Here is a 113,846-nt window from a genome sequence, read left to right as displayed (position 1 = left end):
CGACCTGAGGCCGCTCGCCGGGCGGCGCGCCGCCGACGTCGGGTGCGGCGCCGGCCTGCTCGCCGAGCCGCTGGCTCGGCTCGGCGCAGCAGTCACCGCCGTCGACGCGGCCGAGGAGAATATTGCGGTGGCGCGTGCCCACGCGCTCGGACAGGGGCTGGAGATCGACTATCGCGTCGGCGGGGTCGAGCGTCTCGACGGCGCGTACGACCTCGTCACCAGCCTCGAGGTGGTCGAGCATGTCGCCGACGTGCCCGCCTTTGTCGCCGGCCTAGCCGGCGCGGTGAAGGCGGACGGCCTCCTCATCCTCTCGACTCCCAACCGTACCGCCTGGTCGCGCCTGATGATGATCACGATCGGCGAGGGGTTGGGCCGGATCCCGAAGGGCACGCACGACTGGGACAAGTTCCTGACGCCGGACGAGCTCGCCGCCCGCCTGAACGAGGCGGGGCTGGAGCCGGTCGACGTCACCGGAATCGGCTGGACGCCGACGCGCGGGTTCGGCCTGACCGACGACGTGTCGCTCAATTACCTGGTGACGGCGCGCAAGCGCTGACGCTCCGCCGGCGCGATTTCTCGGATTTGCCCGGGCCGCTCTTCGTCGGACGCCCTCGATGCCGGGCGGCTCGGCCGGCGGCTATCCATCGGGGCCACCGGTGGCGGGCGCCGAGGCCCCAGCCGCCCCGCTCGGCCGCACGGGCGTCACTCTCCAGACCGTGTTGGAAAGATCGTCGGCGACGATCAGCGCGCCCCGCGGGTCCACCGTCACCCCGACCGGCCGGCCGCGCGCGCGCCCGTCCGGTCCAAGGAAGCCGGAAACGAAGTCGATCGGCGGCCCTGCGGGACGGCCGCCGCGGAACGGCACGAAGACCACCTTGTAGCCGACGGGCTCGTTCCGGTTCCAGCTGCCATGCTCGCCCACGAACACGCCCTGTGCGAAGCGCGGTCCAAGCGTCGGCATCGAGAAAGCGAGGCCGAGCGGCGCGACGTGCGATCCGAGGCTATAGTCCGGCCGGATCGTCGCCGCGACCTTCTCGGGATTCTGTGGCCGCACCCGCGGATCGACGTTGGGCCCCCAATAGGCATAGGGCCAGCCGTAGAAGCCGCCCTCGCGCACCGAGGTGATATAGTCAGGAACGAGGTTGGGTCCCAGCTCGTCGCGCTCGTTGACGGCCGCCCATAACCGCCCCGATCCCGGCTGCATCGCCAGCGCGCTGGGATTGCGAAGACCGGTCGCATAGGGCCGGTGGGCGCCAGTCTCGACGTCGATCTGCCACACCATCGCGCGGTCGACCTCCGCCGCCATTCCGCGCTCGGTGATGTTGCTGTTGGAGCCGATGCCGACATAGAGGAATCGGCCGTCCGGGCTGGCTGCCATCGCCTTGGTCCAGTGATGGTTGATCGCCGACGGCAGGTCCGCAATCTTCTCCGGCGGCCCGCTGGCGCGGGTCTGCCCGACCCGATAGTCGAAGCGCACCAGGCTGTCCTGGTTGGCGACGTAAAGGCCTCCATTCACGAGCGAGAGCCCGTAGGGCGCGTTGAGATTCTCGGCGAAGACCGTGCGTCCTTCATAGGTGCCGTTGCCGTCCCCGTCCCGCAGCAAGGTCAACCGGTCGCCGCCCTTGACCGAACTCTTGCCCTGCTTCTTGATCAGGCCGGCGATCACGTCCTTCGGGCGCAGCGGCGGCGCGCTGCTTCCCGCTCCCTCGGCGACCAATATGTCCCCATTGGGAAGCACCAGGGTCTGCCGCGGGATTGCGAGGTCGGTCGCGATGGCAGCGATCGCATAGCCCTCGGGGACGATCGGCCGATCCTCGCCCCAGCCGGCCGGGTGGGGGATTTCCATGCTGGGAAGCAGGCCCCTCTGCTGCTGCGGAAGGTCGGGATCGGGCCCGTATTGCGCGGGATCCGGGTCGCCTCCGCAGGCGGCGAGCGACAGTGCGCCAAGGGCGCCGACCAGATACCTGCCCATCATCTCACGTCGCCCGTCCGGAAGCCGGAATAGCCGGTCCAGGCGGCGGCAATGGCCAGCAACGCGACGATCGCGGAGAGCCACAGCCCGGCGGGCATGCTCCCCCAGGCGTCCCGCGAATGAACCAAGGCGTTGATGAAGGCGAGCACCCACATGGCGAGGAGCAGGAGGAAGTAGAGTCCCGGCCGTCCTCTGCGCCGACTGCGCACGAGTTCGACGAGCGCCCACAACAAGGCGAAGGCGCCGACGAGCAGGCCGCCGGCGTTCAGCCAGGACGCGAAATTGGTCCACTGGATCTCATGGCTCGACCAGTAAGCGAGATCGCTGAGCAAGGCGCCGACGAACAGCGCGAGCGGGAAGGCCAGGAGCATGGCGTGCAGCGGATGCAGCGGTCTCGCATCGGCCCTCGCGGCAAGGGTGGCCACTTCATCTTCCTTTCGTCCGGCGAGGCGAATTGCGACGTGTCGACTGAACCGACGGTGGGGGAACGCATCTTCGGTCGTTTCGGTTTCGAAGCCGTTCGACCGTGCGGTTGATCGGCACCGAACGAACGGATCGCGGATCGCGCGGGATGCGCCGCGATCCGGTGCGGCTCGTGCGGGACACGCGCCGTCTTGGGCCACGGATGGTGCCCTCATGCGTTCTCCAGGCTCCGCACGGCGAGGCCGATGGCAGATGCCGTCTCGACGAGGAGCAATCATGACCGAACACATCGTACAGGTGCTGATCCACATTGTAGCCGTGAGCGTCGGCCTGTACCTGCTGTGGAGCCTGGTCGGCGCCATGCGCTCAATGGGACGACCCCAGCGCCTCCTCGCCGCGCTGACGGCGGGCTTGATCTCCGGAGCGGTCGTCCTGGTCGTGCGCCTGGCGCTCTGAATGAGCGGAGCGGGTGGCCGGGTCGCGTCCATCCAGTCGGTGCCCGGCTGGACAAGGCGGCCGCCGCACCGCTACCCCGCCGGACTCACGTCCCCGGCGCCGGCATCTCTCTGGCATGATCCGGCAGTTCGGCCGCGGCGCGGAAAGCGCATGGACCATCGGGCGAAGCAGGAGGAGAAGCTGCGCGAGCATGGAAGCACCACGGATAGCAACGATTATCCGAGCCATTTACCGCGCGGTTACCGAACTTCATTGGTCGGTGCTGGCGGGTGGGGTGCTGCTGCACATGGCTCTTGCCTGGATGCTGATGGCCCTTGCGGGCGAATCCGGACTCCTCGAGCCCTCGGCTTTCCTCTACTGGTACCTCACGACCGCGTCGACGGTCGGCTATGGCGACCTTTCCCCGGTGACGCAGCCCGGTCGGCTGCTGACCGCCTTCATCGTCTTTCCGGGCGCGATTGCGGCCTTCACGACGGTGGTCGCGAAGGCCCTGGCCGGGATGTCCGGCAGGTGGCGGAGGCGGCGCATGGGACTTGCTGATTACCGTGGCGAGCGGGAGCATATCGTGCTCGTCGGCTATGAAGAACAGCGTACGCCGCGGATGATCGATGAGCTCGTCGCCGATGCTGAGCCCGATCAGGACCTGATCCTGCTGGCACGGCGCGATCTTGTGAACGAAGACGATCGGATTCGCTACGTCCGCGCGCGCAGCCTTACCGCTCGTGAGGATCTGCTGCGGGCCGGCATTCCCACGGCGGCGCGGGTCATCATCTTCGCGTCGAACGACGAGGAGACGCTTGCGGCGGCCCTCGCCATCACAGCGATGAACCGCGGCGGGCACATCGTCTGCTTCTTCCAGGAGGAGGAAAATGCACGGCTCCTGACCGCTCACTGCCCGAACGTGGAGGTCGTCCTGGCGCCGTCGGTGGAGCTGGTGGTCAAGGCCGTCAAGGACCCCGGATCGAGCCATCTGCTTCACATCCTCGCCAGCCACACCGATGCGGCCGCCACCTTGTTCAGCGTGACCTGGCCGGGAAAGGACGCGCCGTTCGGCGCCGTGACTTCGCACTTCCTCCGGCACGGGGCTGTTCCCGTTTCCTGGCGGCCTGCGGGAGGCGCCAGGTCGGATTTCCGCTTCGACACCAAGGGGACCATCTCCTCCGGCGACCGCATCTTCTACGTCGCCGATCGCCGGCTCCCGGCTGATGCCCTCGCCGTTTGAACGCCGCCCCCCGGCGGACACCATGACGGCCAAGGGCAAGGGAACGTGCGGCAGGCCGCCGCCTTCGGCGTCACGCCACGGCCGTCTCGTCTCGGCTCTTGCGCATCCGACCCGCCGGGAGCATAGACCTCGCTCTTCGTCGGACCCGGCCGTGTCGGGTGGCTCGGCCGGGCGCCTATCCCCCGGATAACGATCTCTGGCTTCGCAGCAGATCGCGGATTTCGCTCCGCGGGCCGAAGCCTCGTCGATCCAGGTCTTCAGAAAAGAACATGCATAAACTCGCCACGCTTCGCCGCGAATGGCTTTCGAACCCGCGCGGGGACATCCTTGCCGGTCTCGTCGTCGCGCTTGCGCTTATCCCGGAAGCGATCGGCTTCTCGATCATCGCCGGCGTCGATCCCCGGGTCGGGCTCTACGCCTCTTTCTCGATCGCGGTGATCATCGCTCTGGTCGGCGGACGGCCCGGCATGATCTCGGCCGCGACGGCGGCCGTCGCCGTCCTGGTCGTTCCCCTGGTCCGCGATCATGGCGTCGAATACCTGTTCGCCGCGACGGTCCTGATGGGGGTCGTCCAGATGCTCGCGGCCTGGGCGCGAGTCGACCTGCTGATGCGGTTCGTGTCGCGCTCGGTCGTCACCGGTTTCGTGAACGCGCTCGCCATCCTGATCTTCATCGCGCAGCTGCCGCAGCTGATCGGAGTGAGCTGGCACACTTATGCCATGGTGGCCGGCGGCCTCGCCATCATCTATCTGCTCCCGCGCCTCACCCGTGCCGTGCCCTCGCCGCTCGTGGCGATCGTCATCCTCTCGATTCTCTCGGTCTGGCTCTCGCTGCCGGTCAACACGGTCGGGGACATGGGCGCCCTGCCGAGCAGCCTGCCCCACTTTCTGATCCCGCAGGTGCCGCTGAGCCTCGAGACGCTGCGGATCATCCTCCCATATTCCGCGACCATGGCCGCGGTCGGGCTGCTCGAATCCCTGCTCACCGCGCAGATCGTCGACGATCTTACCGACACGCCCTCGGACAAGAAGCGGGAAAGCCGCGGCCAGGGCATCGCCAACTTCGTCACCGGCTTCTTCGGCGGAATGGGGGGCTGCGCGATGATCGGCCAGTCGGTGATCAACGTGAAGTCGGGCGGTCACACGCGGCTTTCGACATTGGTCGCCGGCCTGTTCCTTCTCTTCCTGATCGTCGTGCTCGGGCCCTGGGTCGCGCAGATCCCGATGCCGGCTTTGGTCGCGGTCATGATCATGGTCTCGATCGGTACCTTCAGCTGGAGTTCGGTGCGCAACTTGAGGAGCCATCCGTGGCACAGCTCGGTGGTCATGGTCGCCACCGTCGTCACGGTCGTCTGGACGCATGATCTCGCCCAGGGGGTGCTGGCCGGCGTGCTGCTCAGCGGAATCTTCTTCGCCGCCAAGGTGAGCCGCCTCTTCGCCTTCACGTCCACCTTGTCGGCGGACGCCGCGAGCCGGGCCTATGTCTTCACCGGGCAGATCTTCTTCGCCTCGGTCGATCGCTTCCTCGCCGCGTTCGACTTCAAGGAGGTGATCGATCATGTCCGGATCGACGTCGGCCGCGCGCATTTCTGGGATATTTCGGCGGTCGCGGCGCTCGATCAGGCGGTGCTCAAGTTCCGCCGCGAGGGAACGAGCGTCGAGATCATCGGCCTCAACGAGGCCAGCGCGACGATGATCGACCGCTTCGGAACGCACGACAAGCCGGGCGCCGATGGCGCCCTCGGCGCGCACTGATGGAGAAGCATATGGTCAAGCTGCTCGCCTGCATCGACGCCTCGCTCTACGCGACCAGCGTCTGCGATCACGCGGCCTGGGCGGCGCGGCGGCTGGATGCGTCGGTCGAGGTGCTGCACGTCGTCCAGCGCAAGGACGCGGTGGCGGCGCGGCACGATCTCAGCGGCGCGGTGGGTCTCGGCGCGAAGAGTCAGCTCATGGAAGAGCTGGCGCGGATCGACGAACAGGAAGGCCGGCTCGCCCGCGAGCGCGGAAAGCTGTTGCTCGAAACGGCCGAGGCGCGGCTGCGCGAGCAGGGCATCGAACGGGTCTTGCCGGTGCACCGACATGGCGGGATCGTCGAGACGGTGATCGAGCGCGAGGCCGATGCCGACATCGTCGTCGTCGGCAAGCGCGGCGCCTCGGCCGATTTCGCGAAGGGCCATCTTGGCAGCAAGGTCGAACGCGTGGTGCGGCAGAGCGCAAAGCCGGTTCTGGTCGCCTCGCGCGCGTTCAGGCCGATCGAGCGAGTCCTGATCGCCTTCGACGGTGGGCCGAGCGCCCGCAAGGCGGTGGCGTTCGCCGCCACCTCGGCTCTGTTCGAAGGGGTGGAGCAGCATCTCGTGATCGCCGGCCCCGACAATGACCGCAACCGCGATGCGCTGCGCTGGGCCGGCGAGGTGCTCGGTCCGCGTACCAGCCGTACCGAGATCATCCCCGGAGAGGCCGAGCCCGTCCTTTCCGGCGAAGCCGAGCGCGGCGCGGATCTGGTGCTCATGGGCGCCTACGGCCACTCGCCGCTACGCACGCTGATCGTCGGAAGCACGACCACCGCCATGATGCGCAGCGTCCAGCGCCCATTGCTCCTGTTCCGCTAGGCCCTTGCCTCACCGAGGGCTCGATGCTGCTCGGTGTCCGCTGCCATCCCGATGCTCCGGGACCGACCTCCGCATGATCGCGCCGAGCTTTAGATTATTCGGCGGCTCCAGGGCTTCGCAGCCCCTCCAGCAACGCCTTGAAGGCGGGGATGACCTTGCGAGAGGCCGAAGCGGGGTCGGCGGCGTTGGCGATCCACAAGGCAGCGTCTGTCGAGGCGCCGGAGATGAGCCGCGCGGCGACGTCGGCGTCGATGTCGTTCCTGACGATCCCATCCGTCTGCAGCTGCTCGATATTGGCTCTGATCGTCGCAACGCAGCCGTCGGCCCCTGGCCAGCGTGACGGGTCGCCCAGCACGGCCGGACCATCGCGCAACATGATCCGCTGAACGTCCGGCTCCAGAGCCATCTCCACATATCCGATATTCTCTCGAACGAACCCCTCCCACCGCGTCGGCGCGGCGGCGGAGATCGTCGTCAGTCGTTCGGCGATCTCCGAGTCGATCTGACGTACGACCGCTTCCAGCAGGCCCTTCTTGTCGCCGAAGTGGTGATAGAGCGCTCCGCGCGTCAGGCCGACCTCGGCTGTGAAATCGTCCATCGACGCTTGGGCGTAGCCCTGTTCGCCAAAAGCCTTTCGCGCTGCGGCGATCAGTTTGGCACGGGTTTCGGCGATCATCTCGGCGCGCGTTCGTCGCGTCATTGGAAGCTCCGGGCGGAAAATGGGCCGCGAACAGTTGACATACGCGGCGTATGTCACCAACTCACCGACATACGAAGCGTATGTATGTCGTCGGGACACGCATCGCCAGCCCAAAGGACGCTTCATGTCCAACCCTTACCGCGAAATCTTCCGTGCGCCGGGAACCCGGGGATTCGCCGCCGCCGGGTTCGTGGCCCGTCTTCCGATCGCCATGGCGCCGATCGGCATCGTGACCATGCTGTCCCAGACCCACGGTGAATTCTGGCTCGCCGGAGCCGTCGCCGCCGCCTTCACTCTCACCAACGCCTTCGCCGCCCCGCAGATATCGCGCCTGGTCGACCGCTTCGGCCAGAGCCGCCTTCTCACGCCGACGGCGGCGGTGTCCGTTCTGGCCTTCGCGGGCTTGTTGCTGGCCACCCGGTTGGACTGGCCGACCTGGACCCTGTTCGCCACGGCACTGCTCGCCGCGGTCATGCCCAGCATCCCGGCGATGGTGCGGGCGCGCTGGACCGAGATCTTTCGCGGCCGGCCGGAGCTGAACACCGCCTTCGCCTTCGAATCGGTTGCCGACGAACTGGTCTACATCGCCGGAAGCTCGCTCTCGGTCGGCCTGGGCGTGGCCCTGTTTCCCGAAGCGGGGCTTCTGGCATCCACCGTCTTCCTCGCCGTCGGTATGGCCGCTTTCGTGCTCCAGCGCGGTACCGAGCCGAAGGTCAGGGTGGCGGGATCGAGCACGCGAAGACCCGCCATCGCATTGCGGCCGGTCCAGCTCGTCACCGCCGCATTGGTGTTTGTGGGTGCGCTCTTCGCCACTGCCGAGGTCAGCACCATCGCGCTTACCAGGGAGCTCGGCCAGCCGGGCGCGGCGAGTCTGGTGATCGGCGTCTACGCGATGGGCTCCTTCGTCGTCGGCTTGATCATGGGGGCGCTGAAACTGAAGCTTTCCCTGCAGCGCCAGCTGCTGGTGGCGCTGGCCGTGGTCCTGCTGACCACCTTGCCGCTGCTGCTGGTCGGCAGCGTGCCGGCGCTGGCCGCGGCGATCTTTCTCAGCGGCGTGGCGATCTCGCCGACCTTCATCACCGCATTTGGCCTGATCGAGCGGCGCGTGCCGCCGGAGGTGCTGACCGAAGGCGTGACCTGGGTGATGACGGGCATCGGCATCGGCATGGCGCTGGGCGCCTTCGTGTCGGGTTGGGTGGTCGACACCTTCGGTGCGCAGAACGGCTTCTGGGTATCGGTGGCCTCGGCGAGTGCGGCCTTGCTCATCGTCGTCCTGGGACAGCGCGTCCTGGGCGAAGATCGAACCGGCGCCGCGAAAGCCATGACGGTTCGGGCGTAGCGCAAAAGCTCACCTCGGGCACGTTGCGAGGTCCGGTCGACCTGCTTGCAAGGACGGATCTGCACCGCTCGAGGCCGGCGTCCGGCGCGAGAGCTCGACGACGAAGCTGCAAGGCGAGCGGCTTACGGACTGCCGCATGGCTCCAGTCCGAAGACCAGGCCGGAAGGATATCCGCTCTCCGGGTCTGTCGCGTCAGATGTCGTTTCCCCTTTCGGACGTGGCTGGCACTTTCCGAGGAAGGAGAGCGCCATTCCGGGCACACTTGCACATATAAACATGTCTTTATATCTGCCTTGACAGGGCGCGTTTGCAGGCGCATTCAAGGCGGGTCGAGGTTCTCCGCGCCGCTCTGCGGGACGGAGCTAAGACGGGAAGCCGGTGAGGCGTGAAGCCAAGGCCGGCGCTGCCCCCGCAACTGTAAGCGGCGAGTGGCGGTCCCTGACTGGGTCACTGGCGGCGCGTCCGCCGGGAAGGCCGGGGCCGGCATGATGACCCGCGAGCCAGGAGACCTGCCTCGTCGCGATAACGTCCTTCCGGCGGGGTGTCCGGGCAGGCCGCACGCAGGGCCGTGCCCGGACTCCGTGTTCGTGCCCGTACCCTGCTCGCGTCCCGTCCGGTCGGCCCGCCCCAATCGGGGTAGAAGAAATGACCGTCACCGTCGCCACTCTGGGCTTTCCGCGCATCGGCCCGCGCCGCGAACTGAAGTTCGCACTCGAATCCTTCTGGGCCGGCCGATCGGGCGAAGCCGAACTGATTGAAGCCGCCTCGGCACTGCGCGCTGCCGCCTGGGCTCGCCAGAATGCGCTCGGCGTGGACCATATCCCGTCGGGCGATTTCTCTTTCTACGACCATGTCCTCGACACGAGCGCCATGTTGGGCGCCGTGCCGGACCGCTATGGCTGGAACGCAGAGAGCGTCGATCTCGCGACCTATTTCGCCATGGCCCGCGGCACGCAGGGAGACGGTGCGGCGGGCAGCAGCCGGGCCGCCGGTCATACGGCGCAGGAAATGACGAAGTGGTTCGACACCAATTACCATTACATGGTGCCGGAGCTGGCGGCCGGGCAGACTCTCCGCCTGGCCTCGACCAAGGCGGTCGACGCTTATCGTGAGGCAAAGGCGCTGGGATTCGAGACTCGCCCCGTCCTGCTTGGACCGGTGACCTGGCTCAGCCTGGCCAAGGGGCAGGGCGCCGATCCTTTCGATTTCCTCGACGATGCACTCGTCATCTATTGCCAAGTCCTCGATCGGCTGCGCGAGGCCGGCGCCGCCTGGGTGCAGATCGACGAACCGGTGCTCGTGCTCGACCTCGATGCGCGACAGCGCGCCGCCGTCACCCGCGCTTATGCGCGCTTCGCCCGACGCGGGCCGAAAGTGATGCTGGCCACCTATTTCGGCGGATTGGGCGACAATCTCGCTCTCGCGACGTCGCTGCCGGTCGCGGGCTTGCACGTCGATCTGGTGCGGGCGCCCGAGCAACTCGCCCGGATCGTCAAGTCGGCAAGCAAGGATCTTTGCCTCTCGCTCGGCGTGATCGACGGCCGCAACGTCTGGCGTGCCGACCTTGAATCGCTGCTCGATCGGCTCGAGCCGGTGTCGAAGGTTCGCGACCTGATCCTTGCCCCCTCCTGCTCGCTGTTGCACACGCCGATCGATCTGGGGCTGGAAAGGGATCTCGAGCCCGAAATCGCCCAATGGCTCGCCTGTGCCGTGCAGAAGGTCGAGGAACTGGCGATCCTGAAGGCGGCATTGAACAACGGCCGCCATATCGTTGCAGAGGCCTTGGACGCGTCGTCGAAAGCGGCGGCGACGCGCCGCTCCTCGGTTCGCATTCATGATGCCGCCGTGGCGGCGCGCCTGGCTGCCGCCACCCCGGACATGGCGTCCCGCCGGTCGCCGTTTCCGGCGCGGGCCGCGCGGCAGAAGGATCGCCTCGCACTTCCCGACTTCCCGACCACCACGATCGGCTCCTTTCCGCAAACCGAAGCCGTGCGGTCGGCCCGCGCGCGATTCAATCGCGGCGAGATCAGCGACGATGCCTATTTGGATTTCCTGCGCGACGAGACCCGGCAGGCAATACGCTGGCAGGAGGAGGTTGGCCTGGACGTGCTGGTCCATGGCGAGTTCGAGCGCAACGACATGGTGCAATATTTCGGCGAGCGGCTTTCCGGGTTCGCCTGTACGAAGAACGCCTGGGTGCAAAGCTATGGCTCGCGCTGCGTTCGCCCGCCGATCCTCTATGGCGACGTGTCGCGACCCAAGGCGATGACGGTCGACTGGTGGCGCTTCGCGCAGGACCAGACCGACCGACCCATGAAGGGCATGCTGACCGGGCCCGTGACCATCCTCAACTGGTCGTTCGTCCGCGACGACCAGCCGCGGGAGGAGACCTGCCGGCAGATCGCACTGGCTATCAGGGACGAGGTCGTCGATCTGGAAGCGGCCGGCGCGAAGGTGATCCAGATCGACGAGGCGGCGCTGCGCGAGGGCCTGCCGCTGCGCCGCAGGGATTGGGCGCATTATCTCGACTGGGCCGTGGAATGCTTCCGCCTGGCGGCGTCGGGAGTCGCCGACGAGACGCAGATCCACACGCATATGTGCTATTCCGAGTTCAACGATATCCTGCCGTCGATCGGGGCAATGGACGCCGACGTGATTTCGATCGAGACGGCGCGTTCGCGGATGGAACTGATCCAGGCGTTCGCCGACTACGAATATCCGAACGAGATAGGCCCCGGCGTGTACGACATTCACGCGCCGCGCATTCCGCATCCCGAAGAGATGACGGCGTTGCTCAAGCTGGCCTGCGCACATCTTCCGGCGGAGAGGCTCTGGGTGAATCCCGATTGCGGCCTCAAGACCCGCAAGTGGGAGGACGTTCGTCCGGCGCTTGTCAACATGGTCGCGGCCGCCCACGCACTGCGGCAGGCTGGTTCATGAGCCGCGACGCGATGCCCGACGGCGTGCCGGTCATCCGGCTCACCGCCGTTCCGGCCGACACCAACGTCTATGGGGACATTTTCGGCGGTTGGCTGATGGCGCAGATGGACCTGGCCGCCTCGTCGGTGGCGTCGCGCCATTCGGGCGGCCGGGCGGTGACGATCGCGGTTGAAGGCATGACCTTCTACCGCCCGGTCTTCGTCGGTGACGAGGTTTCGGTGTTCGCGACGCTCGAGAAGGTCGGGCGGACCTCGATGTCGATCGCTGCGGAGACATGGCGCCGTGATCGCCACACCGACGAAGCCTATCTGGTGACCAGGGCCAGCTTCGTCTTCGTCGCTATCGGGCAGGACCGGCGGCCTCGATCGGTGCCGCAGCTTCTTCCTCCAGAGTCTCGAAGGTCGAACTGATGGGGCAGCCCGAGCCCCGGCGTCATGCGCGGGCCAAAACCGCTTGCGGCCCGAGTCGCGCGGCTCGCCGGATGGGATCGCCGCCCAAATCTCGTCTTGGACCGGTCCGAAGCGACGGGAACGGCCGGCCCTCGCTATTCGGCTAGGCGGGCCGCTGGCTCGCGCCGCTCGCGCCCGCACCCGGGGCTCGAGAATTCAGGGCCGCCAAAGCGCTTGAGGCGCCATCTTGGTTGCGTCGGCAGGCGGGATCGTGCGTATCGTGGCGGCATATTCCGCGGTCAGGACGAGAATCCAGAATTCGGTTCCCGCCCAGACTCCCGTGGCAGCGGCCTTGACGATGCCGAAGCCGAGAAAAGCCAGACTGAGCATTCGAAAGAACATGAAGCTGGTTGTCGGATGGTCCGCCCGTTGAGACGCGGTGATCATCATCAGGACGCTCATGCCGCCCCACAGGATGGACGAAAACAGCGTCTCCGCGCGGTAGAATCCATCCAGCGCTGCGATGAACCAGAACAGGCGCGAGACCGCGAACTGGCTTTGCCGCGTGAGCTGGCAAAGCTTGATGATTGGCGGGACGAAGAGCGTGCTGCCGATCCAAAGATCGAGCTTGGCGAAGAGCATGGAGCCGTCATAGGACCGCACTCGACCCGGTTCTACCCTCCGGCCGCGGGAAGGCCCGGGCGGACGGACGATTCATGCCGAACGTGACACGCCGCGCGCTTGCCTGCCCTCACGGCCATCCGCTCTGGAATACTGACGCCCGAGGCTCACCGCCTCGTCGGCAGGCTCAGCCCGAACCTTCGTTCGCTTCTCGGTTCCCCTACTGCGACGATCGGGTCCGACCCGCAGGCGGCGCGCAGCGCTTTCACGCCCTCGTCCGCCGCATCGACGCCGCGGGGACCGCTCCACACCACGCGCTCGCCTATGCGGGCGCTGGGGCCGCCATAGGATTCGGAGCCCCGGGGATCGGTCACGACCATATAGCCGTCCTCGTCCACTCCCAGCTCGACATCCCGTCCGAACAGGACCAGCGGCTCGCCGGCGCCGTGTTCCTGCATTCGGAAACATCCGTCGCGCAGGATGAGGCGCCCGCTGAGCGCGGCTGACAGAACGACGCCTGGCGCTCGATCCTGCCGCGCGAACACCCGCACCAGCGGAGCCAAAGCAGGGTCGACCGATCGTGCGTTGGGCGCCGGCGGGAAGTGCAGGCGAACGCGCTCGGGCAGGATCCAGCCTTCGCGGGCGGCGATGGCGCGGTAGCCGGCCTCGTCGATGATCATGTCGAACTGGACCATGCCGTCAAATTCGTTGACCGATCCGGCCCCCAGGATGCGGTGTGGCTCGAAGCGCGCCAGCCATTCGTCGAACAGCGGCTGGAGCTCCTCTCTCGGCACGCCACCCTCGGCGGCGGCGAATCGCCTGTCGGAGGTGAAGCGTGCCAGCGTCGCCGTGGCGTTGCGGCGAAACTGGAAGGCGAAACGCGGATCGGGATCGCGAACGATCCGCATGCCGATATAATTGCCTTCCGCATGGGTCTTCAGGCGCCGATCCAGCGCCAGGGCGTCGCGGGTAGCCGCCTCGTCCGGATTCATCAGCAGCTCGGCCTCGGCGAGTGGAATGCCGCGCGTGCGCGCGATGCGCTGGGACTCGGACTCCATCCGGGCCGGCCGCGCCATGGAGGCGGTCGAGGGCGCCGCGCGTAGTACCGTAGCAAAGCCGGTGGGTTCGATACTGGCCGCGACCGGTGTCTCGGCATGGACGTTGGGCGACGGGCCGGGTGCGGACGCGCATGCCGCCACCGCCGGCAGCAGAACGGAGAGCCGTGCTAGAAGAACAATAGGGCGCCCATAGCTTATTCGGGCCATGCAATCTCCGAACACGACGTGCCGACAAGGGCGCAATGTCGCTGCTCTCCATGATCCTACATGAACATGGTCTGTTTGGCGCCATCGTGACGAAAGGACGGCGTGCAAACCGGCCGCTCGTCGGGATCGGCCATTCATGTTCACCGTTTGTTCTTGACTCTTTTCGAAAGAACGCCTAGACCGAAAGAGCCTGGGAAGCAGGCACGGCCGATTCTTTGACAGGGTGAGATCGATTGGATCTTTGCGGTCCGGTCAACGCTTGTTTGCGGGCGCAACGACGCGGGCGCGGGTCCATCCCGTTCCGCCGCGGCGTGGCTCGTGGAGTCTCACGCGCGCGCGCAGGCCCCCGCGCGTTAGGGTGTCAATTTCGTCAATTTCGCCTCTGCGGCCGGACAGCGTGCGCGCCCTGGCAAGCCGTTCGAACTTCCGCATCGCGGTGGCGCCGGATCGCCCGCACCGACAAGGGCCGGGCGCCCGCGAGCGCACCGGCCCGCCGTTCACCGGCCGTGCTCGCGGATCACCTCGTCGAGCGCGACATGGCCCTTGCAGGCGCCCGAGCCCGACGGCCGCTCTCCCGACTCGAGTGCCTTTGCGAACCGCACCGCCGGATCCGCGTCCATCCGCTCGCGCCAGGCGGCGAGCCGTGGCCACGTCTGGGCATCCGCCACTTGGTGGAAATCGAGCCAGCGTGCCACTCCGATGAGCAGGGCGTCGGCCAGGGTCGGGCGCTCTCCGACCAGATAGGTCGTGCCGTCGAGCATCGCCTCGAGCTTGTCGTGGCGCTCGATGACCCACTCCCGGCCGAACCGCCGAAGCGCTTCTTGGTAGGCTGGCTCGCCCGTCTCCATCTCCAGGGCTGTCCAGAGCGGCGCGAAGGCGCCGGTGAAGCCGCTGTTCACATAGCCCATCAGCTGGTGCATCCGGTCAGCCTCCGGCGAAAGGGGATCGAAGCTGATGCGCCTTCGCCTGTCCCGGGCTTCGAGCCAGGCGGCGATCGCCATCGTCTCGGTAAGCGGGCTGCCGTCGCTCGTGATGAGGACCGGCGTCTCGTGGCGCGCGTTGAGCCTGGCATAGGATGGGTCCCGCATCTCGCCGAGCATGTCGACGCGGCATAATCGATAAGGCTCACCCTGCCATTCCAGCGCGGCGACGAGACCCATCGAGCTTCCCTCCGGGAAGCCGTACAAGAGGATCGGTTCCAACGTTCATCTCCATGTTTTGATTGGTCGTGCTGCGCAGCCCGGTGGAAATGGGCGGCGGCGCGCCCCAAGTGAATAACGCACATTTCTGTAACCCTCGCTACGGAGCAGGCCGATGAAGGACCTTGTGTCCCGTTGTCCGATCGAAGAGGTGATGCGGGTCCTGAGCGGCCGCTGGCCTACCTTGCTGCTTTATTATCTGAAGGACGGGCCGAAGCGGTTCGGCGACCTCCGCCGCGACAATCCGACGGTCTCGCATCGCATGCTGTCGCTCGAGCTTCGCGAGCTCGAGGCCTGCGGCATCGTCGATCGGACGGAACATGGGGGCTACCCCCGGCACGTTACTTATGCGCTCACGGATGCGGGCCGAAAGCTGGTGCCTCTGATCGACGCGCTCGGCGACTGGTGGGTCCAGACGGAGGGGGATCGGGCGGCGGCGCCCGATCCCGCAGCCGGCTCCGCGCGCGACCTGCGGACGCTTCCCCTACAACCGGCGGAGCGATCCGCCGACACCGCTGCCTAGCGCTGTTCGCGGCTGAGTCGCGTCATCAGGATCGCCGCACGCTTCGCCTGGCGCGGAAGGCTGTCGAGGTCGATCCATTCTCCCGGCGCATGCGCGGCGCCGCCGGCGACGCCTAGCCCGGCGAGTACGTCGGCATCGGCGGCGACGAAGCTCGAATCGGCCGCGCCGCGCCGCGCCGGATCATATTCGGGCATCTCGGGCAGGCCGAGGTCCCGATTGACGGCGTTGAGCCGCGCGAGAAGGGCCCGATTCCCCTCCGTCGGCGCCATGGCCGGATAACCGTCCTCGGCGAAGACGAGCTCGGCGCTCGTATGGGGAAGGTGCTGGCCGACGATCGCCTGCATCCTTGCCCGGACCCGCTCTTCCTGCTCGGCCGAAAGGGTGCGGATGTCGCCGCGGGCGATCGCCGTCTCGGCGACGATGTTGGTCTTGCCCGCGGCGCTGATCCGAAGCCCTTGCTCGTCCATTTCGGCGGGCGTGCCGCCGCCGATCACCCCGACATTGTAGGTGAGGTTGGGCTCGGGCAGCTCGCGGCGGAACGTGTCGAGGATTCGCGCCATCTCGTAGATCGCGCCATAGCCCAGCCCCTCGCTGAAAACGCCGCTCGAATGGCCGCTTCGGCCGCTCGTGCGCAGCGTCCAGCTCGTCGAGCTGCGTCGGGCCACCGTGCCATATTCGGTGCCGTCGTCCCTCGCGAGATTCTCGAACTCCAACGCCACGTCCGCCTCGCGGCCCGCCTGGATCAGGTCCCGACGAGCTGTCTCCAGCGGCGATCCGGGCCGCTCCTCGTCGCCGGTGAGGACGACGCGGATGTCGGCGTCGTCCAGCGTCCCAGCCGCCTCCATCGCCCGCAGGGCCGCCACGATCACGACCAGCCCGCCTTTGTCGTCGCCGATGCCGGGCCCGGTGGCGCGGCCGCCCTCCCGCGCGAAATGCTGGAACGGCGAGTCCGGCTCGAACACTGTGTCGAGATGGCCGATCAGCAGCAGCTTCTTGCCGCGGCCATTGCCTCGATGCGTGGCGACGATATGCCCGGCGCGGCCTGTCTCGCTCATGTCGATCCATTCGACCTCGAAGCCGAGCGGTTCGAGCTCGGCGCGCATCATGCGGCCGACTGCCTCGACGCCGGGCAGGTTCAGCGTTCCGCTATTCTGATTGACCAGTCGCTCCAGCAGCTCGACCGAGCGCTGGCTTTCCTGCTCGACGACCTCGCTCATCCTCCGCTCAGCCGGGGTCAGTTCGGCGGACGCGGGTGCGGCAAGACCGAGGCAAAGGAAAGCGAGCAGAACGAGGGGCTTCATCGGCAGGGGACTCCTGTGGGGCGGCCTGACCCTTTCCTAGGGTGCGGCGAGCCATGTCAAGCCGAACGGGATTCGCCCCGGTGCGTTGGGCCAGCGAAAGGAGCGAGAATGATGACGCGCAAGCATCTCAAGCCCGACGAACAGCCGGCCGAGCTTCCCGACGATCTCGACGAGAATCCGGGCATCGGCCAGAGCTCGGGCATCTTCGCCCGCGCCGGGTCGAGGGAGTCCGTGCTGCTAGCGGGCGAAAATACGGTCGAAGGCGATGTCGAGAATGATGCATCGCTCGGCCAAGGTGCCGAATCCGACACGGGTCGGACCAACGGCTAGGAAAAGGTCGCCTCGTCGGCGGGAGCCCCGCCCCTCAGCGCCCGAACAGACTTCCGACTGCGAAGCTGTAGAAAATGCCGAGGCCGCCGGAGAACTGGTCGCGCGAGCCGAAGTTGCGGACGATTGGCGAATCGGCCGCGTCTCCGATCAGCCGGTCGTAGCCTGCATAGCCGTACAGGCCCCAGTTGGGGTCGAGCATGTAGGTGAGACCGGCCACCGCGCCGACCGCATGGAAGCCGCCGCCGGCATCGTAGGCCGGCAGTCCGGTCGTTGCCGCCACCGCGGGCGTGACGCTGAAATAGGCATCCTGATAATTGTCGTCGGAGATCCGCGCGCGCGGGCCGATCGAGAAGACGTAAGTGTCGCGATCGCGCAGCACGAAGTCGGCGGAAAGGTCGCCGATCCAGCCTTCATGTCCGCCGAGGCCGCGACGGCCTTCGGCCCGAAGCCGAAAATTCTCGCCGAGGAACAGCTCGGCAAAGGCGCCCGCCTCCACGGTGAAGCCGACATTGCCGACCGCCGCGCCGACGTCCTTTTCCTTGCGCTTCCCTTGGAAAGCGATCGATGGACCGAAGTTGAACACGCGGTCGCTACCGAGGACGCCGAAGCCCCAGCCTTCGTCGGGAGCCTCGAACGTGAGCGGTGCGCCTTCCCGGCGCAGGTCGACGATGGGCAACGGGTTGAGGCCGAGATCCTCGCTGCCGGGATATTTGGGATAAAGCTGCGCGCCCGCGCCGAGACTGACGATCCAGCCGCGTTCGTCCTGGGCCACGGCCGGCGCCGCGGGAAGGACTGCGAGGACCACGGCCAAAGCGGCGGCGGCATAGAGGGTGTGGCTTTGCTTCATGGCGCGGCGAACGAACTGAGCCGAACTTCGTTGCGGCTGCAATATTAAAATCGCTTCGCTCGCTTTCGACCCGATTGGCAGGGCAACGGCTCGCGTTGCGGCGAGGCGGGATCGCCGCGCCGGATCGGCGAGAGCCTGCCCCGTCTATGACGTACGCAACGCCGCTCGACCATCGAGACACTTATTGTGACTGGGACGATGCGCTGTACCGCTATGCCGACCGGAACGTGTATCAGTTGGATCCGCAGACGCGGCGGATCGAGCAGATCATTTCGCTCCTTGCCCAGCTCGAGCGCGTTGGAGTGGGTGGGATTCCTGGAGGGACGGAAATGTCCAAGCTGAAGGTCCTCGCCTTGTGCCTCTTGTCGCTGCCGGTCGCGGCGTGCGGCGGCGAAGCGGGCAATCGGGTCGACAATCTATCCGCCGAAGGCGAGGCGGCGAAGGAGGAACGGCCGGTCGCCGACAGCCGCAGCATCGGCGAAGCGCTCGAAGGGTCGGCCGATCATGTCGCCTTCGTCGGTGCCCTGAGGACCGCAGGCCTGTTCGAGATTTTCCGCCGGGGAGGACCTTATACCGTCTTCGCGCCCGTCGAAGCGGCTTTCCAGGCGGCGCCGCAGGCGGTGCGCAACCGTGTGGAATCGGCGCAACAGCACGAGCGGGCGGTCACCTTGCTGAGCTATCACATCGTCCCCGGCACCGTGAGGGCGGAGGATATCGGCCGCGCCATCCGAAACGCGCCGGAGGGCCGGGCCGAGCTCGCCACCGTCACCGGAGCCAATCTCACGCTCACGCGCGAGGGCGAGACGATCCTGATCACCGACGGCGGCGGAGGCCAGGCCCGCATCACCCGCGCCGACCAGCTCTTCTCGAACGGAGTCGTGCACAGCATCGACTCCCTGCTGGTACCGGCGGGCTGAGGGGCCATGGAAAAGTCCGAAGTTCGGCGGCGCGGCGAACTGAGGAAAGCCGCGACCTCCCCATCTATGCCACCCAGGGTGGCAGGGATCCCGGGCAATGAGGGGAGCGGTCGCACCGAACGGCGTTATGAACCGACCGCCTTTCCCATGCTGATCCGTTCCTCGACCGCATAGCCGAGGTCGCGATAGAAGCCGACGACCGCTTCGTTCGTCGCGCGCACCTGCAGGTTGATCTTGGTGCATCCGATCTTCGCCAGCCGCTCTTCCGCTTCGCCGATGAGCGTCCGGCCTATTCCGCGGCGCCGGTGCGATCGCCGGACCGCGACGGCGTAGAGCCAGCCCCTATGACCGTCATAGCCGGCCATCACCGTTCCGACGACCGCGCCATCCTCCGTCGCGACCAGAAGCAGATCGGGCTGGAAGGCGAGCTTCGCCGGAATCGCCACTGCCGCCCGGTTGCGCGGCGGATCGTCGGGAAACGCCTCGCGCCACAGCGCATCGACCTGCGTTTCCATCTCGGGCCGATAGGCCTCGACCCGAATCATCGCCGCGAGCCTTTCTGCGGCAGCATCGGAGTCATTCGAACTCCAGTATCACCGCATCCACGGCCAGGCTGTCGCCCGGCTTCGCGTTCACCTTCCGGACCTTGCCGGCTTTTTCGGCGCGCAGGATATTCTCCATCTTCATCGCCTCGACGACGGCGAGCGGCTGGCCCGCTTCGACCGGATCGCCTTCGCCGACGTGCAAGGCGGTGAGCAGGCCGGGCATCGGGCAGATCAGATATTTGGAAAGGTCGGGCGGCACCTTCTCGATCATGTAGCGGCTCAATGCCGCGACGTGCTCGGGCAGGACGTCCGCGAGATGGGAGGCACCGCGGGTGGTGAGCCGCCACTGCCGGCCGCGGCGAGCGATGGCGACGGTGAGGGCGCGCCCGTCGATCGTGCCGCGGAACCGCGCCTGTCCGGGCTGCCACCGCCCGACCAGTTCCTTCGCCTCTGCCGCGTCGAGGAAGGCGAGCAGCCCACCTTCATAAGGCTCGAAACGCACCCGATGCTCCGTCCCCGCGATCCGGACCACCCGAAGGTCGGGCGCTGGGACGGGGCCGTTGAGCTGGCCCGAGACCGCACAGGCGCGCCGGTCGGTCTCGTGTCCGGCAAGCGCGGCGACGATCGCCAGGTCGGCGATCAGGCCCTCGTCCGCCGGTGCGCCGGCAAAGCCTTCCGGATATTCCTCGGCGATGAAGCCGGTGGTGAGCGCGCCGGCGCGGAAGCGCGGGTGCTGCATCAGCGCCGAGAGGAAATCGACATTGTGTCCGATGCCCTCGATCAGGAAGGAATCGAGCGCCTCGATCTGGCGATCGATCGCCGCCTCGCGCGTGTCGCCATAAGTGATCAGCTTGGCGATCATCGGGTCGTAGAACATCGACACTTCGCCGCCCTCGGCGACGCCGTCGTCGACGCGGACGTGCTCGCTCTCGCGCGGCGGGCGGTAGCGCACCAGCCGCCCGGTCGAGGGCAGGAAGCCGCGATAGGGATCCTCGGCATAGACCCGGCTTTCCACCGACCAGCCGCTCAGCTTCACATCGTCCTGGCCGAACCCCAGGGCCTCGCCGGCGGCGACCCGGATCATCTGCTCGACGAGATCGAGGCCGGTCACCTTTTCGGTCACCGGATGCTCGACCTGGAGCCGCGTGTTCATCTCGAGGAAGTAGAAGCTGCGATCGGCGCCGGCGATGAACTCGACCGTGCCGGCACTATGGTATCCCACCGTGCGCGCGAGGGCGACCGCTTGCTCGCCCATCGCCTTGCGCATCTCCGGCGTGACGAAGGGGGAGGGGGCTTCTTCAACCACCTTCTGGTGGCGGCGCTGGACCGAGCACTCCCGCTCGCCGAGATAGAGGATATTGCCCTGCTTGTCGCCGAGCACCTGGATCTCGATGTGGCGCGGGCTCTCGATGAACTTCTCGATGAGGATTCGGTCGTCGCCGAAACTCGACAGGCCTTCGCGCCGGACGCTGTCGAACGTCTCCAGAACGTCTTTTTCGGACCAGGCGAGACGCATGCCCTTGCCGCCGCCGCCCGCCGAGGCCTTCATCATCACCGGATAGCCGATGCCGTTGGCGATCTCGACGGCGTGGCCGGTGTCCCTGATCTCGCCGATATAGCCGGGAACGACGCTCACCCCGGCGCCCTGGGCGAGCTTTTTCGACTCGATCTTGTCGCCCATCGCGGCGATCGCTTCCGCCGGCGGGCCGATGAAGGCGATGTCGGCCTCGGCCAAGGCGCGGGCGAAGCTCTCGCGTTCGGACAGGAAGCCGTAGCCCGGATGCACCGCCTGCGATCCGGTCGCCCGGCAGGCGTCGAGTATCAGCTCGGCATTGAGATAGGATTCGGACGCCGGCGCGGGCCCCAGCCGGACACTCTCGTCGGCGAGCTTCACGTGCGGCGCGCGGGCGTCCGCGTCTGAATAGACGGCGACCGTGGCGATGCCCATCCGGCGCGCGGTCCGGATGACCCGGCAGGCGATCTCGCCCCGATTGGCGATCAGGATCTTCGAGAACATGGCGCCTTGTAGCCCGGACGTGGGCGCGGTCCAGCCCCTGCCTAGCGCGACAGGAGATCGCTGCGAAGCTGGTCCGTCCGCTCGCGCGTGACTCGGGCCCGGCAGCCATTGAACAGCATCGGTTCCAGGCTGCCGCCGCGCGCTCCATAGCCGACCGCGATGCAATGCGCGTCGCGGAAGGTGATCCAGGCCCGTTGCGCCTCGCGCAGGCGGGTCTCGCCGGAAACCCTGCCGTCAGCGGCCGGTCCGAACGCCATGTCGGCCCGCCGCACCGCCTCGATCACCTCCGGCCACAGACGGTTGAGCGCATCGTCGGCCCGCTCGAAATCGGTCGAGGCGCACAGGTTCATCTCGGCCTGCGTCTGGGGATCGTCGCAATTGCGGGGCCCGCCCGCCGCCTGCGCCGCGGTGAGCATGGCCGCGCCTGCCATCAGAGCGGCGATCATGACGTCGACCTCGCCTTCATTCGGCCGCAACCGCCGTCGGCTCGACGTCGACCTTTTCGACCATGGGCTTGAGGCCGAGCCTCTCGAACAGGGCCGCGTCGGCATCGGCGCCGGCATTGCTGCTGGTGAGCAGCCTGTCGCCGGTGAAGATCGAATTGGCGCCCGCGAGGAAGCAGAGCGCCTGCGCCGTTTCGCTCAGGCTCTCGCGGCCTCCCGACAGCCGGACCATCGAGCGCGGCATCAGGATTCGCGCGACGGCGACGGTTCGGACGAACTCGATATCGTCGATCTTCGCGAGCGGCGTGTCGGCGAGCATATCGCCGAGCACCGTTCCCCGGATCGGAATCAAGGCGTTGATCGGCACGCTCTCCGGATGGGCCGGCAGGGTCGCCAGCGCGTGCAGGAAACCGACCCGATCCTCTCGGCTCTCGCCCATGCCGACGATCCCGCCGCAGCAGACCGCCATGCCCGACGCGCGGACCTGCTCGAGCGTGTCGAGCCGTTCCTGATAGGTGCGGGTCGTGATGATCTCGCCATAATATTCCGGCGAGGTATCGAGATTGTGATTGTAATAGTCGAGACCGGCCGCGGCGAGCCGATCCGCCTGGTCGCGGGTCAGCATGCCCAGGGTCATGCAGGTCTCGAGCCCGAGCGCCTTCACGCCGGCGACCATCTCGCACAAGGCGTCCATGTCGCGCTCCTTGGGCTCGCGCCAGGCCGCGCCCATGCAGAAGCGGCCCGAACCGGCAGCCTTGGCTTGCGCCGCCGCCGCCAGCACCGCAGCGGCGTCCATCAGTTTCTCGGCCTTGAGCCCGCTCTTCGCATGGGCCGACTGGCTGCAATAGCCGCAATCCTCGGGGCAGCCGCCGGTCTTTATCGACAGCAGGGTCGAGAGCTGGACCTCGTTGCGCGGGTGGAACTCGCGATGGATGCGCTGCGCCTCGAACAGGAGGTCGAGCAAGGGCAGGTCGAACAGCGCCCTTATCTCTTCCCGGGTCCAGTCGCGCCGGGGGCCCTCCGCGCCAGGGGAAGGGCTGGAGGTGGGGGCACGCGTCGCGGGCGCGTCGATATCGGTGACAAGGTTCATTCGGCAGCCTCTTCCAATGGCGGCATGTTGTGCCCGAGCAGCTTCAGCACCTCGCCGGCCGCCTCGACCAGGTTGGTGCCGGGTCCGAAGATCGCCTGCACGCCCGCCTCGCGCAGCATCTCATAATCCTGGGCGGGAATGACTCCGCCCACGACGACCTTGATGTCGGCGCGGCCCATGTCGCGCAGGTGACCGATCAGCTCGGGCACCAGGGTTTTGTGGCCGGCGGCGAGGCTGGAAGCGCCGACGATGTCGACGTTCCTTTCGATCGCCATCTCCGCGCTTTCCCGCGGCGTCTGGAACAGCGGCCCCGGCACGACCTCGAAGCCGAGGTCGGCAAAAGCGGAGGCCACCAGATTGGCGCCGCGGTCGTGACCGTCCTGGCCCATCTTGGCGACCAGGAGGCGCGGCTTGCGCCCGAGCCGTCGGCCGACAGCGGCCACGCCCTCTTCGGCCCGCGTCCAGGACGGGTCGCCGGCATAGGCGCCGCCATAGATGCCGCGCACCGGTTCGGGCGTCGTGCCGTAGCGGCCGAACACCTCCTCCAGTGCGGCCGAGATTTCGCCCAGGGTGCAGCGGGCACGGGCGGCGCGGACGGAGAGGTCGAGCAGGTTGGCCCCGCCGCGCGCACCCTCGCGCAGCGCGTCCAGGGCGGCCTGTGCCGCCTCGGCATCGCGCCCGGCGCGGACCCGCTCGAGACGCTCGATCTGGCCGGCCCGGACCCGGGCATTGTCGATCTCGAGAATGTCGAGAGCCGCTTCCTCGCCGAGACGGTAGCGATTGACCCCGACGATCACCGCCTCGCCGCGGTCGACCTTGGCGGCGCGGGCCGCGGCGGCTTCCTCGATGCGCCTCTTGGGCATGCCCTCGGCCACGGCGCCGGTCATTCCGCCGAGCCCTTCGACCTCCTCGATGAGCGCCCACGCCTGCTCGGCCAGCGCATCGGTGAGCGCCTCGACATAATAGGACCCGCCGAGCGGATCGGCGACATTGGCGATGCCGGTCTCCTCGGCGAGCACCAGCTGCGTGTTGCGGGCAATGCGCGCGGAGAAGTCGGTCGGAAGCGCGATGGCCTCGTCGAAGCTGTTGGTGTGCAGCGATTGGGTGCCGCCAAGCACCGCGGCCATCGCCTCGATCGTCGTGCGGATGATGTTGTTGTACGGGTCCTGCTCGGTCAGGCTGACGCCGGAGGTCTGGCAGTGCGTGCGCAGCATCTTCGATTTGGGGTTCTGCGCCCCGAACCCTTCCATGATGCGGTGCCACAGCAGCCGCGCCGCGCGAAGCTTCGCCACCTCCATGAAGAAGTTCATGCCGATGCCGAAGAAGAAGGAGAGGCGCGGGGCGAAGGCGTCGACGTCGAGCCCCTTCGCCTGCGCGGCGCGGACATATTCCATCCCATCGGCGAGCGTGAAGGCGAGCTCCTGCACCGCCGTCGCACCGGCCTCGTGCATGTGATAGCCGCTGATCGAGATCGAGTTGAACCGCGGCATGTTGGCCGCGCAATAGGTGATCACGTCGGCGACGATCCGCATCGAGGGGGTCGGCGGATAGATATAGGTGTTGCGGACCGCGAACTCCTTGAGGATGTCGTTCTGGATGGTGCCGGCCAGCTTCGCCGGCTCCACCCCCTGCTCCTCGGCGGCGACGATGTAGAAGGCCATGACCGGCAGCACCGCGCCGTTCATCGTCATGCTGACCGACATCTCGTCCAAGGGGATGCCGTCGAACAGGATCTTCATGTCGTCGACCGTGTCGATCGCCACGCCCGCCTTGCCGACGTCGCCGACGACGCGCGGATGGTCGCTGTCATAGCCGCGGTGGGTGGCGAGATCGAACGCGACCGACAGGCCCTTCTGCCCGGCGGCGAGATTGCGCCGGTAGAAGGCGTTCGATTCCTCGGCCGTCGAGAAGCCTGCATATTGGCGGATCGTCCAGGGCCGGCCGGTATACATGGAAGCATAGGGCCCGCGCGTATAAGGCGCGAAGCCCGGCAGGCCGGAATCGAGCCCGGCCGCATCCTCGGCCGTATAGACCGGCTGGACATTGATGCCTTCCGGCGTGCGCCAGGTGAGGTCCTTGCCCTTCACCTCCTTGCCGGCGGCCGCCTTCCAGTCCTCGATCGTGGGTTTGTTCTCAGCCATTCCATTCCACGTGTCCCGGCATCGGCCGGGACCCACCTTCCGAGATCGAAATCCGGTCCGGCCTACGCCGGGGAGCGCCCCCGATCAATGTTACCGTCATCGATCAATGCGGCGCCTTGGGCGTCTCCATCAGCTCGACGAGAACGCCGCCCATATCCTTCGGGTGCACGAAGATGACGGGCGTCCCGTGCGCGCCGATCCGCGGCTCGCCGAGCACCCGCGCGCCCTTCGCCTCCATCTCGGCCTTGGCCGAATCGATGTCCGGCACCTCGAAGCAGACATGGTGCTGCCCGCCCTGCGGGTTCTTCTCGAGGAACTTCGCGATCGGCGAACTCTCGCCGAGCGGCTCGAGCAGCTCGACCTGGCTGTTGGGCGTGTCCACGAAGCAGACCCGCACGCCCTGCGGCGGCAGGTCGAACGGCTCGTGGATCTTCGTCGCCCCGAGCAGGTCGCGATAGATCGCCACGCTCTTTTCGATGGAAGGGGTGGCGACCCCCACATGGTTTAACCGGCCAAGCTTCATAACAGGTCCCTGAGGTCGAGGTCGAAGAGGAGATCGGCGGCGACGATCGCCATCAGCACGAAGGTGGCGGCGTGGATCGCCAGCATGGCGCCGAATTTGGCGCGGTCGTCGTCGCGTTCGATATAGGTCCGGTAGACCGGCAGCCGGCCCTGCTGAACGCCGCGCACGATCCGCAAGGCGATGACCGGAAGCAGGACCAGAGCGACCAGCCCGACGAACATCTCTTCCGGCTGGAAGGCTTGCATCGCTCAGCACCAATCCCTGGGCGCGCTACCGGTTCTGACGAATCGGCCGCCGCGATACACGTAGGTGTCGGTGAAGCGCTCGCTCCCGTCATAGACCACATCGAAGGAGCGCCCGCGCTCGACGTTCAGGATCTGACCCTCGATCGAACGGACCTCTGAACCATCGACGACGGCTCCGCTATTTTCGTAGGCGAGGGGAACGGTTGCAATCAATTGCGGGCCCTGCGGCGTCAGCTCCGTCAGCATAGCCTGCGCGCAGGTGACGCCCTGCCAGGTTCCGCCCTCCTCGGTGTAAATTACCGGGAACTCGGTGAAGCGGTCCGAAACCCGCCAGCCGGCTACCTGGCCGAAGCTGCCGCCCTCGATCGCACGGGGATAAGCCTCGGCAATCGCGAAACCGCGTATGGCCGGGCGAAGGTAGTGGACGGCGATCCGACCCGGGGTGATTCGCAAGGGATGCCGGACCTGTCCTTCGCTCACGAGCACCGGTCCGAACGGCGCGTCGACGAGTTGGCTGCCTGGGAACACGATCTCCAGCTCATCGTCCTGCACGATCGGACCGTCGGGGAAGGCGGCGCGCCGGGCAGCGGCAAGCCGCTCGGCCTGACCCTGACCGGGCAAGGTTGGCGACTTCGCGGCGAGCGGGGTGGGCAATTGCGCGGGAGGCCGGCCGCGCGGGACGAACAGCCAGGCGAGCGCGCCGGCCGCGAGCAGCAGGGCCAGCGCGGCCATTCCGAGCGTCCGGCGATTCATGCCTCGGCGACCGCCATTCGCCATCATGTCTCCCGACCTTTCACAGCGGGATGTTGTCGTGCTTCTTCCAGGGGTTTTCGAGCTGCTTGTCGCGCAGCTTACGAAGGCCCAGCGCGATGCGCCGGCGGGTCGAGTGGGGCATGATCACCTCGTCGATGAAGCCCTTGCTTGCGGCGACGAACGGATTGGCGAACCGGGCCTCATATTCCATCGTTCGCTGGGCGATCTTTTCGGGATCGCCGATATCCTTGCGGAAGATGATCTCGACCGCGCCCTTGGCGCCCATCACCGCGATCTCGGCGGTCGGCCAGGCATAATTGAGGTCGCCGCGCAAATGCTTGCTCGCCATCACGTCATAGGCGCCGCCATAGGCCTTGCGGGTGATGACCGTGATCTTCGGCACCGTCGCCTCGGCATACGCGAACAGCAATTTGGCGCCGTTCTTGATGATCCCTTCATGTTCCTGCGCGACGCCTGGCAGAAAGCCGGGCACGTCGACGAAGGTGAGGATCGGAATGTCGAACGCGTCGCAGAAACGGACGAAGCGCGCGGCCTTCTTCGATGACTTGATGTCGAGCACGCCGGCCAGCACCATCGGCTGGTTGGCGACCACGCCTACCGTGCGGCCGTCGACCCGGCCGAAGCCGATGATGATGTTGGCGGCATGGGCCGGCTGAAGCTCGAAAAAATCGCCGTCGTCGACCACTTTGCGGATCAGCTCGTGCATGTCGTAGGGCTTGGCCGGGCTGTCGGGGATGAGCGTGTCCAGGCTTTCCTCGTGGCGGTCCCAGGGATCGTGGCAGGGCCGCTCGGGCAGATCGTGTCGGTTCGACAAAGGCAGGAAGTCGAAGAAGTCGCGGGTGGCGAGAAGCGCGTCGATGTCGTTCTCGAAGGCGACGTCGGCGACGCCGGACTTGGTGGTGTGGGTGACCGCGCCGCCCAGCTCTTCCTGGGTGACCACCTCGTTGGTCACCGTCTTCACCACGTCGGGTCCGGTGACGAACATGTAGGAGCTGTCCTTCACCATGAAGATGAAGTCGGTCATGGCCGGCGAATAGACCGCGCCGCCGGCGCAGGGGCCCATGATCAGGCTGATCTGCGGGACGACGCCCGAGGCGAGCACGTTACGCTGGAACACCTCGGCATAGCCGGCAAGGCTGGCGACGCCTTCCTGGATGCGGGCTCCGCCGCTGTCGTTGAGGCCGATCACCGGCGCGCCGACCTTCATCGCCATGTCCATGACCTTGCAGATCTTCTGCGCGTGCCGCTCCGACAGCGAGCCGCCGAACACGGTGAAGTCCTGGGCGAAGACGTAGACCAGCCGGCCGTTGATCGTGCCGGATCCGGTGACGACGCCGTCACCCGGAAACTTCTGCGTCTCCATGCCGAAGTCGGAGCAGTTATGCTCCACGAACATGTCATATTCCTCGAAGCTGCCCGGATCGAGCAGCACCGTCAGGCGCTCGCGCGCCGTCAGGCGCCCCTTGGCGTGCTGCGCTTCGATCCTCTTCTCGCCGCCCCCGAGCCGCGCCTGCTCGCGGCGCTTCTCCAGCTCCTCGATCGTCGTCGCCATCGGCTGATCTATTTCCTCTGTCGGTCCAGCGCGCTTCCTTATGCCCGGCGCGGGGGGGAGGCAAATGCGCGCTTGCGTCAGCGGCCCTCGAAGCGCGGCTGGCGCTTCTGCAGGAAGGCGAGCACGGCCGCCTTGAAATCCTCGGTCCACCCGGCCTCCCGCTGAGCCACCCGCTCGGCGGCGAGCGCGTTTTGGAGCGGAAGCTGGGCCGAGTCCCTCGCGAGCCGCCGGATCAGCCCCAATGCGATCGTCGGGCCCTGCGCCAGCCGCGTCGCGAGGGCCACGGATTCCGGGGCGAGGTCGGCATCGTCGACGACGCGGGAGATCATCCCCCATGCCTCGGCCTGCTCGGCGCCGATCCGTTCGCCCAGCATCATCATCTCCATCGCCCGCGCCCGGCCGGCGAGGCGGGGAAGCAGCCAGGTCGCCCCGCAGTCCGGAATCAGGCCGATATTGACGAAGGCCTGGAGGAAGTAGGCCGAGCGCGCGGCTATCACGATGTCGGCGGCGAGCGCGAGCGAGCAGCCGGCGCCTGCGGCCGGCCCGTTCACCGCGGCGACGACCGGAATGGGCAAGGCGAACAGAGTCTCGACGAGCGGGTTGAAATGCCTCTCCAGAGCAAGCCCGGCATCGTCGGGGAGGCCGCCGCCCGAAGCCAGATCGGCGCCGCTCGAGAAGCCGCGCCCTTCCCCGACGATCAGCAGGCAGCGCGCCCCTGCCCCGGGCAGGCTCTCCACCGCGGCGCGAAGCTCGTCGAGCATCTCGGCATTGAGGGCGTTGAGGGTGTCGGGCCGGTCGAGGGTGATCGTCGCCACCGCCGCCGGGCTGAGCTCCAGTCGAATATGTCGGAAATCCATCCCGGCACGCTGTCATGCCTGTGGCGGGGCCGCAATGTAGTTTCGTCGCGGCGCCTATCGCCCGGCGCTGACCCGCCACACGCTGTCCCCGACATCGTCCGCGACGAGCAGCGAGCCGTCTCGGGCGATCTGGACCCCGACTGGGCGCCCCATCGCTTCGCCTTCGTCGCTGAGAAAGCCAGTGAGAACGTCGACCGGCATGCCCGACGGGCGCCCGCCGACGAAGGGTACGAACACCACCTTGTAGCCGCTGCGGGGCCGTCGATTCCACGATCCGTGCAGGCCGATGAACGCGCCTGAAGCGAAAGCCGGGCCGAGCCGGGCGCCGCGGGAGAAGGCCAGGCCGAGCGGAGCGACATGGTTGCCGAGCGCAAAATCGGGAGAAATCGCGCGCGCGACCATGTCCGGCCGCGGCGGCTCGACCCGGCTGTCGACATGCTGCCCCCAATAGCTCCACGGCCAGCCGTAGAATCCGTCGGGCTGAACTCGGGTGAGGTAGTCGGGAACGAGGTCGCTGCCGAGTTCGTCGCGCTCGTTGACGACCACCCAGAGCTGGTCTGTGCCGGGGAGAAATTCGAGCCCGACCGGGTTGCGCAGGCCGGACGCGAAGACGCGATGGCTAGCGGTCGCGGGATCGATCTCCCAGATCGCCGCGCGCCCTTCCTCCTCGGCCATGCCATGCTCGGCGATGTTGCTGTTCGATCCGACGCCGACATAGAGGCGGCTGCCGTCGGCATTGGCGGTCAGGCTCTTGGTCCAGTGATGGTTGCGTCCGGCTGGCAGGCCGACGATGGTCCGTGCCGGCGCGTCGATCCGGGTCGCGCCCGCCGTGTAGGGAAAGGCCACCAGCGCATCGGCATTGGCGACGTAGAGCGTGTCGCCGACCAGTGCCATGCCAAACGGCGAGTTGAGCCGGGTCAGGAAGGGCGTCTTGAGCTCTGCGATTCCGTCGCCGTCCGCATCGCGAAGCAGGGTGATGCGGTTCTCGCTCGGGACGGCCGATCCGGCTTCCTTCATGAACAGGCGCATGAACATCGCGCGAAGGCCGCCCTCGCCCTTCAGTCCTTCCGGCTTGGGCGGGGCAGCGCTCTCCGCCACCAGCACGTCGCCATTGGGCAGGACCAGTAGCCAGCGAGGATGATCGAGCCCCGTGGCGAAAGCATTGACCCGGAGCCCCTCGGCGGCCACGGGTGCGGCGCCTGGCGGCCAGCCGGTCGCTTCGGCAATTTCCACCGTGGGAATTGGACTGCGCGTGGGATCGGGAAGTCGGGGCTGTGGTCCGACGCTCTCCTCGAACGCCAGTTCGGCCGTGTGGCCGCATCCGGCGACGAGCAGGGCGGCTGCCAGTGAGGCGAGCGCGCTGCGGGGTGAATGCATGTCACCCTCCTCGAATCGTTCGATGCCGCCTCCAAGTCGCGAAGCCGGCGCTTGTTCCGCAGTCCGGCTCCGCTGTTACTAGCCGGCGACGGCGCCTTCCTCCGGCGCGTGCAGGCGAAGGCGGGTGACGCGACGCGTGTCGCCCTCGATCACTTCGAGCTTCCAGCCGCTCGGATGCTCCAGCACCTCGCCCGGCTGCGGGATATGGCCTGCCAGCACGAAGGCGAGCCCTCCCAGCGTGTCGACATCCTCCTCGACCGTCCCGAGCCGCGCATCGACCGCTTGGGCGACATCTTCGAGCTCGGCGCGTGCGTCGGCGTCCCAGATCCCGTCCTCGAGGGGGATCAGGAGCCCGGGAACCTCCTCGTCATGCTCGTCCTCGATCTCGCCGACGATCTCCTCGACGACGTCCTCGATGGTGAGGAGGCCATCGGTGCCGCCGAACTCGTCGACGACGATCGCGAGGTGGATCCGCTCGCTCCGCATCCGCGCAAGCAGGTCGAGCACGCCCATGGATTCCGGCACGTAGAGCGGCGCCCGCAGCAAGTCGCGTATCTCCGAGGGAGGTTCGTCGCCGGCAACCTGCACGGCGAACACGTCCTTGACGTGGATCATGCCGACGACGGTGTCGAGGCTGTCCTCGTAGACCGGCAGCCGACTGTGCCCCGCATCGGCGAAGGCGGCGACCAGGCCGTCGAAGCTGATGTCGATCGGCACGGCGATGATGTCGCCGCGCGGCACCGCAACGTCGCCGACGGTCTTCTCGCCGAAATGCAGGATGTTGCGGAGCATCTGCCGTTCCACATGGCTGAGGTCGCCGACCCGCGGCACCTCGCCTTCGCGGCTCTCGATCGCTTCCTCGATCTCGTCGCGAAGCGTCGCCTCGCTTTCATCCCCGAACAGGAAGGCCCTCAGGCCACTCCAGAATGTGCGTCCGTCTTCTCGGTCGCCAGGACTGTCGTCTTCCATTGGCTAGGTGTTCACCTCTGTCACCTCGTAGGGATCGGCGATCCCGACCGATGCGAGCGCCTGTCGCTCGGTCTCCTCCATCAGATCCGCGTCCGCTTCGCTCGTTTCGTGGTCGTAACCTAGCAGATGAAGCGTGCCGTGCACCACCAGGTGCGAAGCATGATGCTCGACGGGCACCGCCTTCTCCGCCGCTTCGGCGGCGCAGACCCCGTGCGCCAGGACCACATCGCCCAGCATCGCCCCGGCCGGCGTGCCCAGCGCCGTCTCCTCGGCCATCGGAAAGGACAGGACGTTGGTCGCCTTGTCCTTGCCCCGCCATTGCGCGTTCAGAGCGCGCACTTCCTCGTTCGAGGTGAACTTGACGGAAACCTCGGCCTCGCCGTCGACCAGCTGCGGATATCGGCTATGCGCGATCGCCGCCCGGACCGACCGCTCGGCAAGCGCCGGCCAGTCGGTTCGACTGTCCCATTCCTCCGAGACATCGGCGTCGACCAGGATCATGTCGACTTGCCTTCATAGGCCTCGACGATCCGTCCGACGAGCGGGTGGCGGACCACGTCGCCGGCCCCGAACCGCACCATCGAAATCTTCTCTATGCCTTCGAGCCGCGCCACCGCATCGTGCAGGCCGGACTTGCCGGGCTCGGGCAGGTCGATCTGCTGCGGATCGCCGCAGACCACCATCCGGCTGCGCATGCCGAACCGGGTCAGGAACATCTTCATCTGCGCCGGAGTCGTGTTCTGCGCCTCGTCGAGGATGATGAAGGCATCGGACAAGGTCCTGCCGCGCATGAAGGCGATCGGCGCGATCTCGATCTCGCCGGAGGCGAGCCGACGTTCGACCTGCTCGGTCGGCAGCATGTCGTAGAGCGCGTCGTAGAGCGGGCGCAGATAAGGGTCGACCTTTTCCTTCATATCGCCGGGAAGGAAGCCCAGCCGCTCGCCGGCTTCAACCGCCGGGCGGGACAGGATCAACCGATCGACGGTGCCGCCGATCAGCTGCTGGACCGCCTGGGCGACGGCGAGATAGGTCTTGCCGGTGCCGGCCGGGCCCAAAGCGAAGATCATCTCGTCCCGCGCCAGCGCCTCCATGTAGACGGCCTGGGTCTTGGACCGCGGGACGATCGTCTTCTTGCGCGTGCGGATCATCACCTTGGGTGGCTCGACCACCTCCGGAGAGACAATACCCTCCAGGGTCGGCTCGCCCGACATGGCGATGATCGCATTGACCGTCTCGGCGTCGATGTCGTGACCTTCGTCGAGCCGGTTGTAGAGACCGAGCAGCACCTCGCGTGCCCGCGCCGCCGATTCCGGATCCCCCTCGATCTGCACCTTGGCGCCGCGAGCGGCGATATAGACGCCGAGCCGGTCCTCGATCGCCACGAGGTTGCGGTCGAACTCGCCGAAGAGCGGCCCGAGCAGATGCGGCTGCTCGAATTCGAGCTCCACGCGGGCGCGAGGGCCCGCTTCCACATTTTTCTTCTGGGCCAATTAAGCCGCCGTTCTCATGAGGGGGGCGCCAGCCAGGCTGTTCGGACCGGCCGACAATATCTCCACGTCGACGATCTCGCCGATCGCGGTCGAGGTCTCGAGATGGACCGACTGGAGCCAGGGCGACTTGCCCACCAATTGCCCGGGCTTGCGCCCGGCCCGCTCGAGCAGCACCTCGGTGCGGCGGCCGACGCTCGCCTGGTTGAAGGCGAGCTGCTTCTCCCTCAGGAGTGCCTGCAGCCGTTGCAGTCTTTCGTCCATGATCTCGGCCCCGACCTGTTCGGCCATGTCCGCCGCCGGGGTTCCGGGGCGCGGCGAATATTTGAACGAGAAAGCCTGCGCATAGTTCACTGCTTCGACGATCCGGAGCGTCGCTTCGAAATCGGCCTCCGTCTCGCCGGGAAAGCCGACGATGAAGTCGCCGGACACAGCGATGTCGGTCCGGACGGCGCGGACGCGTTCGATGATCCGCAAATAGCTGTCGGTCGTATGGCTGCGGTTCATCGCCTTGAGGATCCGGTCGCTTCCGGACTGCACCGGCAGGTGCAGATAGGGCATCAGCTTCGGCACCTCGGCATGGGCGCGGATCAGATCCTCGGCCATGTCGTTGGGATGGCTCGTCGTATAACGGATCCGGGCAAGTCCCGGCAGCGCGTCCAGCGCGCGGATGAGTCCGCCCAGCCCCTGGGTGCGGCCATTCTCGTCCTCACCCGACCAGGCGTTGACGTTCTGGCCCAGCAAGGTGATCTCGCGGGCGCCGGCATCGGCCAGCGCCTTCGCCTCGTCGACGATCGCCGCCCAAGGACGCGAGACTTCGGCGCCGCGGGTATAGGGCACGACGCAATAGGTGCAGAATTTGTCGCAGCCCTCCTGGACGGTGAGGAAGGCGCTCGGGGCCAGCCGGCGCCGCGCGGGAAGGGCGCCGAACTTGGACGCAGCCGGCATGTCGGTGTCGACCGCGCGCTCGCCCGCCTTGGCCCGGCGAATCAGCGCCGGCAGGTTGTGGTAGGCCTGGGGGCCCACGACGATGTCTACCCCGGGAGCCCGGCGCGAAATCTCCGCACCTTCCGCCTGTGCGACGCAGCCGGCGACGGCGATCATGGGCGGCGCGTCACGCCCGACGATTCGCCCGATCTCGGAATAGACCTTCTCCGCCGCTTTCTCGCGGATATGGCAGGTGTTGAGCACGACCAGGTCGGCTTCCTCGCCGTCCGCCGCCGCGGCCAGGCCTTCCGCCTCCAGCAGTTCGGTCATGCGCTCGCCGTCATAGACGTTCATCTGGCAGCCGAACGACTTGACCTGGAAGGTTCTGGGATTCCGGATCTTCATCGGCGGCCATATAGGGGCTTGGCCCCGACACCGGAAGGCGCGGCATTCGCCGGCGCGGCCAGCCCGAGCGCCTCGACGATTTCGGCCTGCGCCCGCGCGGCGAGGATCTTTCGGTCCCCGGCGCGGTTCGGATCGACCGGCTCGAGGAAGCGCAAGATCACCGGGATGGAGCCGGGCCGACGCATGACCCTGCCGGCATTGGCGCCGGCCGGCTCTGCCCCCACCCAGGCGATCTCCTTCGCCGAGTCGCCATAATCGATCGCCACCGGCTGCACCTTCACGCCATCGAGAGGCGGGAAGAGCGAGGCGAACAGGCTCGGGCGGAACGGAAGGACCTCGTGTCCACCCTCGGTCGTCCCTTCGGGAAAGAGCGCGACGGCGCGTCCGGACCGGAGGGCCCGCCGGAGCCGGTCGGCCTGGCCGTGTACCTCGCGGCGCGCCTGCCGGGCGACATAGATCGTGTCGTTGAGGCCCGCAATCCAGCCGACCAGCGGCCATCCCTCGACATCGTCGCGCGAGACGAACGCGGCGCCGGTGGCGCTGCCTAGGGCGAGGATATCGAGCCAGCTCACATGGTTGGAGACATAGAGGACGTGACCGGCCAGCGGGCGGCCTTCCACCCGGACCCGCAGCCCTGCGTTCCAGCTCGCCCATTTGAGAAACAGTCGCGGCCAGGGAGAGGGGCGGCGAGCCAGCTTCCAGAGCCCGTGAAAGGGAAGGCAGGCGATCAGCCCCAGCGCGATCGCCGCCGTCCGAAAGATCAGGCGGAGCGACCCCAGGCCGGGCGAACGCGCCCCGCCCTGGTCAGTGATCGCGGCTAAGGGCGACGCCGTAAAGCTCCATCCGGTGGTCGACCAGCCGGAAGCCGAGTTTCTCGGCGATCCGCCGCTGAAGCGCCTCGAGCTCCTCGTCGGCGAACTCGATGACGTTGCCGGTCTCGACGTCGATCAGATGATCGTGGTGCGTTTCGGCGGCCGCCTCGTAACGGGCGCGCCCGTCGCCGAAATCGTGCCGCTCCAATATGCCGGCTTCCTCGAACAGGCGAACCGTGCGGTATACCGTGGCGATGGAAATTCCCGGATCGATGGCGGAGGCGCGCGCATGCAGCGCTTCAACGTCGGGATGGTCTTCCGCTTCGGACAGGACGCGGGCGATCACCTTGCGTTGCTCGGTGATGCGCAGGCCCTTTTCCGCGCAGAGTGCTTCGATGTCGATGCTGCGTGCCATGTCGATGCCTCGTTAGAGCAGATAGGCATCCAATTCCAACCCTGCAACGCCGTCAGCGTGCGGGCCTTCAAGACGCCGCCCCCTTACTGTCCGCAATCGCGATCCGCCGGGCCTCGACCCGAGGCCTCCCGATCGCCGGAGGGGACGGCGCTTGTTCAAACCTTCAGCCGACGCCTCTCGCTTTCGGCCGGGCCGATTACTTCCGGCCGGTGCCGGTACGGCGGCGCTTCGTCCCAAGTCCGATCTTCTTCGCAAGCGTGCGGCGCTGCTCGGCATAATTGGGGGCGACCATCGGATAGTCGGCATTGAGACCCCATTTCTGCCGGTATTCGTCCGGAGTCATGTTGTAGTGGGTCATCAGATGCCGCTTCAGCATCTTCAGCTTCTTACCGTCCTCGAGGCAGACGATATAGTCGGGCTTGATCGAGGATCGGATCGAAACCTTGGGCTCGGGCCGAGGCGCGGGCTCTTCCTTGCGGTCGCCAAGACCGCTTAGCGCGGTGTGAACGTTACTGATCAGCAACGGCAGGTCGGAAACGGCGACGCTGTTGTTGCTGACATGAGCCGACACAATGTCGGCCGTGAGGGTGATCAACGTCTCCCCAAAATTGTCCTGGTTTTCCATGTGTCGGTACAACTTTCCATGTGTCCAAAGGGACCCGCCATTGGCCGTGGCAGGCCACCTAGGCGATAGGTCCGTTTTGACCCGTTTGACAAGGACTAATGCAGGCGTCCGTGTCTCAGTTGGGGTAACTCACGATTTTGGCCATGGTCAGGGCGTCGAAGCAGCGCATGTCTGGGCCGCTATAGTAATTCCGCCGGCGGCCAACCAAGGCGAAACCGTATTCCTCGTACAGTTTGACGGCATGGTTACCATCTCGGACTTCCAGATGCAGGCGTTCTGCTCCCCGTATCTTGGCTTCGTCGATAAATCGCTCGACGAGCAACTTGCCCACCCCCCGCCGCTGCGCCGCCGTGCGGACGGCCAGAAGAAGAAGTTCGGCTTCATTGGCCACGATGCGCGAGAGGCTGAAGCCGATCACACCGCCGCGGTCGCGTGCGAGATCGAGCCAAACGCCCGGCATCGGCAGCAGGCCGGCGCATTGCGCGGCCGTCCAGGCTTCGCCGTAGGCCGGGTCGAAGCTGTCCGCCATGACGTCCATGACGGCGTCGAGGTCGACGAGGCCGCCCGGGGAGATGAGGGTGTCCGGCCTGCTCATGTCATCGGCCGGGCGTCGGGCGGTCGCCCGTAGATCGGCCGGGCGGGGAGCCCGCACAGGTCCGGCGGCAACAGCCGGGCGTCGGCAGCGCGCGGAAGCGCATCGATCCACCGGCCGTGGCCACGAGCAGAGACCAGGGCCTCGGCGCCGGAGCCGACGACGAGCGGCGCGCGCACCTGCACGGCCGCGGCTTCCGGAGCGAGCGAGCGTAGGTCGTCGATCGGCGAAATCGGGTCACCGGCGAAGCTTTGCACGAAAAGCTCGCCATGTCCCCCCTGGAGGGCTGCTGCGACCTCGCTTTCCCCGCTCGCAGCCGCGAGCAGGGCGAGGGACGAGTAGCCGGCAAGCGGAACGGCCCAGCCGATCGACAGGCCATGGGCCGCGGCGAGGCCGACGCGCACGCCGGTGAAGCTGCCGGGACCGCAATCGACCAGGATCGAGCCGGGTCGTCGGCCGTCGAGCAGCTCGGCGATCATCGGCACCAGCCGCTCGGCATGGCCGCGCCCGACCAGTTCGTGGCGCTCGGCCTCGATGGTCCCGTCGTGCCGGATCAGAGCCGCGGAGCAGGCTGCCGTGGCGCTGTCGATCACCAGCTGCATGCAAGAATCCCGATCGTCATGAAGCCACCGTCACTCCCGCGGCGGCGGGAGTCCAGCGTCCCGGGCGGGTTCCATGCTGGCCAGGCTAGACGGCCTCGACCGTCTCGACCTCCGGCACATAATGTTTGAGCAGGCTCTCGATCCCCTGCTTCAGGGTCATGGTCGAGGACGGGCAGCCCGAGCAGGCGCCGTGCAGCGCCAAATAGACGGTGCCCTCACGAAAGCCGCGATAGACGATGTCGCCGCCGTCTTGCGCCACGGCGGGGCGTACCCGCGTGTCGATCAACTCGCGTATCTGGGCGACTATCTCGTCATCGGCCGGGTCGCTCTCCATTTCCGGGTCGGGCGCAACCGATATGCCGGCGGCGCTGCCCGCGCGGAACAAGGGTGCGCCGCTGGCGAAATGATCGAGCAGCACTTCCAGGACCTGCGGCTTGAGCAGCCGCCACTCGACGCCGGGCGCTGCGGTCACCGAGATGAAGTCGCGACCGAAGAACACGCCCTGGACCTCGCCCGTCGAGAAGATCGCCTCGGCGAGCGGCGATGCCTCCGCCTCCTCGGGCGTGGCGAAGTCGCGCACGCCATGGTCCATCACCGTGGTGCCGGGAAGGAACTTCAGGGTGGCCGGGTTCGGCGTGGTTTCGGTCTGGATCAGCATGAGGGGCATGTGGGCCGTCGAAGAGAGCCGATCAAGGGCCAAGCTCGGTTCGGGCGAGGATGGAGATCACTGTCGGAAAAGCCGGCCGGCTCGGCGAAGCTCCAGACGATGCAGCGCGGCTGCCTGGCCGTCAGAAGTCGACCTTGTCGTAATGGGCCGGCGGCATGATCACCTCCATCCGCTCGGCGAGCAGGGGACGGAAGCTGGGGCGGGACTTCATCACCGCATACCAGTCGGCGGTCTGCTTGTGGCCGCGCCAGTCTACTCCGCCGAGATAGTCGGCGACCGACAGCTGCGCCGCGGCGGCAAGATCCGCCAGGGTCAGCGCGGGGCCGGCGAGCCAACGGCGATGGTCGAGAAGATAGTCGATATAGTCGAGATGGCCGTTGGCGGCCATCATCGCCTTCCTAAGTTCGCCCGTGTCCGGCGGCGCCCGGTTGACCAGGCGCTTGCGCATCCTCTCTTCCATCAGCGGCGCGACCACCTCCCGATGAAACCGGCCGTCGAACCAGGCGACCAGCCGGCGGACCTCGGCGCGATCCATCGAGGTGCCGGGGATCATCGGCGCGCGCTCGACCGTCTCGTCGAAATATTCGCAGATCGCGCCGGAATCGATCAGCACTGCCCCCTTTTGCGCCTCGACGAGCACCGGGGTTTCTCCGGCCGGATTGAGATCGGAGAATTCATCGTCCTCGACCCAGGGAGAAACGCGCTTGAGTTCGTGCGCGATTCCCTTTTCGGCCAGCATGAGCCGAACCTTGCGGGAGAATGGACAGAGAGGGAATTGATAGAGCTGCCACATGGACAGCCGCTCTTTAGACGACGTGCCGCCTCAGTCCACAGGGCATTTTTCCCAACCCGCCAGATCCCGGTCAATCTGCCGGATAATAGGGATCGTCGTAATAGGGGTCGTCATACTGGGGATCGTCGTAGGCGTACGGCTCCGGCCGATCATATCGATCGATCGCCGTGCCGAGCGCCCGTTCGAGCTCGCGCACCGACCGGGCGAGGGAAGGCGCCGCCGCGGCGAAGGCGCCCATCATGCGGCTGACGTCGGCCGTCGCACCGTAGATCGATCCGCGGAGGCGTTCCTCGAAATAGGGATCGTCGCGGCGACCCAATTCGCGCAGCGTCCGTCCGGGCACGCCGTAGCCCGGCCGCCGGCCATAAGGATCGGCCGCGTCGATCAGCGGCCCGACATCGAGTTCCATCAGCGCTCCGACCGATCGGTCGAGCACGGGCGCCATCGCCTCCACCTCGCCCGGGTGGGGGATGGAGCGCACAATCTCCGCCTCGAGCGGATCCGTCACCGGCGCCTGCGCGGCGGCCGGCGCGGCGAGCGCGGCTGCGGCGGCAACGAACAAAAGCTTATGCATGAGTACAGGCCTCCTCATCGGCAAGTGCCAGGCGCGGCGGAACAACGCACCGCGAGACGAGTCGGTTGCCCTATGCCCTGCACGGTATGAGCCGAGGCTGAACGGCCGGCCGCTACAACCATATTGGCAACGGGAGGCACTCTGCTAAGGCGGCGAAAATCTCCTGTCAGGGATCCTGAATGACCTTCCTCCAGCTGCTGATCATCGCCGTCGTCCAGGGCGTCACCGAGTTCCTGCCTATCTCCTCGTCCGGGCACCTGATCCTCATTCCCTTCATCACCCAGATGCCGGACCAGGGGCCGCTGATCGACGTCGCCGTCCATATCGGATCGCTGCTCGCCATCATCCTCTATTTCTGGCGCGAGGTGCTTGGCCTCGCCCGGGGCGGATTCGCCACGGTCGGCCTTGGACACAATCCCGAGCAGAAACGGCTCTTTTGGTGGATCGTGGTCGGTACCATCCCGGCCATCGTCCTCGGCTTGTTCCTCAAGCAGGGCGGCTATCTGGAAGGCTTCCGATCCACGACGCTGGTTGCCGTAAACCTCATCGTCTACGGCATCCTGCTCGGGGTGGCCGACTGGGTCGGGCCGCGCCGCAAGCGCTACGAGGACATGACCCTGAGCGATGCGGTGATCGTCGGCCTTGCTCAGGCACTCGCCCTGATCCCCGGCACCAGCCGCTCGGGCGTTACCATGACGGCCGCTCGCTTTCTCGGCTATGAGCGGGTCGAGGCGGCGCGCTTCTCGTTCCTCCTCTCGATCCCCGCCGTCGCCGGTGCAGGGACGCTGGCGGTGCTCGATCTCGCCGAAGCGAGTGCGGCGATGCAGTGGGACGCGCTCGTCGCCGGCGCGCTGACCTTCGTTTCCGCCTTCGCCACGATGGCCTTCCTGATGCGCTTCCTGCGCCATGCCTCGATGCTCGTGTTCGTCCTATACCGCGTCGGGCTAGGCGTCCTGCTGCTCGCGCTCTTCTGATGCGACGCAAGGCCCGCCAGGCGAGCAAGCCCGAGAACCGGCCACGCTTCTGGGGACGGCACGCGGTCTCCGCTGCGCTCGCCAATCCGGAGCGCGAGATCGTCCGGCTGTGGGTGACGCGCGAGGCGGCTTCAACGCTGCCGATCGCGTCTTCCATCTCGGTCACCTTTGCCGACGCCGCGGATCTGGGCCGGCTGGTGCCGCGAGACGCGCCACATCAGGGGGTGGTGGCGGAGGTCGAACGGCTGCCCGACATCCTGCTCGCCGAACTGCTCGACCAGGCGGTGGACCACCGGCCGCTGCTCGTCCTCGACCATGTCACCGATCCTCACAATGTCGGCGCGATTCTGCGGTCGGCGGCGGCGTTCGACGCGCTCGGGCTGGTGACCCAGGATCGCCACGCGCCGCCGGAATCCGGCGCGCTCGCCAAGTCGGCGAGCGGTGCCCTGGAGTCTGTGCCGTGGGTGCGGGTCGTGAACCTCGCACGCGCGCTCGACGAGATCGCCGAGGCCGGTTTCTGGCGGATCGGACTCGCCGGCGAGTCCGAGACGGCGCTCTCCGAAGCGCTGGGGCCGCGGCGGGTTGCGCTGGTGCTGGGCGCCGAAGGGGAGGGCTTGCGGCAGAATATCGAGGCGCATTGCGATGCGTTGGCGCGCCTCCCGATCAGCGACCGGATCGAAAGCCTCAACGTATCCAACGCGGCCGCGATCGCCCTCTATGCGGCCTCGGCCCCGACCGGCCGTCCCCCGGGGGCCTAATCCTCAGGCGCAATCTGGACGCGCAGGCCGTCAAGCTCCGGCTTGAACTCGATCTGGCAGGAGAGGCGGCTGGTCTCGATCCGATGATCGGACGTGTCGAGAAGATCGCTCTCGTCGGCATTGGCCGGGCCGACGGCATCGATCCATTCCGGATCGACATGGACGTGGCAGGTGGCGCAGGAGCAGCAGCCTCCGCAAAGAGCGAGCAGCTCGTCGAAGCCGCTGTCGCGAATATTCTCCATCACGCTCCAGCCCACGCGGCCTTCAACGGTGGATTCCGCGCCGTCGCGCGTGACGATGGTAAGCTTGGGCATTCGGACTTCCCGCAAGAAAGGAGAGGCGTTCGCGGCGTCCTATGCTAGGCGACGGCGCACAGCGCAAGGCGGCGAGCAGTATGGGATTGACGGCAGATCGACTGAAGGCTTCGCTCGACGCGCTTGGCGACATCGAGCCGGCTTTCGCTTCCGCGATCGCGCGAATCGGTTATCCCGCCCCCCGGATCCGCGACCGCGGCTACGAGACCCTGGTACGGGCGGTCGTCGGGCAGCAGGTCAGCACCAAAGCGGCTGCGGCGATCCTCATCAAGGTGGACGCGGCGACCGGCGGCCTTGGCGATCCTGCCAAGGTGGCGGCCACCAGCGACGAGGCTTTGCGCGCCGCCGGCCTGTCCCGGCAGAAGATCCTCTACGTGAAGAGCCTCGCCGAGGAAGTGCTGTCGGGCCGGCTCGATTTCGCCGCCTTGCCGGAGGATGACGAGGAAGCGATCGCCCTGCTTACCCGCGCCAAGGGCATCGGCCGCTGGACCGCCGAGGTCTATCTCCTCTTTGCCGAAGCGCGGACGGACGTCTGGCCGGCGGGCGACCTCGCCGTCCAGGTCGAGATAGGCCGGATCCTCGGCCTCGAGGAGCGCCCGACCGAGAAGCGCGTGCGTGAACTCGCCGAGCCCTGGCGGCCTTATCGCGGCGCCGCGGCGATCTTCGCCTGGCACCATCGGCACGTCGTTCCCGTCTGATCCCGGGCCTCAGGCCGGGCGCGCCCGCCGCCTTTCCGCAAGCCGCTCGCGGAGCAGCTCGTCGAGTTCGTCCAGGGTGAACGGCTTCTCGAGCACCCGCACCTCGTCCCCGGCGGCTGCGCGCAGCGCCCTCAACGCGGCGTGGCCGGTCGAGAAGATGATCGGCAGCTCGGGATCGATCGCGGCCACCTCCCGCGCCACTTCGCTCCCGTCCATTCCCGGCATCACATAATCGAGAATGATGAGGCTCGGCGCCCGCTCGCGCACGAGTTCGAGCGCAGTCGGACCGTCGGCCGCCTCGCGCACGGTATAGCCAAGCTCGGCGAGCGCCCTGGCGATGGTAGCGCGCACCGACGAATCGTCGTCGACGACGAGAATCATCCGTCTACTTCCGTCATGGGCGCGGGTCCGTACGGGCACGGGCGCAAAAGCTCAACCGGGGAGGTGGCCTGTCGGTTCCGAAGGTTATTCGGCGGCCTGGCCGAAATAGGCGTCGTTGCCGGCGCCCTGGCGGAGCAGGGGAAAGGCGTCCTGATATCCATAGTCGACGACGGCCCGGAGCCGATAAGACGTACCGGCCGGCGGCCGACGCGGCGGCGCAGGAACCGGGGGTATGATCCGCGGGCGACCCTGCGGGCGGCGAACGACCATGTCGCGGAACCATTCGCCGACATAGGTACCGTCGAAGCGGTGCACGCGGCAGCCGACGATGCGTCCAAGCGGCGTTCCATCGAGATCGTAAATATAGGTCTCGAAGACGAATCCGACCGGATCGCCGTCGGTGCTGTAGACGTACATGGCCATGGAACGCTGCCCCCGGAAGAGTTCGGCCGGCCGCCCGAGGCCCGCCCCGCAAAGAAGTCGTGGAAACAGTCGATTACATGCCTGTACGCGCTATGAACGGGAAGCCATGACGTCGTCTGCTGCGATGGGTGGTTTTCACAGAACGACAGGCGGATGGGTGTCGCCCTGTCGGAACGCGGTCCTGCCTCAAGTCGTTGCACGCGCGTCACAAATGGAGAGAATCATGAATCCGAGTGCCATCCTGCTCGCCATTGCTTCGGTCGGCGTCGTCGCCGCGCCGGCCGCAGGCCAGAACAGCACCACCCCGCCTCCGGTGATCACGGTCCCGCCGCCGACCCAGACGGAAGTTCCGCCTGCGCCCCCCTCGCCCGGTCAGCAGGGCTCGACCGAGCCTGCGAGCCCGCCCGCCGAGTCGGTCGAGCCATCTCCGCCGCAAGATGTGGTCGTTGCGCCGCAGCCGGATCCGGTCTCGGCCGAGCCGGTGACCATCGACCCCGATGCCGCTTATCCGGAGGGCTTCGCCGATCCCGAAGATCCCTTCGCCAACGACATGGCGGATTCCTATCGTCGAGGCGAGCGCGGCTTCGACTGGGGCCTGCTCGGCCTGCTCGGCCTGCTCGGACTCATCCCGCTTTTCCGGGGGCGCGCCGGCGAGCGGATCGTCTACGTCGAGCGCGACGACTCCCGGAGGGGGTAAGCGAGGGATAATCATTCCCCTCCCGCCGGACGGCGGGAGGGGAGGGATTCAGCGGGCGTCGACCAGGACGATCTCGGCCTCTGCGAGCGCCTTCACCGTCAGCTGCTCGACGCCGGTGACTGCGACTCCGTCCCGCGGCTCGGCGGCGACGCCGTTGACCTCGATTGGTCCGCGGGTCGCGACCAGATAGACGTGGCGGGTCGGATCGAGCCGCAGCTCGGCCGTCTCGCCCCTGGCGAGCGTCGCGCCCATGACGCGAGCGGCGGCATTGATACGCAGCGCCTCCTCGTCTTCCTCATAGCCGCTTGCCAGGGTAACGAATCTGCCGGAACGCTCCGCCTTGGGGAACTTCATCGCGCCCCAGCTCGGCTCCGCGCCCGGCCGGTCGGTCTGCACCCAGATCTGGAACAGGGTCGTCGTCTCGTCCTCCAGATTATATTCGGCGTGCTGGACTCCGGTCCCGGCGGACATCACCTGGACGTCGCCGGCTTCGGTCCGGCCCTTGTTGCCCATCGAATCCTGATGGGTGATCGCTCCGTTGCGGACGTAGGTGATGATCTCCATGTCCCGATGAGGATGGGGCGGGAAGCCGGAGCGTGCGCCGATCTCGTCGTCGTTCCATACCCGGATCGCGCCCCAACCCATGCGCTGCGGATCGTGATAGCCGGCAAAGGAGAAATGGTGGCGGGCATCGAGCCAGCCATGCTGGGCATGGCCCAGACTGTCGAATTTCCTGATCTCGATCATGGTGCCTTCTTTCGTGCCGGCGGCGCCAAGGCGGCCGGGCCTGTTGCTGGACAGTTGGACGAACGCGCTTTGGTCAGGCAGCGAGGGCGGCCTCGCCGCCTGCCAATGCGCGGAGCTGCGCGGTTGCGGCGCCGATCGAGGCTTGCGCGGCCTCCGGTCCGAAGCCGAGCTTCTCGGCCCGCACCCATTGCACGTCGTCGATTCCCATGAAGCTGAGCAGAGTGCGCAAATGCGGCTCCTGGCCGTCCAACGGCGCCGCCGCGCCCTCGCTATAGAGTCCGCCGCGGCTCTCGATCACGACTGCCTTCTTGCCCTTGAGCAGCCCTTCCGGGCCCGCCTCCGTGTAGCGGAAAGTGATACCGGCGCGAAGCACATGGTCGAACCATGCTTTCAGGGTCGAGCTCATGCCGAAATTGTACATGGCCGAGGCGATGACGATGAGGTCGGCCGTCTGGAGCTCGGCGACCAGGCGGTCGGAAAGGGCCTGCGCGGCCTTCTCCGCGTCGGTCGCGGCGACGGCGCGAATGCCGTCGACGGTCTCGGCGGTGAGATGCGGGATCGGATCCGCGCCGACGTCGCGGCGGACGATCTTGATCCCGGGATGAGCTGCGCGCAGCCGGGCCTCATAATCGTCCGCAAGGCGGTTCGACACCGACCGCTCGGACTGGGCGCTGCTGGTGACGATGAGCACGTTCTTCATGACATTCCCCTTTTGGATGGCGTTGCCTGGGGAGATGTAATCGGCTAGCCCTGTTGCCTGTAGAGCATCAGAACGCATCATGGAGTTGCGGAAATTGGAACGCAGATCGATCGATCTGGTCGACGTGCTCGCCTTCGTCAGGGTAGTCGAGACCGGCTCGTTCGCCCGTGCAGCCGAGCGATTGAGCCTGTCCAAGCCGGTTCTCTCACGCCGAGTCGCCCGGCTCGAAGAGCAGCTTGGCGCACGCCTGCTCACCCGCACGTCCCGCGGCGCGCAGCCGACCGACATCGGCCAGACCTATTATTGCCGCGCCGCCAACATTCTGGCCGAGCTGGAGGCTGCGCAGGAGGTGGTGGCCGAAGCGGTAACCCAGGTCGCCGGGCCGATTCGAATGACGGCGCCGCTTTCGTTCGGAATCATGCATCTCGCGCCAGCCTTGACCGATTTCGCGGCGCTCCACCCCAAAGTGGACCTCGACGTGGAGTTCGAGGATCGCACCGTCGACCTCGCCGGCGGCGGCTATGACCTCGCGGTGCGGATCGGCATTCTCGCGGATTCCTCACTCGTTGCCCGTCGGATCGCGCCGGTCCGCAAGGTCGTCGTCGCGAGCTCCGACTATCTCGAGCGGCGCGGTCGGCCGGCGGCGCCCGCCGATCTCGCCGGGCACGACATTCTCCATTATGCGGCCGAGCCTTGGCGCTTCCTGGTCGAAGGAAAGTGGGAGAGCGTTCGCGGCTCGGTGCGGCTGCGTTCGAACAATGGCGAGCTGTTGCGGGCCGCGGCGCAGGCCGGACTCGGCATCTGCGTCCTGCCTTCGTTCATCGCCGCCCCCGGCATCGAATCGAGGGAGCTGGAGCCGGTGCTGCTCGATTTCCCGCTCGAGGAAGCAGGCCTTCATGCGGTGATGCCGCCCGGGCGAGCCGCCACCGCCCGGGTGCGCGCCCTGGTCGATTTCCTCGTCGCGCGCTTCGGGCCGGAGCCGGCCTGGGATCCGTGCTGGATGGCGGGGCACCGCTGACGCCGGGTCGGTCGAGTCTGGACGCGGGAGGACGACGCGTTAAGAAGCTCCATCTCCGCCAGACAAGGATAAAGCCTTGAAGTCCTATCTTCCGCTGCTCGCCCTCCTCCTTGCCAGCGCCTCCACGGCCGCGGCCTCCTACCAGACCACCGCTCCGGCGGTCGCACCGAACCAGGCCGCGTCGGCGACCGCCGCCGCTCCGGCCGCGGAGGATGCCCGGCTCAACGCCTTCCTCGATGCGGCGTTCGACGCCCAGGTGGCGCTGAACCCGCAATTCCTGACGAGTCTCGGCAGCAAGGAGCAATATGACCGGCTCAACGACTATACGGACGCGCACCAGCAACGGCAGCTCGCGCTTGCGGAGCAGCAGCTTGCCGAGCTGCGTTCGACCTTCGATCCCGAGCGCCTGAGCCCGGCCGGCCGACTTTCGTACCGCCTCTTCGAGGAAGAGGTCGAGCGCGAGCGCGACGCTTTCCGCTGGCGCTGGCACGGATTCCCGGCAACCAACAATGGCAGCCCGATGGGCAGCATCCCGGTCTTCCTCATCAACAATCACCGCATCGACAACGTTCAGGACGCCGAAGCCTATGTCGCGCGGTTGCGCGAGGTGGAGCGGGTCATGGGCGAGATCAGCGCCAACATGCGCCATCAGGCCGAGCTTGGAATCGTCCCGCCGCGCTTCAATTTCGAACCGGTCCGCGCCGACGGGCGCCGGATCCTCACCGGCGCGCCCTTCACGGACGGCGAAGACGGCGCGGTCTTCGCCGATTTCAAGCGCAAAGTGGGAGCGCTCGAGATCGGGCAGGCTGAGAAGGACCGGCTGGTCGCCGCCGCGCGCGAGGCGCTGACCGGCCCGTTCCGCCGCGGCTACGAGACGATGCTGGCGACGCTGGACGCCATCGAGCCGCAGGCGACCGGCAACAATGGTGCCTGGAACCTGCCCGAGGGGGCCGAATTCTATGCCCAGCGGCTGCGCCAATCGACCACTACCGACCTCGGCGCCGAGCAGATTCACCAGATCGGCCTTCAGCAGGTCGCACGCATCCATGGCGAGATGGAGCGGATCAAGGCCCAGGTCGGCTTCACCGGCACGCTCCAGCAATTTTTCGAGCACATCAAGTCGAGCGGCGAGTTCAAATATCCGAACACGTCCGAGGGGCGGGAGCAGTATCTCGCCGACGCGCGGCGCTTCATCGCCCAGGTGATGGAGGCCGCTCCGCAATGGTTTGCCCGGCTGCCGCGCGCGCCACTCGAAGTCCGCGCTGTCGAGGCGTTCCGGCAGGAGACCGCGGCGGTGGCCTTCTACAACCGCCCCTCGGCGGACGGTTCGCGTCCCGGAATCTATTACGTCAATCTTGCCGACATGAACCAGGTGCTCCGGCCGCAGACCGAGGCGATCTCCTATCATGAAGGCGCGCCCGGTCATCATTTCCAGATAGCGCTGGCGCAGGAGTTGCCCGGCGTGCCGAAGTTCCGCCGCTTCGGCGGCTACGGCGTCTACAGCGAAGGCTGGGGCCTCTATGCGGAAGGCCTCGGCAAGGAGATGGGTTTCTATCAGGATCCGATCTCCGAATTCGGCATGTACTCGACCCAGCTCTGGCGCGCGATCCGGCTCGTCCTGGACACCGGGATCCATCATCACCGCTGGACCCGTGAGCGCGCGATCCAGTATTTCATGGAGAATGGCCTGCTCTCCGAGCGCGATGCCGCCAAGGAGGTCGAGCGCTACTTCAACAATCCGGGGCAGGCGACGAGCTACATGATCGGCCAGCTCAGGATCTTGGAGCTGCGCGACCGCGCCCGCGAGCAGCTCGGAGATCGTTTCGACATCCGCCAGTTCCACTCGGTGGTGCTGGAGAATGGCGCCGTGCCGCTCGATGTACTCGAGGATCTGGTCGATGCGTGGATCGCGGAAAGGAGGAACGGCTGATGGCCGACACCTCACCCCCCGATCGGTTGTCGAACAATCCGCGAAACCCCCATTTCGACGCGACGGCGCTGCAGCGCGGAGTCGGAATCCGCTTCAAGGGCCGCGAGCGCGAGGACGTAGAGGAATATTGCGTCTCCGAAGGCTGGATCCGGGTCCAGGCCGGCAAGGCGGTGGATCGTCACGGCATGCCGGTGACGGTTAAGCTGTCCGGCCCGGTCGAGACCTGGTGGCGCGACGAGGCCGAGACTTCCGCCGAGGGCTGATGCCCGATGCCTGGTACGACCGGAGATTGGCGCCTGGTCGGCCGAAGCGCCCTGCCGCGCCGCCGTGCCAATGGGTCCGCGCGGCGGCGACCTGATCCCGCGGCCGGCGGAAAGGCGCCTCGGAACCGCGACCGCGGTCGGATAGTCTCGCTCGCGTGAAGATCGCCACCTTCAACGTCAACGGCGTCAACGGCCGCCTCGACCTGCTGCTGCAATGGCTGGAGGAGTCGAAGCCGGAGGTCGCCTGCCTTCAGGAGCTGAAAAGCCCCGACGACAAGTTTCCGGCGCGGGCGATCGAGCAAGCCGGCTATGGCGCGATCTGGCACGGGCAGGCGCGCTGGAACGGCGTTGCCATCCTTGCCCGCGGCTGCGACCCGGTCGAGACCTGCCGCGGGCTGCCCGGAGACCCGGGCGACAGCCAGAGCCGCTATATAGAGGCGGCGGTGAACGGGGTGCTGGTCGGCTGCCTGTATGCGCCCAACGGCAATCCCCGGCCCGGACCCAAATTCGACTACAAGCTCGCCTGGCTGGAGCGCCTCATCGTCCACGCCGACGCGCTGAAGGCCGCCGACTGCCCCATCGTGCTCGCCGGCGACTATAACGTCATCCCGACCGAGTCGGACGTCTACAAGCCGGAGCGCTGGGCCGACGACGCCCTGTTCCAGCCGGAGCCCCGAGCCTTGTACCGAAAGCTCCTGAAGCGCGGCTGGACCGACGCGATCCGGCACCTCCACCCCGACGAGACCATCTACACCTTCTGGGATTACTGGCGGAACGCCTGGTCCCGCAATGCCGGCATCCGCATCGATCATCTGCTCCTAAACCGGCAGGCGGCCGACCGTCTCGCAGCGGCCGGCGTCGAACGCGAGGTCCGCGGCCAGCCCCATGCGAGCGATCACGCGCCTGCCTGGGTGCAGCTGCGGGCGGCGTGAGCCACAAGGGGGCGCTCCCGGCTCAGGCGGCCCGGCGGCGCCCCGGGTCTGCGGGCTCGCGCTGCGGCGCCAAAGCGGCGAGGTCCATCCCGCTCGGATTCTGGAACAGGCGCAGCCCGAAGGCCGGCAGGATGGCGAGCAGGTGGTCGAATATGTCCCCCTGGATGCGCTCATAGTCCGTCCAGGCGGTCGTCGTCGTGAAGGCATATATTTCGAGCGGCAGGCCGGCGGCGGTCGGCGCGAGCTGCCGGACCATCAAGGTCATATCCCTGGAGATGTCGGCGCGGTCCTCGAGATAGGCCAGCACATAGGCGCGGAAGGTCCCGATATTGGTGAGCCGGCGCGCGTTCACGGCATCGCGGACGCGCTCGGGCCGCGCGCTATTCCAGGCCTCGATCTCCGCCAGCTTGTCGTCGAGATAGGTTTCGATGAGCGCGAAGCGCCGCAGCCGCGCCACCTCGTCCGGATCGAGGAAGCGCACGCTGCTCTGGTCGATCATCAGCGCCCGCTTGATCCGGCGCCCGCCGGATTCGGCCATGCCGCGCCAATTGCGGAACGACTCGCTGATCAGCCGGTGCGTCGGGATCGTGGTGATCGTCTTGTCCCAGTTCTGAACCTTCACGGTGTGAAGCGCCACGTCGATCACGTCGCCGTCGGCGTCGAGCTGGGGCATTTCGATCCAGTCGCCCACGCGCACCATGTCGTTGGAATTGATCTGCACCGATGCGACCAGCGACAGGATCGTGTCCTTGAACACCAGCATCAGCACCGCCGCGAGTGCGCCGAGCCCCGAAAGGAGCAGAAGCGGCGAGCGGTCCATCAACGCCGCGATCGCCAGCACCGCAGCGGCCGCATAGACCAGCAGCTTGCCGACCTGCACATAGCCCTTGATCGGCCGGCTCGCGGCTTCCGGGCGGGCTTGATAGAGATCGTTCGCCAGGCCGAGCGCGCCACTGATCGCGATTGCCACGGTGAGGATGATGAAGGCCGCGCAGACATTGGCGACGAGGAGCGGGATCTGCGGCGGCAGATGCGGGACGACGCCGATGCCGAGCTGAATGATCAGCGCCGGCACCGCGTTCGAGAGCCTGCGCACGATCCGGCCGAGCTGCACGCTCCCGGCCGCGAGGGGCGACAAGGCCAGGCCGCGCTGGATCAGGTTCAGGACGATCCGCTTGGCCACCCAGTTGGCGATGAACGCAACCGCCAGGAGCGCGCCGAGCGCCACCGCGCTCTGCGCCCAGGGCTGGACGATCCCGAGCCCTGCGAGGTCGATCAGCGGACCGGCGCTCAAGCGGCGCGCCGAACCTTCGCGGGCTCGGCCTTCTTCTCGATCAAGATACGGTGCAGCGCCCGGATCGCCGGCTCGTAATCCGCGCATTCGACGACGAACTGAACGTCGACGTTGCGGATCTGGTGCTGCATCGCCACCATCGTGATCCCGACGTCGGCGAGCGCCTGCAACGCCTCGGGCACGAGACCGGGCTGCGAGATGTCGCTGCCGATCACGCAGACCATGGCGACCCGGCGCGACACGATCGCCGCGCCGGGGTAGCGGGCCGAAAGCTCGTCGATCACCCGCCCCACCGTGGCGGTATCGGCCGCGAGATAATGGGTGATCGTATTGGCATTGGAGGATTTGCTGACGATCCAAGCGCGATGGCGGGTCAGCGCCTCCAGTATCGCGGCGTCATAGCCCTTCTCGCCGACCATATCCTGCTCGAAGAATTGCAGCGCGTAGAGGAGCGGCATGCCGGCGATGATCTCGACGCGCGGCTCGTCCGTCACATAGTCGCCGCAGATGAGCGTGCCGGCATCCTCGCGGTCGAACGTGTTGCGCACGCGCAAGGGGATGCCGGCCTGCCGCAGACCGCGGCCCGCGCGCGGATGGATGGCCTCCATGCCCAGATTGGCGAGCTGGTCGGCGACATCGTAATTGGTCCGCCCGATCTTCCGGGCCCGTCCGACCCCCACCAGACGCGGATCGGCGCTGGAGAGGTGGAACTCCTTGTGGATGATCGCCTCCTCCGCCTGGGTGACGACGGCGATGCGCGAGAAGGTCATTTCGGTATAGCCGCGGGCGTAGCGCCGCACCATGCCGCCCTCGCATCCGGCATAACCGGTCACGATCGGCATCTCGGTGGCCAGGTCGATCGGCGACAGCGCATCGCGCAGGCGGTCGTCCAGGCTCGGCAGCTCGGTCGACTTCCAGCCGGTGAGGTCGACCAGCCGGGCATTGACGCCGCGGCTGCGCAGCAGAAGCACGGTGCTGTGAGCGCTGTGGGCCTCCCCGAGCCCCGCCAGCATCTCGCGCATCGTGGCGAGCGGCTCCTCGAGGCGGAAGCGGCCATGCGCGCGCAGCCGGTCGACGTCCTCCAGGCAGGCGCCGACGGCGGCCACGCGCTGGTCGGCGAACCGGTCCGCCTCCTTCAGCAGGTCGCCGTCGAGCATCGAGGCATTTCGCTGGCGCATTTTCAGCCGAACCGTCTCCAGCGCATCGCGCCAGTCGCGCTCGCCGTCATTGCGCGCGAAGCAGGCATAGACGCCCGGTTCCCCGCTCTTCTTGTGCTCGAGCAACAGGTCCGTCATGCCCGCATAAGCGGAAACGACGAAGATTCGGCTATAAAGGTCGGCGCCGCTGCGGCCGGCGATCAGGACATTATCGAGCAGGGTCCGTGTCGCCGCCATCGACGTGCCGCCGACTTTCTCGACCTTGTGGCCGCAGGTCATGCGGCCACCTTTTCGGTGAGCGGGCCCGCGACCGGGCAAACCTCCTCGACCTCGCGCGCGGCGATGAATCGCGGCCGGGGCGTGTCGACGCCGAACGGCGCCTGCAGCCGGTTGGAGACCGCATTGTAGACGAAGAAGGCGTTGGCCCTCGGGAACGGGGTGATGTTGCCGTTCGAGCCGTGCATCATGTTGCAGTCGAACAGGATCACCGTACCGGGCGGGCCGACCGGCGCGACGATTCCGTTGCCGTGGGCCAGCTCGGCGAGGCTGTCCTCGTCCGGCACGCCATATTCCTGCTTCTTCAGCGAAACCTTGTAGTGATTGGCGGGCGTCCGGCCGACGCAGGTCAGGAAGAGCCGATGCGAACGCGGGATCAGCATCAGCGGTCCGTTGTTCGCATTATTCTCGGCGAGCAGCACCGACATGGACAGCGCGCGCATCCGAGGCATTCCGTCCTCGACGTGCCACGTCTCGAAATCGGAATGCCAGTAGAATTCCTTGCCCTGAAAGCCGGGCTTGTAGTTGAGCCGCGACTGATGGATGTAGACGGCGTCGTCGAGCAGGAAGCGGGCGACCTCCGCCAGCCGTGCGTCGGCCGCAAGCCTTTTCATCAGCCGGCTCTGGGCGTGGATTTCGAAGATCGAGCGCACTTCGGTTCCACCGGGTTCGGTGATGACGGTCTCCGCATCGAGCGCGTCGGGGTCGGCGAGCAGCCGCCCCGCCTCGCGCTGCAGCAACGTCACCTCCTCGGGCGAGAAGATGCCGTCGAGCACCAGATAGCCGTCGCGGTCGAATTGCTCGGCCTGCTCGCGGGTCACCGGCGCCTCGGGCGTCCAGGGGCGATGCAGCACCGGATCCTGGCGCGGCAGCATTTCCGGCTCCGGCGCGATCCGGGACGGATAGAGGTCAGTCATGAAACGTCCTTGCTTCGGGTCAAGATTGTCAGGTCAGGTCAGATCGGCGTCGTCGGCTCAGGCCGCTTTGACTTCCGGATCCGCCGGATAGGCGCCATTCTCGTCATGGACTTCGCGGCCGGTCACCGGCGGGTTGAACACGCAGGCGGTGAGAATGTCCGTCTCCGGCCGGACGATATGCTCGTCATGGGCATCGAGCGCGTACATGACGCCCGGCCGCAGCCGATGGGTCTTGCCGGTGCCCAGATCTTCCAGCGTCCCCGTGCCCTTCAGCACGAGCACCGCCTCGAGATGGTTCTGGTAGTGCATCCTGAGCTCGCTGCCGGCGTACATCTTGGTGACGTGGAAGGAGAATCCCATCCCGTCTTCCTTGAGCAGCAGCCGGGCGCTGTCCCATCCGTTCGACTTCACGTCGCGGTCGGTGTTGCGCAGGTCCTTGAGCTTGCGAATGATCATGGAGATTTCCTCTTATTCGGCGGCAATGCCGCACGTGGCGTTCAGGGCTTCGCCGACGCAACGCTCGATCATGTCGAGCCCGGCGCCGAGCGTGGCCTCGTCGATGACGAGCGGGGCCAGCACCTTGACGATCTCGTCATGGGGGCCGCTCGTTTCGACGATCAGGCCGAGCGCGAAGCAGGCGGAAGTGACGCTCGCGGCGATCTCGCCGGAGCCGACATGGATTCCCCGCATCATGCCGCGGCCTCGCGTCGACAAGGAATGGCGGGTAGCGATCCGGTCGAGACGCCGGCCCAGCAGGTCGCCCTTGGCGCGGACCTCCTTCTCGAAGCGGTCGTCGCTCCAGAAGTGCCGGAGCGCTGCCGTAGCGGTCACGAAGGCGTGATTGTTGCCGCGGAAGGTGCCGTTATGCTCGCCGGGCGACCAGATATCGAGTTCCGGGCGGAACAGGGTAAGCGCGAAGGGCAGGCCCATGCCGGAGAGCGACTTGGCCATGGTGACGATATCGGGCTTGAAGCCCATGTTCTCGAAGCTGAAGAAGCCGCCGGTGCGGCCGCATCCGGCCTGGATGTCGTCGACGATCAGCAGCGCTCCATGGCGCTTGGCGATGGCCGCGATCGCCCGCAGCCAATCCGGCGAGGCGGCGTTGAGACCGCCCTCGCCCTGTACCGTCTCGACGAGGATCGCGGCAGGCGCGTCCAGTCCGCTCGACGGGTCCGACAGGCGCTGCTCGAGCAGCGCCGCCGTATCCACGTCGGGGCCGTAATAGCCGTCATAGGCCTCATGGGCGACATGACCCAGGGGAACGCCCGCGCCTCCGCGCTTGGCGGCATTGCCGGTGCAGGCAAGCGCGCCCAGCGTCATGCCGTGGAAGCCGTTTGTGAAGGCGACCACCAGCTCCCGCCCGGTCACTTTGCGGGCGAGCTTGATCGCCGCCTCGACGGCGTTGGTCCCGGTGGGGCCGGTGAACATCGCCCGATAGTCGAGGTCGCGCGGCTTCAGGATGAGCGATTCGAACGTCTCGAGAAATTCGGCCTTCGCGTCGGTGTGGAGGTCGAGGGCATGGGCTATGCCGTCGGACTCTATGTAGTCGAGCAGCGCCTGCTTCAGCACCGGATGGTTGTGGCCGTAATTGAGCGTCGAGCAGCCCGACAGGAAGTCGAGATAGCGCCCGTTCTGGCTATCATGGATCCACACGCCCTGGGCGCGTCCGAACTGCCGCGGCATCGAACGCGAATAGCTGCGCACCCCCGATTCGCGCCGCTGGTAGATCGCGATGTCGGGTATGTCCTGGCTCGGTCGTGGAAGGCTGGTCATGAGGGGGATGTCTCCGGATCATGGGGTTCGTGCCGCGCAATCTTCGCAGCGGGGAGCGGGCCGATGCTGGCCTGCCATTCGGTTGCGTGGCCGCCCGCGAAATGGGCGTCCCGGGTGAAGCGTTCGGCCTTGCTCAGATCGAGGCCACGGCGGCGGGCAAAGCCTTCGAACAGGGCCCAGGAGGCGCGATTGTCAGCCGTGACGGTCGTCGTCAGCCATTGGGCTCCGATCGCCGCCGGTCGCTCGATCAGTGCGTCGAGCATGCGTCCCCCAAGGCCGGTTCCGCGGGCGTCCGGATGAACGGCCACCTGCCAGACGAACAGCCGATCCGGCGCCGAGGGCGGCCGGTAGGCAGAGATCCAGCCACGGATGTGACCCTCGCGCTCCGCGACGACGCAGGTGGCGGCGAAATCGGTGCATTGCAGCAGGTTGCAATAGGCCGAATTGGTGTCGAGCGGTGGACAGGAGGCGATCAGCGCCGTCACCTGGGGTCCGTCCTCGGCCACCGGTTCGCGAAATTTGAAGCCCGATGCCCCGGATCGTCCCCGGTTCGCGCCATGAATCGGCGGCCGGTCGGTCGCTTGCGCAATAGAGCTGGAGATTAGTTAAACTCCCGAAGTTTTCTTTGCTGCGGGGCGTGCGCCCGCTTGACCGTCCATTTACGCCTCCGAGAGAGGACTTTCAACCCTTTGAGGCCGAGATCCTGCCTCTGTGAAGACGTTTCGCATCCGCATTACTTCCACAAATGAATCATTATGGGAATTGGCGCCGGGGGCGCTCCAGATTAGCTTCGGCGGCGATGGACACTGACCTTTCAACCCGAGCGCTGCGCGCGCTGCGCCGCATCCTGCGAGCGGCGGACCTTGCCGGCAGGCGGCTGGCCGCCGCGACCGGCCTGACGCCGTCCCAGCTGCTTGTCCTTCAGGAGATCGAGCGGCGCGGCGAGACCACGCCCAGCGCGATCGCTGCCGCGCTCCAGTTCGGTCAGGCGACGATCACCAACATCGTCGATCGTCTCGAACGTTCCGGCCTGGTGTCGCGCCAGCGCAGCGAAAAGGACCGGCGCCAGATCTTCCTGCGCGCCACGCCTGCTGGCCGCGAGGCGATCGAGGCGGCGCCCGACATGCTGCAGCAGCAGTTCCGCGAGCGCTTCCCGGCCCTCGATGGCTGGGAGCAGGCCATGATCCTCGCCGCACTCGAGCGGCTCAGCGGAGTTCTGGACGCCGACGCGATCGATGCGGCGCCGTTGCTCGATACCGGCGCCATCGATCGCGGCGCGCCGGATTGATCCGGCCTGCGGCCGGTCGGAAAAAGCTAGATCAGGTAGTCCGATGAATCGAGATGGGTGACGCCCATCAACGTCACCTGGCCGCTTCCGAAGTCGACGATCGTGTTTCCGCCCAGATAGAAGACATTGAGATTGCCCTGGAAGGCCGCCTCGGTCTGGCGCAGGTCCAGCAGATCGTTGTCGCCCGCCTCCTGACCGAAATCCCAAATGACGTCGGACCCGGTCAGGCCGGTGAAGATGAAGCGGTCGTTGCCGCCGCCGCCCCACATCTGGTCATTGCCTTCTCCTCCCGCGATCGTGTCGTGGCCGCCGATGGCCAGCGGCCCGGCGGGAGCGCTGTCGCCGAAAAGCTGGTCGTTTCCCGAGCCGCCGACCAGCACGTCATTTCCGCCGCGTCCGCCGGCCGCGATCGAGGCGCCGTCGCCGTACAGGACGTCATTTCCCTCTCCGCCGAACAGCTGGTCGTTGCCGCCCCGGCTGCCGACGCCGATCGCCGGATTGTCGCCGAACAATATGTCGTCGTCCAACTCGCCGTAGAGGATGTCGCTCTGCCAGCCGCCGAGCAGTTCGTCGTCGCCGATGCCGCCATGGATTCGGTCCTCGCCTTTCTCGCCGAGGATCCGGTCCTCGCCGGCACTTCCGAACAGCCTGTCGGGACCGGCGCCTCCGAAGATCAGGTCGTCGCCGAAGCCGCCGGTGAGGTGGTCTGCACCGCCCGTCCCGGTGATGGTTTCGTCCTCCGGTACTTCGTCGGCGGCGAAGAGCTGGACCAGGATGCCTCCATCGACACCGAGATTGCCCTCGTCGCCGTTCCAGGCGACCGCGAACCGGTCGTCGCCCAGGCTGGAGACGCTGGGATCGATCGAGCTGGTCGACGAATCGGCATGGACCTGGAACTCTTCGCCGGCGCGTGTGCCGTCTGCATCGAAGATCTGGCCGCGGACCGTGTTGAGGGGCGAGGAAAGCTCCGGATGATCGGCGCCGTTCTGCCAGACGACCACGAAGCGCCCGTCGGGCAAGGCGGCGATGTCCGCATTATGCTGGTCGAGCTCGAGACCGGAATGGACGATGAAGGCATTGCCGATCGGGTTGCCGTCGGGCGTGAAGATCCGCGCCATCACGTTCGCGCCTTCGCCGCTCATCGGATCGGCGGCGAACAGGCCGGCGGTCCACACCATGGCGAAGTTGCCATTGGCGAGGCGCGCGATCGACGGATCGGGGCGGCCGCCCGGAGCCTCGCCGATCTCGAAGATCGGTCCCGCCAGGCCGTTGCGCTGAAAGAGTTGGCCGTAGAAGCCGGTGTCGCCGCCTTCCATCGCCTCTTCCTCGCTGCGATAGCCGTGCCAGGCGACCACGAAGCTCGTATCGGAGATCACCGCGAGCGCCTTCGGCCCTGCAGCCCCTTCCCAGCCGAAGGTGAATTCCGACTGGACCGCGCCGTCGGGCGAACGAATCTCTCCTTCGCCCACATATTCGCCGCTCCAGATCGTCACGACGCTGCCATCGGAGAAGGCCGCGATCTCGGGGTGCTGGTGGTAATAATCATAGGCGGTGAGGTGCTCGGGACCGGTCAGCCTGCCCTCAGCATCGAGAAAACGGGTGTTGACCGATGTGCCTTCCAGCCGGTTTTCCTCACCGCTCGAGTAAGCGATCGCGAAGCTGCCATCCGGGCGTGCGGTGACAGTCGGGTTGAACTGCGCGTCCGCCGTGATGGCGTTGACCTGGAACTCGCCCGTGTCGGGGCTGTCGGGCAGGATGGCGCGCGCCTGAATCTCGAAGTCGAGCTCGCGCGGATCGTCCGGCCGGAACTGGCTGCGCCAGGCGACGACGAAGCCGCCATCGTCGGTGCCGGCGATGTCGGGCATGTTCTGCGTGCCGAAGGTATTGCCGGTGTTGACGACGAATTCGGTGCCGATTCGGACAGGCATAAGCCTTACTCCCGCTCGCCGCTCCCCCATCGGAGAGCGGTCCTGCACCCCGCCCGCAGCCTGCTTTTAGCCGATCCAGGAAGCTGGCGGCATCCGGCCGGCGCGGCGCCCGCGACGTTCCGCCTCCTTTTCGCGATCAGTGAGAAAGCGACCGATCTGCCCGGAGAACCGGGACCGGGTCGAGCTTCGCGCGCCGTCGCAGCAAGGACCTTGATACCGGATTCTCTTGACCGCCCTCCGCTTGCGAAGGGCCGCAGATACGGCGCTACCTTTCGATCAGCTGACGGGGCCATGTTGGCGCCGTTCATCGCCGCCGTTCTAGGGAGATGCATGTTCCGGATCGGGCCAGACCTTGGCGGTGAACGGAATGCGAAGGAATTATCGATGCGTAAGTTTATCTTGCTGGGCCTCATGGCTGCCGTCGCCCTTCCCGCAGCCGCGCAGTCGCAATCGCGCGGTGAGATCAGGCGTGACCGGGAAGAGGTGCGTGAGCAGCGGGACGATCTGCGTGACGCCCGCCAGCGGGGCGATCGCCGCGACGCTCGGCAGGAGCGCGAGGAGCTGCGGGAAGCGCGCCAGGAGCTGCGGGAGGATCGCCGGGACCGGCGCCGCAGCCAATATGTCGCGCCCTACCGCAACTGGCACTATAATGCCGTCCGTACCGGCCACCGGCTTCGCCCGGCCTTCTATGGCTCGCGCTACCACATCGCGAACCCGGCGCAGTATCGCCTTCGCCCGGCAGCGCGCAACCAGCGCTGGATCCGCTACGGCAATGATCTGCTGCTGGTGAACACGCGCACCGGTCGTGTGCTCCAGGTGGCCGTCAACCGCTACTGAACCAGGTCATTCGACCCGGCGGCCCGGCAGAAATGCCGGGCCGTTCGTCGTTCCGGCCCGGATCGGCGGTGCAGCGACCATGCCGGTCCCGGGTCGGAAAAGGGATGAACGGGGCGGACCAACCTCTCCATGCCATCCATAACCCCGGCCCAGCGGCCTCAACCTCTAAGCGGGCCTGCACTCGGCAGGGCCTTTCGCGCCGTTCGGCGCCGGCCGGGTCAGATGCGCGGCAATGGCGGCGCGGCGGCGTACCTTCAGCTTGTCGAGGATGTTGTGAACGTGATTCTTGACGGTGGCCGGCCCGATGTTGAGGTCGCTCGCAATCTCCTTGTTCGAGAGCCCCTGCGCCACCAGGACGGCAATCTCGCGTTCGCGCCGAGTCAGGGTCTCTGCGCTGCTGTCCCGGGTGTCCGCCAGCGACGCAAGGCGGTCGCAGAGGAGTGCGGTGACTTGCGGAGAGCAGCGCAACTCGCCGCGCAGGGCACCTTCGACCGCGGCGACCAGCTCGCTTACCGTCCCGTTCGAGTCGACGAACGCGGCGACACCGGCTTCAGCGCAAGCGAGGAACGCGTCGGCGCCCCCGGCGATGCCGAACCCGACCAGGCGAGCCGATGGACAGCAAGCGCGGACTTGGCGCGCAAGAATGAGAGCGCCGGAAGTGGAGGCGTCGAGCAGGACCGCGTCTGGACCGATGGCCTGTATCGCCGCCAGGGCGCTGCCGGAGCCGAGCGCCGATGCGACCTCGAGACGGCCATCTTTCGTGAGGCTGGCAGCCAGCCCCTCGCGATAAAGAAGCACGTTGCTGATGATGACGACCCTGGGCTTGCTCGCGCCGGAGACCTCGTTCCGGGCTGACGCGTCGGGGTCCAACAAGCTCATAACACCCTCCGACTCGCAGGCGAACCACAACCGACCTGTCGGGTCTCCGTTTCATGCTCGCAATGTGTTGCGAATTCGCTTGATCAGGCCGGCCAAGGCCGTGTCGCCCCGGCTCCGGCCGGCGCCAGAATAATTATCACGAGGTCGGCCCTCGCCAAAATGAAAACATTGTGAATCGATTCTGACGGGCGAAGGTTCGGGCGGGGCCCTTCTGCACGTGCGACCCTATCAGACGGTCCCGGACCATTCGGTCCTGCTTCTTTCGACCGTCGCGTGCGGGAGGCCGACTTCCCCCGGGTTGCACGGGCCCTTCTTCCCGATCGGCTCGAAAACGGTCCCCTGTCCTCGCCTGGGCCATTTTCGCGCCTCCTGGCCGATTACGGCGGCCGCGGTTCCCGGTCACAAGCAGGACTTCGACGAGCGGCGGGGTTCCGTGGATCCGATACGCATTCACCTCAGCCATATGCCCGCGACTTTGCTCGCCGGCGTCGAAGAGCTGATCAGCCGCGAGGCCGACCTCGTCGTGGTCGGCAGCACCGGGCCCGAGGAAGACCCGCTGGTCCGAGCGCTTGAGGAGCAGGCCGACATGCTGATCACGATCGAGCCCACGGCGACCGGCACCACTTGTCTGGAGGCGATACTGCGCCGCCCGCCACTCAAGATCTTCGCCATCGCTCGCGACGGCAGAGAAGGGCGGGCGGTCGACATCGCGGCCCGGCGGGTCCGGTTCGACCAGGACAACGATTCGGCCTTCGCCAACGCCGTGAGGCAGGTGGCGGAGCTTCTCCCATGATTAATGCCGACCCGGCGACGCCGGCCGCATGAGACACTTTTCCAAGGAGCGCGACCATGCCCGTTTCTCCCACTTATCCCGGTGTCTATATTCAGGAGCTGCCCAGTGGCGTCCGGCCGATCATCGGTGTCGCCACCTCGATCGGCGCGATCGTCGGCACCTTTGCGCGCGGGCCGGCGGATGCGGCCGTCGCGGCGTTCAACCTCGGGGATTTCGAGCGGGATTTCGGCGGCCTCGCGATCGATCATGAGGCCAGCTATCAGGTTCAGCAATATTTCCTGAACGGCGGATCCCAGATCTGGATCGTTCGGGTTGCCCCAGGTGCCGGGGCAGCGTCGGCGGTCTTCGATCATAATGACGCCGGCGGGCAAGGCGAGTCGCTCGAGGCCACCGCCGGCCGGATGATCCGCGGCGTCAGCGTCGACGATCCCGGCCCCTGGGGAGACAATCTGCGCATCGACGTCGATCATGACGCGCGCGACGCGGCAGCCGAATTCAACCTCACCGTCAGCGAGGTCCGGCTCGAGGACGGCCGCGAGATCGTCGCCCGTACCGAGACCTTCCGGAATCTCACCATGGTCGAGGGCGCGCCCAACAATGTGATCGAAGTGGTGAATTCCGGATCCAGGATGATCCAGCTTTCGCGGGATAATGGCTGGGGCCTGTTCCGGCCCGCCGCGACCGGAACGGTGAGCGCCGTCATCGACATCACCCAGTTCGGCACGATCGCCGACGACAATACGATCGATGTCGATTTCGGTGCGGGCGCGCAGCCGGTGGTCGTCAACGACGTGAACCTCAACCCGATCACCACCCTCGCCGACGCGCGCGGCCGGCTCGAAGCCGCAATCCGCGCCGCTCAGCCCGGCGATCCCTTGTGGGCGGGTGCGACCGTTCAGACCACGCAGGACGGGCGCCTGCGCGTGCTCGCCGGCCGGAACGCCGCGACCTACCGACCCGACATCATCGTCACCTTCGCGGACAATGCGGGCAATCTCGCCGAGCGGCTTGCCCTGCGCGCAGCCGACGACGCGACGGAGAACGTACAGCAATATGCGCTCGGAAGCGCTGCCGCCCTGCCTGCCGGCTTCATGCGCTCGGCGGTGGCCGGGACGGAAAGCGATCCGCTGGCGGCGGCTGACCTGCTCGGCACGACGGGAAGCCGCACCGGCGTCTTCGCGCTCGAGGAAATCGACCTGTTCAACATCTTGTTCATCCCGGACGCGGCGCTTCTCGGCAGCGTCGCCGACCTCTCGCAGGTGATGAGCGGGGCGATCAACTTCGCCGAGCAGCGCCGTGCCTTCGTGCTGGTCGACGTCGAGCCGAACACAGGCTCGCTGGACGGCGCGCAGACCTGGCTGGGCGAGGTCACGACCGCCGGCCTGCGCCACCGCAACGCCGCCGCATATTTCCCGCGGCTCGCCATTCCCGACCCGCTGAACCAGGGGCGGCCGCGCCTGATCGGCTCCAGCGGCACGGTCGCGGGTATCTATGCCCGCACCGACGCCGCGCGCGGCGTCTGGAAGGCGCCCGCCGGAATCGAGACGACGCTTCGGGGCGTGATCGACATCGACTACAAGCTCAGCGATCCCGAGCATGGGCAGCTCAACCCGGTCGGCCTCAATGCCGTCCGGACGTTCGACCTGCCCGGAAACGTCCTGTGGGGCGCCCGAACCCTGGTCGGCGCCGATGCGCTCGCTTCCGACTGGAAATATGTGCCGGTGCGGCGGACCGCCTTGTTCATCGAGGAATCGCTTTTCCGTGGCCTGCAATGGGTCGTCTTCGAGCCCAATGACGCACCGCTCTGGGCGCAGATCCGTGCCGCGGCCGGATCCTTCATGCAGGGGCTTTTCCGGCAGGGGGCGTTTCAGGGCAAGTCGCCGCGCGAGGCCTATCTGGTCAAATGCGATGCCGAGACGACCACCCAGGCCGACATCGACGCCGGCATCGTCAACGTCTTCGTCGGCTTCGCGCCGCTCAAGCCGGCCGAATTCGTCATCATCAGCCTGCAGCTGCTTGCTGGCCAGGCCCAGGCATAAGGAGAGACGGCCATGGCCAGGTTCACGGTCAACGCGCAACGCTTCGATCCCTACAAGAGCTTCAAGTTCCGCGTCCGCGAGGTCGGCGGCGACTATGTCGCCGGCATCAGCAAGGTGAGCGCGCTCAAGCGCACCACCGAGGTGGTCGAACATCGCGAAGGCGGCGATCCAAGCAGCGTCCGCCGCTCGCCCGGTCAGACCAAATATGAAGCCGTGACGCTCGAACGCGGCGTCACCCATGACAAGCATTTCGAGCAATGGGCCAACAAGGTCTGGAACTTCGGTTCGGGACTGGGGGCGGAAGTGTCGCTCAAGGACTTCCGCAAGGACCTGATCATCGAGGTCTATAACGAGGCCGGCCAGCTCGCCATCGCCTACAAGCTGTTCCGCTGCTGGGTATCCGAGTTCCAGTCGCTGCCCGACCTCGATGCGAGCGCCAGCGCCATCGCGATCCAGACCCTGAAGCTCGAGAATGAGGGGTGGGAGCGCGATCCCGAAGTCACCGAGCCGTCCGAGCCCAGCTTCACCGAGCCGCTATGACCGACGGCGCCCGCCTCTTTCTCGACGCCTGGACGCATGCGCGGCCGCAGCCGCCGGCGCGGCGTGCCGCGACCTTGCTCGCGAGGCTCGGCGGCGAAGCCGAACCCGAGCGGTTGCCGATCGGTGTGCGCGACCGGCGGCTGCTCGAGCTCTTTGCCGGCATGGCCGGGGCTCATCTGGCCGGCGTCGCGGAATGCGATTCCTGCGGTGGCGCGATCGAGGTGGCGGCGTCCGTGGACATGCTGATGTCCGGGCCGCCGACCGCGCCGATCCTGGTCGAGATCGACGGCGAGCGAGTCCCGGTGCGATTTCCGACGACGCACGATGTCCTCGCCGCCGTCGCGGCTCCGGACCCGTCGCGCCGCCTTGCCGAACTGTGCGCCGGGAAAGGCGAGCTCGGAGCGGGCGAGGCCGAGCAGGTGGGCGCCGCGCTTCTCGCCGCGGATCCTCTGCTCGATCCCCAGATTGCCGTGACCTGCCCGGACTGCGGAGCCGAGACGGTGTTCGGATTCGACGTCGGCGCCTTCCTGTGGGCCAAGGTGGAAGATCGGGCGCGGCATCTGCTGTCCCAGATTCACCGCCTGGCCTGCGCCTATGGCTGGACGGAAAGCGAGATTCTGAAGCTGCCGGAAGCACGCCGGGCGGCCTATCTGGAGCTTTCGGCGGCATGAGCGCGCTGGACGGCCTCATCGCCCGCGTGGTCGAAGGACAGAGTGCCGTCCGGCCGATCACTCCGCCGATGGTGGCGGAGCCGGAAGCGGATGAGCCATGGGAAAGCGAGCCGCTGGGAGAGGGCGGTGCGAGCTCGCGACCGATTGCGATGCGACGCGAGAGTCACGTCGCCGCCGACGTCCGGGCCGCGCGCACGGATCAGCCGGCGGGGCAGGAGCCGGAAGCGAAGCCAGATCCCGAGAAAGCCGGCCGCGAGCCCCCGCGCTCCGCACCGCACCTCGAGACCGGGCTCCTTCGGCCGGATGCCCCCGATCCGGTGCAGGAGCCGGTCTGCCGCCCGGGCCCCGAGCCCGCGTCGGCGGGTCTCAGGCCCGCGCGCCGCCCCTCAAGGTCGCCGCTCGAGCCGGAGAAGCGGCAGCGCATCGCCAAGCTCGTGCCCGTCCGCGAGGAAGGTCGCGATGCAGGAAAGGCTGCCGTGCCTCGGGTCGAGCCACCGGCCACCGCACCGACGGCGCCGACCGCTGCTGTCTCGACCGTCCCGCAGGCCCCGGCCGCGCCGGATCGCGTGACGATCGAGATCGGCCGCATCGAGGTCGCCTCGCCAGCGCCGGCCAGAGCGCGGATGCTGACGCTCGACGATTATCGCGCAGCCCGTCGCGAGGGGCGGCGATGAGCACGGCACTCGCCATCGCCGGGGTGACGCAGATCCTGCGCGACCTGGTCAACGACGCCATGATCGACGCGGACGTTTCCGGCACTCTCGGCGGCAACGTCAACGTCCGGGCCCGCGCACCGGATCTGGTGGAGGAGGAGATTCAGGAAGGCGAGTCGGTGCTGAACATGTTCATGCACCGGATCAGCCTCAATACGGGTCTCGCGAACCAGGTTCTGCCGACCCGCAACGCGAACGGCGATCGCGTCGCGAACACGCCGCTCGCCATCGATCTGCACTATCTGGTGAGCGCCTATGGCGCGGCCGATCTTCATGCCGAGATCCTGCTCGGCCACGTGCTCCAGATCCTCCACGAGCATCCGGTCATCGGCCGCGAGGAGATCCGAACGGCGCTCGACTCGCTTCCGCTGATCGGCGGCGATCTGCCGCCCGCCCTCCAGTCGCTCGCCAATACCGGGCTTGCCGATCAGCTCGAGCAGATCCGAATCAACCCGGCCTATCTCAGCCTCGACGATCAGTCGAAGCTCTGGACGGCGTGCGCGGCGAGCCTCCGCAGCTCGGCCGCCTATGTCGTCACAGTCCTGCTGATCGAGGCGACGCGGCCAGCGCGCAATCCGCTGCCCGTGCTGACGCTCGGCGTCGGGCATACGGGCGTGACGCTGCAGCCGGACCTCGTGCCGCCCTATCCGGCCATCGCCGGCCTGACCTTGCCGTTGGGCCAGCCGAGCGCGCGGCTCGGCGACACGATCATTCTTCGTGGTCACCATCTCGGCGGAAACCCGGTGGTCGCCCGCTTCACCAATCCGCGCTTCGAGGATCCCATACTGGTTCCGGCGGCCGGCGTCAGCGACCGGCAGGTCGAGGTCGAGATCCCCAACGATGCCGCAAACTGGGGTGCCGGTCCGTTCACGATCGAGCTGGACGTCCAGCTCGCCGGCGAGCCCGCGCCGCGCCGCACCAACGGCTTCGGCCTCGCCATCGCGCCAGTGATGGACCTGCCGCCAATGGCCATTGTGCGCGCGCCCGACGGCAGCGTCGATGTCGATCTCGACGTCGTTCCGCGCGTGCGGCCGGGCCAGATCGTCTCACTGACGATCGGCAGCCGCGAGGCCGTCACCGATGCCTTGCCGGCGCCCGCCGACCAGCTGCATTTCCGGTTCGAAGCGCTGCCCGCCGGCAGCCAGCCGGCGCGGCTGCGCATCGACGGCGTCGACAGCTGGCTGATCGATCGCACGCAGCGACCGCCGGTCTTCGAACCGGCACAGTTCATCACGGTGCCGGCATGAGCGGCACCCGTTCCAGTTGGCTGGAAGCAAATCGCGACCATCTCGCGGCGGAGATCGGCCGCGTCGCGGCGCTGATGACGAACAGCGAAGGAGCTCAGCCAAAGCCACCTGCCCCTATCAAGGGCAAGCCGTTCAGGATCGACCTCCTTTCCGACCGTCTGTCGCTGACCGCCTTCGAGCGGGAACTGCTGATCATGGCGGTGGCGGTCGAGCTCGACGGCGGCCTTGCGGCATCCGGCATCGCTCCGACGGCGCAGGTCGCCTTCGCCACTCTGGCCGAACCGCACTGGAGCGCGCTCTCACCCGACCAGTCGCTTCGCCGCTGGCGACTGATCGAGGTTCAGCAGGGCAGACCTCTCATCCAGGCCCCCCTTCGAGTCGATCCGGCGCTTCTGCATTGGCTCACCGGGACCGCCGAGCGGACCAGCGACGTCAGCCGCGAAGCTGCGTCGATCGAAGCCGGGACCCTGCCCGGCGCGCATGTCGAGTTGGCAGAACAGCTCGCTCGCCGCCTGCGTGCAGGTTCGCCCGTGCCCGCATTCGAGCTGGACGGGGGCAGCCGGTCCGATCGTCTCGCCGTCGCTCAGGCCGCGGCCGATCGGGTCGGGCTGACCGCACTGCTGGCCGACGGCGAATCCCTGCGCGACAGTGCGCGACTATGGGAGCGCGACCTGCTCCTTGCGGGGATCGTTCCGGTCATCGACCCGGGAGACGCGCCCAGCCCCTGGCTCGCGCCGTTCGTCGACAGTTTCTCCGGTCCGCTCTTCATGGTGGGCCGAGTTGGCATGACCCAACGCGATCTCCTTCGCGTCGAGCTCCCGCCTGTCAGCTTTCGCGAGCGAGCGATACTCTGGGCCGGGGCGCTTCACGTCGATGCCGGCGACCCGGATCTCGAGCGCCTCGCCTGGCAGTTCGCGCTGTCCCCGGCGGAGATCGCAAGCGCCGGCGCCGAGGCGAAGGCGGAGCGCGGCAGGCGCCCCATCGTCGAGCGCGCGTGGGACCAGGCGCGGCGGCGTACCCGGCGCGACGCCGGACCGATCGTGCGACGGGTGATCTCTTCCGTGACGCTCGACGATATCGTCCTGCCCGAGGCTCAGCGCCGCTCCATCGATGCGATCGGGGCGCAGGTGCGCCATCAGGCGAAAGTCTATGGAAGCTGGGGAATGGCCGGCAAGAGCGACCGCGGCCTCGGCATCACCACCCTGTTCTCCGGGCCGAGCGGATCGGGCAAGACGACCGCCGCGGAGGCCCTCGCGGCGCAGCTGAACCTGGACCTGCTCCACATCGACCTGTCCCAGGTGGTAAGCAAATATATCGGCGAGACCGAGAAGAATATCGACCGGGTCTTCGCCGCGGGCGAGGCGGGCGGCGCCGTTCTGCTGTTCGACGAAGCCGATGCGATCTTCGGCAAGCGCAGCGAAGTCCATGACAGCCACGACCGCTACGCGAATCTCGAGGTCAGCTACCTGCTCCAGCGGATGGAGGCCTATCGCGGCCTCGCCATCCTGACCACCAATCAGAAATCGGCGATCGATGACGCGTTCCTGCGCCGGATCCGCTTCGTCGTCCATTTCCCCTTCCCCGATCGGCGCCTGCGGGAGGAATTGTGGCGTCGAGCCCTGCCGGCCACGCTCGTCGCCGGCTCGCCCGACTGGGCCGAGCTCTCGCACCTGTCGCTTGCCGGCGGCAGCATCCGCAACATCGCGCTCAATGCGGCCTTCAATGCCGCCGAGGCGGGCCGGAAGATCGGCCCCGAGCACATAAGGGGCGCGATCGGCGCCGAGGGGGCGAAGCTGGGGGCCCCGCAGATGATGCTCCAGCTGGCGCGCGGGCGGAGGCGGGCATGAGCGGTCGCGACATCAGGATCCGGATCGGCGCCCTGTCCGTCGGCGCCGGGTTCGACGCCGACCGATTCCGCCGAATGATCGCGCGAGAGATCGAGCCGGATCGGGCAGCGGACCGAGCGTCGGCGCGCGCGGTCGTCACGCGCATCGCTCGCGCGGCCGGGGGAGAAGGGTCATGAGCGGCACGCGCGCCTTCGCCGAACCCGGGCGCACGACCGTCGGCCGCCACGGCGCACAAGCCGAACACGCGGCCGATGCGCGGGCCCGGACGGCCGAGCGGAAGCTGGGCCTATCGTCGAGGCCGGCCGTGAGCCACGATCCCTCCGACAGCGACTTCGCAGCACCGCCCGCCGTTGATCAGGTCGCCCGGACGCCAGGCCAGCCGCTGCCCGCGTCGCAGCGCCGCATCATGGAGACCGCGTTCGGACACGATTTCGGCCGCGTCCGCATCCATTCCGACCAGTCCGCAAAGGTGGCGGCCGCCGGCATCGGCGCGCGCGCCTTCACGGTCGGCTCGCACATCGCCTTGCCTGGAGGGGAAACGGGCGCGCTGACGCATGAGCTCGCGCACGTCGTCGCCAAGGAGCGGGGAGAGGACGAGCCGCGGACGGTTCGCCGCCTTGGCGTGGGCGAATGGTTCGCCCGGCTGGTGGGCGAGGGCACGTACAGCGACGATGAGCTTAAGGTCTATCTGCTCGAGGTCGAGAAATCCAAGGAGCCGGTCGGCGGCAGCGAGGGCGACGACATGGCCCGCCAGGTGGTCGCCAAGAAGATGCACCAGTCGCGGAGCAAGGAGGTCCGCCTCGCGCTGATCCGGGAGATGATCTCCGGCTTCACCGGCAATGACGACGAGCAGGCTATCCTCGCGATCCTGAAGGACGCGACGCTTCCGGAGCGCGAATGGCTGGTGGATCAGCTGGGCGGTCCGAAGAAGCTGCGCGAGGACTTTCACGGGGATGAGGAGGATGAGCTGCTCAAGCTGCTCGGCAGCGTCGCCGACCACATGCATGACGAGGTCCCGCTCGACTGGCGTTTCGAATATGACGTCAAGGGCGGAAGCAAGCTTCCCGACCTGAAGGGCCCGCTCGGCATCTTCCTCAACAATCTCTCGATCAAGCCAAGCGGCGCCGACGAGCCGCTGACGTTGGCCTCGAACGAGTCGATGGGCCAGCAGGGCGCCAAGGAAGTCCTTCTCCGCCGGGCCATGAAGCACCCTCGCGGCAAGGACGGCAGCGGCCGAGCCGATTTCATGGTCGGGCGGATCGATTCGTCGGGCGACGTCGCGCCGGACACGCGCGTGCCCGAACCGGTCAGCGCGCCTTATCCCGCAATCTCTCCGTTCAATCATACCGTCGTCGTGAAACTGTCCGCCACAGTGGAGGGGATGGAGCAGGATCAGATCGCCAACATGACCGAGCATTCGGAGGAGCAGATCCGGACCCGCGAAGAGTCTCTCGAACGGAAAGAATATCACGAGCGCACCGACAGCGAGATCCGCTCGGAGGAAGAGACCGAGGTCGTGCGCGAGGGAGAGAAAGCGGGGGAGACCAAGGGGCGCGAGGTCGGCAAGGAGCAGCAGAAGGGCACAACGCGCGAGGACGTGAAGAAGCAGGAGAAGACCGACGAGACCAGCAAGCGCGATGCCACCGACACCAAGAACGAAACGTCGAAGCAGACCGGAACCGAGACCACCGTCACCCTCACCAACGAGATTTCCGGAAAGCTGGACGGCAACTTCAAGGCCGAGCTCGCTACAGAGCTGGGGATCGGGATCGGCGACCTGGTCGGACTGGCGCTCCCGATCGGCAGGCTTTCAAAGGGGCTGTTCGGGAAGCTGAAGGGGCTGGTCAAGCGGGGGCTCAAGTACCTCCCCTTCCTCGACGACGACGATGCGAGCGGGCTCAACCTGAAGATCGAGGCCAACGGCACCTTCTCGATCGGCGGCACGCTGAAGGGCGAGATCGCGCGCAAGTGGATCGACCTCACCACGACGACGACCGGCACGGTGGTCACCGACGAAACCGGCGAGCGCCACTCCCGGACGGAAGGGTCCGAGGAGCGGACCGGCTCCAGCGACGTCAAGATCGACCGCAGCAGCCAGCAGGAAGGCAGCTCGAAGGAACGATCGAAGGAGAAGGAGGCCGGCCGCAAGACCGGCAAGCAGGTCGGCAGGGAGGATCGCAGGGGCAAGGAGGAGGTCAAGGGCGAGAAGACGGGCATCTCGAACGCCGAAGCCGACAAGTCCGGCACGACCATCACAAAGAAGCGGCTCGTCCCCGTCATCTCGGGCGCAACGCTCGCCTTCGAAGTCAGGGGAAGCTGACGATGCTGAGCACGGCGCCCCGCATCACCAAGGCCGGCCTCGTCGTGGCCGACCCCACGACAGGCGCGCTGAGGCGCGTCATTCCGATGCAGATCAATCCGACGCGGCTCAGTCGGGCCTTCCAGCTGAAGACTCTCGGCGAGCAGGCGGACCGGTCCGAGGCCCTGAGGCTCACCGGGCCGGCCGTCGAGACCATCTCGCTCGAAGCGGTGATCGATGCCACCGACGCGCTCGAGAATGGCGACAGCCTGGCGGGATCGAGCGGCATTGCCAGCCACCTGGCGGCACTCGAACTGCTCGCCTCGCCGGAAAGCGGGCAGCTTCTCGAGGTCGACCGTCAGGCACAGCGCGGCGTGCTCGAGATCCTCCCGATGCAGCAGCCGCTGACGCTGTTCGTCTGGGGCAAGAACCGGGTGGTGCCCGTGCGGATCGGCGAGCTGTCGATCAATGAGGAAGCGTTCGATCCGGCGCTCAACCCGATCCGAGCCACGATCACTCTCGGCCTGCGCGTGTTGACCGTCGACGACCTCGGATTTGCCGCGAAGGGCGGACAGATCTTCCTCAATCACCTGGTCGTTAAGGAGCAGCTCGCGAGCAGGTTTCCGACCGCCGGCCTGGAGACTCTGGGCATCGGAGCCTTGCCATGACCGACATAGCCGCCATGCTCGCCGCGCCGGGACTCGAGGCCAGCGCCTTTTCGCCGAACAGCCGCTATCACGGGCTCGGCGTCAACCTGCTCCTGCTGCCGAACGGGGAGACACGGGTCTATCTCAAGCGGCGGTTCGCGCCGCAGCCTTCCGACCTCGACGTCGTGGGGCGGCACCGCGTCGCGCCGGGAGAGCGCGCCGACCATGTGGCGGCGCGTCAGTTCGGCGATCCCACCCAGATGTGGCGGCTGTGCGACGCCAACCTGCTCGACGCCCCCTCTCTGACCGCGCGGCCGGGCGACACGCTCCACGTCGCGGTCACCCGCGCCGGCGGGAGCAAATCCGGTGCCTGAGAAGACCGACCTCGAACTCTATATCGGCCCGGCGGTCCCGTTGCCGGTGTCGAAGGACGTGCTCGACGCCCTGCAATCGGTGACGGTGACGACGGCGGGCAGCGGGCCGAGCGTCTTCGAGCTGGTGTTCGACATCTCGACCCGCTCGCCGCTTCACACCTTGTTCCTCCTTTCCGGAGGCGTCTCGGTCCCCATCGTCAGGGTCGTCATCGCCGTCGTGATCGGCGGCCGGCGCCAGATACTGATCGACGGCGTGATGACCCATCACGAAACCGGGCGCGGCGCCCGCCCCGGCACCGCCTCGCTGACGATCATCGGCGAGGATCTCTCCCGCATCCTCGACCTCATCGACTTCAGCGGCATTCCCTATCCGGCTATGCCCGATTTCGCCCGGGTGGCGCTGATCCTCGCCAAATATGCGTTTCTCGGCATCATTCCGAAGGTGATCCCGAGCATTCTGCTCGACGTCCCCATTCCGATCGAGAGCATTCCCACCCACAAGGGCAAGGACCTGGGATACATCCAGGCACTCGCCGATCGGGTCGGCTACGTCTTTTACATGGAGCCGGGCCCCGAGGTCGGGACCAGCTTCGGCTATTGGGGACCGGAGATAAAGGTTGGGCGCGAGCAGCCCGCCCTCAGCCTCGACTTCGATGCGCGCAGCACGGTCGAGGATCTGAGCTTCTCTTACGATGCCTCGAAGGCGGTGCTGCCGATCGTCTACATCCACAACCAGCAGACCAAGGTTCCGATTCCGATACCGGTCCCCGACATCACGCCGTTGAGCCCGCCCTTGGGTGCGATCCCGGCGCTGCCGCTCCGAATCGAACCGATCACCGAGACCGCCAAATACAATCCGCTGCAGGGCGTGATCGTCGGCATGGCGAAGGCGGCGCAGGCGTCAGGCAAGGTGGTCACCGGCAGGGGCACGCTCGACGTGCGCAGCTGTGGCCGGCTGCTCGAACCGCGCAAGCTGGTCGGCGTCCGTGGGGCCGGCAAGGCCTTCGACGGCCTCTATTATGTCGATTCCGTCAAGAGCATCATCGCGCGCGGCGAATTCAAGCAGGCGTTCGAGCTGAGCCGGAACGGCCTGCTTTCGACCGCCGACAGGATTGCGGCATGAGTTCGCGGCCTCCTTTTCTCGGCAAGTATCGCGGCACGGTCGTCAACAATGTCGATCCCATGATGATCGGGCGCATCCAGGTGATGGTCCCGGCAGTTTCCGGCGTGATGCTGTCGAGCTGGGCGATGCCCTGCGTTTCGGTGGCCGGAATCCAGACGGGCACCTTTGCCGTGCCGATTCCCGGTTCCGGAGTCTGGGTCGAGTTCGAGCAGGGCGATCCCGATTATCCGATCTGGGTCGGCGGGTTCTGGGGCACGGCTGCGGAAGTTCCCGCCCTGGCGCTGACGGCGCCGCCGCCCACGCCGGCTTTCGCCATCTCGACGCCGCTCAAGAACGGCATCGTCGTTTCGGACGGGCTGGGACCGATGGGGGTCGGCGGGATCGTCCTCCAGAGCACGACCGGCGCGACCATCTCGGTCAGCGACGTCGGGATCATCATCAACAATGGCAAGGGCGCGCAGATTTCGATGGTCGGCCCCACCGTCGACATCAATGTCGGCGCGCTGACGGTGACCTGATGCCCGGGCCGATCCTCCATCTCGGCGCGACCGTGCTTTGCGCCCATGCCGGCCAGGGGACGCCGAGCGTCACCGTGCCGCGGGTTCTGGTCAGCGGCCAGCCGGTGGCGACCCTCCCGGCGCCGTGGCTCGTCGCCGGCTGCGCCCTTCCGCCGCCGCCCGCCGCCAACGGGCCGTGCGTCACGGCCCAGTTCGTCACGTCGGCGCTGCGCGTGCTGGCGATGGGTCAGCCATTGCTGCTGATGGACAGCCAGGCGATCTGCGCGCCGACCGGCACGCCGCTCATCCCCACCGTGGTGCAACCGAGGGCGATCGCGACATGACCGAAGTCGGCTATCCCTATCGCTTCGACGGGCGCGGCCGCACTGCCGGCGCGGCCGACCGCGCGGCCCATGTCCGCGAGCTGATCGAGCAGCTGCTCTTCACCGCGCCCGGTGAGCGGGTCATGCGGCCCGATTTCGGCACCGGGCTGATGGCTCTGCTGTTCGGACCCGCGAGCACCAACCTCGCCGCCGCGACCCAGATGATCGTCCAGTCGGCGCTCCAGCAATGGCTGAGCGACGAGATCGAGCCGCAGGAGGTCAGCGTGCTGGCGGGCGAGGGCTCTATCGAGGTGACGGTCCGCTACGTCCTGCGCGAGACCGGCGAGGCGCGGGTCGACAGCTTCAGCCGGAGCGTCGCGACATGATCTACTTCTGCTGCGACACATTGCGCCGCTCCGCCACCGCGGCAAGCTCGTTGAACGGTATCGACTTCGTCGAGATCGTCGACCTGGACGCGCCCAGCGATGCGCTGCGGCAGCGAATCATCCAGATCCACTTGATCCGCGATCCGGCTCCGCTCGTTTTCACGCCCGCCAACATCCTCATCGAGGGCGGAGTCCGCATCCGCGATATTCGCGCCACCGCCGTCATGATGGCGGCCGGAGGGCAGGCCAACGTCGTCGAAGTGGAGGTCGATCAGGCCGGCGACTTTTCCGGATACCGGCTGACGCTCGTCGCCAGCGCGGTCGATCCGTCGCCGCCGCAGGGGTTCGACCCGCAGCTCGCCAGCGTCGAATTCTCGTTCAAGGCGGAATGCCCGAGCGCCTTCGACTGCCGTCCGCGCTGGATCTGCCCCTGTCCGACCGAAGAGACGCCGGCCATCGATTATCTGGCCAGGGATTATGAGAGTTTCCGCCGGGTGATGCTCGACCGGATGGCGGCGACGATTCCGAACTGGACCGAGCGCAACCCGTCGGATCTCGGCGTCACTTTGGTCGAGCTGCTGGCTTATGCAGCGGACGACCTCAGCTGGCGCCAGGAGGACGCGCATACCGAAGCATTTCTCGGCCGTGCGAGGCGGCGCGCGTCTGTGCGCCGGCTGGCCCGTCTCGTCGATTATCGGATGAGCGACGGTGTCAACGCGCGCACCTTCGTCCATATCGGCGTCAGCGCGGACGTGCGGCCGCTCAATCCCGGCGATCCTCCGGCGGTGCCGATCGGCACCGCCTTCACCACCCGGCTCGGCGGCCCGAGCGCCACGATCGGGGCGGATCCGGCGCTGCTCGATCAGGCAAGCGCGGTCTTCGAGGCGATGGAGGCGGTCGAGGCCCTGTTCGCGGCGCACGGCCGCATGCCCTTCTATGGCTGGAGCGATTCACGCTGCATGCTGCCGGCGGGGTCGACCCGCGCGACGCTCGCGGGCCATTTTCCCGATCTGCGCGTCGGCGAGGTCCTGATCTTCGAGGAGGTGGTCGGGCCTCGCACCGGGAACGAAGCCGACGCCGATCCTGCCAAGCGCCACCCGGTGCGGCTCGTGTCGGTCGACGCGCTAGACGGCGCCGCCCCCCGCACGGATCCGGTGACCGGCGCGCCGGTGACGGAGATTGAGTGGCGCGCGGAAGATGCCTTGCCTTTTGCCCTCTGCATTTCGACCGTCACCGACGAGGCTTTCGGCGCCACCACCGTGCCCGAAGTGAGCGTCGCCCGTGGAAACATCGTGCTGGCCGATCATGGACGGACGGTGCGAGACGAAGCGTTGGGCCTCGTTCCCGCCGCCGATCTTGCCTGGGCCGGGCCCTGCGGCGGGGATCCCTGCGCACCAACCGACCTTCGGCAGATCGCGCCCCGGTTCAGGCCGAGCCTCCGAAACGAGCCGCTGACCCAGGCTTGTGCGATCGATCCGGCCGCCGCGGCGACGGCGATGCTGGCCCCTTCGGGCACGATCCTGCCTTCCCGAATGCGCCTTGCGAGCGCGCTCGGCCCGAACGTGGCCGAATGGACGCCGCGGCTCGACCTGCTCAACAGCGGCGCGTTCGACACCCATTTCGTCGCCGAGGTCGAGCATGGCGGCACCGCCTATCTGCGCTTCGGCGACGACGTGCACGGCCAGCGGCCGGATGCCGGGACCAGCTTCGCCGCGGACTATCGGTTCGGCAACGGCAAGGCGGGCAATATCGGGCGGGACACGCTCGTCCATGTCCGGCTCGACGCGCCCGAGATCATTGTCGTCCGCAATCCCCTTGCCGCGACCGGCGGCGCCGATGCCGAGACGATCGAGAGCGTCCGGCAGCGCGCGCCCTTCGCCTTTCGGACGCAGGAGCGGGTGGTCACCCGCGATGATTATACGAAGGTCCCGCTGCGCATGGGCGAGCTGCAGGCTTCGCGCGCCACTTGGCGCCACACCGGCAGCTGGCACACGATATTCGTGACGCCGGATCGCGTGGGCGGTCTGCCGGTCGATGCCGAATTTGCCGGGCACGTGCGCGATTTCCTCGAACCCTACCGTCTCGCCGGGCGCGACCTGGCGGTGGACCAGCCGCGGGACGTCGCGCTCGAGCTGGAGCTCGCCGTCTGCGTCAGGCCGGAATATTTCCGGTCCGGCGTCGCGGTCGCGCTGGCCGAACGATTCAGTAACCGGCGCCTGCCCGACGGCAGTCTGAGCCTGTTCCACCCGGACCGGCTCAGCTTCGGCGAGACGGTCTATCTCAGCGCCCTGATCGCCGCGGCTCAGGCTGTGCCCGGCGTCGCCTCTGTCGAGGCAATCGCGTTCCGACGGCTCGGGGAGCCGCTCAGCGACGGCATCGCCGCCGGCCAGCTCGCCTTCGACCGTCTCGAGGTGCCGCGGCTGGACAGCGATCCCAATTTTCCCGAGCGGGGCGAGTTCCGCCTCGTCCTCCGGGGCGGAAAGTAGGAGGCGGAATGGCCACCGTTCTCGATCAGGCCTGCCGCGGCTGCGCCGGCGTGACCGCCGAGGCGCCGCGCCAGCCGGACAACAGGCCCGGTCTGCCCTCGGTCGATGTGCGGATCGGGGATTATGGGAGCTTCCGGCGGACCCAGCAGGCCCTGCTCAGCTCCTCGGCGCTGGGCAAGCTATCGGAGTTGCGCACCCGGGAGACGGACGACTTCTCGATCGCGCTGGTCGATGCCTGGTCGGTCGTGGGCGATATCCTCGCTTTCTATTCCGAGCGGCTGGCGAACGAAGCGCTGGTCGCGACGGCGGTGGAGCCCCAGTCGTTGCGCGAGCTGACCCGGCTGATCGGCTATCGCCCGAGCCCCGGCGTTGCGGCCGGCGCACGGCTCGCCTTCGCCATGAGCGATGCGCCCGGCGCGCCCGCCTCGGTGGAGATCAAGGCCGGCGCCAAGGTGATGAGCACGCCCGGCGAGGACGAGATGCCGGTGACGTTCGAGACCCTGTCGGGCATCGTCGCCCGTCCGGAGTGGAACGGCATCCGCCCTCGGCTGACCCGGCCGCACCCGCTGCCGGCGACGCAGACGCGGCTGCTGCTGGCGGGCGCCGCCACCGGAGTCAGGCCGGGTGACGGCCTGTGGTACCGCGCCGACGACGGCCAGAGCGTGTTCGCGCTGGTCAGGCGGGTGAAGGTGCTTCCGGCCGACCGTGCCGCGGATCCCGCATCGGTGGACATGACCGAGGTCAGGATCGAGCGGGTCGGCGGCGCTCCGTCACCCGCTCCCAGCATCGATCCGACGCCGGCGACGCCCGCCGTCTCGCTAACGCCGGTCGCGCAATCGGTGCTGGGTCAGACGCTCAGCGCCGGAGATGTCACCAAGCTGATCACCGACGCGGGCGTGGATGAGGCGGCGCTGTTCGGGCCCTATCGCGACCTCCCCGCGCCGCCGCGGCAGGTGCTCGTCTTCCGCCGGCGCGCCGCCATCTTCGGCCATGCCGCGCCCCGGCTGAAGACGCTTCCGCAATCGCTGATCGGCGACACCATCACCTATGAGATCGAGGAGAATGGCGACGTCGTCATCGACGAAATCATCCCAGGCCCGTTCAAGGGAAAGACCGAGGCGCAGTGGGCGGATACCGGCGACCTGACGCTGCTGAGCGACGGCGGCAGCAACGTCTATCTCGACGCCGTCTATGACGGAGCGGACACCGACAGCTACGTCGTGCTTCGCGACGGCTCCACCTGGAGCCTCTACCAGATCGACGCGGCCACCGAGCTGACCAAAAGCGAGTTCACCGTCTCGGGCAAGTGCACGCGCCTGACGCTGCATGCCAGCACGGGCTTCTCCAGCTTCAAGATCCGCACCGCCAGCGCCTATGTCGAGAGCGAGCTGCTGACGCTGGCGGAGGAGCCGATCGCCGACGCGGTGATCGACGGCAATGCGAGCCCCATCGAATTGGACGGCTGGTATCCCGGCCTGGAGCCGGGCCGGCCGGTCCTGTTGAGCGGCGGCCTCTCCGGGGGTGGCGCCGAGCCCGCCGCGCGGGCCGTTGCCCTGGCGGAGGTCGAGCATGTCTTCGCGCCGGGCGGAGGCACGCGAAGCAGGATCACGCCGGCGCTGACCGATGCGCTGCTGCGCAGATCCGTCCGGATCAATGCGAACGTCGCCGAGGCGACCCATGGCGAGAGCGTGTTCGAAGTGCTCGGCGGCGGCGACAGCCGCGTCGCTTTCCAGACCTTCCGCACGCGGCAGGCGCCGCAGACCCACCTCACCGCGCCCGTGCCCGGCGGGGCCGCGCCCACCTTGAAGGTCCGCGTCAACGACATGTTGTGGACCGAGGTCCCGACCTTGCTTGGTCATGGCCCGCAGGAGCGCATCTATGTCACCCGCATCGATGCCGAAGGCCATAGCATCATCACGTTCGGCGACGGGATCACCGGCGCCCGCCTTCCGACCGGAATCGACAATGTCCGGTGCGAGTATCGCAAGGGACTCGGCCTGGAGGGCCGGGTGCGGGCGCACCAGCTCAACCAGCCCACGACCCGCCCGCTCGGGCTGGTCGGCGTCGACAACCCGCTTCCCGCCGAGGGCGGAGCCGATGCGGAGGCGGGCGATGCGATCCGGCAGAGCGCGCCCGTCCAGGTGCGCACGCTCGACCGCACCGTCTCGCTGCTCGACTATGAGGATTTCGTGCGGGCTTATGCCGGCATCGCCAAGGCGCTGGCGGTGCCGATCTGGGACGGCGTCGGCGAGCTCGTCTTCGTCACGGCGGCGGCCGAAGGGGGCGATCCGATTCCGGACCCCGGAACCATCCGCTCCGCGCTGACGGCGGCGGTCGCCGGGGCCGGCGATCCTTATGCCCGGTTCCACGTCGGCGACCATGTTCCGGTGCATTTCCGCGTCGGGCTGGCCGTGAAGGCCGATGCCGCCTTCGTCGCCGACGACGTGCTGAGCGCGGTCGAGGCGGCGCTGCGTGCCGACTTCGGCTTCGAAAGGCGCGGCTTTGCCCAGCCGGTGGCGGCGAGCGAGGTGCTCGCCGCGGTGCATGGCGTCTCCGGCGTGGTCGCGGCGCGCCTGACGGCGCTCTATCGCGCGGAGTCCGGCGGCGGCAATGCCGCGCGCCTGCACGCCGATCCGCCGCGGCGCGAGCCGAACGGCGCCTTGCGGGGCGCCGAGCTGCTGTCGCTCGACCCCGGACCCCTCGACACTCTGGTGCTGATGCCATGAACTGGGACGGACAAGCGCTTTTCGACCTGCTGCCGGAGGTTCACCGGACCCGCGATGCGGAGCTCGATCATCCGCTTCGCCAGTTCCTGACCGTGCTCGGCGAGCAGGCCCGGATCCTTGAGGAGGACGCTGCCTTCCTCTACGACAATGCGTTCGTCGAAACCGCGGCGGATTGGGTGCTGCCTTATATCGGCGACCTGATCGGATATCGCACGATCCACGGCATCCCCGCAGCGATCGGCCGGCGCGCGGAGATTGCGAACACCATCGCCTATCGTCGGCGCAAGGGCACCGTCGTGATGCTCGAGCAGCTTGCGCGCGATGTCACCGGATGGCCGGCGCACGCGAAGGAATTCTTCCAGATCCTGCTCACGAACCAGAATCTGAACCATGTACGCCCGCTCAACGGGGCCAGCCCTGATCTCAGGCACTGGGAGCCGCTGGAGCGGCTCGAAAGCGCCTTCGACAGCCTCTCCCATACGATCGACGTGGGCCGCATCGCGATCGGGGAGGGACGGCACAACATCCGCAATATCGGCCTGTTCCTGTGGCGCCTGCGCGCCTACCCGCTTCAGCGGGTCGCGGCGGGGCGCCATCCCGCCGATCCGCGGCGCTTCTTCTTCAATCCGCTCGCTGCCGATGCGCCTTTGTTCAATGCGCCGGTCGCGGAACCGGACATCGTGGCGCTGGCGGGGCCGCTCAACGTCCCCGAGCCGATCGGCCGACGGCGGTTCGCGCAGTTCACCGCGGACTATTATCCACGCGCTTTGTCGATCGAGGCGGACGGCGTCGCGCTCGACCTCGCCGACGTGCGCGGCTGCCATCTCGGCGATGCCGGCGCCGGCGCCTGGGCCCATGCTCCCGACGACGTCGTCGCCATCGATCCGGTGCTGGGCCGGATCAGCTTTCCGCCGAACCGGCCGGCGCCGGACGTCGTGATCGTCAGCTGGAATCACGGCTTCAGCGCCGACGTCGGCGGCGGACCCTATGAGCGGGCGGCGAGCTTCGCGGAAGAACTGGCGCCGGTCCGTCCCGTCTCCGGCGGCACCGTCCTGCAGCCGGAGCTCGACCAGGTCCAGGGAGGCGGTGCGGTGGAAATCGCGGACAGCCTCGCTTATGCGGGTTCCGTCTCTGTTGCGGCCGACGCCGACGTTCGCGTGGAGTTGCGCGCGGCCAACCAGCAGCGGCCGCTGATCGACCTGCCGGGCGAGCTCGTCATCACCGGCGCGGCGGGCGCCGAGGTCACCCTCAACGGGCTGCTGATCGCGGGCGGGCGGATCCGGGTGCCGGCGGCGAACAATGCGCTGCGGCGGCTGCGCATCCGCCATTCCACCTTGGTGCCGGGTCACGGGCTCGGCCTCGATGGGCTGCCCACCAATCCCGGCGCGCCGAGCCTGCTCATCGAGGCCGAGAATGTTCTCGTCGAGATCGAGCAATCCATCCTGGGGCCGATCCACGCCGATCGCTCGACCCAGCTGCACATCATCGATTCCATCGTCGACGCGACGGACAGCATGCTGCCCGCAATCGCGGGCGCAGACGGTGCCGACGTCGGCCCCACCTTGCACATGATCGACACGACGGTGTTCGGGAAGATCCATGTCGCGACGATGGCTCTGGTTTCCAACAGCATCCTGGCCGCGGCGCTCGCCCCGGCGGACACCTGGACCGCCCCGGTCCGCGCGGAGCGGCGCCAGATCGGCTGCGTCCGGTTCAGCTACGTGCCGCCCGGATCGGCGGTGCCGCGCCGCCACCGCTGCCAGCCGAGCCACGCCGTCGCGGCCGCGCTGAGGACGGCGCGAGAAGCGAACCCGATGCTTTCGGCGGCCGAGGCCGATGCGATCGTCGATGCCGTGCGGGACCGGCTGCGTCCGTCCTGGACCGACCTTCGCTACGGCCGGCCGGGCTATGCCCAACTGCTGCGGGCGGCGCCGGTCGAGATCCGTACCGGCGCGGACGACGAAAGCGAGATGGGCGTGTTCCACAAGCTCTATCAGCCGCAGCGCGAGGCCAATCTGCGCATCCGCATGGAAGAATATCTCGTCGCCGGGCTGGAAGCCGGCGCCATCTTCGCGACCTGAGGAGGCCGTCATGACCGTGGACATCAGTAGAGTTCGTTTCGATCCGCGGAACAACTATGCCTGGACGATCGAACAGCAGGGCCGGGTGAGGCTCGATGCCGATTCCCTGGAGGGTGAGGCGATCCAGGATCGGCGGTGGCGCTCGGAAACGTTCGACATCCTCGATCGTGTGGCGCTGCCGGCGGCATTGCCGGACAGCTTCAGGATCGATGTCGTGGCGGGCGAAATCGTCATCCAGCCGGGCCGGCTCTACGTCGACGGACTGCAGGCCGAGAATCACGGCAATGCGCCTTTCGCGTGGAATCCGATCCTCGCCGAGCGGCAGGGTATGGGCGTCGTTCCCTTCGACGAACAGCCCTGGCGTCCCGGCTTCGCGCCCGGGCCGCTCGGTCCGGGGCGCCACATTTTCTATCTCGACGTCTGGCAGCGCACGGTCACTTACCTCGAGGATCCGACCCTGATCGAGCCGGCGGTCGCGGTCGACACGACGGGGCGCGGCCAGACCGTCTGGCAGGTCCGCGAGCTGGACGACGTCGGCGATGCGGGCTGTGCGACTCCCGACGGCGAGGTGCCGGGTTGGCTCGACATCGTCACGCCTTCGGCCGGCCGCCTGTCGAGCCGCGCCCATGTCGGGCCGCCGCAGAACGATCCCTGCCTTCTGCCCCCGGGAAGCGGCTATACCGGCCTCGAGAACCGACTGTATCGGGTCGAGATCCACGACCGGGACCCGGCTGGCGCCTTCCGCTTCAAATGGGCGATTCACAATGCGACCGTCGCGACGGCGATCCTGTCGCTGCCGGCAGGCGATGTGCTGCGCGTCGCCCGCGTCGCGCGCGACGACGTGATGCGCTTCAATCCGGGAGACTGGGTCGAGGTGACCGACGATCGGCGCGAGCTCGAAGGCACGCCCGGCATCTTCCGGCAGGTTCAGTCGGTCGACGATGGCGCACAGACGGTGACGCTGGGCGCGGCGCTTCCGGCCGGAACGCTCGCTTTCGACGGCGCCGGGCCGGAGCTCGACCAGGCCTTCCACCCGCGTCTGCGCAAATGGGACCAGTCCGGCGTGGTCCGCGACTCCGACGGCAACATGCTGGTCGACCTGGGGGCGCCCGGCTCGGCCGGGCTCATCCCCGTCCCGCCTCCAGGCACCTTCGTCCAGCTCGGCGACGGCGTCGAAGTGAGCTTCAGCCTGGACCCGGCAGGGGGTGCGTTCAGGCCCGGCGACCATTGGCTGTTCACGGCGCGCACGGCGGGTCGCGTCGTCGAGACGCTCGTCGAGGCTCCGCCGCTCGGAATCCATCATCATTATTGCCGGCTCGCCGTGGTCGAGGTTCCGGCCGGCGGCGCACCGCAGGTGGTGGAGGATTGCCGGCCCCGCCCGACCGAATCGGTCGGCTGCTGCACCGTCGTCGTCCAGCCCGGCGACAGCATTCAGGCCGCGATCGACTCCCTTCCCGACGAAGGCGGCTGCGTCTGCCTAAAATCCGGCCTGCACGCGATAGCGGCACCGATCCTGATCGATCGCGGCAACGTCTCGCTCCACGGCGAAAGCCTCGGCGCGGTGGTGCAGGGGTCGGGCGGCTCCAGCCTGCTCAACGTCTTCGCGCCCGGCCAGCCCGGCATTCGCGTCCACGGCATCACCTGGCGCGAAGGGGAGGCGTCGGGCGGCACGGCGATGATCGCCATACGCGGCACCAGCGGGATGGTGTTCGAGGACAATCGCCTGCAATCGTTCGCCCGGGGCGGTTCCGTGGGCGTGATCGCCCTTCAGGCCCAGGACCTGTGCATCGTCGGCTGCGAGATCGAAGGAGTCGCGATCGGCGTTCATCTCGATCGCGGCTGCGCGGATGTCGAGGTCTCGTCGAACAGGATCGCGACGACCGGGATCTCCGCGAACCAGCCGACGACCATCGGCATCTTCGCGCGCGGCCTGATCGGACCGCTCGTCGCCGAGCGCAACGATATCGAGCAGGCGGTCAACGGGATAATCCTGAACGACACCTTGGAAGGGCCGCCGCAATCGCTCGCCATTGGCTCCCGGCTCGCCGCAAATCGGATCGCTCTGATCGCGGCGCCGGCCGGCGGACAGGCGAGCTTCGGAATCGACGCCGCCCCTGCGGCCGTCATCGTGAGCGGCAACCGGATCGAGCATCAGGGCGGCCGGATCACCGCCATCCGCGTGGCGGGAGACGGCAGCATCGTCGACGCCAATGTCATCCGGTCGGCGGCCGACGCGGTCGGCCAGTCGGTCGCGGTGACGGTCGGGTTCGGCGAGGACAATGAGTATCTGCCCGTCGAGCGAGTCATCGTCACGGAAAACATCGTGGAAGGCGCGCAGCACGGCATCACCGTGCTCGGGGCCGCCCATGTGTCGGTGACCGGCAACAGGCTGGCCCAGTCGGGCAGGACCTCCGGACTGGGGGTCGGGCTTACCAACGCCGACGCGGCGCTGGTCTCGGACAATCAGGTTTCCGGCGCCCTTATCGGCGTCTTCGCAATCGAGGGCGAGCGCAACCGGATTTCCGGGAACCGGTTCGAGGGTGGGGGCGGCATCGGCGTCGGCCTGTACCGTGAGACAGGCCCGACGGTGTCGATGAACCGAATGACGGGCCTTTCGGCGCAAGGGATCGCGGCCGTTCAGCTGCTCGGCCGGTTCGAGGTGATCGAGAACCGCATCGAAAATTGCGGCTCCGGCAGCGAGACGGGAACCGGAATCAGCGCCTATCTGGTGTTCGGAGAAATGGTCATCGAACGCAACGAGATCATGAACATCGGGCTTCCGCTGCAGGCGGGCGGACCGGTGGCGCCGGTGGCGCGGGGCATATCCTGCGACCTGATCCTGGAAGCCAGCGTGCAAGGAAATCTCGTCACCTATTCTGATATGAACGCCCGGCCGCCGACAGCCGAAGATCGCGCCCTGCTGATGCGCGGATATCTCGAATATCCCCTCGATCTTGCCGACGGGCAGATCGTGCTCGGCTTCCCGATCCAGATCGCCGACAACAAGTTCATCGGCACGGGCGCGACGGCCCTGGTCGAGCTTCTGTCGCAGCCGATCAACGACAATATCAACATTCGGTTCGAGCGTGTCATCTTCACCGGCAATTACTGCTTCCACGCCAGCTTGCCGTTCAACGACGCATTCCAGGCTGCGACCGTGTCGCTCGTCGGGCGGCGCTGCTCGGTGGCGAACAATCACGTCAAGGCGATGACGCGATCGTTCCGGTCCTACCATTTTCACAACATGCCGGGGCCCTTCATCGGCAATGTCTCGCATTCGGGGAATTGGGGGCGGCCCCCTGCCAACCAGTTCCCGATGCCCGAGAACAATTTCAACATGATCGCCTGACAGGATCGGAGAACAAGCATGAGCATCGCCAAATTGCTCGAGCAGCAGGAGAGGCTGGTCGAGGACATGGACAAGGCATCCCGTTTCGATTCGCCCGGCACTGCCACTCTTTCCCTGCCGGTCGATCTGCAGGAACGCCGCCGGGCCGCGCTCAAGCTCAGGGTCGAGCGGCTCGAAAAGGAGAAGGCCGACTACGCTGCCCGGATCGACGTGGCCGTGAAATCACTCAGGAGCGAGCTCGAGGCGTTCGACCGGAAGGTGGAATCCGACCGCAAGTTGATCGAGCCGGTCCTGCGTTCACGCGGGTCGAAGGAAGCGACGGCGCGCGAGCCGGCGGAAAGGGCGCCTTCCGGAAAGTCCAAGGCGGCACCGAAAGCGGCGAAGGCCGCGCCCAAGCCCGCACGGGGATCGAGGAAGCGCTGATCCGGTCCGGCGCACGGCAGCCAGAGTCTGGATCCGCAGCGGCAGGTTTTCCGGATCTCGCTCGTCAGCCGGCGAGTGGGCGGAGAGGGGCCGACGCCGGCCTCGGAACGACGCCTGCACGCCGATCCGGAAATATCGCCTCAATCAGTCTGCCGACGCAATGCCGACCGGTAAAGGTTGCGGCCCTCGTGGAGCGAGGCTGTACGCTTTCTCGGGTCTGAGCTTCTCCTTTCGGCCGACCTGGACAGGTCTGCCTTCGAACAGAGTCCGCCGTCGCCGATCGGAGCCTTGGCCGCGCCCTGCGTCGGACGCCGATCATCATGAGGCATGCGTGCGCCCTCAGAAGCGTTGACGACCCCCTCCACGTCAATTACTCAGACAAAAACACCAACAGAGAGGATCGCTTGGCAACCGTCGAGCTGACCAACATCAGCAAATGCTTCGGTAGGACGGCCGTCATCGACGGACTGTCGATGAGCCTGAACCCCAATGAGTTCATGGTCTTCCTGGGCCCTTCCGGGTGCGGCAAGTCCACGTTGCTCAGGATGATCGCAGGGCTCGAGACCGTCGATTCCGGGGAGATCCGGATCGGGGGCCGCCGCGTGGACCACCTGCCGCCGGGCGAGCGCGGCGTCGCGATGGTGTTCCAGCATTATGCGCTGTACCCGCACATGACGATCCGCGACAATATGGCCTTCGGGCTCAGAAATGTCGGCGTCGCGCGCGACGAGATTGCTGCACGCGTCGCAGCCGCGGCTCGCAGCCTGGAGATCGAGCATCTCCTGGAGCGACGGCCGGGCCAGCTTTCCGGCGGCCAGCGCCAGCGCGCCGCGATCGCCCGTGCCATCGTCAAGCAGCCCCAGGTTTTCCTGTTCGACGAGCCGCTGTCGAATCTCGACGCGTCGCTGCGCGTGCGCACCCGGGTCGAGCTGGCGGGCCTCCATCAGCGGCTCGGCACGACAATGATTTTCGTGACGCACGACCAGGTCGAGGCGATGACTCTCGCCGACCGAATCGTCGTGCTCAACGACTGCCGGATCGAGCAGGTCGGCACGCCGATGGACATCTATCTGCGTCCGGCGACGAGCTTCGTCGCTGGTTTCGTCGGGTCGCCGCGCATCAACCTGTTGCCGGTGCGGATCGAGGCCGCAGCGGAGGGCCTTGCGCGCGCCACTCTGCCCGACGGAACCCTTGTCCAGACGGCCGTTCCAACAGCCGCCTTGCCCCAGGGCGACACGACGGTCGGGCTGCGCGCCGAACATGTCCGGATAGCAAGCGAGGGCGCGGCGGCGCGCGGCACCGCGCGCGTCGTCGAGCGCCTGGGCGAGCGTACCCTGGTTCATGTCGAGCTGAAGGGCGGGGCGATGCTGGTTGCCGAGGATGCCGGCCTCTCCACCGTCCGCGCAGGTGACGAAGTGGGTCTCTCGATCGACGGCGCACGCGCCCATCTGTTCGATGCCGCGGGTCGCGGCCATCACGCGGCCGGCTGATGGCCATCGATGCTCCTGCGCGCGCGCGTCGCCGGCCTGCCGGCTGGGCCAACGCGCTGTTCGTGCTTCCCTACCTCATCGTCTTCGTTGCGATGATCGTCGTGCCGCTCGCGATGGGCATGTGGCTGTCGACCACCAAGTCGGACCTGTTCGGAGTCGAGGCTCAGGTGGGGTTCGCCAACTTCACGCGCCTCGCACGCGATCCGATCTTCCTGGAGACGGTGTGGAATACCTTCTATTTCGTCCTGCTGACGGTGCCGGCGCTGACGCTCATCGGCCTCGGGCTGGCGCTGGTACTCAATCGCCCGGCACGCTGGGCAAGCGTGCTGCGCACCATCTTCTTCGTTTCGACCGTCCTATCGGTCACGGTGGTGACGCTCGTCTGGCAGCTCGTTTTCACCCCTGACGGCGGACTCATTGCCGTGGCCGCCGAGGCGCTGGGCGGAAGCCCCGTCGCCTTCCTGAACGACCAGGATCTCGCCATGCCGGCGATCGCCGTCACCACCATCTGGTGGTGCATCGGCCTGCCGATGGTGCTGTTCCTCGCTGCGCTGCAGCAGGTGCCGCGCGATCTCTATGAGGCGGCCCGGCTCGACAATGCGTCGCGCTGGAAGACCCTGACCCGTATCACCTTGCCGTCGATCCGCCGCACCTTCCTGCTCGTCGTCATCATCGAGATCATCCTCCAGTTCCAGCTGTTCGGGCAGCCGCAGCTCATGACCCGGGGTGGCCCCAACAACGCGACGCGGCCGATCGTGCTGTTCATCTACGAGACCGGCTGGCGGCAATGGGAACTCGGCTATGCCGCCGCGGCGGCGCAGGTGCTGTTCGCCATGATCCTCATCGCGGCGATGGCGCAATATTTCGTCGCCTCCCGCAAGGACGACCGGTGACGCGTCCCGCTCTCTCCGGTCGGGTGGCGGTCGCCCTCGTCGTCGTCGGGGCCGTGCTGATGCTCGTGCCGCTGCTCTGGGTGCTGGCGCTGTCGCTCAAGTCCAACGCAGAGCTCATGGCCGACACCCATTCGGTCTTCAACGGCCGCTACACGCTTCAGAACTATGCCGATCTGGTCGGGGACGGCCAGGTCTTCCGCTGGATCGCCAACAGCCTGATCGTCTCCCTGGGTATGACCGCGGGCGTGCTGATCCTCTCCTCGCTTGCCGGCTACGGATTCGCGCGACTGGAATTTCCCGGGCGGCGTCTCCTGTTCGTGATCGTCCTGTTCGGCCTCGCGGTGCCCGAGCAGGCGGTCATCATCGCCCGCCACCAGCTGTTCAGCTGGGCGGAGCTCCACAACACCCATGGCGCCTTGATCCTTCCCGGCCTGTCCGCGCCGTTCGGCGTGTTCCTGATGACGCAATATTTTCGCGCCATTCCCAAGGAGATCGACGAAGCCGCCTTGCTCGACAACGCTTCGCGCTTCACCATTTTCTGGAAGCTCCTGCTGCCGCTCACCATCCCCGCGCAGGCGACGCTCGGCATCTTCACCTTCCTGTCCGCCTGGAACGATTATTGGTGGCCGCTCATCTCCGCGACCAACAAGGAGATGTTCACGCTGACCGTCGGCATCGCCTCTACCCAGATGAACTTCGCGCAGACCGAAGGCCTGGGATTCCTCATGGCACAGGCGGTGTTTGCAGGGCTTCCGATCCTGATCGTCTACCTCCTCTTCCAGAAGTATATCGTCCAGGCGGTGGCGGGAGCGGCGGGCCGATGAAGCTGGCGACTTGGCTCGCGGCGGCCATCATGTCGGCCGCGCTGCTCGGCTGCGGGCGCGGCATGGAGGATACGCGCACCGAGCTCGTCGTCCAGCGCTTCTTCGGCGCGTGCGAGGCCCAATATGGCGCCGTCGACGACCCTGCGGAGGCCGAGGGCGAGTGCGGCATCATGACCGCCCTCATCAATCGCTTCGAACGCGAGAATCCCGACATCCGGGTCGTAGAGAATATCGTCTTCTGGCCGGGTTACGACCAGCTCACCGCGCAGCTCGCCTCCAACGATGCGCCGGACCTTGTGACCATGCACGGCTCGGTCATATCGGACTATCAGGCGCGCGGCCTTCTCGAGCCGCTGCTTGCGACGGATCTCGCCGCCATCGGTGCGCCGCCCGAGCGGCTGACCGAGGCGGCGCGCGCCGCGGTGACTATCGATCGGCGCATCTGGGGCCTGCCGATCGATACCTGGGCGCCGCTCTGGCACATCAACATGAACCTGTTCCGGGAAGCGGGGCTGGTACGGGACGGGCAACCGGTGCTGCCCCGCAGCCGGGAAGAGCTGATCGCCCAGGCCGAGCAGTTCAAGGCGCGCACCGGCAAGCCCTATTTCGTCCAGTCCACCGCCAACGAATATGCGGCCTTCACCCGCAACTTCTATACCTCCGTCATGCAGCAGGACGGGGTGCTCTATCCCGAGCCGCGCCGGGCAGACTTCACGACCGACGAGGCGCGCCGGGCGTTGGCGCTCTTCAGGGAGATCCACGATCGGCGGCTGACGACGATCAATCAGGACTATAGCGCGGCCGTCGCCGGCTTCATCAACGGCCAAGGCGGGGTTTTTCCGGTCGGTACCTGGATGGTCGGCGATTTCCACGGCGAGTCCCAGAGCCGTGGCCGACCCCTGTCCGGCGGCTATGCGGTCATGCCCTTTCCGCAGCTTTTCCCGAACCGCAACGTCACCTTCGCCGATGGGCATGTCTGGGTGATGCCCGCCGATTCAGAACGTTCGCCCGAGGAGCGTCAGGCGGCGATGCGCTTCCTCGCTTTCTTCGCGCGCCATCAATTCGACTGGGCGCGGACCGGCCACCTGCCGGTATTTCGCGACGTCATCGACAGCCGCGAGTGGAGGGCATTGCCGCACCGCGACGCGCTCGCGCCGCTGGCCGAAACGGCCGTGCCGCTGCCCAAGGGCGTGCGCCGGCAATTCCCGATCGAGACGATCGTCGGCCAGGAATCCGCCGCGGCCATTTCAGGGGCCAAGCCCATCGATCAGGCGCTCGCCGACATGGAGCGGCGCGTGAATGAAATCCTCAGCCAACTCTAGGAAACGGAGCCCGCTCTCTCATGCTCAAGTCGCATGTCATCGCCGACAGAGACTTCGTCGTCGCCTCGCTCGACCGCCGTCTGTTCGGAACCTTCGTCGAGCATCTGGGCCGCTGCGTCTATGGCGGAATCTACGAGCCCGGCCATCCCACGGCCGACGAGAACGGCTTTCGCGGCGACGTGCTCGCTTTGGCGCGCGAGCTCGGCGTCACGATCGTACGCTATCCGGGCGGCAACTTCGTCTCGGGCTTCGACTGGGAGGATAGCGTCGGCCCGAAGGCACAGCGCCCCGTGCGGCTCGACGTCGCCTGGGGTTCGACCGAGACCAATCAGTTCGGCACCAACGAGTTCATCGACTGGTGCCGCAAGGCCGAGGTGGAACCGATGTTCGCCGTGAACCTGGGCACGCGCGGGCCGCGCGAGGCGCAGCAGTTCCTCGAATATTGCAACCATCCCGGCGGCACGCATTTCAGCGAACTCAGGAAAAGTCACGGGTGGGAGCAGCCGCACGACATCCGTTTCTGGTGCCTCGGGAACGAGATGGACGGGCCATGGCAAACGGGCAGCAAGACCGCGCTCGAATATGGCCGGATCGCGACCGAGACGGCCAAGGTGATGCGCTGGACCGATGAGGGGCTCGTGCTTGCCGTCTGCGGATCATCCTTCTGCGACATGCCGACCTATGGCGAGTGGGAATATACCGTGCTCGACCAGTGCTTCGAGCATGTCGATCTCATCTCGCTGCATCAATATTTCGAGAATCACGAAGACGAGATCGATCGCTTCCTGACGGCGATCGACGATCTGCAAGGTTTCATCACCGAGGTCGCGGCGATCGCCGACGCGGTGGCGGCGAAGCGCCGGTCCGTCAAACGCATCATGCTGTCGATCGATGAATGGAATGTCTGGTATCGCGCGCGATCGGGCGAGCAGTTGCGCGCCCGCGGCTGGCCTCAGGCGCCGCGGTTGCTCGAGGAAATCTACAATTTCGAGGATGCGCTGATCGTCGGCGGAGCGCTCTTGGTGATGATGAACGCTGCGGATCGGGTGAAATCGGCGTGCATCGCGCAGCTCGTCAACGCGATTGCGCCGATCATGACCGAGACGGGCGGTCCTGCCTGGCGCCAGACGATCTTCCATCCCTTTGCCTTGGCGTCACGCTATGGTCACGGCGAGGTGCTGCGGCTCAAGGTCGATACGGGGACCTTCGCCGCCGGCCGACAGACGAAGGCACCGCTGCTGGTCACGACGGTCGTGCACGATCCCGAGACCGGCCAGGCGACCCTGTTCGCGCTCAACCGCAGCATCACCGAGAAAATGGCGCTTACCGCGGAGCTGAGAGGGCTTGGCGACCGCGAGTTGGCGGAAGCTTTCGAGCTGCATCATTCGGACCTCAAGGCGATCAACACCCGCGATAACGAGCATGAGGTCTCGCCGCGGGCACATCCCGCTGCCGCCTTGAAGGACGGAATGCTGACGGCGACGCTCAAGCCGCTGTCGTGGAACGTGTTCGTCACCCGGCGTGCATGATCGGCCAAGCCAGGCTTGTTGTGTCCGCCGCCGGCGGCGCTAAGAATGCGGCGATGACCGACAGCGGCACGCCGCCGACCCGTCCCGATGCGCCCGAGCGCAAGTCGCTGCGAATCCACGGCACGATCGCCCGTGACCTCGGCATCCTGATCGTCTCCGGCCATTACAAGCCCGGCGACATATTGAACGGCGAGGTCGCCGCGAGCGACCGGCTGCACGTTTCACGCACCGCCTATCGAGAGGCGCTGCGCATCCTCTCGGCCAAGGGTCTGGTGGAATCGCGCCCCAAGACGGGCACGCGGGTGAGCCCGCGCGACAAATGGCAGATGCTCGACCCGGACGTGCTCGCCTGGATCTTCGAGTTCGAGCCCGATGACGACCTGCTCGCCAGCCTGTTCGAGCTGCGCAAGATCGTGGAGCCGGAGGCGGCCGCTCTGGCCGCCCAGCGCCGGACCGACGTCCACCTCCGAACCATGGCCGAGGCGCTCGAGGGTATGGAGAAGCACACGCTCGCGGTGGAGGAGGGGCGGATCGCGGACCACAGGTTCCACGCTGCGCTGCTCGACGCCTCGGCCAATCCCTTCCTGGTGACGCTGACCAGCGGCGTCGGTGCCGCGGTTGCCTGGACGACGATCTTCAAGCAGCGGACCATGCCATTGCGGCGCGACCCCCTGCCCGATCATCGCCGCGTCTATGAGGCGGTCGCCGATGGCGATGCCGAGGGTGCGCGGCGGGCCATGGGAGAGCTGGTCGACATGGCGTTTCTCGACACGACTCGCTCGCGCTCCGGCGCTGCCCGGCGCAGCCCCGCCCCGACTGGCCTGCCGGCACCCGATCCGGACTGAACGCCGCGCGCTCAGTCGATCCGTTCGTCGGGAAGGGCGTTGGTGGGTTTGGCGCCCCAGAGCGCGTAGAAGAGAACGTAGAGTTCGCAGGCCGCGGTCAGCAGGAAGGAGAGCTGAAGGCCGTACAGATCCGCGAGCCATCCCTGGACGATCACAAGCGCTCCCCCCGCAATCGCCATGATGAGCAAGCCCGACCCCTCCTCGGTGAGCGGACCGAGGCCGCGGATTCCGAGCGTGAAGATCGTCGGGAACATGATCGAATGGAACAGGCCGACGGAGATGAGCGCCCACATGGCGAGTGGGCCGTCGGCCAGGACGGTGACGATCATCACCGCGAAGGCTCCGATCGCGGCCGCGGCAAGCACGCGCTCCGGCTCGATCCCGCGCATCAGGTAGCTGCCCGCGAAGCGGCCGACCATCATCCCGCCCCAGAGCAGGAACAGGTAGCGGGAAGCTTCCTCATGGGTGAGATTGCCGATCTCGGGCGCGGAGATGAAGTTGATGAACAGGTTGGAGACGCCGATTTCCGCGATGAGGTAGATGAAGATCGCCGGCACGCCGAACACCAGATTCCGGTGCCGCCAGAGCGACAGGTGCCTGCGTTCTTCGGCGAGGGCCCGGCGCGCCGCCTTGCCCAGCGTCGGCAGCGGGAATCGGGCGATGACGATCGCCAGAACGACCAGCACGGCGGCCACGATGAGATAGGGCAGGATCACCGATTGGGCGTCGGCAAGCCGTTGCTCCGTCGTCAGCGCCGCCGCCCCGCCTTCGACCGTGCCCGAGGCACTTCGCCCCAGAATCAGATAGCCGCCGAACAGGGGCGCGAGCGTCGTTCCGAAGGAGTTGAAGGCCTGGACGAGGTTGAGCCGCGACGAGGAGGTCTCGGGCGGACCGATCACGGCGACATAGGGGTTGGCCGCAACCTGCAGCAAGGTGATGCCCGAGGCGATCACGAACAAGGCGGTCAGCACGACGCCGTAGGAGGGAAGGGTCGCCGCCGGCACCATCAGCACCGCGCCTGCCGCCATGATAGCCAGCCCGACCACCAGGGCGGCACGATATCCGATCCGCTCGATCAGCTTTGCCGAGGGAATGGAAGCGACGAAGTAAGCAATGAACCAGACGCTCTCGATGAGCGTCGTCTGGGTGTAACTGAGGTCGAACACGCTGCGCAGGTGCGGCAGCAGCGTGTTGTTGATGACGGTGATGAAGCCCCACATGAAGAAGAGCGTGGCGAGCATCGCCAGCGCGCCGCGATAGACGCTGGGGCCGTGGCGTGCATTTTCGGCCGCCGCATCGGTCGGAACGCCTGTAGCCATGCCTTATTATCCCTCCCTTGCCCCAACCGAAGCCAGTTGCGCCGTTGGCCATCCGTCGTCGGACCAGACCAGGCGCCTGATTCGAAGCGTCGGCGCGCCTTCGGCCCGTCTGTCATACGCATGGTAGACGATGTGATCGACATCCCCGTCGCGCAGCACCGCGACGTGTCCCGGTCCGGCGAAGCGCCCGCCAGGCTCGAGGGTTTCGTGGAGAACGAGCGTTCCCCCGCCTTCCATCATCGGTCTGCCGTCGCGATCGACATAAGGGCCGGTCGGGGAGCGCGAGCGTCCCACGACGGTATGATAGGTGCTTCTGGCACCTCGGCAGCAAAAGTCGAAGGAGACGAAGAGATAATAAAAGCCGTCCCGCTCGATCACAAAGGGTGCCTCGACGGCGCCGGGGCTGGGCCGCCGCGCGATCGAGTGGATCGCGCGGTCCTGGTCCGAGCGCAACCCCGTCTCGGGATCAAGCCGGATCAGCTTGATCCCCGACCAGAAGCTGCCGAACGCCATCCACTGATGCCCCTCGCGATCGGTGAAGACGGCCGGATCGATGGCGTTGAAATCGTCGTCCGGATGGGATTCGATGACCGGTCCGCGATCGGTCCAGCCGTAGCCCGGCGCGTCGGGATCGATGGTGGAGGCGGTGGCAAGACCGATTGCCGAGCGATTCTTCCCGAAGGTCGAGACGGAATAATAAAGCCGGTACTCGCCATGGCTCCGGACGATATCGGGCGCCCAGAGACCGCGAGTGCCTTGGATCTTCTCCCGCGCCCAATCGGGAATCGAAGGCAGAGCGGGTTGCTCGAACGTCCACGTGACGAGGTCGCGCGAGCTTCGCATGGGCAGGAGCCCCGTGGGATCCGAGGCATGGCCGGTCGCGAAGAGATAATAGTGATCGCCCGAGCGGATGATCGCCGGATCGTGGACCGGACTGACGTCGCCCGAAAGCGCCGTCGTGTCAGGAGAGGTGGCCGCGGCCAGACCGGCCAAGAACGCCAGACCGCCTGCGAACCACCTCATCGACCCCACTGACGACCCCTTTAGTCGAACGAGTAACGGACCCCGAGCGCGAAGGTGCGCGGCAGCGCCGTTGTGCCGAGATTATGTGTATCCGGCCCGCCCGCTTCCTCGAAGCGGTAATAGCTCTGCTGCACTTCGTTCGTCAGGTTCACCGCGTCGAAGGTGACGCCGATCCGCGGAGTCACGTCGATCGTCAGCTGGAAGTCGAGGCTCTTCTCGGGACGCCGCCACACGCCGATGGGATTGGCGAACAGGCGCTGCTCGTTATTGGCGAGGAACGCCTTGCGCCAGACGTAGGAGAGACGCGCGCCGACCGGCCCGCGTTCATAGGCGGCGGTGATGTTGTACGACAGATCCGACACACCGAAGAAGGCGGATCGCGTCTGGCCGACGATGTTGCCGTTGCTGTCGGTGAGCGGGATGTTCTGCGACGAATCCAGAACGGTGAGGCTTCCCTGCACACCGAAGCCTTCCAGGATGCCCGGCAGACGGGGGAACAAGGTCAGGCCCACCTCCACACCTTCCAGGACACCGTTCGAGGCATTTTCCGGCCGCGTGACCGAGAAGATGTCGGTGTTGAGCCCGGTTCCGGGGATGGTGAGCAGGGACGTGATCGGCACCACCAGACCTTCGATCTCGCGGCGGAACAGGGTGGTGTAGATGGCGCTGTCGCGAGCGAAATAATATTCCAGGGCGAGATCGTAATTCCTGGACGAGGTGGGCTGCAGGTTGACGTTGCCGCCGGTACCCGAGCCCCGTCCGATGCCGGTGAGGTCTCCGGTGAGGTTGAAGTTGGGGTTGAGGTCCGGGAAGGAGGGCCGTCGGAGAGTCTCGCCATAATTGAAGCGAACGCGGAAATTGTCGAACGGCTCGAATCGCACCGTCGCGCTCGGCAGCAGCTTTTCGGTCCTCTGCGAGCCCGACGTGCTCTCGCGCGTGAATTGGTCGGTGAAGGCCAGGTCCGTGTCGACGTTGACGTAGCGGGCGCCAATCTGGACCTGCAGTGGCCGGCCGAACAGTTCGACCTCGAAATCGGCTTGGGCGTAAGCAGCCATCGTGATTTCATTGATGTCGAAGACGTCGATCAGTTCGAGCTCGTCCGAAAGCAGGATGCCCGGATCGACCGAGTTGCGATAAAGCTGCCGGATCGTGTCGGCGTTACGGTAGATATGATAGCCGTTGGGTGCGATCCATGACGTCGGCACGTTGGCCCGCCCCTGGAAAAAATCGTCGTTGCTGTAGACGAGGGCGGGATCCAGCGAGCTGAACCGCACGCCCAGCCCCGGCGCGTCCTGGGCGCGCAGCGAATCCATCGCTTCGCGATCATCGTAGCGGATGCCGGTCTTGAACTGGCGCAGGATGCCGTCGAACTCGCGCGTATAATCGAGGTGCAACGTCATCGCCGAACCTTCGGAGCGGTTGGCATTGTCGTAAAATTCGCCGACATCCCACTGCGACGGATCCGTCAGCAGGCTGTTGTCGCTGAAATTGTAAGCGGGAAAGCCGCCGCCCTCGTTGAAGTCGACATCGATCAGCGACGCCACGCGGGTGATCCGCATCGCCATGAACTCGGTCTTGAAGCGGCTGTTCTGATAGGAGATGTCCGCATTGATAGAACTTTGGTCGTCGACCTCCCATTGGCCGTTGAGGGCATAGACGAACGTGTCCGTGCGACTCTTCGTGAGGTCGCCCGAGTTGAACCCGAACACGTTGCCGACCCGGCGCGATTTGATGATGTTGGTGCCGTCGATCAGCTCGAAGGTCTCGGCAGGATTCGGGCCGAGCGCCTCCCACCAGTCGACGAAGCTGAAGAAGAGGTTGTTGAAGGTCGTCTGGCGGAAGCTGTTCCAGAAGAATTCGAACGTATAGGTCGAGCTTGGATTGGGCGACCATTGTACCGCGGCATTGATCGCCGGCCGTTCACGCTCGCCGGCCACATCCGGGCTGAACACCGCATCGCGCGACAGATAATAAGGCACGTCGACGCCGTTGATCCTGAGCGTCGACCCGGGCTCGGTCGAAAGGCCTCGCTCCAGACCGGGCTGCCAGTTGACGTTCCCGTCTCCGGGGAAGATGCGCTGAAGCGGCGTGAAGCCCGAGCCGGGGGGCGGATTCTCCGTCGCGAACGGCACCATCGCACCGGCGGTGATGCTCTGCTCGCGGAATTCGGTGCGGGCATAACTGGCATTCACGAGGATGCCGATGTCGCCAATCCCAGTGGTCCAGCGGTTGCTGATGAGCGCGGAGACGTTTGGATTGATGCTGTCCGCCTGCTCGTTGTAAATGCCGCGGGCGACACCGGAGATCGCCAATCCGTCGAAATCGAACGGCCGACGCGTGAACACGTCGATCTGGCCCGCGATCCCGGTCTCGATCTGCTCGGCCGCACGCGTCTTGTAGACATCGATTCGCCGGACGAGATTGGCCGGGATGTCCTGGAGGGCGAAGGCGCGGTCGGAAGCCGTGAAGATGTTGCGACCGTTCATGGTCGTCAGCGCGTCCGGCAGGCCGCGGATCGATATGGCTGCCGCCTCGCCCGCTCCGCGATTGGTCACCTGGATACCGGTAATGCGCTGAAGCGCCTCGATCACATTGTTGTCCGGGAGCTTGCCGATATCCTCCGCAACGACGGAGTCGACGATCTGGGTCGACTCGCGGCGAATCTCGAGTGCCTCGGCAAGCGCCGCGCGAACGCCGGTGACGACGATCACCTCGTCGGGCGTTTGGCCGGCCGAAGGCTGACCTTCCGACGGAACGAGACCTTCTTCTTGTGTCTGCTGCTGCGCCAAGGCCGGCGCGACCGGCGCGCAAAGGGCCATCACTGAAGCCGCGCATGACAGGGCAAGCTTGCGAGCCATCCTATCCTCCCCTTTTGAGTATCTGGCGCGAGGGGAACCGCCCGCCCGCCCATTTCTGTTATTACTCAGACAAAAGGAGTAACGCGGCCGATGCCGAGTTGCAAGGGATTTCTCAGACATTTGGAATAGCTGGCAACTTCAAGCGCATAGGTGGAGCGGAGAGGCCCCGCGCCGCCCCGATCGCTCGGTTCGAGAGCGCGCCGGCTTTGCATGCTCCATCAAGCCTTGCGTCTTAATGTCTGAGTTATTATCCACGAAGAAACACAAGGCGACGAGGCGTGCCGCACGCAACCGGCAGCAGGCACTTCCTCGATTCCAGCCTGGGCCACAGGCCGCCGGGCATTCGGGGAGGATCATGGCGCTTCATCTGGTTCAACTGCGCGACACCGGCGGCGAGCGGCTGGTGGCGGCGATCGATCAAGGCCAGGTCCGCCGCGTCGAGGGCATCGAGAGCAGCTATGCGCTTGCCCGTCTCGCACTGGCCGAAGGCACGACGCTCGCGGATGCTGCGCGCTCGCGGCTCGGCGGAGCGGTCGACCTCGAAGCAGCAAGATCCCAGAGGCGCATCCTCGCTCCGATCGATCATCCCGATCCAGCCCATCTACACTTGACCGGCACGGGCCTCACCCATCTCGGCTCCGCCGAGGGGCGCGATAGGATGCACAAGGCGGCCGCGGCCGGCGCGGCGACCGATTCGATGCGTATGTTCCTGATGGGCGTCGAGGGCGGAAAGCCCGGTGCGGGCGCCGTCGGCGTTCAGCCCGAATGGTTCTACAAGGGAGACGGCTCGTGCCTGGTCGGGCCGGACGCGCCGCTCGCTGCGCCCGAATTCGCGCTCGACGGCGGCGAGGAACCCGAGATTGCCGGAATCTACCTGATCGACGACGAGGGCCGTCCCTGGCGCCTCGGCTTCGCGCTCGCCAACGAATTTTCGGACCACGTGACCGAGCGGGGAAACTATCTCTGGCTCGCCCATTCCAAGCTGCGGCCGGCCGCCCTCGGCGCCGAACTCCTGACCGGGGAATTGCCGGCAGAGATTCGCGGCACCAGCCGCATCTTGCGGGACGGAGCCGTGCTCTGGGAGAAGGCGTTTCTGTCGGGCGAGGCCAACATGTCCCACAGCCTCGCCAATCTGGAACATCATCACTTCAAATACGATCTGTTCCGAAGGCCCGGCGACGTGCACGTGCACTTCCTCGGCACGGCGACATTGTCCTTCGCCGACGAGATCGAGACGCAGGAAGGAGACGAGTTCGAGATTTCGGCCGAACCGTTCACGATGCCGCTGCGCAACCGGCTCGTCCGCGGTGAGAGCAGCGTTCCAGAAGTGCGCGCGCTGTGAGCCCGATCAGGGTCGCGATCGTCGGCATTGGCAAGATTGCGCGGGATCAGCACCTGCCGGCACTGGCGGCCAACCCCGACTTCGACCTCGTCGGCGGCGTCACCCGTCACGAACCGCCGGACGGGCTCGACGGCTTCCGCACGCTTGCGGACCTCGCCGCAGCGCGGCCCGATGTCGACGCCATCTCGCTCTGCACGCCGCCCCAGGGCCGCTACGCGCTTGCGCGCGAGGCGATCGAGCGCGGCTATCATGTCATGCTCGAAAAGCCCCCCGGCGCAACGGTCGCGGAGGTGGAGGCGCTGATCGCGCTCGCCCGCGACAAGGGGGTGGCCCTGTTCGCGACCTGGCATTCGCGCGAAGCGCCGGCGGTCGAGACCGCCCGCACCTGGCTTTCCGGGCGAGGCATCCATTCGGTGGGCATCGTCTGGAAGGAAGACGTCCGCCGATGGCATCCGGGGCAAGCATGGATCTGGGAACCGGGCGGTCTCGGGATCTTCGATCCCGGCATCAATGCCCTTTCGATCGCGACCCGAATACTTCCGCAGGCCATGGTGCTGCACGAAGCCGAGCTCTTCTATCCCGCCAACCGGCAGGCCCCAATCGCGGCGCGCCTGAGCTTCACGCACGACCGGGCGCCGGTCGAGGTCGAGCTCGACTGGCGCCAGATCGGCCCGCAGACCTGGGACATAATCGTCGAGACCGATAGCGGGCAGCTGACGCTCTCCAGCGGCGGCGCGGCGATGGCGGTGGATGGCCAAGTCGTGTTCGAAGCGCCGGAAGCCGAATATCCGAACCTCTACGCCCGCTTTGCCGAGCTGGTCCGTGCGCGCGCGGTCGACGCGGATCTCGCGCCCTTCCGGCATGTGGCGGACGCCTTCCTGTTGGGTCGTCGCCTGGAGGTCGAACCGTTCGAAGACTGAATCCGCCCCCGAGAGGCGAAACGAGGGAGAAGGGTATGAGCCGGAAAATCATCAAGAAATGCCTGCTGGCAGTGGCGGCTATTGCCGGAATGAGCGGGACGGCGGCGATCTCCCAGAACAGCACGCCCGTGCCGGTGACGGTCACGGTAGACACTGCGCAGGCGGGTCCGGTCATCGACCGCAACATCTATGGCCATTTCGCCGAGCATCTCGGCCGCGGCATCTATGAGGGCGTGTGGGTCGGAGAGGATTCCCCGATCCCCAATACCGCGGGGTATCGCAACGACGTCGTCGAGGCGCTGAGAAACCTCAGGATTCCGGTGGTTCGCTGGCCCGGCGGTTGCTTCGCCGACGAATATAATTGGCGCGACGGAATCGGGCCGCGCGATCAGCGTCCGGTGCGGGTCAATACCCACTGGGGCGGCGTCACCGAGAACAACCATTTCGGCACGCACGAGTTTCTGAATTTCGCCGAGCTGATCGGGGCCGAGGCATATGTTGCCGGCAACATGGGCAGCGGCTCGCCGCGCGAGATGGCCGAGTGGGTCGAATATATGACCTCCGACAGCCAATCGACCCTCGCTAACGAGCGTCGCAGGAATGGTCGCGACCGGCCATGGCGCGTGCAATTCTTCGGAGTCGGCAACGAAAGCTGGGGCTGCGGCGGCAATATGCGGCCGGAATATTCGGCCGACCTCCACCGCCGCTACCAGACCTTCGTGAAGACGCCGCGCGGCGTGCCTATCGTGAAGGTCGCGACCGGCGCCAATGTCGACGACTACAACTTCACCGAAGTGATGATGGACCGCGCGCGCAACCAGATGGATGCGCTCAGCCTTCACTATTACACCTTCCCCGGCAGCTGGGAGGACAAGGGCCCGGCGACGGGCTTCGGCGAGGACAAGTGGGTTTCGACGCTGCGCAACGCGTTGCGAATGGACGAGCTGATCACTCGGCACAAGGCGATCATGGACCGGCATGATCCGGAACGGCGCGTCGGCCTGTTCGTCGACGAATGGGGAACCTGGTACGATCAGGAGCCGGGCTCGACTCCGGGCTTCCTCTACCAGCAGAACTCGTTGCGCGACGCCCATGTCGCGGCACTGACCTTCAACATTTTCCATCGTCACACCGACCGGGTGCGCATGGCCAATATCGCCCAGATGGTGAACGTGCTTCAGGCGATGATCCTGACCGACGGCCCTCGGATGGTCCTGACGCCGACGTACCACGTTTTCGACATGTATCGCTCGTTCCAGGGGGCGACCCCGCTCGCCGCAAGCGTGGAGGCACCCGAATATCGGTTCGGGGAAACGCGGCTCCCGCGCGTCGACGTCTCGGCAGCCCGGGATACGTCGGGACGGCTTCACCTTTCGCTCGTGAACCTCGACCCCAACCGGCCGGCCCGCGTCGTCGCCAACGTCACGGGACAGAACGTGCGCGGGGCCAGCGGACGCGTGCTGACCGGGCCGGCGCTCGACACCCACAACACGTTCGACCAGCCGAACAGGATCCGGCCGGTCGCTTATAGCGGCCGAGTCGAGAATGGCCGGCTGGTGTTCGACCTTCCGGCCAAGTCGGTCGCCGTGGTCGCGGTCGAGTAGAGCCTTGCTCTCGCGCCGGGTGTTTCTTCTCTCGGCGAGCGCGCTCGCGCTCGCCGGCCCGGCGATGGCCGCCGCGGTCCGCGAGGCGGGCCGCGTGAAGGCCCGGCCGCTCCCGCTTTCCGCCGTACGCCTCAAGCCGTCCATCTACGCGGAGGCCGTGACGGCGAACCGCCTTTATCTTCTCGCGCTCGAGCCCGACCGGCTGCTGCACAATTTCCACAAGAGCGCCGGCCTGCCGGTCAAGGGTGACCGCTATGGCGGGTGGGAGGCGCGTGGAATCGCCGGCCATACGCTCGGCCATTATCTCTCCGCCTGCTCCCTCGCTTTTGCGCAGACCGGCGATGCGGCCTTGCGGGACCGGGTGTTGTACATCGTGGCCGAGCTTGCGCGCATCCAGGCTGCGCATGGGGACGGCTATGTCGGCGGGACGACCGTCGAACGCGATGGCGAGCTCCTCGACGGCAAGATCGTCTTCGAGGAGATACGCCGCGGCGACATTCGCACCGGGGGCTTCGACATCAATGGCGGCTGGGTGCCGCTGTACACCTGGCACAAGGTCCATGCGGGCCTGATCGATGCCCACCGTCATGCGGGTGATCCTCTCGCCCTGGGCGTGATGTTGGGCATGGCCGATTACCTCGCCGCCATCCTCGAACGCCTCGACGACGCGCAGATGCAGCGACTGCTTGCGGCCGAATATGGCGGCCTCAACGACAGCTATGCCGAGACCTATGCGCTGACGGGCGATCGGCGCTACCTGGCCCTCGCCGAGCGCATACGTGACCGCCGGGTGCTGGATCCGCTCGCGGAAGGACGCAACAACCTGCCGGGCCTGCACGCCAACACGCAGATACCGAAGGTCATCGGCCTGGCCCGGCTCCACGAATTGGGCGGCGAACCGCGCCACGCAGCGGCGGCACGCTTCTTCCACCAGACGGTGGTGAGGGACCACAGCTATGTCATCGGCGGAAATTCGGATCGCGAGCATTTCGGCCAACCCGGAATCCTCGCGCCCTTCATCACCGACCGTACGTGCGAAGCCTGCAACACCTACAACATGTTGAAGCTGACCCGGCACCTTTACGCCTGGCAGCCGGACGCCGCCATGTTCGACTATTACGAGCGCGCGCATCTCAACCACATCATGGCGCACCAGCACCCGAAAACGGGGATGTTCGCCTATTTCATGCCGCTCACCTCCGGCGCCCGGCGCACCTATTCCACGCCGGAGGACAGCTTCTGGTGCTGCGTCGGGTCCGGCATCGAGAGCCATTCCAAGCATGGCGAGTCCATTTACTGGGAGGATGGCCGCACCCTTTACGTCAACCTCTTCATCCCCTCGACGCTCGATTGGGCGGAGCGGGGCCGGTTCGAGCTCGATACCGCCTATCCCTTCTCCGGCCGGGTGGACTTCCGAATCACGCGAGCTCCGGGTGAACCGCTGTCGATCGCGCTTCGGCTGCCCGGCTGGTGCGAAGGCCCGGTCCTCACGCTCAATGGCGAGGCGGCGGCCTTCGACCTCCGGCAGGGTTATGCGGTGCTTACGCGCCGCTGGGAGCCCGGCGACCGTCTCCGCCTGGACCTGCCGATGGCGCTGAGAACCGAAGCGACGCCCGACAATCCGCGGTTGCTGGCCTTTCTCCACGGCCCCCTCGTCCTCGCCGCCGATCTCGGGCCGGCGGATGCTCCGTTCGATGCGCTTCCTCCGGCTTTGGTGTCCGTCGATCCGGCGCGCATGCTCCAGCCGGTCGGTGGGGAGCCGCATGTGTACCGGACGAGTGGCGCGGTTCCGCAGGAGCTGATTCTGAAGCCGTTCTTCAACCAATATGATCGCCGCACTGCTGTCTATTTCCCGATCTTCACCCGCGAGCAGTGGCGAGCCGAGCAAGCGCATTGGCAGCAGGCTCAGCGCGAGAAGGCCGACCTCGAGGCGCGCACGGTGGACGTGATCCACCTGGGCGAGATGCAGCCCGAGCGCGACCATGACTTCGTCGCCAATCATGCCGACCTGCTGAGTTGGAATGGCCGAAGCGGTCGCCAGGCCTGGTGGGGCGAGGGCAATTATATCGAGTTCACGCTGGCGGTGCGTTCCGGGCCGATGACCCTCGCCGCTCTTTATTGGGGCGAGGAGGTCGACAAGAATTTCGACATCCTCGTCGACGGAACGCGCATCGCCAACGAACGGCGCGCGGGCGCACCGAGCAGGCGTTTCGTCACGGTCGAATATCCGATTCCCCCGGCCCTGACGCGCGGCAAGGACAAGGTGCGCGTGCGTTTCGAGACCCGGGGCAGCGACGCGCCGGTCTACGAATGCCGGATCCTCGCATCTCCGCCCGATCGGATCGCCGCGCGCTCCGTCGGCTGAACCTCCGGCCCGCGGGCGATCGGCTCGCTTGGGTCCGCGCTATTGCGGCATCAGTGATTGTGGCGCGGCACGCCGAAGTGCTGGGCGAGGCGCTGATACTTGACCGCAGGCTCCAGCACCGCACCTTCGCCGTTCTGCCCCACGGTTGCGCGCTGGAGCTCCTGCCACGGCGTCTGGCTCTCGGGATAGGCGAGGCCGCCCTGCGCCTCGAGCTCGGCGCGCCGTTGTTCGAGCTCGCCGGGCGGCAGCAGGATATTGGCCTGGCCGGTCTTGAGATCGATCCGCACCCGGTCCCCGTTGCGCAGCAGCGCGAGCCCGCCGCCCGCCGCGGCTTCGGGTGACGCGTTGAGGATCGACGGGCTTCCCGAAGTCCCCGATTGGCGGCCGTCCCCGATGCAGGGCAGGGCATGAATGCCGGCGCGGATGAGCTTGGCCGGCGGGCGCATGTTGACCACCTCTGCGGCGCCCGGATAGCCGATCGGGCCGGCCCCGCGCATCACGAGCAGGGTGTTGTCGTCGATGCCGAGCGAGGGATCGTCGATCCGGGCGTGATAATCCTCGGGCCCGTCAAAGACCGCGACGGGGCCTTCGAACGCGTCGGGATCGTCGGGATTGCAGAGATAACGTTGGCGGAATTCGTCGGAGATGACGCTCAACTTCATGATCGCGCTGTCGAAGAGATTTCCGCGGAGCACCAGGAAGCCTCCCGCTTCCTTGAGCGGACGGTCGAATGGCCGAATGACGTCGACGTCCTCGATGAGGGCGTCTCGGCAATTTTCGCCGATGGTGCGCCCGTTCGCCGTCAGCGCGTCCTCGTAGATGAGACCTTGGCGCATCAGCTCGGCCACCACCGCAGGCACGCCCCCCGCGCGGTAATAATCCTCGCCGAGATACTCGCCCGCCGGCTGCAGGTTGACGAGGAGCGGAACGTCGCGGCCATATGTCTCCCAATCGTCGATCGAGAGCTCGACGCCCGCATGACGGGCGAGCGCCACAAGATGGATCGGGGCATTCGTCGAGCCGCCGATCGCCGAATTGATGCGGATGGCGTTGATGAAGGATTCGCGCGTCATGATGTCCGAGGGCTTCCGGTCCGCCTCGACCATCTCGACGATCTGAAGTCCGGTGCGGTAGGCGGCCTCCTGGCGATCCCGATAGGGGGCCGGAATGGCGGCGGAACCCGGAAGCGACATGCCAAGCACCTCGGCCAGCGAGTTCATCGTCGTTGCGGTGCCCATCGTGTTGCAGAAGCCGGTCGAAGGCGCCGACGACGCCACGAGCCTGATGAATCCCTGATAGTCGATATCTCCGGACGCGAGCATCTCCCGCGCCTGCCAGACGATAGTGCCCGACCCGGTCCGCTTTCCCTTGTACCAGCCGTTGAGCATCGGCCCCACGGACAGGGAAATGGCGGGTATGTTCACCGTGGCGGCGGCCATCAGGCAGGCGGGCGTGGTCTTGTCGCATCCGGTGGTCAGCACCACGCCGTCGATCGGATAGCCGAACAGGATCTCGACAAGGCCCAGATAAGCGAGGTTCCGGTCCAGGCCGGCGGTGGGCCGCTTGCCTGTTTCCTGGATCGGATGGACCGGGAATTCGAAGGGAATCCCCCCGGCCTCCGAGATGCCCGCCCGCACGCGCTCGGCGAGGACCAGGTGGTGGCGGTTGCACGGGCTGAGGTCGCTGCCGGTCTGAGCGATGCCGATGATCGGGCGGCCCGACTGCAGTTCTTCGAGGGAGACGCCGAAATTCATGTACCGCTCGAGGTACAAGGCCGTCATGTCGGCATTCGACGGGTCGTCGAACCAGGCGCGCGAGCGCAGGCGTTTGCGGCCGACGGTCGGATCAGTGCTCATCTTGATTATCTACCACTCGCGTCAGGTTGCCGGAATAAGTGCCAGATCGAGCGCGCGTACGTTCCGGCTCCCGGAAGGGTAGTCCGCCATCGGTTCGGGCTAGGCACATTACTCAGACAAATGCCAAAGAATTGTGAACTCGGCAAGGGTCACCGTGCGCAGCCTATGTGCGAGCGTCCAGTCCGGCCGGGACCGAAAGGTTGCTCTTGTGCTGTGGTGATATACTCATACAAATGGTGGAACTTCGATCGACGCCTTTCTGAGGAGGATGCTGGTGAGGAAGGGGCTCCGATTCGCCATGACATTGCTGGGCTATGTGGGCGCCCTGGGCGCATCTTCGGGAGCATCGGCCGCCGATGCATCACGGTCCGCCTTTGGGCAGATGCCGACCGGAGAGACTGTGGAAGCGATCACGCTTCGCAACGATCGAGGGCTGGAAGCGCGGATCATCACCTACGGTGCGGCGTTGCAGTCGCTGCTGGTGCCGGACCGAAAGGGCGAGCGAAGCGACGTCGTGCTCGGATATCCCACGCTCGACGGCTATCTTGCCAAGGGGGAGTTCTTCGGAGCGACCGTGGGCCGTGTCGCCAATCGCATTGCCCGGGGAAGGTTCACGCTGGACGGCCAGGCTTACCAGACCCCGGTCAATGACGGGCCGAACGCCCTTCACGGCGGCACGAAAGGCTTCGACAAGGTACTGTGGCAGGTCGTCGAAGTGCAGGAGGGGCCGACGCCGAGCGTCACTCTGCGCTACGTCAGCCCGCACATGGACCAAGGCTATCCGGGGACGCTCACGGTAACGGCGACCTACTCGCTGGATGAGACGAACACCTTGTCGGTGGATTATCGCGCTACCACCGATCGTCCCACCGTGGTGAACATCTCCAACCACGCCTACTGGAATCTTGCCGGCGAGGGCTCGCCCCAGGGCGCCATGGGTCACTTGCTCACAATTCCGGCCGACCATTTCACGCCGGTGGACTCGACATTGATCCCCACCGGCGAGTTCAGGCCCGTGGAAGGCACCGTGTTCGATTTCCGGATGCCAACCCCGATCGGTGCGCGCGTACGCGACGCGGACCAGCAGATCGTGTTCGGGAAGGGCTACGACCATAATTGGGTCGTAGCGCGCGACCTGGCGCCTGAGCCGAGACTGCTCGCCCGGGTGGAGGAGCCGACATCCGGCAGGGTCATGCAGGTGCTGTCGAACCAGCCGGGAATTCAGTTCTATTCGGGAAATTTCCTCGACGCGACGATCGTGGGAAAAGCGGGAAAGCTGTACCGTCAGGGCGACGCGATCGTGCTGGAGCCGCAGATGTTCCCCGATGCGCCGAACCGGCCGGAGTTTGGCTCCGTCCGGCTCGATCCCGGCGAAACCTATCGAAACCTCGTGCAGTTTCGTTTCTCCGTCTCGCAGCACGACGATTAGGACGGCCCTCCGGATGCGACCGATGCCGGCCTCGGCCCGGACTGGGAGGCGGAGCTCTGCTGTTGTCGGGCTGCATTGGCGCGGCCGGTCAAGGCCGCGCTCAGGCCCCGCGCGCTCATCCGGACCCTCCCGTTGAGCGCAGATGTGATCACGGCTCGGCCGCGGTCCGCGGCGACAGCGATCTAGCCACTCCCCTAAGTCCGCCCCCGATCCGCCGCGGCATCGCCTTTCCTGCGGTGGAGGCGCAAAGGTTCGCAGCCGGCGATCCGGCGCGCCGCCGACGAACCTTCAGCAGCCCGCACGGTGACGGCGGCGGGACCTCCAAGCGGAAGGTGCGGTAAGGAAGTTTTACCTTTTGTTGATCACCTCCCGCCAGTGAGCGGCCGCGCGGCCGAAGGACCTCCACGGGTCTTGCCGGTGCGCTGCACTCGCTCTTGACTCAGGGGCGAAGCCGGCCATCTACTTGCTGGTGCAAGTACATGATATTTGATAACATTTTACAATTTCTTAAGACTTTATTAACTATTTTCCGGCATCCCGCTCTCGTCGACAACGGGGGGTTCTCCTAGCAGCGAGATGGGCCGACGGCCGCGGGGGCCGCCAGGACCGATCGCTCTCACCGCACATCGTCGATGCTCCGGAGGCGTCTGCTTTCCGGGCCGCGCACATTTACGTCCGGTATCGTCCTGGAAGCGATGCCGCTTTGACATGAATTGTCGAGTAGAAAGGTATTAAGTGGGTCGCGCATGCAGAGGGGGCCAGCCTCGTTTGGCTGGAAAGAGTGGGACGCTCATCAGGAATTTGAGCGGTTGCGCGGCGATATTCGCGTTGAGCATCACGGCGAGTGGCGGCCTTTCGGCGCAGGAAGTCGCCCCCGCAGCGGCGGTGGCGACGGTCGACCAGGCGGTCGACCTGGCCATCAACACCCAACCGGAGGTTCAGGCACGCTGGGAGGCCTTCCGCGCCTCGAGCGCGGACCGGCGCGCTGCCAGGGGCGGCTATCTCCCCTCCGTCGACGTGAACGGCGAATATGGCGCGGCCACACGCGAATATGACGATCGCGGCTGGTTCACTCGCGACTATGTTGAGCTGCAGATCAGCCAGATGCTGTTCGATGGCTTCCTGGTGCGCAGCCAGCTTGAGGAGGCCGACCAGAATCGGCTCGCGCGTTACTATGAACTGCTCGACGAAGTGCAGAACAAGGCGCTCGAGGCGATCGAAGCCTATGAGGACGTGCGTCAGTTTCGCGAGACGCTCGCTCTGGCCCGCGAGAATTATGCGACGCACCAGAGCGTCCATGCACTGATCAGCGAGCGCGCGGAATCGGGCGTCAGCAACATGGCGGATCTCGAGCAGGCGGCCGGCCGTCTCGCCCTCGCCGAGGCCAATATGCTTACCGAGCAGGCCAATCTCCACGACGTGACTGCCCGCTTCCAACGAATCGTGGGCCGCCCGCCTGCCGAGGCGCTCGAGGATTTCGCCGTCGCCAGCACCAGCGTGCCCGCCGATCTGGAGTCGGTGCTGAACCAGGCGGTCCGCAATCATCCGAGCCTCTACGCTGCCAATGCCACGATCGAGGCGGCGAGGGCGGCCGTCGCCGAAAGCAAGGCGGCTTATTATCCGAGGGTTTCGGTTGCCGCGCGCGGCGGAACCTATCGCAACAGCAGCAGCTTCGACGCCCAGTTCGACCCCCGCGGTCGAGGCGAGGAAGCCTTCGTAGGGCTGAATTTCAGCTACAACCTGTTTCGCGGCGGCGCCGACCAGGCGCGCAGCGAGGCGGCGGTGCGGCGGCTCTATCAAAGCGAGGATCTGCTCCAGAAGGCTTGCGTGGATCTGCGCCAGAACGCGTCGATCGCCTGGAACAACGTCGTCAGCCTCAGGGCCCGGCTGGAGGCGCTCGACGCCCACCGTATGCGTTCGGCCAATGTCGCGACCGCTTATGAACAGCAATTCTATATCGGTCGCCGCACCTTGCTCGATGTGCTGGACGCGAAGAACGAAGCATTCCAGTCCGAGCGGTCCTATGCCCAGGCGCAGCATGAGCTGACCAAGGCCTATTACCGCACGCTGCGCGCCATGGGCATTCTGCTCGACGTGCTCGGCCAGTCGCGCGAAGGAATGCCGGCCATCAGCGCGTTCGACGACGACGCACAGCCCGCCTCGATCGATTGCGGCGGGGCCCTCGCCTCGGTTCGCTAGGTGTCGTGAACAGGAGCGCCCGTAACCGCTCGCGTCAGGAAGTGAAGGTACATCTATGGAGCATCGAGGCAGAGACGATCTCCTGAGCTGCCTGCTTCTGCTCGCCGGAGAGCGTGGCACCGCGACGACCCGCGATGCCCTGACTTCGGGCCTGCCTCTCGACGGCTCCCTGACGCCAGCGCTGTTTCCGCGCGCCGCAGAGCGTATCGGCTTCACGGCCCGCCTGGCCGAGACGCCGATCGCCGGACTGAACCCCGCGCTGCTGCCGGCCGTGCTGCTGCTCCGCGACGAGCATGCCTGCATCATCTATTCGGTGGATTCCGAAGCCCGAACCGCTTCGGTGGTCTTTCCCGACCTCGGATCGGTCGATCAGAGGGTCCATCTCGCGCTGGACGAGCTCGAGCCTCGCTACCTCGGCCAGGCGATCTATTGCCGCCCCGTTTATCGGCCGGACGAGCGTGTCAGCTCGCCTTCCGAAGAAGCGGAGGGGCACTGGTTCTGGGACGTGATCAGGGGCAATCGAAGGCTCTATGCCGACGTCCTGATCGCAGCGCTGTTCGTCAATCTCTTCGCCATGGCGATGCCGCTGTTCGTGATGAACGTGTATGACCGCGTCGTGCCGAACCAGGCGACCGACACCCTCTGGGTGCTGTCCGCCGGCATCCTGATCGTACTGATCGGTGACCTGGTGCTGCGCCACATGCGCAGCTGGTTCGTCGATGCGGCGGCGGCCCGCGCCGACAATCGCCTTTCCGCTCGCATCATGGAACGCGTGCTCGGAATGCGGCTCGAGCAACGCCCCGCCTCCGTCGGCAGCTACGCCACGAGCGTGCAGTCCTTCGAATCGGTCCGCGGCTTCATCGGGTCGATGACGGTGCTGACCCTGGTCGACATGCCCTTCTTCCTGCTGTTCGCGCTCATCATCGGGCTCATCTCCTTCTGGATGGTGCTGCCCCTCCTGGTCGGCACCGCAATCGCCATCCTCTATGCGCTGTCGGTGGCCGCCCGACTGAGCGCGCTATCCGACGAGGTGAGCCGGGCCGGAGCCCATCGCAACGCCACCCTGGTGGAAGGCCTCTTCGCGCTCGAGACTCTCAAGGCTTTCGGCGCCACGAGCCGCGTCCAGAAGGTGTGGGAGCAGGCGACCGAATATCTGTCGTCCCAGGTCGCAAGACAGCGGCTGCTCGGGGGTTCGGTCGGCAGCGTCACTGCGCAGGTCCAGCAGGCGGTGGGCTGCGTCCTGATCATCGTCGGCGTGTACCTGGTTATCAACGGCAACATCACCCAGGGCGGGATGATCGCCGCCTACATGCTCTCGTCCCGCGCCATGGCGCCGATCGCCCAGACGGCATCGTTGATGACTTCCTTCTATCAGGCGCGCACCGCGCTCGTTCAACTCGACGAGACCGTGGCTCAGCCGCAGGAGCGACCTGTCGGCAGGAGCTGGATCAGTCGTCCGGTCATCAACGGCGACATCGCGTTCCGCAACGTGGCCTTCAACTATCCGGGCAGCCAGGCGGAGGCGGTGAAGGGGGTCAGTTTCCACATCCGGGCGGGCGAGAAGGTGGGAATCATCGGCCGCGTCGGCTCGGGCAAGAGCACGATCGGCAAGCTGCTCCTCGGGCTGTATCAGCCCAGCGCGGGCATGGTCATGGTCGACGGAGTCCACATCGGCCAGATCGATCCGGACGAGCTGCGGCGGCGGATCGGCTATGTCCCGCAGGAACCGGTGCTGTTGTTCGGCACCGTGCACGACAACATCATGCTCGGCGCCCCCCGTGAGAATCGAGAACGAAGGCTGGCGGCGGCGATGGACGTTTCGGGTCTGGTTCCGATGCTCGGCGCCAACGCCGAAGGCCTGGAAATGCCGGTCGGAGAAGGCGGGAACAGGCTGTCGGGCGGCCAACGTCAGGCCGTTGCGATAGCCCGGGCGGTCGCCATGGACGCAAGCATCCTCGTGCTCGACGAGCCGACCAGCGCGATGGACGGGCGGCTGGAGGCGCATGTGACGAGGGCCTTGGCCGCTTATGCGGAGCACCGGACCATGCTGCTGATCACCCACAAGCCGGCCATGCTGGAGCTGGTGAACCGGCTGATCGTGATCGATGAGGGCAAGATCGTCGCGGACGGCCCCAAGTCAGCGGTCCTCGAGAGCCTGAACAATGGCAACATCCAAAGGGCGGCAGGATGACGAGCATGGACCATAGCCGTCCGGTCGAAAGGCGCTTGTTCGACGGGCTGGACCGTGCGGCCGGCGCCGTGCGCGCCGGCAAGTGGCTCGACACTTTGTTCAGGCCCTTCTGGTCGGGACAGTCGCGAGATCTGCGCGATTGGGGGGAGAGCGCGAGATATGCGATCGACCGGCAACAGGTCATTCGGGCGCGCGGACTCCTTTACGGCGTCGTTGCGATATTCGTGATCCTGCTGATCTGGTCCGCCTTTGCGACGGTGGACGAGGTCACCCGCGGCGAAGGCAAGGTGATACCGTCACGCCAATTGCAGATCGTCCAGTCGGTCGACGGCGGCGTCGTGGAGCAGATTTTCGTCAGGGAAGGCCAGCGCGTCCAGCAGGGCCAGCTCCTCGTCCGGATCGATCCGACCCGCTTCGTCGCAAATCTGACGGAGGGAAGGGCAAGGGCCTTCGCCCTGAACGCGAAGATCGAGCGGCTGAGCGCCTTGGTCGACGGCACGCCCTACGAGCCGGATGAGCCTGCCGGGGCCGAGGCGGGCCAGGGCAGCGAAGCCGCGATGATCCTGGCGCAGGAGCGCCAATATTATTTTGAGAGCAGAAGGCAGCTCGACGAGAGACTCCTCATCGCCCGGCAGCAACTCGCGCAGCGGCGCAACGAACTGCGGGAAGTGGAGGCGGCGCTTCGGACCGCGGAGCGCGCTCACCGGATGGCGCAGGAGGAAATCACCATCACCCGTCCGTTGCTGGCATCGGGCGCCGTCTCGGGGATGGACATATTGAGGCTCGAGCGAGAGGTCTCCCGGACCCAGGGCGAACGCCAGCAGGCCGGTGCAAGGCGGGCGCAGCTCGCTTCCGGGATCCAGGAGGCGGAAACCCGTATCCGGGACGTCGAGGTGACGACGAAGAATGAATGGCGTGCCGAGCTCTCGGCCGCGATGGCCGAGTTGAACAGCCTCGGGCCGAACGTCACCGGCCTCGCCGACCGCGTGAAATATTCCGAGATCCGCTCGCCCGTCTCCGGGCTCGTGCAGCGCGTGCTTTACAACACCGTGGGCGGGGTCGTGCAGCCGGGCCACGCGGTGGTCGAGGTCGTCCCGACGGAAGGCCGGCTGGTCGTCGAGGCCAAGGTGTCGCCGCGCGACATCGCGTTCCTTCGTCCGGAGCTGCCGGCCGTGGTGAAGTTCACCGCCTACGACTTCTCGGTCTACGGGGGAATGCAGGCGACGCTGACCCACATCAGCCCCGACAGCATCACCGATGACGATGGCAACACTTATTATATCGTCAGGGCCGAAACCACCGGGAACCAGTTCCGGCAAGGCCTGCCGGTGATCCCCGGCATGACGGTCCAGCTCGACATTCTGACGGGCAAGCGCACGGTGCTTTCCTATCTTTTGAAGCCGATATCGAGGGCCAGGCAGAATGCCTTGAGCGAACGCTAGCCGGCCCGCCTACGCGCCGAAGACTATTTGATTACTGAGGAATGGGTATGAGCAAGAGCGGGATCGTCGTCGGCGTCACGGGAGAGGTTTGGGCAAGAGCGGACGACGGCTCGCTGCGCCAACTCTCCGTCGGCGACCAACTGACCGGCAAGGAAACGCTCATCCTCGCCGCAGGCGCCACGATCACGGTCAGCTACGGCGCCGGCGCCGAAGCCGAGCTCGTCACACTCGAAGGGCCCCAGGGCAGCGGCTTCAGCATCGTCCCGCCCGATCAGGACGAAGCGTTCGTGGCTCCGCCCGATCTGGTACGGATGATCGAAGAGGATCTGCTGGGCAAGGATGAAGGCGAAGCCGATCGTGCTCCGGCTGAGCGGGCCGGAGACGGTTATCGATTCGTCCAGCTCGTCCGGATCGACCAGGATCTGGAGACCGACGCCGTCACCCCTCTCAACCTGGCACGGGTGCAGGAAGTCGTCCCGCCGATGACGATCGATTGGGAGGACCCGACCGACGAAGCCCTCGAGTGGCGCTACAGCCGCGGCCGGGAAGAGGAGCGGCCGACCAATCGGGCGCCGGAACCCGTGCCCGACATACGGGTCATCCAGGAAGACGAGACCGCGACCGGCAACGTGCTCGACAATGATGGCGATCCTGAAAACGGGGCGCTGGCGGTCATTCGGTTCGAAGTCGGCGGCCAAGTCTATTCGGCCGGCGAAACCGCGACCATAACGGGGGTCGGCACCGTCCTGATCGGCCCCGACGGAAGCTACAGCTTCACCCCCGTGTCCGACTGGAACGGCGTCGTGCCGACGATCACCTATACGGTCGACGACGGCCGCGGCGGATTCGCCACCAGCACGCTCGACATCGAAGTCGAGCCGGTCGCCGACATTGCGCCCGATGCGATCACCACCCGTTCGGGCGATCCCGTCACCACCGATGTGCTCGAGAACGATACGTTCGAAAATGGCGCGGCGGAAGTCACGGCCGTGACGCAGGGCGAGCACGGCACGGTCGTCATCAACCCCGACGGCACGATCACCTATACGCCCAACCACGGCTATGTCGGCCCGGACAGCTACACCTATACCGTTGTCGCGGGCGGGGTCGCCGAGACGACGACGGTGACGATTGAAGTCATGAACACGGCGCCCGAAGCGTTCCCCGAAGTGGAGACGACTCCGGAAGACACGCCGCTGAGCGGCAACGTGCTGGACAATGACCGCGATCCCGACGGCGATCCGCTCAGGGTGACCGGCTTCGAGGTGAACGGACAGGCTTATCCAGCCGGAGAGACTGCCCGGATACCCGGTGTCGGAACCTTGGTCATCGACCCGAGCGGGAACTACAGCTTCACGCCCGACCAGAACTGGAACGGCTCGGTTCCGACCGTCACCTACACCGTCACCGACGGCAATGACGGGGGCACCGCCGATAGCACTCTCGACATCAGGGTCACGCCGGTGAACGATGCGCCCGTCCCGGGCACGCTCCCGGAACGGTCCGACGCAGATTCGGATTCGATCACGGACGTCGACGTCAAGTCCGGCTTTTCGGACCCGGAGGGCGACGGCTTGGCCTACACGGCGACCGGGTTGCCGCCGGGCCTGACACTGGACCCGGTCACCGGAATCATCAGCGGAACGATCGATCCCTCGGCAAGCCAGTCGAGCACGCCCGGCAATCCGGCCGGAGTCTACGCCGTGGTGGTGACCGCGGACGACGGCCATGGCGGCAGGGCGACGCAGACCTTCACCTGGACGGTAGATAATCCGTCACCGACGGCAACAGACGACGCCAACACGACGGACGAAGGCACGCCTCTGGTGGTAAGCGCGGCGGACGGCGTGCTGGACAATGACGCCGATCCGGACGGCGACACGCTGGTGGTGCGGGCGGTGAACGGCGCCGAGGCGAATGTCGGCACCTCGGTGGGCGGCACGAATGGCGGCACGTTCACGCTGAACGCCGACGGCAGCTACGATTTCGACCCGAATGGCCAGTTCGACGATCTCGCGGTCGGCGAGACTCGGACGACGCGCATCACCTACACGGTCAGCGACGGCGAGGGCGGCACCGACACGGCCACGCTCGAGGTGACGGTGACCGGCACCAATGACGGTCCGGTGGCGGTGGGAACGCTCCCCGGTCGGTCCAGCG

104 protein-coding genes, 1 riboswitch and 1 other annotated feature (1 of these 106 running past the window's edge) are annotated in these 113,846 nt (G+C 66.9%); of the genes, 56 read left to right on the top strand and 48 right to left on the bottom strand.

What is annotated here, in order from left to right; translation table 11 throughout:
* Window positions 1-556: the 3' portion of a bifunctional 2-polyprenyl-6-hydroxyphenol methylase/3-demethylubiquinol 3-O-methyltransferase UbiG gene (ubiG, locus tag EKM57_RS15000; RefSeq protein WP_129793334.1), read on the top strand. It extends 179 nt beyond the left edge of the window; 556 of the gene's 735 nt are visible here — the last part of the coding sequence; the start codon falls outside the window, past its left edge; its stop codon occupies window positions 554-556.
* Window positions 557-637: 81 nt separating this feature from the next.
* On the opposite strand, the gene EKM57_RS14995 is transcribed toward ubiG, so the two are convergent.
* Together EKM57_RS14995 and EKM57_RS14990 are read right to left on the bottom strand one after the other, a co-directional pair.
* A complete protein-coding gene (locus EKM57_RS14995) occupies window positions 638-1,972 on the bottom strand; it encodes a sorbosone dehydrogenase family protein (RefSeq protein WP_206185466.1) in 1,335 nt (444 codons plus the stop codon).
* A complete protein-coding gene (locus tag EKM57_RS14990; RefSeq protein WP_129793332.1) occupies window positions 1,972-2,397 on the bottom strand; it encodes a DUF2231 domain-containing protein in 426 nt (141 codons plus the stop codon). The genes EKM57_RS14995 and EKM57_RS14990 overlap by 1 nt, the downstream gene beginning before the upstream one ends.
* A gap of 274 nt (window positions 2,398-2,671) precedes the next feature.
* Here EKM57_RS14990 and EKM57_RS14985 point away from each other — a divergent pair, with 274 nt between their 5' ends.
* The 4 genes from EKM57_RS14985 to EKM57_RS14970 all read left to right on the top strand — a co-directional run bounded on the left by EKM57_RS14985 (window position 2,672) and on the right by EKM57_RS14970 (window position 6,684).
* Window positions 2,672-2,851: a hypothetical protein gene (locus EKM57_RS14985; RefSeq protein WP_129793331.1), complete on the top strand. Its 180-nt coding sequence runs from the start codon at window positions 2,672-2,674 to the stop codon at window positions 2,849-2,851.
* 190 nt (window positions 2,852-3,041) lie between these two features.
* Window positions 3,042-4,073 carry a potassium channel family protein gene (locus EKM57_RS14980; protein WP_165357475.1) on the top strand — a complete coding sequence of 344 codons (1,032 nt, stop codon included), beginning with the start codon at window positions 3,042-3,044 and terminating at the stop codon, window positions 4,071-4,073.
* Window positions 4,074-4,211: 138 nt separating this feature from the next.
* Window positions 4,212-4,265 (top strand) — a sequence feature (sul1 is cis-regulatory element that is thought to sense ions involved in sulfur or methionine metabolism; They are found in Alphaproteobacteria).
* Between the two features lie 77 nt (window positions 4,266-4,342).
* Window positions 4,343-5,827: a SulP family inorganic anion transporter gene (locus tag EKM57_RS14975; RefSeq protein ID WP_129793329.1), complete on the top strand. Its 1,485-nt coding sequence runs from the start codon at window positions 4,343-4,345 to the stop codon at window positions 5,825-5,827.
* 11 nt (window positions 5,828-5,838) lie between these two features.
* Window positions 5,839-6,684, top strand: a complete 846-nt coding sequence (locus EKM57_RS14970) for a universal stress protein (protein WP_129793328.1) — start codon at window positions 5,839-5,841, stop codon at window positions 6,682-6,684.
* Between the two features lie 94 nt (window positions 6,685-6,778).
* On the opposite strand, the gene EKM57_RS14965 is transcribed toward EKM57_RS14970, so the two are convergent.
* Window positions 6,779-7,384 carry a TetR/AcrR family transcriptional regulator gene (locus tag EKM57_RS14965; RefSeq protein ID WP_243451065.1) on the bottom strand — a complete coding sequence of 202 codons (606 nt, stop codon included), beginning with the start codon at window positions 7,382-7,384 and terminating at the stop codon, window positions 6,779-6,781.
* A 124-nt stretch (window positions 7,385-7,508) separates the two neighbouring features.
* On the opposite strand from EKM57_RS14965, the gene EKM57_RS14960 reads away from it, so the two are divergent.
* From EKM57_RS14960 to EKM57_RS14950, 3 genes are all read left to right on the top strand, one after another.
* Window positions 7,509-8,723, top strand: a complete 1,215-nt coding sequence (locus tag EKM57_RS14960) for an MFS transporter (protein WP_129793327.1) — start codon at window positions 7,509-7,511, stop codon at window positions 8,721-8,723.
* A gap of 315 nt (window positions 8,724-9,038) precedes the next feature.
* A riboswitch (cobalamin riboswitch) is annotated at window positions 9,039-9,255 on the top strand.
* A 113-nt stretch (window positions 9,256-9,368) separates the two neighbouring features.
* Complete coding sequence (gene metE / locus EKM57_RS14955; RefSeq protein ID WP_129793326.1) at window positions 9,369-11,663, top strand: 5-methyltetrahydropteroyltriglutamate--homocysteine S-methyltransferase; 2,295 nt, start codon at window positions 9,369-9,371, stop codon at window positions 11,661-11,663.
* Complete coding sequence (locus EKM57_RS14950) at window positions 11,660-12,073, top strand: acyl-CoA thioesterase (RefSeq protein WP_129793325.1); 414 nt, start codon at window positions 11,660-11,662, stop codon at window positions 12,071-12,073. The genes metE and EKM57_RS14950 overlap by 4 nt, the downstream gene beginning before the upstream one ends.
* Window positions 12,074-12,268: 195 nt before the next feature.
* Here the strand turns inward: EKM57_RS14950 and EKM57_RS14945 are convergent, their stop codons facing one another.
* From EKM57_RS14945 to EKM57_RS14935, 3 genes are all read right to left on the bottom strand, one after another.
* Complete coding sequence (locus EKM57_RS14945) at window positions 12,269-12,694, bottom strand: hypothetical protein (RefSeq protein ID WP_129793324.1); 426 nt, start codon at window positions 12,692-12,694, stop codon at window positions 12,269-12,271.
* Window positions 12,695-12,840: 146 nt separating this feature from the next.
* On the bottom strand, window positions 12,841-13,749 hold the full coding sequence (locus tag EKM57_RS14940; protein ID WP_206185452.1) for a hypothetical protein: 909 nt from the start codon (window positions 13,747-13,749) through the stop codon (window positions 12,841-12,843).
* 686 nt (window positions 13,750-14,435) lie between these two features.
* Window positions 14,436-15,140 carry a glutathione S-transferase family protein gene (locus EKM57_RS14935; protein ID WP_129793322.1) on the bottom strand — a complete coding sequence of 235 codons (705 nt, stop codon included), beginning with the start codon at window positions 15,138-15,140 and terminating at the stop codon, window positions 14,436-14,438.
* A 112-nt stretch (window positions 15,141-15,252) separates the two neighbouring features.
* Here EKM57_RS14935 and EKM57_RS14930 point away from each other — a divergent pair, with 112 nt between their 5' ends.
* Window positions 15,253-15,660 carry a helix-turn-helix domain-containing protein gene (locus EKM57_RS14930; RefSeq protein WP_129793321.1) on the top strand — a complete coding sequence of 136 codons (408 nt, stop codon included), beginning with the start codon at window positions 15,253-15,255 and terminating at the stop codon, window positions 15,658-15,660.
* Here EKM57_RS14930 and EKM57_RS14925 read toward each other — a convergent pair.
* Window positions 15,657-16,961: a M20/M25/M40 family metallo-hydrolase gene (locus EKM57_RS14925; RefSeq protein WP_129793320.1), complete on the bottom strand. Its 1,305-nt coding sequence runs from the start codon at window positions 16,959-16,961 to the stop codon at window positions 15,657-15,659. The two genes, EKM57_RS14930 and EKM57_RS14925, sit on opposite strands and share 4 nt — an antisense overlap.
* Before the next feature lie 108 nt (window positions 16,962-17,069).
* Between EKM57_RS14925 and EKM57_RS14920 the strand changes: the two genes are divergently transcribed.
* Window positions 17,070-17,291, top strand: a complete 222-nt coding sequence (locus EKM57_RS14920) for a hypothetical protein (protein ID WP_129793319.1) — start codon at window positions 17,070-17,072, stop codon at window positions 17,289-17,291.
* A 34-nt stretch (window positions 17,292-17,325) separates the two neighbouring features.
* On the opposite strand, the gene EKM57_RS14915 is transcribed toward EKM57_RS14920, so the two are convergent.
* Complete coding sequence (locus EKM57_RS14915; RefSeq protein ID WP_129793318.1) at window positions 17,326-18,138, bottom strand: MipA/OmpV family protein; 813 nt, start codon at window positions 18,136-18,138, stop codon at window positions 17,326-17,328.
* A 146-nt stretch (window positions 18,139-18,284) separates the two neighbouring features.
* Here EKM57_RS14915 and EKM57_RS14910 point away from each other — a divergent pair, with 146 nt between their 5' ends.
* Window positions 18,285-19,055 carry a fasciclin domain-containing protein gene (locus tag EKM57_RS14910; protein ID WP_129793317.1) on the top strand — a complete coding sequence of 257 codons (771 nt, stop codon included), beginning with the start codon at window positions 18,285-18,287 and terminating at the stop codon, window positions 19,053-19,055.
* Window positions 19,056-19,180: 125 nt separating this feature from the next.
* On the opposite strand, the gene EKM57_RS14905 is transcribed toward EKM57_RS14910, so the two are convergent.
* From EKM57_RS14905 to EKM57_RS14795, 23 genes are all read right to left on the bottom strand, one after another.
* The gene (locus EKM57_RS14905) at window positions 19,181-19,600 is read right to left on the bottom strand and encodes a GNAT family acetyltransferase (RefSeq protein ID WP_129793316.1); all 420 of its coding nucleotides are present in this window, start codon (window positions 19,598-19,600) and stop codon (window positions 19,181-19,183) included.
* Between the two features lie 31 nt (window positions 19,601-19,631).
* Window positions 19,632-21,617, bottom strand: coding sequence for an acetyl/propionyl/methylcrotonyl-CoA carboxylase subunit alpha (locus tag EKM57_RS14900; RefSeq protein ID WP_129793315.1), 1,986 nt, complete (start codon window positions 21,615-21,617; stop codon window positions 19,632-19,634).
* A 41-nt stretch (window positions 21,618-21,658) separates the two neighbouring features.
* The gene (locus EKM57_RS14895; RefSeq protein ID WP_206185451.1) at window positions 21,659-22,048 is read right to left on the bottom strand and encodes a lysozyme inhibitor LprI family protein; all 390 of its coding nucleotides are present in this window, start codon (window positions 22,046-22,048) and stop codon (window positions 21,659-21,661) included.
* Between the two features lie 31 nt (window positions 22,049-22,079).
* On the bottom strand, window positions 22,080-23,150 hold the full coding sequence (gene bioB / locus EKM57_RS14890; protein ID WP_129793313.1) for a biotin synthase BioB: 1,071 nt from the start codon (window positions 23,148-23,150) through the stop codon (window positions 22,080-22,082).
* Window positions 23,147-25,291 (bottom strand): methylmalonyl-CoA mutase, encoded by a 2,145-nt coding sequence (scpA, locus tag EKM57_RS14885; protein WP_129793312.1) that lies wholly within the window; start codon window positions 25,289-25,291, stop codon window positions 23,147-23,149. The genes bioB and scpA overlap by 4 nt, the downstream gene beginning before the upstream one ends.
* Before the next feature lie 103 nt (window positions 25,292-25,394).
* Complete coding sequence (gene mce / locus EKM57_RS14880) at window positions 25,395-25,814, bottom strand: methylmalonyl-CoA epimerase (RefSeq protein WP_129793311.1); 420 nt, start codon at window positions 25,812-25,814, stop codon at window positions 25,395-25,397.
* The gene (locus tag EKM57_RS14875; RefSeq protein ID WP_129793310.1) at window positions 25,811-26,059 is read right to left on the bottom strand and encodes a hypothetical protein; all 249 of its coding nucleotides are present in this window, start codon (window positions 26,057-26,059) and stop codon (window positions 25,811-25,813) included. Before EKM57_RS14875 ends, mce begins: the two co-directional genes overlap by 4 nt.
* Before the next feature lie 3 nt (window positions 26,060-26,062).
* A complete protein-coding gene (locus tag EKM57_RS14870; RefSeq protein WP_129793309.1) occupies window positions 26,063-26,812 on the bottom strand; it encodes a hypothetical protein in 750 nt (249 codons plus the stop codon).
* 40 nt (window positions 26,813-26,852) lie between these two features.
* A complete protein-coding gene (locus EKM57_RS14865; protein ID WP_129793308.1) occupies window positions 26,853-28,385 on the bottom strand; it encodes an acyl-CoA carboxylase subunit beta in 1,533 nt (510 codons plus the stop codon).
* Window positions 28,386-28,462: 77 nt separating this feature from the next.
* Entirely contained in the window at window positions 28,463-29,242 is a 780-nt protein-coding gene (locus EKM57_RS14860) for an enoyl-CoA hydratase-related protein (protein WP_129793307.1), read from the bottom strand.
* 54 nt (window positions 29,243-29,296) lie between these two features.
* Entirely contained in the window at window positions 29,297-30,619 is a 1,323-nt protein-coding gene (locus EKM57_RS14855) for a sorbosone dehydrogenase family protein (protein WP_129793306.1), read from the bottom strand.
* Window positions 30,620-30,697: 78 nt separating this feature from the next.
* Window positions 30,698-31,588, bottom strand: a complete 891-nt coding sequence (locus EKM57_RS14850; RefSeq protein ID WP_129793305.1) for a hemolysin family protein — start codon at window positions 31,586-31,588, stop codon at window positions 30,698-30,700.
* Between the two features lie 3 nt (window positions 31,589-31,591).
* Window positions 31,592-32,089 carry an rRNA maturation RNase YbeY gene (ybeY, locus tag EKM57_RS14845; RefSeq protein WP_129793304.1) on the bottom strand — a complete coding sequence of 166 codons (498 nt, stop codon included), beginning with the start codon at window positions 32,087-32,089 and terminating at the stop codon, window positions 31,592-31,594.
* Window positions 32,086-33,060 carry a PhoH family protein gene (locus EKM57_RS14840; RefSeq protein WP_371414151.1) on the bottom strand — a complete coding sequence of 325 codons (975 nt, stop codon included), beginning with the start codon at window positions 33,058-33,060 and terminating at the stop codon, window positions 32,086-32,088. The genes ybeY and EKM57_RS14840 overlap by 4 nt, the downstream gene beginning before the upstream one ends.
* Window positions 33,061-33,078: 18 nt before the next feature.
* Window positions 33,079-34,407 carry a tRNA (N6-isopentenyl adenosine(37)-C2)-methylthiotransferase MiaB gene (miaB, locus tag EKM57_RS14835; RefSeq protein ID WP_129793302.1) on the bottom strand — a complete coding sequence of 443 codons (1,329 nt, stop codon included), beginning with the start codon at window positions 34,405-34,407 and terminating at the stop codon, window positions 33,079-33,081.
* Window positions 34,404-35,027 carry a lysophospholipid acyltransferase family protein gene (locus EKM57_RS14830; protein WP_371414150.1) on the bottom strand — a complete coding sequence of 208 codons (624 nt, stop codon included), beginning with the start codon at window positions 35,025-35,027 and terminating at the stop codon, window positions 34,404-34,406. Before EKM57_RS14830 ends, miaB begins: the two co-directional genes overlap by 4 nt.
* A 184-nt stretch (window positions 35,028-35,211) precedes the next feature.
* On the bottom strand, window positions 35,212-35,634 hold the full coding sequence (locus EKM57_RS14825) for a Fur family transcriptional regulator (protein ID WP_129793300.1): 423 nt from the start codon (window positions 35,632-35,634) through the stop codon (window positions 35,212-35,214).
* 196 nt (window positions 35,635-35,830) lie between these two features.
* The gene (locus EKM57_RS14820; RefSeq protein WP_129793299.1) at window positions 35,831-36,259 is read right to left on the bottom strand and encodes a MucR family transcriptional regulator; all 429 of its coding nucleotides are present in this window, start codon (window positions 36,257-36,259) and stop codon (window positions 35,831-35,833) included.
* Window positions 36,260-36,374: 115 nt separating this feature from the next.
* The gene (rimI, locus tag EKM57_RS14815) at window positions 36,375-36,854 is read right to left on the bottom strand and encodes a ribosomal protein S18-alanine N-acetyltransferase (RefSeq protein WP_129793298.1); all 480 of its coding nucleotides are present in this window, start codon (window positions 36,852-36,854) and stop codon (window positions 36,375-36,377) included.
* Window positions 36,851-37,453, bottom strand: coding sequence for a tRNA (adenosine(37)-N6)-threonylcarbamoyltransferase complex dimerization subunit type 1 TsaB (tsaB, locus tag EKM57_RS14810; RefSeq protein WP_129793297.1), 603 nt, complete (start codon window positions 37,451-37,453; stop codon window positions 36,851-36,853). The genes rimI and tsaB overlap by 4 nt, the downstream gene beginning before the upstream one ends.
* Window positions 37,454-37,538: 85 nt before the next feature.
* Window positions 37,539-38,111 carry a NifU family protein gene (locus tag EKM57_RS14805; protein ID WP_129793462.1) on the bottom strand — a complete coding sequence of 191 codons (573 nt, stop codon included), beginning with the start codon at window positions 38,109-38,111 and terminating at the stop codon, window positions 37,539-37,541.
* 130 nt (window positions 38,112-38,241) lie between these two features.
* The gene (locus tag EKM57_RS14800; RefSeq protein ID WP_129793296.1) at window positions 38,242-38,913 is read right to left on the bottom strand and encodes a glutathione S-transferase family protein; all 672 of its coding nucleotides are present in this window, start codon (window positions 38,911-38,913) and stop codon (window positions 38,242-38,244) included.
* A 70-nt stretch (window positions 38,914-38,983) separates the two neighbouring features.
* Window positions 38,984-39,487, bottom strand: a complete 504-nt coding sequence (locus tag EKM57_RS14795; RefSeq protein WP_129793295.1) for a hypothetical protein — start codon at window positions 39,485-39,487, stop codon at window positions 38,984-38,986.
* A gap of 179 nt (window positions 39,488-39,666) precedes the next feature.
* Here EKM57_RS14795 and EKM57_RS14790 point away from each other — a divergent pair, with 179 nt between their 5' ends.
* Together EKM57_RS14790 and rlmB are read left to right on the top strand one after the other, a co-directional pair.
* The gene (locus EKM57_RS14790) at window positions 39,667-40,461 is read left to right on the top strand and encodes an undecaprenyl-diphosphate phosphatase (RefSeq protein ID WP_129793294.1); all 795 of its coding nucleotides are present in this window, start codon (window positions 39,667-39,669) and stop codon (window positions 40,459-40,461) included.
* Entirely contained in the window at window positions 40,461-41,219 is a 759-nt protein-coding gene (gene rlmB, locus EKM57_RS14785; RefSeq protein ID WP_129793293.1) for a 23S rRNA (guanosine(2251)-2'-O)-methyltransferase RlmB, read from the top strand. The genes EKM57_RS14790 and rlmB overlap by 1 nt, the downstream gene beginning before the upstream one ends.
* On the opposite strand, the gene EKM57_RS14780 is transcribed toward rlmB, so the two are convergent.
* Window positions 41,216-41,533, bottom strand: coding sequence for a 2Fe-2S iron-sulfur cluster-binding protein (locus EKM57_RS14780; protein ID WP_129793292.1), 318 nt, complete (start codon window positions 41,531-41,533; stop codon window positions 41,216-41,218). The genes rlmB and EKM57_RS14780 overlap by 4 nt on opposite strands.
* Window positions 41,534-41,613: 80 nt before the next feature.
* Here EKM57_RS14780 and EKM57_RS14775 point away from each other — a divergent pair, with 80 nt between their 5' ends.
* Window positions 41,614-42,231: a DNA-3-methyladenine glycosylase gene (locus tag EKM57_RS14775; protein WP_129793291.1), complete on the top strand. Its 618-nt coding sequence runs from the start codon at window positions 41,614-41,616 to the stop codon at window positions 42,229-42,231.
* 9 nt (window positions 42,232-42,240) lie between these two features.
* On the opposite strand, the gene EKM57_RS14770 is transcribed toward EKM57_RS14775, so the two are convergent.
* Both EKM57_RS14770 and EKM57_RS14765 read right to left on the bottom strand, forming a co-directional pair.
* A complete protein-coding gene (locus tag EKM57_RS14770; RefSeq protein ID WP_129793290.1) occupies window positions 42,241-42,612 on the bottom strand; it encodes a response regulator in 372 nt (123 codons plus the stop codon).
* An 84-nt stretch (window positions 42,613-42,696) separates the two neighbouring features.
* Complete coding sequence (locus tag EKM57_RS14765; protein WP_129793289.1) at window positions 42,697-43,035, bottom strand: 4-fold beta flower protein; 339 nt, start codon at window positions 43,033-43,035, stop codon at window positions 42,697-42,699.
* 223 nt (window positions 43,036-43,258) lie between these two features.
* On the opposite strand from EKM57_RS14765, the gene EKM57_RS14760 reads away from it, so the two are divergent.
* Entirely contained in the window at window positions 43,259-43,732 is a 474-nt protein-coding gene (locus EKM57_RS14760) for a hypothetical protein (protein ID WP_129793288.1), read from the top strand.
* 48 nt (window positions 43,733-43,780) lie between these two features.
* On the opposite strand, the gene EKM57_RS14755 is transcribed toward EKM57_RS14760, so the two are convergent.
* Window positions 43,781-44,479: a pirin family protein gene (locus EKM57_RS14755; RefSeq protein WP_129793287.1), complete on the bottom strand. Its 699-nt coding sequence runs from the start codon at window positions 44,477-44,479 to the stop codon at window positions 43,781-43,783.
* A gap of 73 nt (window positions 44,480-44,552) precedes the next feature.
* On the bottom strand, window positions 44,553-45,179 hold the full coding sequence (locus EKM57_RS14750; RefSeq protein ID WP_129793286.1) for an FMN-dependent NADH-azoreductase: 627 nt from the start codon (window positions 45,177-45,179) through the stop codon (window positions 44,553-44,555).
* 94 nt (window positions 45,180-45,273) lie between these two features.
* On the opposite strand from EKM57_RS14750, the gene EKM57_RS14745 reads away from it, so the two are divergent.
* From EKM57_RS14745 to EKM57_RS14730, 4 genes are all read left to right on the top strand, one after another.
* The gene (locus EKM57_RS14745; protein ID WP_206185450.1) at window positions 45,274-46,197 is read left to right on the top strand and encodes a LysR family transcriptional regulator; all 924 of its coding nucleotides are present in this window, start codon (window positions 45,274-45,276) and stop codon (window positions 46,195-46,197) included.
* Between the two features lie 76 nt (window positions 46,198-46,273).
* Window positions 46,274-48,127 (top strand): DUF885 family protein, encoded by a 1,854-nt coding sequence (locus EKM57_RS14740; protein ID WP_243451064.1) that lies wholly within the window; start codon window positions 46,274-46,276, stop codon window positions 48,125-48,127.
* Window positions 48,127-48,390 (top strand): DUF3297 family protein, encoded by a 264-nt coding sequence (locus EKM57_RS14735; protein ID WP_129793284.1) that lies wholly within the window; start codon window positions 48,127-48,129, stop codon window positions 48,388-48,390. Before EKM57_RS14740 ends, EKM57_RS14735 begins: the two co-directional genes overlap by 1 nt.
* A 155-nt stretch (window positions 48,391-48,545) precedes the next feature.
* The gene (locus EKM57_RS14730) at window positions 48,546-49,322 is read left to right on the top strand and encodes an exodeoxyribonuclease III (RefSeq protein ID WP_129793283.1); all 777 of its coding nucleotides are present in this window, start codon (window positions 48,546-48,548) and stop codon (window positions 49,320-49,322) included.
* Between the two features lie 22 nt (window positions 49,323-49,344).
* Here EKM57_RS14730 and EKM57_RS14725 read toward each other — a convergent pair whose 3' ends face one another.
* From EKM57_RS14725 to ectA, 6 genes are read right to left on the bottom strand one after another with little or no spacing between them, the layout of a single operon-like run.
* The gene (locus EKM57_RS14725) at window positions 49,345-50,616 is read right to left on the bottom strand and encodes a mechanosensitive ion channel family protein (protein WP_243451063.1); all 1,272 of its coding nucleotides are present in this window, start codon (window positions 50,614-50,616) and stop codon (window positions 49,345-49,347) included.
* Window positions 50,613-52,052 carry an aspartate kinase gene (locus EKM57_RS14720; protein WP_129793281.1) on the bottom strand — a complete coding sequence of 480 codons (1,440 nt, stop codon included), beginning with the start codon at window positions 52,050-52,052 and terminating at the stop codon, window positions 50,613-50,615. The genes EKM57_RS14725 and EKM57_RS14720 overlap by 4 nt, the downstream gene beginning before the upstream one ends.
* A complete protein-coding gene (gene thpD / locus EKM57_RS14715; protein WP_129793280.1) occupies window positions 52,049-52,966 on the bottom strand; it encodes an ectoine hydroxylase in 918 nt (305 codons plus the stop codon). Before thpD ends, EKM57_RS14720 begins: the two co-directional genes overlap by 4 nt.
* Window positions 52,967-53,023: 57 nt before the next feature.
* Window positions 53,024-53,422 carry an ectoine synthase gene (locus EKM57_RS14710; protein ID WP_129793279.1) on the bottom strand — a complete coding sequence of 133 codons (399 nt, stop codon included), beginning with the start codon at window positions 53,420-53,422 and terminating at the stop codon, window positions 53,024-53,026.
* Window positions 53,423-53,434: 12 nt separating this feature from the next.
* Window positions 53,435-54,739: a diaminobutyrate--2-oxoglutarate transaminase gene (gene ectB, locus EKM57_RS14705; protein WP_129793278.1), complete on the bottom strand. Its 1,305-nt coding sequence runs from the start codon at window positions 54,737-54,739 to the stop codon at window positions 53,435-53,437.
* Window positions 54,736-55,245 carry a diaminobutyrate acetyltransferase gene (gene ectA / locus EKM57_RS14700; protein ID WP_129793277.1) on the bottom strand — a complete coding sequence of 170 codons (510 nt, stop codon included), beginning with the start codon at window positions 55,243-55,245 and terminating at the stop codon, window positions 54,736-54,738. Before ectA ends, ectB begins: the two co-directional genes overlap by 4 nt.
* Window positions 55,246-55,538: 293 nt before the next feature.
* Here ectA and EKM57_RS14695 point away from each other — a divergent pair, with 293 nt between their 5' ends.
* Entirely contained in the window at window positions 55,539-56,027 is a 489-nt protein-coding gene (locus EKM57_RS14695) for a MarR family winged helix-turn-helix transcriptional regulator (RefSeq protein WP_129793276.1), read from the top strand.
* A gap of 26 nt (window positions 56,028-56,053) precedes the next feature.
* Here the strand turns inward: EKM57_RS14695 and EKM57_RS14690 are convergent, their stop codons facing one another.
* Window positions 56,054-57,955, bottom strand: coding sequence for a calcium-binding protein (locus tag EKM57_RS14690; RefSeq protein ID WP_129793275.1), 1,902 nt, complete (start codon window positions 57,953-57,955; stop codon window positions 56,054-56,056).
* Window positions 57,956-58,339: 384 nt separating this feature from the next.
* On the opposite strand from EKM57_RS14690, the gene EKM57_RS14685 reads away from it, so the two are divergent.
* Window positions 58,340-58,792 (top strand): RcnB family protein, encoded by a 453-nt coding sequence (locus EKM57_RS14685; RefSeq protein WP_129793274.1) that lies wholly within the window; start codon window positions 58,340-58,342, stop codon window positions 58,790-58,792.
* A 165-nt stretch (window positions 58,793-58,957) separates the two neighbouring features.
* On the opposite strand, the gene EKM57_RS14680 is transcribed toward EKM57_RS14685, so the two are convergent.
* Window positions 58,958-59,671, bottom strand: coding sequence for a response regulator transcription factor (locus EKM57_RS14680; protein WP_129793273.1), 714 nt, complete (start codon window positions 59,669-59,671; stop codon window positions 58,958-58,960).
* A gap of 463 nt (window positions 59,672-60,134) precedes the next feature.
* Between EKM57_RS14680 and EKM57_RS14675 the strand changes: the two genes are divergently transcribed.
* The 26 genes from EKM57_RS14675 to EKM57_RS14550 all read left to right on the top strand — a co-directional run bounded on the left by EKM57_RS14675 (window position 60,135) and on the right by EKM57_RS14550 (window position 91,138).
* Window positions 60,135-60,464, top strand: coding sequence for a hypothetical protein (locus tag EKM57_RS14675; RefSeq protein ID WP_206185449.1), 330 nt, complete (start codon window positions 60,135-60,137; stop codon window positions 60,462-60,464).
* Window positions 60,465-60,520: 56 nt separating this feature from the next.
* The gene (locus EKM57_RS14670) at window positions 60,521-62,503 is read left to right on the top strand and encodes a phage tail sheath C-terminal domain-containing protein (protein ID WP_129793271.1); all 1,983 of its coding nucleotides are present in this window, start codon (window positions 60,521-60,523) and stop codon (window positions 62,501-62,503) included.
* Between the two features lie 12 nt (window positions 62,504-62,515).
* The gene (locus EKM57_RS14665) at window positions 62,516-63,043 is read left to right on the top strand and encodes a phage tail protein (RefSeq protein ID WP_129793270.1); all 528 of its coding nucleotides are present in this window, start codon (window positions 62,516-62,518) and stop codon (window positions 63,041-63,043) included.
* Complete coding sequence (locus EKM57_RS14660) at window positions 63,040-63,714, top strand: hypothetical protein (protein ID WP_129793269.1); 675 nt, start codon at window positions 63,040-63,042, stop codon at window positions 63,712-63,714. Before EKM57_RS14665 ends, EKM57_RS14660 begins: the two co-directional genes overlap by 4 nt.
* Window positions 63,711-64,388, top strand: a complete 678-nt coding sequence (locus tag EKM57_RS21940; protein WP_165357470.1) for a hypothetical protein — start codon at window positions 63,711-63,713, stop codon at window positions 64,386-64,388. Before EKM57_RS14660 ends, EKM57_RS21940 begins: the two co-directional genes overlap by 4 nt.
* Window positions 64,385-65,674: a DUF4255 domain-containing protein gene (locus EKM57_RS21935; protein WP_165357468.1), complete on the top strand. Its 1,290-nt coding sequence runs from the start codon at window positions 64,385-64,387 to the stop codon at window positions 65,672-65,674. Before EKM57_RS21940 ends, EKM57_RS21935 begins: the two co-directional genes overlap by 4 nt.
* On the top strand, window positions 65,671-67,521 hold the full coding sequence (locus tag EKM57_RS14645; RefSeq protein WP_129793268.1) for an ATP-binding protein: 1,851 nt from the start codon (window positions 65,671-65,673) through the stop codon (window positions 67,519-67,521). The genes EKM57_RS21935 and EKM57_RS14645 overlap by 4 nt, the downstream gene beginning before the upstream one ends.
* Window positions 67,518-67,697, top strand: a complete 180-nt coding sequence (locus EKM57_RS14640) for a hypothetical protein (protein WP_129793267.1) — start codon at window positions 67,518-67,520, stop codon at window positions 67,695-67,697. Before EKM57_RS14645 ends, EKM57_RS14640 begins: the two co-directional genes overlap by 4 nt.
* Window positions 67,694-69,841 carry a DUF4157 domain-containing protein gene (locus EKM57_RS14635; protein ID WP_129793266.1) on the top strand — a complete coding sequence of 716 codons (2,148 nt, stop codon included), beginning with the start codon at window positions 67,694-67,696 and terminating at the stop codon, window positions 69,839-69,841. The genes EKM57_RS14640 and EKM57_RS14635 overlap by 4 nt, the downstream gene beginning before the upstream one ends.
* A 2-nt stretch (window positions 69,842-69,843) precedes the next feature.
* Entirely contained in the window at window positions 69,844-70,488 is a 645-nt protein-coding gene (locus tag EKM57_RS14630) for a hypothetical protein (protein WP_129793265.1), read from the top strand.
* The gene (locus EKM57_RS14625) at window positions 70,485-70,841 is read left to right on the top strand and encodes a LysM domain-containing protein (protein WP_129793264.1); all 357 of its coding nucleotides are present in this window, start codon (window positions 70,485-70,487) and stop codon (window positions 70,839-70,841) included. The genes EKM57_RS14630 and EKM57_RS14625 overlap by 4 nt, the downstream gene beginning before the upstream one ends.
* Window positions 70,834-71,964, top strand: coding sequence for a hypothetical protein (locus tag EKM57_RS14620; protein WP_129793263.1), 1,131 nt, complete (start codon window positions 70,834-70,836; stop codon window positions 71,962-71,964). Before EKM57_RS14625 ends, EKM57_RS14620 begins: the two co-directional genes overlap by 8 nt.
* On the top strand, window positions 71,961-72,482 hold the full coding sequence (locus EKM57_RS14615) for a phage baseplate assembly protein V (RefSeq protein ID WP_129793262.1): 522 nt from the start codon (window positions 71,961-71,963) through the stop codon (window positions 72,480-72,482). Before EKM57_RS14620 ends, EKM57_RS14615 begins: the two co-directional genes overlap by 4 nt.
* The gene (locus EKM57_RS14610) at window positions 72,482-72,805 is read left to right on the top strand and encodes a hypothetical protein (protein WP_129793261.1); all 324 of its coding nucleotides are present in this window, start codon (window positions 72,482-72,484) and stop codon (window positions 72,803-72,805) included. Before EKM57_RS14615 ends, EKM57_RS14610 begins: the two co-directional genes overlap by 1 nt.
* Window positions 72,802-73,170 (top strand): GPW/gp25 family protein, encoded by a 369-nt coding sequence (locus tag EKM57_RS14605; RefSeq protein ID WP_129793260.1) that lies wholly within the window; start codon window positions 72,802-72,804, stop codon window positions 73,168-73,170. The genes EKM57_RS14610 and EKM57_RS14605 overlap by 4 nt, the downstream gene beginning before the upstream one ends.
* The gene (locus EKM57_RS14600; RefSeq protein WP_129793259.1) at window positions 73,167-75,656 is read left to right on the top strand and encodes a putative baseplate assembly protein; all 2,490 of its coding nucleotides are present in this window, start codon (window positions 73,167-73,169) and stop codon (window positions 75,654-75,656) included. Before EKM57_RS14605 ends, EKM57_RS14600 begins: the two co-directional genes overlap by 4 nt.
* Window positions 75,657-75,664: 8 nt before the next feature.
* A complete protein-coding gene (locus tag EKM57_RS14595; protein WP_129793258.1) occupies window positions 75,665-78,382 on the top strand; it encodes a baseplate J/gp47 family protein in 2,718 nt (905 codons plus the stop codon).
* Complete coding sequence (locus EKM57_RS14590; protein WP_129793257.1) at window positions 78,379-80,463, top strand: hypothetical protein; 2,085 nt, start codon at window positions 78,379-78,381, stop codon at window positions 80,461-80,463. Before EKM57_RS14595 ends, EKM57_RS14590 begins: the two co-directional genes overlap by 4 nt.
* 10 nt (window positions 80,464-80,473) lie before the next feature.
* On the top strand, window positions 80,474-83,812 hold the full coding sequence (locus tag EKM57_RS14585) for a DUF6519 domain-containing protein (protein WP_129793256.1): 3,339 nt from the start codon (window positions 80,474-80,476) through the stop codon (window positions 83,810-83,812).
* Window positions 83,813-83,830: 18 nt separating this feature from the next.
* Window positions 83,831-84,235: a hypothetical protein gene (locus tag EKM57_RS14580; protein ID WP_129793255.1), complete on the top strand. Its 405-nt coding sequence runs from the start codon at window positions 83,831-83,833 to the stop codon at window positions 84,233-84,235.
* A gap of 404 nt (window positions 84,236-84,639) precedes the next feature.
* Entirely contained in the window at window positions 84,640-85,725 is a 1,086-nt protein-coding gene (locus tag EKM57_RS14575) for an ABC transporter ATP-binding protein (RefSeq protein ID WP_243451062.1), read from the top strand.
* The gene (locus EKM57_RS14570) at window positions 85,725-86,618 is read left to right on the top strand and encodes a carbohydrate ABC transporter permease (RefSeq protein WP_129793253.1); all 894 of its coding nucleotides are present in this window, start codon (window positions 85,725-85,727) and stop codon (window positions 86,616-86,618) included. Before EKM57_RS14575 ends, EKM57_RS14570 begins: the two co-directional genes overlap by 1 nt.
* Window positions 86,615-87,442, top strand: a complete 828-nt coding sequence (locus tag EKM57_RS14565; RefSeq protein WP_243451061.1) for a carbohydrate ABC transporter permease — start codon at window positions 86,615-86,617, stop codon at window positions 87,440-87,442. Before EKM57_RS14570 ends, EKM57_RS14565 begins: the two co-directional genes overlap by 4 nt.
* Window positions 87,439-88,764, top strand: a complete 1,326-nt coding sequence (locus EKM57_RS14560; protein WP_129793251.1) for an ABC transporter substrate-binding protein — start codon at window positions 87,439-87,441, stop codon at window positions 88,762-88,764. Before EKM57_RS14565 ends, EKM57_RS14560 begins: the two co-directional genes overlap by 4 nt.
* 20 nt (window positions 88,765-88,784) lie before the next feature.
* Window positions 88,785-90,293 carry an alpha-N-arabinofuranosidase gene (locus EKM57_RS14555; protein WP_129793250.1) on the top strand — a complete coding sequence of 503 codons (1,509 nt, stop codon included), beginning with the start codon at window positions 88,785-88,787 and terminating at the stop codon, window positions 90,291-90,293.
* 53 nt (window positions 90,294-90,346) lie between these two features.
* Window positions 90,347-91,138 (top strand): FadR/GntR family transcriptional regulator, encoded by a 792-nt coding sequence (locus tag EKM57_RS14550; protein ID WP_129793249.1) that lies wholly within the window; start codon window positions 90,347-90,349, stop codon window positions 91,136-91,138.
* Between the two features lie 11 nt (window positions 91,139-91,149).
* On the opposite strand, the gene EKM57_RS14545 is transcribed toward EKM57_RS14550, so the two are convergent.
* The 3 genes from EKM57_RS14545 to EKM57_RS14535 are packed head-to-tail and all read right to left on the bottom strand — an operon-like array spanning window position 91,150 to window position 96,338.
* Window positions 91,150-92,457: a sugar MFS transporter gene (locus EKM57_RS14545; RefSeq protein ID WP_129793248.1), complete on the bottom strand. Its 1,308-nt coding sequence runs from the start codon at window positions 92,455-92,457 to the stop codon at window positions 91,150-91,152.
* 6 nt (window positions 92,458-92,463) lie between these two features.
* Window positions 92,464-93,480, bottom strand: coding sequence for an arabinan endo-1,5-alpha-L-arabinosidase (locus tag EKM57_RS14540; RefSeq protein WP_129793247.1), 1,017 nt, complete (start codon window positions 93,478-93,480; stop codon window positions 92,464-92,466).
* Window positions 93,481-93,500: 20 nt separating this feature from the next.
* Window positions 93,501-96,338 (bottom strand): TonB-dependent receptor, encoded by a 2,838-nt coding sequence (locus tag EKM57_RS14535; protein WP_129793246.1) that lies wholly within the window; start codon window positions 96,336-96,338, stop codon window positions 93,501-93,503.
* A gap of 355 nt (window positions 96,339-96,693) precedes the next feature.
* Here EKM57_RS14535 and araD1 point away from each other — a divergent pair, with 355 nt between their 5' ends.
* From araD1 to EKM57_RS14515, 4 genes are read left to right on the top strand one after another with little or no spacing between them, the layout of a single operon-like run.
* Entirely contained in the window at window positions 96,694-97,680 is a 987-nt protein-coding gene (araD1, locus tag EKM57_RS14530; RefSeq protein WP_129793245.1) for an AraD1 family protein, read from the top strand.
* Window positions 97,677-98,600: a Gfo/Idh/MocA family protein gene (locus EKM57_RS14525; protein ID WP_129793244.1), complete on the top strand. Its 924-nt coding sequence runs from the start codon at window positions 97,677-97,679 to the stop codon at window positions 98,598-98,600. The genes araD1 and EKM57_RS14525 overlap by 4 nt, the downstream gene beginning before the upstream one ends.
* A gap of 35 nt (window positions 98,601-98,635) precedes the next feature.
* The gene (locus EKM57_RS14520) at window positions 98,636-100,204 is read left to right on the top strand and encodes an alpha-N-arabinofuranosidase (RefSeq protein ID WP_129793243.1); all 1,569 of its coding nucleotides are present in this window, start codon (window positions 98,636-98,638) and stop codon (window positions 100,202-100,204) included.
* A gap of 19 nt (window positions 100,205-100,223) precedes the next feature.
* Window positions 100,224-102,569 carry a glycoside hydrolase family 127 protein gene (locus EKM57_RS14515; RefSeq protein WP_243451060.1) on the top strand — a complete coding sequence of 782 codons (2,346 nt, stop codon included), beginning with the start codon at window positions 100,224-100,226 and terminating at the stop codon, window positions 102,567-102,569.
* Between the two features lie 50 nt (window positions 102,570-102,619).
* Here the strand turns inward: EKM57_RS14515 and EKM57_RS14510 are convergent, their stop codons facing one another.
* A complete protein-coding gene (locus EKM57_RS14510) occupies window positions 102,620-104,425 on the bottom strand; it encodes an IlvD/Edd family dehydratase (RefSeq protein ID WP_129793242.1) in 1,806 nt (601 codons plus the stop codon).
* 268 nt (window positions 104,426-104,693) lie between these two features.
* Between EKM57_RS14510 and EKM57_RS14505 the strand changes: the two genes are divergently transcribed.
* From EKM57_RS14505 to EKM57_RS14485, 5 genes are all read left to right on the top strand, one after another.
* Window positions 104,694-105,854 (top strand): aldose epimerase family protein, encoded by a 1,161-nt coding sequence (locus tag EKM57_RS14505; RefSeq protein ID WP_129793241.1) that lies wholly within the window; start codon window positions 104,694-104,696, stop codon window positions 105,852-105,854.
* An 828-nt stretch (window positions 105,855-106,682) separates the two neighbouring features.
* Window positions 106,683-108,053: a TolC family outer membrane protein gene (locus EKM57_RS14500; protein WP_165357466.1), complete on the top strand. Its 1,371-nt coding sequence runs from the start codon at window positions 106,683-106,685 to the stop codon at window positions 108,051-108,053.
* 55 nt (window positions 108,054-108,108) lie between these two features.
* On the top strand, window positions 108,109-110,244 hold the full coding sequence (locus EKM57_RS14495) for a type I secretion system permease/ATPase (protein ID WP_129793239.1): 2,136 nt from the start codon (window positions 108,109-108,111) through the stop codon (window positions 110,242-110,244).
* A gap of 5 nt (window positions 110,245-110,249) precedes the next feature.
* The gene (locus EKM57_RS14490) at window positions 110,250-111,686 is read left to right on the top strand and encodes an HlyD family type I secretion periplasmic adaptor subunit (RefSeq protein ID WP_129793238.1); all 1,437 of its coding nucleotides are present in this window, start codon (window positions 110,250-110,252) and stop codon (window positions 111,684-111,686) included.
* Window positions 111,687-111,733: 47 nt separating this feature from the next.
* A partial coding sequence (locus EKM57_RS14485) for an Ig-like domain-containing protein (protein ID WP_165357464.1) occupies window positions 111,734-113,846 on the top strand: 2,113 nt, incomplete at its 3' end.

The sequence above is a fragment of the Sphingosinicella sp. CPCC 101087 genome (assembly GCF_004151485.1).
Classification (GTDB): domain Bacteria; phylum Pseudomonadota; class Alphaproteobacteria; order Sphingomonadales; family Sphingomonadaceae; genus Allosphingosinicella.
Note: the sequence above shows the minus strand (reverse complement) of the source record. Positions and strands in the feature narration are given on the sequence as shown.

Coding starts and splice junctions, on each gene's coding strand:
- EKM57_RS14570 (WP_129793253.1), top strand. CDS start 85,725: ATGGCCATCGATGCTCCTGCGCGCGCGCGTCGCCGGCCTGCCGGCTGG.
- EKM57_RS14870 (WP_129793309.1), bottom strand. CDS start 26,812: ATGAATCGCCGGACGCTCGGAATGGCCGCGCTGGCCCTGCTGCTCGCG.
- EKM57_RS14595 (WP_129793258.1), top strand. CDS start 75,665: ATGGCCACCGTTCTCGATCAGGCCTGCCGCGGCTGCGCCGGCGTGACC.
- EKM57_RS14735 (WP_129793284.1), top strand. CDS start 48,127: ATGGCCGACACCTCACCCCCCGATCGGTTGTCGAACAATCCGCGAAAC.
- ectB (WP_129793278.1), bottom strand. CDS start 54,739: ATGACCAGCCTTCCACGACCGAGCCAGGACATACCCGACATCGCGATC.
- miaB (WP_129793302.1), bottom strand. CDS start 34,407: ATGAAGATCCGGAATCCCAGAACCTTCCAGGTCAAGTCGTTCGGCTGC.
- EKM57_RS14910 (WP_129793317.1), top strand. CDS start 18,285: ATGACGTACGCAACGCCGCTCGACCATCGAGACACTTATTGTGACTGG.
- EKM57_RS14610 (WP_129793261.1), top strand. CDS start 72,482: ATGCCCGGGCCGATCCTCCATCTCGGCGCGACCGTGCTTTGCGCCCAT.
- EKM57_RS14720 (WP_129793281.1), bottom strand. CDS start 52,052: ATGACCTGCGGCCACAAGGTCGAGAAAGTCGGCGGCACGTCGATGGCG.
- bioB (WP_129793313.1), bottom strand. CDS start 23,150: ATGAACCTTGTCACCGATATCGACGCGCCCGCGACGCGTGCCCCCACC.
- EKM57_RS14535 (WP_129793246.1), bottom strand. CDS start 96,338: ATGGCTCGCAAGCTTGCCCTGTCATGCGCGGCTTCAGTGATGGCCCTT.
- EKM57_RS14850 (WP_129793305.1), bottom strand. CDS start 31,588: ATGGAAGACGACAGTCCTGGCGACCGAGAAGACGGACGCACATTCTGG.
- EKM57_RS14915 (WP_129793318.1), bottom strand. CDS start 18,138: ATGAAGCAAAGCCACACCCTCTATGCCGCCGCCGCTTTGGCCGTGGTC.
- EKM57_RS14555 (WP_129793250.1), top strand. CDS start 88,785: ATGCTCAAGTCGCATGTCATCGCCGACAGAGACTTCGTCGTCGCCTCG.
- EKM57_RS14510 (WP_129793242.1), bottom strand. CDS start 104,425: ATGAGCACTGATCCGACCGTCGGCCGCAAACGCCTGCGCTCGCGCGCC.
- EKM57_RS14790 (WP_129793294.1), top strand. CDS start 39,667: ATGACCTTCCTCCAGCTGCTGATCATCGCCGTCGTCCAGGGCGTCACC.
- EKM57_RS14765 (WP_129793289.1), bottom strand. CDS start 43,035: ATGGCCATGTACGTCTACAGCACCGACGGCGATCCGGTCGGATTCGTC.
- rimI (WP_129793298.1), bottom strand. CDS start 36,854: ATGAGCAGGCCGGACACCCTCATCTCCCCGGGCGGCCTCGTCGACCTC.
- EKM57_RS14545 (WP_129793248.1), bottom strand. CDS start 92,457: ATGGCTACAGGCGTTCCGACCGATGCGGCGGCCGAAAATGCACGCCAC.
- EKM57_RS14950 (WP_129793325.1), top strand. CDS start 11,660: ATGAGCCGCGACGCGATGCCCGACGGCGTGCCGGTCATCCGGCTCACC.
- EKM57_RS14685 (WP_129793274.1), top strand. CDS start 58,340: ATGCGTAAGTTTATCTTGCTGGGCCTCATGGCTGCCGTCGCCCTTCCC.
- EKM57_RS14560 (WP_129793251.1), top strand. CDS start 87,439: ATGAAGCTGGCGACTTGGCTCGCGGCGGCCATCATGTCGGCCGCGCTG.
- rlmB (WP_129793293.1), top strand. CDS start 40,461: ATGCGACGCAAGGCCCGCCAGGCGAGCAAGCCCGAGAACCGGCCACGC.
- EKM57_RS14635 (WP_129793266.1), top strand. CDS start 67,694: ATGAGCGGCACGCGCGCCTTCGCCGAACCCGGGCGCACGACCGTCGGC.
- tsaB (WP_129793297.1), bottom strand. CDS start 37,453: ATGCAGCTGGTGATCGACAGCGCCACGGCAGCCTGCTCCGCGGCTCTG.
- EKM57_RS21940 (WP_165357470.1), top strand. CDS start 63,711: ATGAGCGCGCTGGACGGCCTCATCGCCCGCGTGGTCGAAGGACAGAGT.
- EKM57_RS14625 (WP_129793264.1), top strand. CDS start 70,485: ATGACCGACATAGCCGCCATGCTCGCCGCGCCGGGACTCGAGGCCAGC.
- EKM57_RS14895 (WP_206185451.1), bottom strand. CDS start 22,048: ATGGCAGGCGCGGCCATGCTCACCGCGGCGCAGGCGGCGGGCGGGCCC.
- scpA (WP_129793312.1), bottom strand. CDS start 25,291: ATGGCTGAGAACAAACCCACGATCGAGGACTGGAAGGCGGCCGCCGGC.
- EKM57_RS14995 (WP_206185466.1), bottom strand. CDS start 1,972: ATGGGCAGGTATCTGGTCGGCGCCCTTGGCGCACTGTCGCTCGCCGCC.
- EKM57_RS14805 (WP_129793462.1), bottom strand. CDS start 38,111: ATGCTGATCCAGACCGAAACCACGCCGAACCCGGCCACCCTGAAGTTC.
- araD1 (WP_129793245.1), top strand. CDS start 96,694: ATGGCGCTTCATCTGGTTCAACTGCGCGACACCGGCGGCGAGCGGCTG.
- EKM57_RS14875 (WP_129793310.1), bottom strand. CDS start 26,059: ATGCAAGCCTTCCAGCCGGAAGAGATGTTCGTCGGGCTGGTCGCTCTG.
- EKM57_RS14695 (WP_129793276.1), top strand. CDS start 55,539: ATGGACACTGACCTTTCAACCCGAGCGCTGCGCGCGCTGCGCCGCATC.
- EKM57_RS14660 (WP_129793269.1), top strand. CDS start 63,040: ATGACCGACGGCGCCCGCCTCTTTCTCGACGCCTGGACGCATGCGCGG.
- EKM57_RS14490 (WP_129793238.1), top strand. CDS start 110,250: ATGGACCATAGCCGTCCGGTCGAAAGGCGCTTGTTCGACGGGCTGGAC.
- EKM57_RS14985 (WP_129793331.1), top strand. CDS start 2,672: ATGACCGAACACATCGTACAGGTGCTGATCCACATTGTAGCCGTGAGC.
- mce (WP_129793311.1), bottom strand. CDS start 25,814: ATGAAGCTTGGCCGGTTAAACCATGTGGGGGTCGCCACCCCTTCCATC.
- EKM57_RS14665 (WP_129793270.1), top strand. CDS start 62,516: ATGGCCAGGTTCACGGTCAACGCGCAACGCTTCGATCCCTACAAGAGC.
- EKM57_RS21935 (WP_165357468.1), top strand. CDS start 64,385: ATGAGCACGGCACTCGCCATCGCCGGGGTGACGCAGATCCTGCGCGAC.
- EKM57_RS14770 (WP_129793290.1), bottom strand. CDS start 42,612: ATGATTCTCGTCGTCGACGACGATTCGTCGGTGCGCGCTACCATCGCC.
- EKM57_RS14965 (WP_243451065.1), bottom strand. CDS start 7,384: ATGACGCGACGAACGCGCGCCGAGATGATCGCCGAAACCCGTGCCAAA.
- EKM57_RS14605 (WP_129793260.1), top strand. CDS start 72,802: ATGACCGAAGTCGGCTATCCCTATCGCTTCGACGGGCGCGGCCGCACT.
- EKM57_RS14970 (WP_129793328.1), top strand. CDS start 5,839: ATGGTCAAGCTGCTCGCCTGCATCGACGCCTCGCTCTACGCGACCAGC.
- EKM57_RS14760 (WP_129793288.1), top strand. CDS start 43,259: ATGAATCCGAGTGCCATCCTGCTCGCCATTGCTTCGGTCGGCGTCGTC.
- EKM57_RS14860 (WP_129793307.1), bottom strand. CDS start 29,242: ATGGATTTCCGACATATTCGACTGGAGCTCAGCCCGGCGGCGGTGGCG.
- EKM57_RS14900 (WP_129793315.1), bottom strand. CDS start 21,617: ATGTTCTCGAAGATCCTGATCGCCAATCGGGGCGAGATCGCCTGCCGG.
- EKM57_RS14580 (WP_129793255.1), top strand. CDS start 83,831: ATGAGCATCGCCAAATTGCTCGAGCAGCAGGAGAGGCTGGTCGAGGAC.
- EKM57_RS14930 (WP_129793321.1), top strand. CDS start 15,253: ATGAAGGACCTTGTGTCCCGTTGTCCGATCGAAGAGGTGATGCGGGTC.
- EKM57_RS14550 (WP_129793249.1), top strand. CDS start 90,347: ATGACCGACAGCGGCACGCCGCCGACCCGTCCCGATGCGCCCGAGCGC.
- EKM57_RS14820 (WP_129793299.1), bottom strand. CDS start 36,259: ATGGAAAACCAGGACAATTTTGGGGAGACGTTGATCACCCTCACGGCC.
- EKM57_RS14960 (WP_129793327.1), top strand. CDS start 7,509: ATGTCCAACCCTTACCGCGAAATCTTCCGTGCGCCGGGAACCCGGGGA.
- EKM57_RS14495 (WP_129793239.1), top strand. CDS start 108,109: ATGGAGCATCGAGGCAGAGACGATCTCCTGAGCTGCCTGCTTCTGCTC.
- EKM57_RS14630 (WP_129793265.1), top strand. CDS start 69,844: ATGCTGAGCACGGCGCCCCGCATCACCAAGGCCGGCCTCGTCGTGGCC.
- EKM57_RS14710 (WP_129793279.1), bottom strand. CDS start 53,422: ATGATCATTCGCAAGCTCAAGGACCTGCGCAACACCGACCGCGACGTG.
- EKM57_RS14585 (WP_129793256.1), top strand. CDS start 80,474: ATGACCGTGGACATCAGTAGAGTTCGTTTCGATCCGCGGAACAACTAT.
- EKM57_RS14750 (WP_129793286.1), bottom strand. CDS start 45,179: ATGAAGAACGTGCTCATCGTCACCAGCAGCGCCCAGTCCGAGCGGTCG.
- EKM57_RS14645 (WP_129793268.1), top strand. CDS start 65,671: ATGAGCGGCACCCGTTCCAGTTGGCTGGAAGCAAATCGCGACCATCTC.
- EKM57_RS14505 (WP_129793241.1), top strand. CDS start 104,694: ATGCTGGTGAGGAAGGGGCTCCGATTCGCCATGACATTGCTGGGCTAT.
- EKM57_RS14675 (WP_206185449.1), top strand. CDS start 60,135: ATGCCCGCGACTTTGCTCGCCGGCGTCGAAGAGCTGATCAGCCGCGAG.
- EKM57_RS14925 (WP_129793320.1), bottom strand. CDS start 16,961: ATGAAGCCCCTCGTTCTGCTCGCTTTCCTTTGCCTCGGTCTTGCCGCA.
- EKM57_RS14615 (WP_129793262.1), top strand. CDS start 71,961: ATGAGTTCGCGGCCTCCTTTTCTCGGCAAGTATCGCGGCACGGTCGTC.
- EKM57_RS14905 (WP_129793316.1), bottom strand. CDS start 19,600: ATGATTCGGGTCGAGGCCTATCGGCCCGAGATGGAAACGCAGGTCGAT.
- EKM57_RS14920 (WP_129793319.1), top strand. CDS start 17,070: ATGATGACGCGCAAGCATCTCAAGCCCGACGAACAGCCGGCCGAGCTT.
- EKM57_RS14855 (WP_129793306.1), bottom strand. CDS start 30,619: ATGCATTCACCCCGCAGCGCGCTCGCCTCACTGGCAGCCGCCCTGCTC.
- EKM57_RS14755 (WP_129793287.1), bottom strand. CDS start 44,479: ATGATCGAGATCAGGAAATTCGACAGTCTGGGCCATGCCCAGCATGGC.
- EKM57_RS14600 (WP_129793259.1), top strand. CDS start 73,167: ATGATCTACTTCTGCTGCGACACATTGCGCCGCTCCGCCACCGCGGCA.
- EKM57_RS14975 (WP_129793329.1), top strand. CDS start 4,343: ATGCATAAACTCGCCACGCTTCGCCGCGAATGGCTTTCGAACCCGCGC.
- EKM57_RS14795 (WP_129793295.1), bottom strand. CDS start 39,487: ATGCATAAGCTTTTGTTCGTTGCCGCCGCAGCCGCGCTCGCCGCGCCG.
- EKM57_RS14980 (WP_165357475.1), top strand. CDS start 3,042: ATGGAAGCACCACGGATAGCAACGATTATCCGAGCCATTTACCGCGCG.
- EKM57_RS14940 (WP_206185452.1), bottom strand. CDS start 13,749: ATGGCGCGGCCGGCCCGGATGGAGTCCGAGTCCCAGCGCATCGCGCGC.
- EKM57_RS14520 (WP_129793243.1), top strand. CDS start 98,636: ATGAGCCGGAAAATCATCAAGAAATGCCTGCTGGCAGTGGCGGCTATT.
- EKM57_RS14775 (WP_129793291.1), top strand. CDS start 41,614: ATGGGATTGACGGCAGATCGACTGAAGGCTTCGCTCGACGCGCTTGGC.
- thpD (WP_129793280.1), bottom strand. CDS start 52,966: ATGACTGACCTCTATCCGTCCCGGATCGCGCCGGAGCCGGAAATGCTG.
- EKM57_RS14690 (WP_129793275.1), bottom strand. CDS start 57,955: ATGCCTGTCCGAATCGGCACCGAATTCGTCGTCAACACCGGCAATACC.
- EKM57_RS14945 (WP_129793324.1), bottom strand. CDS start 12,694: ATGCTCTTCGCCAAGCTCGATCTTTGGATCGGCAGCACGCTCTTCGTC.
- metE (WP_129793326.1), top strand. CDS start 9,369: ATGACCGTCACCGTCGCCACTCTGGGCTTTCCGCGCATCGGCCCGCGC.
- EKM57_RS14670 (WP_129793271.1), top strand. CDS start 60,521: ATGCCCGTTTCTCCCACTTATCCCGGTGTCTATATTCAGGAGCTGCCC.
- EKM57_RS14800 (WP_129793296.1), bottom strand. CDS start 38,913: ATGTGGCAGCTCTATCAATTCCCTCTCTGTCCATTCTCCCGCAAGGTT.
- EKM57_RS14590 (WP_129793257.1), top strand. CDS start 78,379: ATGAACTGGGACGGACAAGCGCTTTTCGACCTGCTGCCGGAGGTTCAC.
- EKM57_RS14780 (WP_129793292.1), bottom strand. CDS start 41,533: ATGCCCAAGCTTACCATCGTCACGCGCGACGGCGCGGAATCCACCGTT.
- EKM57_RS14680 (WP_129793273.1), bottom strand. CDS start 59,671: ATGAGCTTGTTGGACCCCGACGCGTCAGCCCGGAACGAGGTCTCCGGC.
- EKM57_RS14540 (WP_129793247.1), bottom strand. CDS start 93,480: ATGAGGTGGTTCGCAGGCGGTCTGGCGTTCTTGGCCGGTCTGGCCGCG.
- ybeY (WP_129793304.1), bottom strand. CDS start 32,089: ATGATCCTGGTCGACGCCGATGTCTCGGAGGAATGGGACAGTCGAACC.
- EKM57_RS14640 (WP_129793267.1), top strand. CDS start 67,518: ATGAGCGGTCGCGACATCAGGATCCGGATCGGCGCCCTGTCCGTCGGC.
- EKM57_RS14825 (WP_129793300.1), bottom strand. CDS start 35,634: ATGGCACGCAGCATCGACATCGAAGCACTCTGCGCGGAAAAGGGCCTG.
- EKM57_RS14865 (WP_129793308.1), bottom strand. CDS start 28,385: ATGGCGACGACGATCGAGGAGCTGGAGAAGCGCCGCGAGCAGGCGCGG.